This is a genomic window from Polaromonas sp. P4_F6 (assembly GCF_056401275.1).
Genome location: NZ_JBFUJQ010000010.1, coordinates 57,672 through 167,810, shown reverse-complemented (window position 1 = coordinate 167,810; position 110,139 = coordinate 57,672). Strand labels below are relative to the sequence as shown.

Annotated in this window: 110 protein-coding genes and 1 tRNA gene (2 of these 111 running past the window's edge); 48 read left to right on the top strand and 63 right to left on the bottom strand. The window is 65.1% G+C overall.

All coding sequences use genetic code 11. The features are described 5' to 3' along the window. The 5 genes from AC1DUN_RS20705 to denD form a co-directional block, all read right to left on the bottom strand. Window positions 1–149, bottom strand: the 5' portion of a protein-coding gene (locus tag AC1DUN_RS20705; RefSeq protein WP_477715619.1) for a hypothetical protein. The gene continues 415 nt to the left of window position 1, outside the view; only the first 149 of its 564 coding nucleotides appear in the window; its start codon is at window positions 147–149; the stop codon falls past the left edge of the window. 76 nt (window positions 150–225) lie between these two features. Beyond that, window positions 226–1,503, bottom strand: a complete 1,278-nt coding sequence (locus tag AC1DUN_RS20700; RefSeq protein ID WP_477715618.1) for a TRAP transporter large permease — start codon at window positions 1,501–1,503, stop codon at window positions 226–228. A 124-nt stretch (window positions 1,504–1,627) separates the two neighbouring features. Continuing rightward, complete coding sequence (locus AC1DUN_RS20695; protein WP_477715617.1) at window positions 1,628–2,122, bottom strand: TRAP transporter small permease; 495 nt, start codon at window positions 2,120–2,122, stop codon at window positions 1,628–1,630. Window positions 2,123–2,238: 116 nt separating this feature from the next. Continuing rightward, window positions 2,239–3,210 (bottom strand): TRAP transporter substrate-binding protein, encoded by a 972-nt coding sequence (locus tag AC1DUN_RS20690; RefSeq protein ID WP_477715616.1) that lies wholly within the window; start codon window positions 3,208–3,210, stop codon window positions 2,239–2,241. Window positions 3,211–3,283: 73 nt separating this feature from the next. Beyond that, entirely contained in the window at window positions 3,284–4,306 is a 1,023-nt protein-coding gene (denD, locus tag AC1DUN_RS20685; protein WP_477715615.1) for a D-erythronate dehydrogenase, read from the bottom strand. 339 nt (window positions 4,307–4,645) lie between these two features. On the opposite strand from denD, the gene AC1DUN_RS20680 reads away from it, so the two are divergent. Together AC1DUN_RS20680 and AC1DUN_RS20675 are read left to right on the top strand one after the other, a co-directional pair. Then, window positions 4,646–5,212, top strand: coding sequence for a hypothetical protein (locus AC1DUN_RS20680; protein ID WP_477715614.1), 567 nt, complete (start codon window positions 4,646–4,648; stop codon window positions 5,210–5,212). Between the two features lie 73 nt (window positions 5,213–5,285). Then, entirely contained in the window at window positions 5,286–5,960 is a 675-nt protein-coding gene (locus tag AC1DUN_RS20675) for a hypothetical protein (protein WP_477715613.1), read from the top strand. Between the two features lie 37 nt (window positions 5,961–5,997). Here AC1DUN_RS20675 and AC1DUN_RS20670 read toward each other — a convergent pair whose 3' ends face one another. The 3 genes from AC1DUN_RS20670 to AC1DUN_RS20660 form a co-directional block, all read right to left on the bottom strand. Beyond that, a complete protein-coding gene (locus AC1DUN_RS20670) occupies window positions 5,998–7,296 on the bottom strand; it encodes a TAXI family TRAP transporter solute-binding subunit (RefSeq protein WP_477715612.1) in 1,299 nt (432 codons plus the stop codon). Window positions 7,297–7,301: 5 nt separating this feature from the next. Next, a complete protein-coding gene (locus AC1DUN_RS20665) occupies window positions 7,302–8,609 on the bottom strand; it encodes a TAXI family TRAP transporter solute-binding subunit (protein ID WP_477715611.1) in 1,308 nt (435 codons plus the stop codon). Window positions 8,610–8,710: 101 nt separating this feature from the next. Beyond that, on the bottom strand, window positions 8,711–9,706 hold the full coding sequence (locus tag AC1DUN_RS20660) for an acyltransferase family protein (RefSeq protein ID WP_477715610.1): 996 nt from the start codon (window positions 9,704–9,706) through the stop codon (window positions 8,711–8,713). 441 nt (window positions 9,707–10,147) lie between these two features. Between AC1DUN_RS20660 and epsA the strand changes: the two genes are divergently transcribed. From epsA to epsG, 6 genes are all read left to right on the top strand, one after another. Next, window positions 10,148–10,930, top strand: a complete 783-nt coding sequence (gene epsA, locus AC1DUN_RS20655; RefSeq protein WP_477715609.1) for an XrtB/PEP-CTERM-associated transcriptional regulator EpsA — start codon at window positions 10,148–10,150, stop codon at window positions 10,928–10,930. Further along, on the top strand, window positions 10,923–12,350 hold the full coding sequence (locus tag AC1DUN_RS20650; protein WP_477715608.1) for an undecaprenyl-phosphate glucose phosphotransferase: 1,428 nt from the start codon (window positions 10,923–10,925) through the stop codon (window positions 12,348–12,350). The genes epsA and AC1DUN_RS20650 overlap by 8 nt, the downstream gene beginning before the upstream one ends. A 129-nt stretch (window positions 12,351–12,479) precedes the next feature. Next, window positions 12,480–13,682: an XrtB/PEP-CTERM-associated polysaccharide biosynthesis outer membrane protein EpsL gene (gene epsL / locus AC1DUN_RS20645; protein WP_477715607.1), complete on the top strand. Its 1,203-nt coding sequence runs from the start codon at window positions 12,480–12,482 to the stop codon at window positions 13,680–13,682. Between the two features lie 66 nt (window positions 13,683–13,748). Next, window positions 13,749–14,651, top strand: coding sequence for a polysaccharide export protein EpsE (gene epsE, locus AC1DUN_RS20640; protein WP_477715606.1), 903 nt, complete (start codon window positions 13,749–13,751; stop codon window positions 14,649–14,651). Window positions 14,652–14,679: 28 nt separating this feature from the next. Then, on the top strand, window positions 14,680–16,077 hold the full coding sequence (gene epsF / locus AC1DUN_RS20635) for a chain length determinant protein EpsF (protein WP_477715605.1): 1,398 nt from the start codon (window positions 14,680–14,682) through the stop codon (window positions 16,075–16,077). Window positions 16,078–16,079: 2 nt separating this feature from the next. After that, window positions 16,080–16,994, top strand: coding sequence for a chain length determinant protein tyrosine kinase EpsG (gene epsG / locus AC1DUN_RS20630; RefSeq protein WP_477660883.1), 915 nt, complete (start codon window positions 16,080–16,082; stop codon window positions 16,992–16,994). On the opposite strand, the gene AC1DUN_RS20625 is transcribed toward epsG, so the two are convergent. Next, on the bottom strand, window positions 16,981–17,382 hold the full coding sequence (locus tag AC1DUN_RS20625) for a VanZ family protein (protein WP_477715604.1): 402 nt from the start codon (window positions 17,380–17,382) through the stop codon (window positions 16,981–16,983). The two genes, epsG and AC1DUN_RS20625, sit on opposite strands and share 14 nt — an antisense overlap. Before the next feature lie 44 nt (window positions 17,383–17,426). On the opposite strand from AC1DUN_RS20625, the gene AC1DUN_RS20620 reads away from it, so the two are divergent. Further along, window positions 17,427–18,194, top strand: a complete 768-nt coding sequence (locus AC1DUN_RS20620; protein WP_477715603.1) for a WecB/TagA/CpsF family glycosyltransferase — start codon at window positions 17,427–17,429, stop codon at window positions 18,192–18,194. Here the strand turns inward: AC1DUN_RS20620 and AC1DUN_RS20615 are convergent. The 12 genes from AC1DUN_RS20615 to AC1DUN_RS20560 all read right to left on the bottom strand — a co-directional run bounded on the left by AC1DUN_RS20615 (window position 18,181) and on the right by AC1DUN_RS20560 (window position 32,625). Beyond that, window positions 18,181–18,825 carry a serine O-acetyltransferase gene (locus tag AC1DUN_RS20615; protein WP_477715602.1) on the bottom strand — a complete coding sequence of 215 codons (645 nt, stop codon included), beginning with the start codon at window positions 18,823–18,825 and terminating at the stop codon, window positions 18,181–18,183. The genes AC1DUN_RS20620 and AC1DUN_RS20615 overlap by 14 nt on opposite strands. Then, window positions 18,813–19,820 (bottom strand): NAD-dependent epimerase/dehydratase family protein, encoded by a 1,008-nt coding sequence (locus AC1DUN_RS20610; protein ID WP_477715601.1) that lies wholly within the window; start codon window positions 19,818–19,820, stop codon window positions 18,813–18,815. The genes AC1DUN_RS20615 and AC1DUN_RS20610 overlap by 13 nt, the downstream gene beginning before the upstream one ends. Further along, the gene (locus AC1DUN_RS20605) at window positions 19,817–21,508 is read right to left on the bottom strand and encodes an FAD-dependent oxidoreductase (RefSeq protein WP_477715600.1); all 1,692 of its coding nucleotides are present in this window, start codon (window positions 21,506–21,508) and stop codon (window positions 19,817–19,819) included. The genes AC1DUN_RS20610 and AC1DUN_RS20605 overlap by 4 nt, the downstream gene beginning before the upstream one ends. Then, window positions 21,505–22,689 carry a glycosyltransferase family 4 protein gene (locus AC1DUN_RS20600; RefSeq protein ID WP_477715599.1) on the bottom strand — a complete coding sequence of 395 codons (1,185 nt, stop codon included), beginning with the start codon at window positions 22,687–22,689 and terminating at the stop codon, window positions 21,505–21,507. The genes AC1DUN_RS20605 and AC1DUN_RS20600 overlap by 4 nt, the downstream gene beginning before the upstream one ends. Before the next feature lie 8 nt (window positions 22,690–22,697). Then, on the bottom strand, window positions 22,698–23,783 hold the full coding sequence (locus tag AC1DUN_RS20595) for an acyltransferase family protein (protein WP_477715598.1): 1,086 nt from the start codon (window positions 23,781–23,783) through the stop codon (window positions 22,698–22,700). Then, on the bottom strand, window positions 23,780–24,868 hold the full coding sequence (locus AC1DUN_RS20590; protein ID WP_477715597.1) for a glycosyltransferase family 2 protein: 1,089 nt from the start codon (window positions 24,866–24,868) through the stop codon (window positions 23,780–23,782). The genes AC1DUN_RS20595 and AC1DUN_RS20590 overlap by 4 nt, the downstream gene beginning before the upstream one ends. A gap of 3 nt (window positions 24,869–24,871) precedes the next feature. Beyond that, window positions 24,872–25,843, bottom strand: a complete 972-nt coding sequence (locus AC1DUN_RS20585) for a glycosyltransferase family 2 protein (protein ID WP_477715596.1) — start codon at window positions 25,841–25,843, stop codon at window positions 24,872–24,874. A 4-nt stretch (window positions 25,844–25,847) separates the two neighbouring features. After that, window positions 25,848–27,341, bottom strand: a complete 1,494-nt coding sequence (locus tag AC1DUN_RS20580) for an O-antigen ligase family protein (protein ID WP_477715595.1) — start codon at window positions 27,339–27,341, stop codon at window positions 25,848–25,850. Between the two features lie 18 nt (window positions 27,342–27,359). After that, entirely contained in the window at window positions 27,360–28,886 is a 1,527-nt protein-coding gene (locus AC1DUN_RS20575; protein ID WP_477715594.1) for a lipopolysaccharide biosynthesis protein, read from the bottom strand. Window positions 28,887–28,888: 2 nt separating this feature from the next. After that, window positions 28,889–29,221 carry a hypothetical protein gene (locus tag AC1DUN_RS20570; protein ID WP_477715593.1) on the bottom strand — a complete coding sequence of 111 codons (333 nt, stop codon included), beginning with the start codon at window positions 29,219–29,221 and terminating at the stop codon, window positions 28,889–28,891. A 158-nt stretch (window positions 29,222–29,379) separates the two neighbouring features. After that, window positions 29,380–30,492, bottom strand: a complete 1,113-nt coding sequence (gene galE / locus AC1DUN_RS20565) for a UDP-glucose 4-epimerase GalE (protein WP_477715592.1) — start codon at window positions 30,490–30,492, stop codon at window positions 29,380–29,382. A 447-nt stretch (window positions 30,493–30,939) separates the two neighbouring features. After that, entirely contained in the window at window positions 30,940–32,625 is a 1,686-nt protein-coding gene (locus AC1DUN_RS20560) for an electron transfer flavoprotein-ubiquinone oxidoreductase (protein ID WP_477715591.1), read from the bottom strand. A 126-nt stretch (window positions 32,626–32,751) separates the two neighbouring features. On the opposite strand from AC1DUN_RS20560, the gene AC1DUN_RS20555 reads away from it, so the two are divergent. The 4 genes from AC1DUN_RS20555 (at window position 32,752) to AC1DUN_RS20540 (ending at window position 35,702) form a co-directional block, all read left to right on the top strand. Further along, window positions 32,752–33,534, top strand: a complete 783-nt coding sequence (locus tag AC1DUN_RS20555; RefSeq protein ID WP_413329555.1) for an SDR family oxidoreductase — start codon at window positions 32,752–32,754, stop codon at window positions 33,532–33,534. Between the two features lie 177 nt (window positions 33,535–33,711). Further along, window positions 33,712–34,362 carry a LysE family translocator gene (locus AC1DUN_RS20550; RefSeq protein ID WP_477715590.1) on the top strand — a complete coding sequence of 217 codons (651 nt, stop codon included), beginning with the start codon at window positions 33,712–33,714 and terminating at the stop codon, window positions 34,360–34,362. A 3-nt stretch (window positions 34,363–34,365) separates the two neighbouring features. Then, a complete protein-coding gene (locus AC1DUN_RS20545; RefSeq protein WP_477715589.1) occupies window positions 34,366–35,268 on the top strand; it encodes a DMT family transporter in 903 nt (300 codons plus the stop codon). 14 nt (window positions 35,269–35,282) lie between these two features. Then, window positions 35,283–35,702 (top strand): acyl-CoA thioesterase, encoded by a 420-nt coding sequence (locus AC1DUN_RS20540; protein ID WP_477715588.1) that lies wholly within the window; start codon window positions 35,283–35,285, stop codon window positions 35,700–35,702. Window positions 35,703–35,751: 49 nt separating this feature from the next. Here AC1DUN_RS20540 and AC1DUN_RS20535 read toward each other — a convergent pair whose 3' ends face one another. Then, a complete protein-coding gene (locus tag AC1DUN_RS20535) occupies window positions 35,752–36,663 on the bottom strand; it encodes a metal-dependent hydrolase (protein ID WP_477715587.1) in 912 nt (303 codons plus the stop codon). Between the two features lie 85 nt (window positions 36,664–36,748). After that, the gene (locus AC1DUN_RS20530; RefSeq protein ID WP_477715586.1) at window positions 36,749–37,372 is read right to left on the bottom strand and encodes a peroxidase-related enzyme; all 624 of its coding nucleotides are present in this window, start codon (window positions 37,370–37,372) and stop codon (window positions 36,749–36,751) included. A gap of 194 nt (window positions 37,373–37,566) precedes the next feature. Between AC1DUN_RS20530 and katG the strand changes: the two genes are divergently transcribed. The 3 genes from katG to AC1DUN_RS20515 all read left to right on the top strand — a co-directional run bounded on the left by katG (window position 37,567) and on the right by AC1DUN_RS20515 (window position 40,754). Next, window positions 37,567–39,777: a catalase/peroxidase HPI gene (gene katG / locus AC1DUN_RS20525; RefSeq protein ID WP_477715585.1), complete on the top strand. Its 2,211-nt coding sequence runs from the start codon at window positions 37,567–37,569 to the stop codon at window positions 39,775–39,777. Between the two features lie 153 nt (window positions 39,778–39,930). After that, window positions 39,931–40,260, top strand: coding sequence for a carboxymuconolactone decarboxylase family protein (locus tag AC1DUN_RS20520; protein ID WP_477715651.1), 330 nt, complete (start codon window positions 39,931–39,933; stop codon window positions 40,258–40,260). Continuing rightward, entirely contained in the window at window positions 40,257–40,754 is a 498-nt protein-coding gene (locus AC1DUN_RS20515; protein WP_477715584.1) for an N-acetyltransferase family protein, read from the top strand. Before AC1DUN_RS20520 ends, AC1DUN_RS20515 begins: the two co-directional genes overlap by 4 nt. Window positions 40,755–41,473: 719 nt before the next feature. Here the strand turns inward: AC1DUN_RS20515 and AC1DUN_RS20510 are convergent. Beyond that, on the bottom strand, window positions 41,474–42,499 hold the full coding sequence (locus tag AC1DUN_RS20510; protein WP_477715583.1) for a zinc-binding alcohol dehydrogenase family protein: 1,026 nt from the start codon (window positions 42,497–42,499) through the stop codon (window positions 41,474–41,476). A gap of 121 nt (window positions 42,500–42,620) precedes the next feature. On the opposite strand from AC1DUN_RS20510, the gene AC1DUN_RS20505 reads away from it, so the two are divergent. Both AC1DUN_RS20505 and AC1DUN_RS20500 read left to right on the top strand, forming a co-directional pair. Beyond that, a complete protein-coding gene (locus tag AC1DUN_RS20505; protein ID WP_477715582.1) occupies window positions 42,621–43,523 on the top strand; it encodes a LysR family transcriptional regulator in 903 nt (300 codons plus the stop codon). 190 nt (window positions 43,524–43,713) lie between these two features. Further along, window positions 43,714–44,082: an HPF/RaiA family ribosome-associated protein gene (locus AC1DUN_RS20500; protein WP_477663586.1), complete on the top strand. Its 369-nt coding sequence runs from the start codon at window positions 43,714–43,716 to the stop codon at window positions 44,080–44,082. Window positions 44,083–44,109: 27 nt separating this feature from the next. On the opposite strand, the gene AC1DUN_RS20495 is transcribed toward AC1DUN_RS20500, so the two are convergent. Next, entirely contained in the window at window positions 44,110–44,616 is a 507-nt protein-coding gene (locus tag AC1DUN_RS20495) for a DUF1993 domain-containing protein (RefSeq protein ID WP_477663587.1), read from the bottom strand. A 145-nt stretch (window positions 44,617–44,761) separates the two neighbouring features. Here AC1DUN_RS20495 and AC1DUN_RS20490 point away from each other — a divergent pair, with 145 nt between their 5' ends. Continuing rightward, the gene (locus AC1DUN_RS20490; RefSeq protein WP_477715581.1) at window positions 44,762–45,514 is read left to right on the top strand and encodes a metallophosphoesterase family protein; all 753 of its coding nucleotides are present in this window, start codon (window positions 44,762–44,764) and stop codon (window positions 45,512–45,514) included. Beyond that, complete coding sequence (locus AC1DUN_RS20485) at window positions 45,511–46,953, top strand: serine/threonine protein kinase (RefSeq protein ID WP_477715580.1); 1,443 nt, start codon at window positions 45,511–45,513, stop codon at window positions 46,951–46,953. The genes AC1DUN_RS20490 and AC1DUN_RS20485 overlap by 4 nt, the downstream gene beginning before the upstream one ends. On the opposite strand, the gene AC1DUN_RS20480 is transcribed toward AC1DUN_RS20485, so the two are convergent. Continuing rightward, window positions 46,950–47,507 carry a PAS and helix-turn-helix domain-containing protein gene (locus AC1DUN_RS20480; protein WP_074575460.1) on the bottom strand — a complete coding sequence of 186 codons (558 nt, stop codon included), beginning with the start codon at window positions 47,505–47,507 and terminating at the stop codon, window positions 46,950–46,952. The genes AC1DUN_RS20485 and AC1DUN_RS20480 overlap by 4 nt on opposite strands. A 79-nt stretch (window positions 47,508–47,586) precedes the next feature. Here AC1DUN_RS20480 and AC1DUN_RS20475 point away from each other — a divergent pair, with 79 nt between their 5' ends. Beyond that, on the top strand, window positions 47,587–48,294 hold the full coding sequence (locus AC1DUN_RS20475; protein ID WP_074575459.1) for a CoA transferase subunit A: 708 nt from the start codon (window positions 47,587–47,589) through the stop codon (window positions 48,292–48,294). A gap of 2 nt (window positions 48,295–48,296) precedes the next feature. Continuing rightward, the gene (locus AC1DUN_RS20470; RefSeq protein ID WP_477715579.1) at window positions 48,297–48,932 is read left to right on the top strand and encodes a 3-oxoacid CoA-transferase subunit B; all 636 of its coding nucleotides are present in this window, start codon (window positions 48,297–48,299) and stop codon (window positions 48,930–48,932) included. 87 nt (window positions 48,933–49,019) lie between these two features. Here AC1DUN_RS20470 and AC1DUN_RS20465 read toward each other — a convergent pair whose 3' ends face one another. From AC1DUN_RS20465 to AC1DUN_RS20455, 3 genes are read right to left on the bottom strand one after another with little or no spacing between them, the layout of a single operon-like run. After that, entirely contained in the window at window positions 49,020–49,601 is a 582-nt protein-coding gene (locus AC1DUN_RS20465; RefSeq protein WP_477715578.1) for a MarR family winged helix-turn-helix transcriptional regulator, read from the bottom strand. Further along, window positions 49,598–50,797 carry a Gfo/Idh/MocA family protein gene (locus AC1DUN_RS20460; RefSeq protein WP_477715577.1) on the bottom strand — a complete coding sequence of 400 codons (1,200 nt, stop codon included), beginning with the start codon at window positions 50,795–50,797 and terminating at the stop codon, window positions 49,598–49,600. Before AC1DUN_RS20460 ends, AC1DUN_RS20465 begins: the two co-directional genes overlap by 4 nt. Continuing rightward, complete coding sequence (locus AC1DUN_RS20455; RefSeq protein ID WP_477715576.1) at window positions 50,794–51,780, bottom strand: PDR/VanB family oxidoreductase; 987 nt, start codon at window positions 51,778–51,780, stop codon at window positions 50,794–50,796. The genes AC1DUN_RS20460 and AC1DUN_RS20455 overlap by 4 nt, the downstream gene beginning before the upstream one ends. Before the next feature lie 165 nt (window positions 51,781–51,945). On the opposite strand from AC1DUN_RS20455, the gene AC1DUN_RS20450 reads away from it, so the two are divergent. The 4 genes from AC1DUN_RS20450 (at window position 51,946) to AC1DUN_RS20435 (ending at window position 56,368) form a co-directional block, all read left to right on the top strand. After that, complete coding sequence (locus AC1DUN_RS20450; protein ID WP_477715575.1) at window positions 51,946–53,253, top strand: Rieske 2Fe-2S domain-containing protein; 1,308 nt, start codon at window positions 51,946–51,948, stop codon at window positions 53,251–53,253. Window positions 53,254–53,316: 63 nt separating this feature from the next. Continuing rightward, complete coding sequence (locus AC1DUN_RS20445; RefSeq protein WP_477715574.1) at window positions 53,317–54,297, top strand: Bug family tripartite tricarboxylate transporter substrate binding protein; 981 nt, start codon at window positions 53,317–53,319, stop codon at window positions 54,295–54,297. Between the two features lie 39 nt (window positions 54,298–54,336). Then, window positions 54,337–55,329, top strand: a complete 993-nt coding sequence (locus tag AC1DUN_RS20440) for a substrate-binding domain-containing protein (protein WP_477715573.1) — start codon at window positions 54,337–54,339, stop codon at window positions 55,327–55,329. Between the two features lie 52 nt (window positions 55,330–55,381). Continuing rightward, window positions 55,382–56,368 (top strand): DMT family transporter, encoded by a 987-nt coding sequence (locus AC1DUN_RS20435; RefSeq protein WP_477715572.1) that lies wholly within the window; start codon window positions 55,382–55,384, stop codon window positions 56,366–56,368. Window positions 56,369–56,465: 97 nt separating this feature from the next. Here AC1DUN_RS20435 and AC1DUN_RS20430 read toward each other — a convergent pair whose 3' ends face one another. Then, window positions 56,466–57,473 carry a zinc-dependent alcohol dehydrogenase family protein gene (locus AC1DUN_RS20430; RefSeq protein WP_477715571.1) on the bottom strand — a complete coding sequence of 336 codons (1,008 nt, stop codon included), beginning with the start codon at window positions 57,471–57,473 and terminating at the stop codon, window positions 56,466–56,468. Between the two features lie 96 nt (window positions 57,474–57,569). On the opposite strand from AC1DUN_RS20430, the gene AC1DUN_RS20425 reads away from it, so the two are divergent. Next, window positions 57,570–58,472 carry a LysR family transcriptional regulator gene (locus tag AC1DUN_RS20425; RefSeq protein ID WP_477715570.1) on the top strand — a complete coding sequence of 301 codons (903 nt, stop codon included), beginning with the start codon at window positions 57,570–57,572 and terminating at the stop codon, window positions 58,470–58,472. Window positions 58,473–58,638: 166 nt separating this feature from the next. Here AC1DUN_RS20425 and AC1DUN_RS20420 read toward each other — a convergent pair whose 3' ends face one another. Beyond that, entirely contained in the window at window positions 58,639–59,256 is a 618-nt protein-coding gene (locus AC1DUN_RS20420) for a TetR/AcrR family transcriptional regulator (RefSeq protein WP_477715569.1), read from the bottom strand. Between the two features lie 122 nt (window positions 59,257–59,378). Here AC1DUN_RS20420 and AC1DUN_RS20415 point away from each other — a divergent pair, with 122 nt between their 5' ends. From AC1DUN_RS20415 to AC1DUN_RS20380, 8 genes are read left to right on the top strand one after another with little or no spacing between them, the layout of a single operon-like run. Continuing rightward, the gene (locus AC1DUN_RS20415) at window positions 59,379–60,677 is read left to right on the top strand and encodes an NAD(P)/FAD-dependent oxidoreductase (RefSeq protein ID WP_477715650.1); all 1,299 of its coding nucleotides are present in this window, start codon (window positions 59,379–59,381) and stop codon (window positions 60,675–60,677) included. Next, complete coding sequence (locus AC1DUN_RS20410; RefSeq protein ID WP_477715568.1) at window positions 60,674–61,474, top strand: DUF1365 domain-containing protein; 801 nt, start codon at window positions 60,674–60,676, stop codon at window positions 61,472–61,474. The genes AC1DUN_RS20415 and AC1DUN_RS20410 overlap by 4 nt, the downstream gene beginning before the upstream one ends. Before the next feature lie 40 nt (window positions 61,475–61,514). Continuing rightward, entirely contained in the window at window positions 61,515–62,798 is a 1,284-nt protein-coding gene (locus tag AC1DUN_RS20405; RefSeq protein ID WP_477715567.1) for a class I SAM-dependent methyltransferase, read from the top strand. A gap of 5 nt (window positions 62,799–62,803) precedes the next feature. Next, on the top strand, window positions 62,804–63,379 hold the full coding sequence (locus AC1DUN_RS20400) for a chalcone isomerase family protein (RefSeq protein WP_477715566.1): 576 nt from the start codon (window positions 62,804–62,806) through the stop codon (window positions 63,377–63,379). After that, window positions 63,376–64,683: an MFS transporter gene (locus tag AC1DUN_RS20395; protein ID WP_477715565.1), complete on the top strand. Its 1,308-nt coding sequence runs from the start codon at window positions 63,376–63,378 to the stop codon at window positions 64,681–64,683. The genes AC1DUN_RS20400 and AC1DUN_RS20395 overlap by 4 nt, the downstream gene beginning before the upstream one ends. Continuing rightward, a complete protein-coding gene (locus AC1DUN_RS20390; protein ID WP_477715564.1) occupies window positions 64,680–65,228 on the top strand; it encodes a DUF3833 domain-containing protein in 549 nt (182 codons plus the stop codon). The genes AC1DUN_RS20395 and AC1DUN_RS20390 overlap by 4 nt, the downstream gene beginning before the upstream one ends. Before the next feature lie 6 nt (window positions 65,229–65,234). Beyond that, a complete protein-coding gene (locus tag AC1DUN_RS20385) occupies window positions 65,235–66,026 on the top strand; it encodes an SDR family NAD(P)-dependent oxidoreductase (protein ID WP_477715563.1) in 792 nt (263 codons plus the stop codon). A 6-nt stretch (window positions 66,027–66,032) separates the two neighbouring features. After that, complete coding sequence (locus AC1DUN_RS20380) at window positions 66,033–66,473, top strand: nuclear transport factor 2 family protein (protein ID WP_477715562.1); 441 nt, start codon at window positions 66,033–66,035, stop codon at window positions 66,471–66,473. A gap of 9 nt (window positions 66,474–66,482) precedes the next feature. On the opposite strand, the gene AC1DUN_RS20375 is transcribed toward AC1DUN_RS20380, so the two are convergent. Together AC1DUN_RS20375 and AC1DUN_RS20370 are read right to left on the bottom strand one after the other, a co-directional pair. Continuing rightward, window positions 66,483–66,737: a tyrosine-type recombinase/integrase gene (locus AC1DUN_RS20375; protein ID WP_477715561.1), complete on the bottom strand. Its 255-nt coding sequence runs from the start codon at window positions 66,735–66,737 to the stop codon at window positions 66,483–66,485. 29 nt (window positions 66,738–66,766) lie between these two features. Continuing rightward, window positions 66,767–66,985, bottom strand: coding sequence for a phage integrase N-terminal SAM-like domain-containing protein (locus tag AC1DUN_RS20370; protein WP_477715560.1), 219 nt, complete (start codon window positions 66,983–66,985; stop codon window positions 66,767–66,769). Window positions 66,986–67,247: 262 nt separating this feature from the next. Between AC1DUN_RS20370 and AC1DUN_RS20365 the strand changes: the two genes are divergently transcribed. From AC1DUN_RS20365 to AC1DUN_RS20340, 6 genes are all read left to right on the top strand, one after another. Next, window positions 67,248–67,721 (top strand): lysozyme inhibitor LprI family protein, encoded by a 474-nt coding sequence (locus tag AC1DUN_RS20365; RefSeq protein WP_477663353.1) that lies wholly within the window; start codon window positions 67,248–67,250, stop codon window positions 67,719–67,721. A 671-nt stretch (window positions 67,722–68,392) separates the two neighbouring features. Continuing rightward, window positions 68,393–68,818, top strand: a complete 426-nt coding sequence (locus tag AC1DUN_RS20360; RefSeq protein WP_477715559.1) for a hypothetical protein — start codon at window positions 68,393–68,395, stop codon at window positions 68,816–68,818. 81 nt (window positions 68,819–68,899) lie between these two features. Then, window positions 68,900–69,370: a hypothetical protein gene (locus AC1DUN_RS20355; RefSeq protein WP_477715558.1), complete on the top strand. Its 471-nt coding sequence runs from the start codon at window positions 68,900–68,902 to the stop codon at window positions 69,368–69,370. A gap of 99 nt (window positions 69,371–69,469) precedes the next feature. After that, complete coding sequence (locus AC1DUN_RS20350) at window positions 69,470–69,922, top strand: SMI1/KNR4 family protein (protein WP_477715557.1); 453 nt, start codon at window positions 69,470–69,472, stop codon at window positions 69,920–69,922. Between the two features lie 417 nt (window positions 69,923–70,339). Continuing rightward, window positions 70,340–70,717 carry a DUF7674 family protein gene (locus AC1DUN_RS20345; protein ID WP_477715556.1) on the top strand — a complete coding sequence of 126 codons (378 nt, stop codon included), beginning with the start codon at window positions 70,340–70,342 and terminating at the stop codon, window positions 70,715–70,717. A 102-nt stretch (window positions 70,718–70,819) separates the two neighbouring features. Beyond that, entirely contained in the window at window positions 70,820–71,134 is a 315-nt protein-coding gene (locus AC1DUN_RS20340; RefSeq protein WP_477715555.1) for a hypothetical protein, read from the top strand. A gap of 446 nt (window positions 71,135–71,580) precedes the next feature. Here the strand turns inward: AC1DUN_RS20340 and AC1DUN_RS20335 are convergent. Together AC1DUN_RS20335 and AC1DUN_RS20330 are read right to left on the bottom strand one after the other, a co-directional pair. Continuing rightward, a tRNA-Gly gene (locus tag AC1DUN_RS20335) sits at window positions 71,581–71,654 on the bottom strand. 85 nt (window positions 71,655–71,739) lie between these two features. Then, window positions 71,740–73,227 (bottom strand): CYTH and CHAD domain-containing protein, encoded by a 1,488-nt coding sequence (locus AC1DUN_RS20330; RefSeq protein WP_477715554.1) that lies wholly within the window; start codon window positions 73,225–73,227, stop codon window positions 71,740–71,742. 190 nt (window positions 73,228–73,417) lie between these two features. Here AC1DUN_RS20330 and AC1DUN_RS20325 point away from each other — a divergent pair, with 190 nt between their 5' ends. The 3 genes from AC1DUN_RS20325 to AC1DUN_RS20315 are packed head-to-tail and all read left to right on the top strand — an operon-like array spanning window position 73,418 to window position 76,442. After that, window positions 73,418–74,098 carry a methyltransferase gene (locus AC1DUN_RS20325; RefSeq protein ID WP_477715553.1) on the top strand — a complete coding sequence of 227 codons (681 nt, stop codon included), beginning with the start codon at window positions 73,418–73,420 and terminating at the stop codon, window positions 74,096–74,098. A 9-nt stretch (window positions 74,099–74,107) separates the two neighbouring features. After that, on the top strand, window positions 74,108–75,796 hold the full coding sequence (locus AC1DUN_RS20320; RefSeq protein ID WP_477715552.1) for a transporter substrate-binding domain-containing protein: 1,689 nt from the start codon (window positions 74,108–74,110) through the stop codon (window positions 75,794–75,796). Beyond that, window positions 75,789–76,442, top strand: a complete 654-nt coding sequence (locus tag AC1DUN_RS20315) for an ABC transporter permease subunit (RefSeq protein WP_477715551.1) — start codon at window positions 75,789–75,791, stop codon at window positions 76,440–76,442. The genes AC1DUN_RS20320 and AC1DUN_RS20315 overlap by 8 nt, the downstream gene beginning before the upstream one ends. A 40-nt stretch (window positions 76,443–76,482) precedes the next feature. Here the strand turns inward: AC1DUN_RS20315 and AC1DUN_RS20310 are convergent, their stop codons facing one another. The 15 genes from AC1DUN_RS20310 to gabT all read right to left on the bottom strand — a co-directional run bounded on the left by AC1DUN_RS20310 (window position 76,483) and on the right by gabT (window position 92,519). Then, entirely contained in the window at window positions 76,483–78,018 is a 1,536-nt protein-coding gene (locus AC1DUN_RS20310) for an FAD-dependent monooxygenase (protein ID WP_477715550.1), read from the bottom strand. Window positions 78,019–78,270: 252 nt separating this feature from the next. Next, window positions 78,271–78,702 carry a DsrE family protein gene (locus tag AC1DUN_RS20305; protein ID WP_477715549.1) on the bottom strand — a complete coding sequence of 144 codons (432 nt, stop codon included), beginning with the start codon at window positions 78,700–78,702 and terminating at the stop codon, window positions 78,271–78,273. A 109-nt stretch (window positions 78,703–78,811) separates the two neighbouring features. Further along, window positions 78,812–80,386, bottom strand: coding sequence for a tripartite tricarboxylate transporter permease (locus AC1DUN_RS20300; RefSeq protein WP_477715548.1), 1,575 nt, complete (start codon window positions 80,384–80,386; stop codon window positions 78,812–78,814). Between the two features lies 1 nt (window position 80,387). Then, the gene (locus AC1DUN_RS20295) at window positions 80,388–80,816 is read right to left on the bottom strand and encodes a tripartite tricarboxylate transporter TctB family protein (RefSeq protein WP_477715547.1); all 429 of its coding nucleotides are present in this window, start codon (window positions 80,814–80,816) and stop codon (window positions 80,388–80,390) included. Window positions 80,817–81,062: 246 nt separating this feature from the next. Continuing rightward, entirely contained in the window at window positions 81,063–82,613 is a 1,551-nt protein-coding gene (locus AC1DUN_RS20290) for a sensor histidine kinase (protein WP_477715546.1), read from the bottom strand. Further along, on the bottom strand, window positions 82,594–83,295 hold the full coding sequence (locus tag AC1DUN_RS20285; protein WP_477715545.1) for a response regulator: 702 nt from the start codon (window positions 83,293–83,295) through the stop codon (window positions 82,594–82,596). The genes AC1DUN_RS20290 and AC1DUN_RS20285 overlap by 20 nt, the downstream gene beginning before the upstream one ends. Window positions 83,296–83,333: 38 nt before the next feature. After that, on the bottom strand, window positions 83,334–84,812 hold the full coding sequence (locus tag AC1DUN_RS20280; RefSeq protein WP_477715544.1) for an NAD-dependent succinate-semialdehyde dehydrogenase: 1,479 nt from the start codon (window positions 84,810–84,812) through the stop codon (window positions 83,334–83,336). 215 nt (window positions 84,813–85,027) lie between these two features. After that, window positions 85,028–86,110 carry an ABC transporter substrate-binding protein gene (locus AC1DUN_RS20275; protein WP_477715543.1) on the bottom strand — a complete coding sequence of 361 codons (1,083 nt, stop codon included), beginning with the start codon at window positions 86,108–86,110 and terminating at the stop codon, window positions 85,028–85,030. A gap of 17 nt (window positions 86,111–86,127) precedes the next feature. Beyond that, window positions 86,128–86,409 carry a cupin domain-containing protein gene (locus tag AC1DUN_RS20270; protein WP_477664717.1) on the bottom strand — a complete coding sequence of 94 codons (282 nt, stop codon included), beginning with the start codon at window positions 86,407–86,409 and terminating at the stop codon, window positions 86,128–86,130. Then, complete coding sequence (locus AC1DUN_RS20265) at window positions 86,406–86,801, bottom strand: nuclear transport factor 2 family protein (RefSeq protein WP_477715542.1); 396 nt, start codon at window positions 86,799–86,801, stop codon at window positions 86,406–86,408. The genes AC1DUN_RS20270 and AC1DUN_RS20265 overlap by 4 nt, the downstream gene beginning before the upstream one ends. A 35-nt stretch (window positions 86,802–86,836) precedes the next feature. Then, window positions 86,837–87,664, bottom strand: coding sequence for an ABC transporter permease (locus AC1DUN_RS20260; RefSeq protein WP_477664715.1), 828 nt, complete (start codon window positions 87,662–87,664; stop codon window positions 86,837–86,839). 69 nt (window positions 87,665–87,733) lie between these two features. Next, window positions 87,734–88,987 carry an ABC transporter permease gene (locus AC1DUN_RS20255; RefSeq protein ID WP_477664714.1) on the bottom strand — a complete coding sequence of 418 codons (1,254 nt, stop codon included), beginning with the start codon at window positions 88,985–88,987 and terminating at the stop codon, window positions 87,734–87,736. An 18-nt stretch (window positions 88,988–89,005) separates the two neighbouring features. After that, entirely contained in the window at window positions 89,006–90,043 is a 1,038-nt protein-coding gene (locus AC1DUN_RS20250) for an ABC transporter substrate-binding protein (protein ID WP_477715541.1), read from the bottom strand. Window positions 90,044–90,114: 71 nt separating this feature from the next. Further along, window positions 90,115–91,200: an ABC transporter ATP-binding protein gene (locus tag AC1DUN_RS20245; RefSeq protein ID WP_477664712.1), complete on the bottom strand. Its 1,086-nt coding sequence runs from the start codon at window positions 91,198–91,200 to the stop codon at window positions 90,115–90,117. A 26-nt stretch (window positions 91,201–91,226) separates the two neighbouring features. Further along, on the bottom strand, window positions 91,227–92,519 hold the full coding sequence (gene gabT / locus AC1DUN_RS20240) for a 4-aminobutyrate--2-oxoglutarate transaminase (RefSeq protein WP_477715540.1): 1,293 nt from the start codon (window positions 92,517–92,519) through the stop codon (window positions 91,227–91,229). Window positions 92,520–92,702: 183 nt separating this feature from the next. Here gabT and AC1DUN_RS20235 point away from each other — a divergent pair, with 183 nt between their 5' ends. Continuing rightward, window positions 92,703–94,118 carry an aminotransferase-like domain-containing protein gene (locus AC1DUN_RS20235; protein WP_477715539.1) on the top strand — a complete coding sequence of 472 codons (1,416 nt, stop codon included), beginning with the start codon at window positions 92,703–92,705 and terminating at the stop codon, window positions 94,116–94,118. 32 nt (window positions 94,119–94,150) lie between these two features. Here AC1DUN_RS20235 and AC1DUN_RS20230 read toward each other — a convergent pair whose 3' ends face one another. The 10 genes from AC1DUN_RS20230 to AC1DUN_RS20185 all read right to left on the bottom strand — a co-directional run bounded on the left by AC1DUN_RS20230 (window position 94,151) and on the right by AC1DUN_RS20185 (window position 103,268). Next, window positions 94,151–94,819 (bottom strand): GntR family transcriptional regulator, encoded by a 669-nt coding sequence (locus tag AC1DUN_RS20230; protein ID WP_139200906.1) that lies wholly within the window; start codon window positions 94,817–94,819, stop codon window positions 94,151–94,153. Beyond that, complete coding sequence (locus tag AC1DUN_RS20225) at window positions 94,782–95,789, bottom strand: branched-chain amino acid ABC transporter permease (protein ID WP_217631803.1); 1,008 nt, start codon at window positions 95,787–95,789, stop codon at window positions 94,782–94,784. Before AC1DUN_RS20225 ends, AC1DUN_RS20230 begins: the two co-directional genes overlap by 38 nt. A gap of 4 nt (window positions 95,790–95,793) precedes the next feature. Then, a complete protein-coding gene (locus AC1DUN_RS20220; protein WP_477715538.1) occupies window positions 95,794–96,696 on the bottom strand; it encodes a branched-chain amino acid ABC transporter permease in 903 nt (300 codons plus the stop codon). A gap of 63 nt (window positions 96,697–96,759) precedes the next feature. Then, on the bottom strand, window positions 96,760–97,962 hold the full coding sequence (locus tag AC1DUN_RS20215; protein ID WP_477715537.1) for an ABC transporter substrate-binding protein: 1,203 nt from the start codon (window positions 97,960–97,962) through the stop codon (window positions 96,760–96,762). A 59-nt stretch (window positions 97,963–98,021) separates the two neighbouring features. Continuing rightward, complete coding sequence (locus AC1DUN_RS20210) at window positions 98,022–98,747, bottom strand: ABC transporter ATP-binding protein (protein ID WP_477715536.1); 726 nt, start codon at window positions 98,745–98,747, stop codon at window positions 98,022–98,024. Further along, window positions 98,740–99,498 (bottom strand): ABC transporter ATP-binding protein, encoded by a 759-nt coding sequence (locus tag AC1DUN_RS20205; RefSeq protein ID WP_477715535.1) that lies wholly within the window; start codon window positions 99,496–99,498, stop codon window positions 98,740–98,742. The genes AC1DUN_RS20210 and AC1DUN_RS20205 overlap by 8 nt, the downstream gene beginning before the upstream one ends. Window positions 99,499–99,516: 18 nt before the next feature. Then, entirely contained in the window at window positions 99,517–100,809 is a 1,293-nt protein-coding gene (locus AC1DUN_RS20200) for an FAD-dependent oxidoreductase (RefSeq protein ID WP_477715534.1), read from the bottom strand. After that, a complete protein-coding gene (locus AC1DUN_RS20195; protein ID WP_477715533.1) occupies window positions 100,806–101,087 on the bottom strand; it encodes a 2Fe-2S iron-sulfur cluster-binding protein in 282 nt (93 codons plus the stop codon). The genes AC1DUN_RS20200 and AC1DUN_RS20195 overlap by 4 nt, the downstream gene beginning before the upstream one ends. Before the next feature lie 93 nt (window positions 101,088–101,180). Then, window positions 101,181–102,314: a branched-chain amino acid ABC transporter substrate-binding protein gene (locus AC1DUN_RS20190; RefSeq protein WP_477715532.1), complete on the bottom strand. Its 1,134-nt coding sequence runs from the start codon at window positions 102,312–102,314 to the stop codon at window positions 101,181–101,183. A gap of 39 nt (window positions 102,315–102,353) precedes the next feature. Next, window positions 102,354–103,268 (bottom strand): dihydrodipicolinate synthase family protein, encoded by a 915-nt coding sequence (locus AC1DUN_RS20185; protein WP_477715531.1) that lies wholly within the window; start codon window positions 103,266–103,268, stop codon window positions 102,354–102,356. A 369-nt stretch (window positions 103,269–103,637) separates the two neighbouring features. On the opposite strand from AC1DUN_RS20185, the gene alaS reads away from it, so the two are divergent. Then, window positions 103,638–106,262 (top strand): alanine--tRNA ligase, encoded by a 2,625-nt coding sequence (gene alaS / locus AC1DUN_RS20180; protein ID WP_477715530.1) that lies wholly within the window; start codon window positions 103,638–103,640, stop codon window positions 106,260–106,262. A 72-nt stretch (window positions 106,263–106,334) separates the two neighbouring features. Here the strand turns inward: alaS and egtD are convergent, their stop codons facing one another. Beyond that, window positions 106,335–107,363 (bottom strand): L-histidine N(alpha)-methyltransferase, encoded by a 1,029-nt coding sequence (gene egtD, locus AC1DUN_RS20175; RefSeq protein ID WP_477715529.1) that lies wholly within the window; start codon window positions 107,361–107,363, stop codon window positions 106,335–106,337. Between the two features lie 286 nt (window positions 107,364–107,649). Then, the gene (locus tag AC1DUN_RS20170; protein ID WP_477715528.1) at window positions 107,650–108,162 is read right to left on the bottom strand and encodes an N-acetyltransferase family protein; all 513 of its coding nucleotides are present in this window, start codon (window positions 108,160–108,162) and stop codon (window positions 107,650–107,652) included. A gap of 90 nt (window positions 108,163–108,252) precedes the next feature. Here AC1DUN_RS20170 and AC1DUN_RS20165 point away from each other — a divergent pair, with 90 nt between their 5' ends. Then, on the top strand, window positions 108,253–108,798 hold the full coding sequence (locus AC1DUN_RS20165; RefSeq protein ID WP_477715527.1) for a TlpA family protein disulfide reductase: 546 nt from the start codon (window positions 108,253–108,255) through the stop codon (window positions 108,796–108,798). A gap of 102 nt (window positions 108,799–108,900) precedes the next feature. Continuing rightward, a complete protein-coding gene (locus AC1DUN_RS20160; protein ID WP_477715526.1) occupies window positions 108,901–110,019 on the top strand; it encodes a transglutaminase-like domain-containing protein in 1,119 nt (372 codons plus the stop codon). Window positions 110,020–110,086: 67 nt separating this feature from the next. Here AC1DUN_RS20160 and AC1DUN_RS20155 read toward each other — a convergent pair whose 3' ends face one another. Further along, window positions 110,087–110,139 carry the end of a DUF2827 domain-containing protein gene (locus AC1DUN_RS20155; protein ID WP_477715525.1) on the bottom strand. It continues 1,087 nt past the right edge of the window, so 53 of the gene's 1,140 nt are visible here — the last part of the coding sequence; its start codon lies beyond the right edge, outside the window — the gene reads right to left on this strand; the stop codon is at window positions 110,087–110,089.

The following is a 110,139-nucleotide window of genomic DNA, read 5'->3' as shown; positions in this document are numbered from 1 at the left end:
GCCTCGCCGTCACCGTCGAACAGCGGTCGGAAATCCTGGGCGGATTTGCTGCCGTCGGCCATCAGCAGCAGGGTGCGCTCGCGCTGGCCAAGCGTTCTCACGCCGGGCCTGAGCTCGGCGCGGGCACGTTCGGTTTTGTGGAGCTGCATGGATTTCATCCTGAAATGAAAGCCCGAGCATGGCTTGCGCAGATGACAGCGGCGTGAAACCCCCGCTTGAAAAAAGCTATTTGGCGTAGACCAGGTCGCGCAGGCCCAGCGACAGCTGCGGTACGTAAGTGATCACCATCAGGCAGGCCAGGATGACCACTACAAAGGGAAGCAGGTGGGTGACGATGCGGTCCAGCGATATCCTGGCGACGGTGCAGGCCGCGAACAGGTTCACGCCAAAAGGCGGTGTGATCATGCCCAGCGCGAGGTTGACCACCATCACCAGCCCGAAGTGCACCGGGTCTATGCCGAAATGCACCGCTACCGGGGCCAGGATGGGCGCCAGCACGATGATGGCGGCGCTGGTCTCGATGAACATGCCGATGACGAACAGCGCCGCGTTGACGCCCAGCAGGAAGAGGGCGGGCGACTGCAGCACGGCCTCCAGCCAATGGCCGATGGCATCCGGCACGCCGGCCCGGGTGATCAAAAAGGCGAACAGCCCGGCGTTGGCAATGATGAACATGATCACGGCGCTGGAGAGCACCGACTTGCGCAGGATGGCGTAGAGGTCGGCCGGCTTGATTTCACGGTAGATCACGACGCCGACGACCAGTGCGTAGAACACCGCCACCGCGGACGCCTCGGTCGGCGTGAAAATCCCGCCGTAAATACCGCCCAGGATGATCACCGGCATCAGCAGCGCCCAGCCCGCCTGCCAGGTCGCCTTGCCGAAGCTCAGGCGTCCGTCGCCATCGTGCTTGCCCCAGCCCTTCCAGCGGCAGTACAGGTGCACGAACAGCATGAGCGCGAAGCCGATCAGCAAGCCCGGGCCGAAGCCGGCGATAAAGAGTTCGCCAATGGAGACCTCGGCGCTGACGCCATAAAGAATCATGGGGATGGACGGCGGGATGATCACGCCCAGTTCCGCGCTGGTGGCCTGCAGGGCCGCGGCGTAGGCGGTGGGGTAGCCGTGCTTGATGAGCGCCGGTATCAGGATGGCGCCTATGGCAAAGGTTGTGGCCACCGACGAGCCGGACACGGCCGCAAAAATCATGCAGGTCAGCACGCAGGTCATGGGCAGGCCGCCCTGGATGCCGCCCACGATGCTCTTGGCAAATTCGACCAGCCGGCGCGAGATGCCGCCGGTTTCCATCAGGTTGCCGGCCAGGATGAAGAAGGGAATGGCTGCCAGCGGAAACTTGTTGATCGAAGAGAACATCTCCTTGACGGAGATCAGCATGTTGGCGTTGGAGGCCTGGATGCCGAAGATGGACGCCAGGCCTATGGAGACGGCCACCGAAACGGTGAGTGCGAAACACAGCACCATGGTGGAAATCATGACCGCGGTCATACTTGGCCCCCACGCTTTTCACTTCGTGTAATGCGCTTCCCCCCGAGGGGGCCGCTGCGCCTGCGGCCCGGCAAAGCCGGTTCCGCGGCCCCTGCTTGAATGGGGTGAAATCCAGCTTGTGTTTTCATTGTGCGGTTTCCAGTTCGTTACGCTGCGGATCGATCAGGTTGCCGATGAGGCCGATCACGCAGAACATGCCGCCCACGGGCATGGCCACATAGCCCCAGAACATCGAGACGGATTCCAGGCCCGCCATGGACTGCACGCGGCCGCGCAGCGAGTAGTCCCAGCCCCACCAGACGATCACCGCGATCAGCGCCAGGGCCGCCAGGCAGACCAGCCAGTCCAGCACGCGCCGCACGCGCGGCGGGCTCCAGCGGTAGAGCACATCCACGCTGACCATGGCACCTTGCCGGAAGGCCATGGGAATGCCCATGAACACCATCCAGATCAGGCTCAGGCGGATCAGGATTTCGCTCCACTCGGCGGGCTGCTCAAGGACGAAGCGCGTGACGATCTGGAACATCCCGAGCGCCGAGGCGATGACGAGCATCAGGCAGGCCACCAGCATGGAAAAGCCGGTGGTCCATCGTTCAAGTTTGAGGAAAGCTTGTTTCATGAGAGGGCCGGGGGTGGGGAAGTTAGATGGAAAACGCCCGCCAGTACGATCCCTGCGGGCGTGTTCAGCGACGCCGGATGCGGCAAACCGTGGCAAAAACCGCAGCCTGCGCGCCCTTACTTGTAGTTGCGGATCGCGTCGATATTGGCCTTGCCGAACTGCTTCTCGAATTCGGCATTGACGGGCGCCAGCGTGGCCACGAACTTCGCTTTGTCGACGTTCTCGATCACGGTCATGCCCTTGGCGCGCAGGTCGGCCACGCCGTTGGCGTCGTCCTGGTCGACGCGGGCGCGGTTGGCTTTGGTCGCCTCCTTGGCCGCGTCGATGAAGGCCGTCTTGTCGGCGGCGCTGAGCTTGTCGAAGGAGGCCTTGTTCATCAGGAAAATGCAGGGCGAATACACATGGCCGGTCAGCGTCAGGTGCTTTTGCACCTGGTCGAACTTGGCGGACATGATCACGGACAGCGGGTTTTCCTGGCCGTCGACGGTGCCCTGCTGCAGCGCGGTGAACACCTCAGGGAAGGCCATGGGCGTGGTGATGATGCCCAGGCCCTTGTAGGCCGCGATGTGCACCGGGTTCTCCATGGTGCGCATCTTCAGGCCCTTCAGGTCTTCCGGCAGCTTCACATCGCGCTTGCTGTTGGTCATATGGCGAAAGCCGTTCTCGGCCCAGGCCAGCGCCTTGAAGCCCTTGGCGTCGAATTTGGTCAGGAGGTCCTGGCCTATGGGGCCGTCCAGCACGGCGCGCGCATGCGCCTTGTCGCGAAACAGAAAGGGCACGTCGAGGATTTTGGTCTCGGGCACAAAATTGGGCACCGGTCCGGTGGACGAGAAGGCCAGCTCCTGGGTGCCCAGTTGCACAGCCTCGATGGATTCACGTTCGCCGCCCAGCGCGCCGTTGTAGAAGGCTTGTATCTTGTAGCGGCCGGCCGTGCGTTTTTCGACTTCCCTGGCGAAGGTGTCGATGGCAACACCCTGGTGCGAGTTCTGGGCGGTGGAAATGCTGATGCGCATGGTGCTTTGCGCGCTCACCGATGCGATGAATCCCAGGCCCAAAGCCATGCCGACCAGCAGTTTTGAAATTTTCATGGTGTCTCCAAATAGTCGTTGTTCAGAAAAATTCGCGACGACGGCGTACAGCAAGCCGTATGCACACCTATTATTACGTCGGCTTCCGGGACGTCGTGCGCGGGTTTTCGCCTAAGTAGGCCGCAATAATGCTGTCGAAATCGGGGTCAGGCAAGAGTCCAAGGCCCCGGGCGCGGGCGGCGTCGATGACAGCCGGCCAGTTGGCCACGATGTTGGCGATGGCCGGGTCCGGCGTCCAGTCAATCAGGGCAGCGGTTTGTTTGCCGGCCGCGCGTTCCAGCGCGGTGGCCATCTCGCCCACGGTGGTCTTGAGCGCCGGCAGGTTGACCGCTGTGCGCGCACCCCATTCGGCGTCGCCGGCTTCGGCCGCGCGTACCAGCCCTTCAATGGTTCGCGCGGGGGACGACAGGGCCACAGCGGTGTCGGGCGGCACCGGGCAAGCCGCGCGCAGGCCCGCCAGCGGCTCGCGGATCATGCCGCTCAAAAAGCTGGAGGCCGCGCCGTTGGGCTTGCCGGGCCGCACGCTGACCGTCATCAGCCGCACGTTGCGCCCGCGTATGAAACCCTTGCGCGCATAGTCGGCCACCAGCTGCTCGCCGATGAATTTCTGGATGCCGTAGCTGTTCTGCGGTGTGGGCAGGGTGCGGTCGTCTATGACCGGCGGCAAGGGCTGCACGGCTGAGTTGCCGAACACCGCGAGAGAACTCGCGAACACGACGGTAGGCGAGGTGCCCAGCTTGCGGCAGGCCTCAAGCAGCGCACGCGTGGCATCGACATTGCTGCGCATGCCAAGGTCGAAATCGGCCTCGCATTCTCCGCTGACGGCCGCGGCCATGTGAAAGACCAGCGCGTCGTCGGTGCGTACGACCTGTGATGCCGTATCGCTGCTTTCAAGAAGTTCATTGAGGTCGCCGACCACGGCGCGAATCCGCGAGTCCGCCGCCGTCGACGGGGGCGGTGCCACTCGATCGACCAGTGTGATGGTCTGTATGGTTTGCGGTGCGTCACCCGCAAGGGAAAGCTGTCCCTTCTCAAGTAGCTGGCGCGCCAGTCGCGCGCCCAGGAATCCGGCGCCGCCGGTGATGACGATGTTCATGTGTGTTTTGTCTCCGTAATGACTGTTCTTGGGCTTCCGCAGCTTGGTGACTGGCGTGCCGCACAGTTTAGGCCTGCCTTTGTCTGCTTCTGCTTGGTGTTGGGCCGGGTTAAGGGTGACGATGGCCAAACTCAACGGGATTGGCTGCTCTCATCCATGTAGAGGAGGCGATTGGCTGGCCATCTACCTAGAATCGGCTTGTGGGCGGGTGTGGCCCTCATTGACATCCGGGTGAGCGAAGCAAAAAGCCCTTAATAGCAAGCACCTGGTTGATTTTCTGGGGTACAGATTGTTCGCGAAGGCATCAAGTCATATCCCAGGCCTCGAGGTATAAATTACGTGAACTCTCACCCTACGAAATTCATCCGTCTTTCGCGATTGGCCGTCCTGCCGCTTGTATTGCTTGCCGGCTGTGTGATGAATTTTGTGCACCCGCTTTCGTCAGATTCTGTCGCAAAGTCCCGGCAGGCCGTGTTGATTTACGGCGTCCAGGTCGAAGGCAAGTGGGACTCTCCGCAATTCGCGGTTCAGTTGGTTGAGTACAGCCTCAAGGATCAGGACGGTGCCGGTAATTGCTATACCTTCAACAGCGCCACTGCAAGGGTACCGTCCACGCCAGGGGCGGTAAGGTATTTTGCTTTTGAAGTTCCTGTGGGTCATTACACCTATGGCGCATTTAACGGAGCGCCGCTTGTCGGCGAGACGCGCGCGTTTTCTGCCGTGGAAGGTCGGCTGTCCTACATCGGGGATTTCATCTATACCTCGGCGCGGCAGGTGGAGCTGCGAAGTAACAGCGAGGGCTATAGAAGCAGCTTGTCCGAAGCTTTTCCCGGCACGAGTGGCAAGTTCATTCTTGCCGAAGCTGTTTCTGTGCGACCGCCCAAAGCGTTCCTGTGCGCACCATGAGGGCTAACCGGTCGTTCAAGGCGACGTCCTTCGGCAGGCCTCAGCCCCCCGCTGGAGTTCAATGTTGGGCCTCTTGACCATGCGCCTGTATATCTCCATCGCTATTGCCCTATTTCTGGTCACATCCGGTCATGCCGCATGCTCTGGCCGGGAAAATTGGATGGTGGCCAACTCCTTGCGCCTGAGCGCATCCAGTGGGAAAAATCCGGACGAATCTTTTGAGGTGGAGGTACGCCACTTCGGTGATGCACAGATGTTTTCGCGGGTCGTCCAGGGTCCCTCGGTCGTCATGTCTTACCGGCTTTCTGGCGGTCGATATTTGTTTTACGGTATCGATGAAGAAAGGTTCCTTCACCCCGATGGCTTTGACCCCAGGCAGTCATTCATTCTTCCAACAATGATTCTGGACCAATTTGGATTTTCCGGATTGTGTGAGGTTTCGGGCGAGCAACATTTTCACGGCTCTGTCGACCTTGGCGATTACTCGCCTCCCGGTATGCGCAAGCTGATGGTTGAGGGGACAGTGGCCCGAGCCTCCGTTTCCGTCGTGAAATTTTCCCTTCGCCTGCTTGGTGGTACTGTGACGACCATCGACGGATCGTTCGATTTTGTTGCTCCGCCATTTCCAGCCGAAGCCCCGGTTCTCAATTGGCATTACCTTCTTCCTGGCGACCGCACGCTTTCCGCCAAGGGTACGAATACCACCATGCCCACATTGGGTGCTTTCATTCAAGGTACGGAACGATAGCCGTGCGCACCGAAAAGACGCCCACTTGCGGCAGGCCCTAACGCGACCTCAACTTGAGCAACCGGTCGCTCGCCGCCGCCAGGTGCTCGCGCAAGGTATACCAGCGTTCGGAAAATTCATCGGGCAGGTCCAGCGACACCACCTGGCGTTCGATGTTGTCCAGCCGCTCCAGCAGCCGGCGCAGCGCCACGGGGTCGTCGGCGGAGACCTCATCGATCTCGCTTTCGAGGAATTTGAGGTCGCCGTAAAAATGGTTCAGGGCCGAGTTGATGCGCCAGTCGAATAGCCTGGGGATCCAGGCCAGCATCAGCAGCGCGATGCCCAGCAGCGGCAGGATGGCGTAGAAGACCAGTTCCGCGTACTGGGCCGTGCGATAGGGCAGCAGGGTCTCCATCCATGGGCGCGCGCCCAGGCTGTAGCCGCGGGCCGTGGCCGAGAGCGGGAAGTCGCTGCCGCGAAAACTCGGGAACTGGCCGTGGCGCTGCAAAAAGTTTGGTATCTCGTGGATTTCAATGGCGGCGTCCAGCAGGGCGCGCTGCAGGGCCGGGTGCAGGTCCTGCTTCACCAGCAAATGGGTTTGCAGGCTCATCAGCGTGAGGTCTTTGGGCGGAATGTCGCCGCGCAGCTCGATCGCGCCCTGCGGCAGCAGCAGCGGCTGCAGGCGCGGGTTCTGGGCGGCCAGCGCGCCGGCGTGTTCAACGCCCAGCAACTGGATGCCGCTGCTGCGCGTCAGCAGCTGCACGGCCTGCGAGTCGTCACCGGCGACATGAAACACCAGGTCGACCTTGCCGTCGATCAGTGCATTGGCGGCCGCCACGCCGGCGCTGCTGTCGAACTGCACGTCCGCGGGCCGCACGCCGGCGTGCGCCAGCATCAGCATGGCCGCCATGAAGGAGGAGGACGAGGCCGGCCCCGCCGCGATGCGCAAGCCCCGGGCCTGCGCCAGCGTCAAAGGCCCGCCCGTGGTGGAGAAAATCCACACCGGTTCCTGGCCCACCACGGCCAGCGCCTGCACCCCGGTGTCGGTACTGGCATAAATGCCCTGGGCAAAACCTATGCTGGTGGCGTCGCCCGGCCGGCCCAGCCTGTCCAGCGAGCCTTTTTGCGTGTCCGAATACACCAGCTCGGTGCGCACGCCCATGCGCTCGAGCTGCTCGGCATAGCGCTGCGCCAGCATGGAGTAGCCGTCTTGCGGCGAGCCCGCGCCTATGAGCACTTCGCCGGGCGGCAGCACCTTCCATTGCGTGGCCGACCACCACAAAGCCAGGGCCGTGCACAGCAGCACCGGCAGGTAGAACAGCCACCAGCGCCGGCGGTAAAGCAGCAGCAGTTTCATCGCCCTTATCGCCCCCTCATCCGGTACAGCCGCTGGCGCACAAACTCGATGTGCTGGTGCAGCGTGTAGCAGCGCGCCATCAGGTCGCGGGGCGTGGCAAAAGCCATCATGGCCTTGTCGATGCCGTTCAGGCGTATCAGGAAGCGTGTCAGGTCCAGCCCCGAGAGCGATTCCTGGCCCAGGTCGTTTTCAATGAATTTGAGCTCGCCGTACCAGCGGTTCACGCGGCTTTCCAGCACCCAGCGCAGGTAGGCCGGCACCAGGCGCATCAGCCACACGGCCAGCAGCACAACCGGCAGCACGAGCAGCAGGATGCGCTCGACGACCTGGGCCCACCAGAAGGGCAGCACCCGCTCCAGCCAGGGCAGGCCGTGCGTCAGGGTCTCGCGCGCCTCGCGCGCGGTGGGAAAGTCGATGCGCCGCAGCGAGGGGAAATCGCCGGCGCGGTGGAACAACCCGCCGCCGGCGTGGACGTCCATGGCCACCGCGATGGCCAGGCGCTTGAGGGCGGGGTGCAGGCCCTCGCGCGCCACCAGGCTGGCGGAGGTGGTCAGCAGCGTGATGTCGCGCGGGGGCAGCCGCGCATCCAGCGTGCCCTGCGCCAGCAGGCGTGACTCCAGGTAGGGGTTGCGCTCGGTGATGGCGGCGGACTTGCGGATGTTGGCCATGTGGATGCCCGGCAGGCTCAGCATGTTCTGCACCACAAAGGACTCGGGCGCCGCGACGATGAAGACCACGTCGACCGCCCCCTGCCGCAGGGCCTGGACGGCCGGGCTGCTGGTCAGCGGGGAGAGTGTCAGGTCCCTGGCCTCCATCCGCGCCTGCTCCAGCAGCTTGAGCGCCACCTTGCGGGTGCCGCTGCCTTCGGGGCCTACGGCCACGCGCAGGCCCTGCAGCTGGTTGAGCGAATCGATTTCGCGGCCGCGTGTGAAAACCCACACCGGCTCCACGTCCACATTGGCCAGGGTTTCAACGCGGCTGCGGTCGCGCCGTTCCAGCGAGCTGCCCAGGTAGCCGAAGCCGCCCTGCATCAGCGCGAGGTCCGAGGGATTCACGGCCTGGCGAAGGCGCTCCAGGTTTTGCTGCGAACCGGCCGAGGTCTGGATCTCTAGCGTGATGCCATGGTCCGCGAGTTTTTCGGCGTAGCGCCTGGCGTGCAGGTAGTAGGCGCCGTCCGCGCCGGCCGTGGTGATGCTCAGGTGCGCGGGCGGCATGGGATAGACGAACAGCCACAGGCCCGTGGCCGTGGCTGCGGCGGCAAGCGCCATGGGCAACCGGATCCACAGCCACTTGCGTTGGTACAACTTCGCCATGCGCACAGGGGATAGTCCTGTAAAAGGTTGTTACCCTTATAGCGCAAAGGTGTTACCGCTGTCAGGCGGACTAACGCCAAGGCGTCAAGCAGGCGTCTGCGTCAGGCCGGCGCTGCTTTTGTTTTGGTTTTTGGCCCGCCGCCGGTCGTGCCCAGCAGCCAGAGATTGAGGCTGGGGGAGCGGCTGATGAGCAGCGCCGACACAATCGGCCCGGCCAGGCCGGCGGCCAGGCCCGCCACCATCAGCACGTAGATATCCGTGACGCCCATCTTCTTCAAGGCAATGCGGCTTGCCGCGGTGAAGAACACATGCAGCAGGTAGATCGCGAACGAATAGGAGCCGACGTAGGCGAGGCGCGGTGAGCTCCAGCCGCTGCGCAGCAGCAAAAAGGCGCTGCACACACCGAGGCCCAGCGCGGCCAGGGAGTTGCCTTGTTCTGAATACTGCGGCAGCAGCATGGCCGCGGTCGCGGCGCAGATGAAGACGGCCGCCGCGATGCCGCGCGCGGCCGGGCCGCTGATCTCGAAGCGTTTGCAGGCCAGCCCCGCGAGGAAGAAGGGCAGCAGGTAGACGGCGCCCTGGGCGGCAAAATAATTCGGCGGGCTGAAGTAGTCGAACAGCACCGCGCTCAAAGCCCATACCAGCGCGAAGCCGGCCGGCGTCGACAGCGCCTTCAGGTGCTCCAGCAGGACCACCACCAGGAAGACGATGAACAGCGCTTCCAGGAACCAGAAATGCCCCACCGGCACGATGTGCAGCAGCCACCAGCGGTCCACGGCGTTGTTGGCACCCGGCGTGAGTGCCTGCACGACGGCAAAAATGGTTCCCACCGTGATCAGCGGCAGCAGCAGCCTGCGCACCTTGCCCTTGATGAAAGCCGGGGCGTTGCCCTGGTAGGGCCGAAAGCCGTAGACATAGCCCGAGATGAAGGAGAACAGCGGCATGCGGATATAGGCCAGCGCTTCATTGAAGACCTGCAGCCAGTGGCCCTCCGGAATCCTCAACCCGACGCTGGGGGTGTCCCCCACCACATGAAACAGGACCAGCAGGACACAGGCAATGCCCCTCAAGGTGTCCACCTCAAGACTGCGTTTCATTTTTTGGCCGGTCATCGGATGCGGGTTCCTTTCTTCATGCTGCATGAAATCCCGCCACCCGGGTCACGGGCCGCGCGTGCGCGCTGAAGCGTCGAATGACGAATGGATCAATGAGATCCAGATCCATGCGGGGAGATGCATAGAGCGTAATCAAGCAAGGCTGCACCTTCGGGTCCGGAAAAAAGCAAACTGTTGCAAGCAGTATCGTTTTGCGCGGCATCCAACATCCAGCGCACAGCTGTTACGTTGTTGCAACGAATGCGCAGCTCTTCCGTCAAATGAATCAACCGGGAAAACCCTAAACTGGGTTCATCTCCTACATCAACTGTCTCGCTTGGCGCATGGCGTCTCCCGCAGATGTGTTCGATCCTCAATCAGCTGTTTCCGCAGCGCCGTCACTTGGCGATTTCGCGGGACAAACACAGGAAGTGACATCCGGAAATGAATTTTCACACTCCGCTTTCAAGCGAAGATTCCGCGCGCTATGCGGCACTGCTCGTGCAAGGCACGGCCATCACGCGGCATGCTGAACTGCTGGCCTGGCTTCAGGGCGACATGCAGCAATGCCTCCCCCACGACATCCTGCTCGCGGGCTGGGGCGATTTCCAGCAGGGCGTCCTGCAGCACGACGTCGTCTCCAGCCTGCCCGGTGCGCGCTCCTATGCCGCGGGCACGGACGGGCTGCCCTTTCTATTAGGCAAGTTCCATGAGCGCTGGCTGGCCGCCGAGCGCCAGCCCTGCCGGCTGGACTTCAGCGAATTTGAATACCTGCTGGGCCAGGCGAGCTTGCCGGGCTCTTTCCCGGGCAGCCTGCGCGGCATGCGCTCGGTGCTGATCCACGGCCTGCAGGACGAAAGGGTGCAGCAGGAGTGCCTCTATGTGTTCATGAGCGCGGATGACATCCCGGCCGAGCCTTGCAGCACGGCCCTGCGCATGCTGATGCCCAGCGTCGACGCCGCCTTGCGCCAGATGGCACCGCTGCCGCAGCAGCGCCGCCCCGCCGCCATGCGCGGCCCTGCCGAGGACGCCAGCGGCCTGAGCGAGCGCGAGACCCAGATCATGGCCTGGGTGGCCATGGGAAAAACCAATTCCGAGATAGGCGCCATTCTCAACATCAGCGGCTTCACCGTGAAGAACCACATGCAGCGCATCTTCCAGAAGCTCAACGTCTTTAACCGCGCGCAGGCGGTTTCCAAAGTGACAAGGGTAGGCATGTATGGCTGAAGCAAACCAGCTTAGTTCCGCGTCCGCCTGGCTCAACCAGCGCGAACCCCGCTCCATGGGGCTGGGCCGCAGCCACCTGTTCACCGCCGTCGAGGCCGGGCTGGATCCGCTGGTACTGGTGTTTTCGCTGTGGGCACTCGCGTTTTATTTTGAGGGCTCGGTGCGGCCCGCCTACCTGATCCTGTCCGTCATCGTGTTCTCGCTGACCTTTCCGGGCAGCTCGCAGCTGCGCCTGCCGGTGTGGAAGGTGTTCTCGAAAATCGCCTTCCACTGGATTTGGATAGCCGGCCTGCTGCTGCTGACGGGCTATGTGACGGAGTACTTCCACAAATTTTCCATGACCGTGCTGAGCCACTGGCTGTGGGTTGCGCCCGCGGCCCAGGCCGGCGCGCACCTGGCCCTCAGGGCGGCGGCGCCGCAGCTGCTGAAGCTGCAGGGGCCGCCGCGCGGCGCGGTGATCGTCGGCATGAACGAGCAGGGCGTCTCATTGGCCCGCAACATCGCCGGCTCGGCCTACTCGGGCATAGAGCTCAAGGGCTTTTTCGACGACCGCGGTGAAGACCGCAGGGAAGCGCAGGACGAACACCGGCTGGTCGGGAAGATCGACGACCTGCCGGCCTACGTCAAGCAGCACCGCATCCAGTTCATCTACCTGTCGCTGCCCATGGCCTCGCGCCCGCGCATCCTGCAGGTGCTGGACGGGCTCAAGGACACCACCGCCTCGATCTATTTTGTGCCCGACATGTTCATCACCGACCTGATACAGGGCCGCAGCGACACGGTGTGCGGCGTCACGGTGATCTCGGTCTGCGACACGCCCTTCCGCGGTGTCAACGGCTTCCTCAAGCGCGCCAGCGACATCGTGCTGTCGCTGCTGATCCTGCTGCTGATCTTCCCCATCATGCTGGTCATCGCCCTGCTGGTGAAGCTGGACTCGCCGGGGCCGGTCATTTTCAAGCAGCGCCGCTACGGCCTGGACGGCGAGCAGATCCTGGTCTACAAATTCCGCTCCATGGCCGTCACCGAAGACGGCGCAGCGATACGCCAGGCCAGCAAGAACGACATGCGGGTCACCCGCCTGGGCGCCATCCTGCGCAAGACCTCGCTCGACGAGCTGCCGCAGTTCATCAACGTGCTGCAAGGCCGCATGAGCATCGTCGGCCCGCGCCCGCACGCCGTGGCGCACAACGAGATGTACCGCTCGCTCATCAAGGGTTATATGGTGCGCCACAAGGTCAGGCCCGGCATCACGGGCTGGGCCCAGGTCAACGGCCAGCGCGGCGAAACCGACACGCTGGACAAGATGCAGTCGCGCATCGACTGCGACCTGGACTACCTGCGCAACTGGTCGCTGCAGCTGGACTTTTTCATCATCCTGAAAACCATTCGCCTGGTCTTCAAGGATGGCGCGGCTTACTAAGAATGAAAGGAGATGGCATCCGCCCGTTCATCAGGCTGCCTATGCAGTGCTGCCATTAGGGCAAACGGACTATCGCCACCCAAGCATGTACTCAGTATCTTTTTTTCATCCTTCCGCGGAGGCCCGCCCTTGAAGCACCCTCAAAAACTCCTCCCGATTCCCTTGTTGCTGCTGGGCCTGTTTCCCCTGGCCGCGCAGGCTGATGACCTGGACACGCTGCAGTTCCGGCTGGGGCAAAGCGCGACGCATGACAGCAATGTGTTCCGGCTGCCCGATTCCGCCAACACGCAGGCCGTGCTCGGCAGGCCCGAGCGCGACGACAACGTGGCGGTGACCACGGCGGGCTTCAAGATCAACAAGCCCTACGGGCTGCAGCGTTTCGAGTTCGACGCGAATATCGAGGACCACCGCTACAGCCGTTTTTCCTACCTGGACTTCACGGCGGTCAACTACGCGGCCGCCTGGCGCTGGAGCTTCACGCCGGCCCTGCACGGCAACCTGACCAGCGACAGGCGCGAGTATGTCGACACCTATGCCGACGTGCAGGGCGCGGGGCAGATCAACCGCCGCACCAACCGCTCCACCATTTTTGATGCCGAGTACGAACTCGACGGCGCCTGGCGCGTGGTGGGCGGCCTGTTCGAGCGCACCAGCTCCAACAGCCAGCCCAACACCTTCGAGGCCGATTCCAAAATCCACGGTGCCGAGGCCGGCGTGCGTTATGTCTACCCGTCGGGCACCTCCATGGCCTACCGCTTCCGGGAAGGCAAGGGCGAGTACCCGGGCCGCTTCCTGGCGCCGGGGATTGCGGGCAACTTCACCGACCGCGAGCATGAGTTCCGCCTTGACTGGGCACCCAGCGCCAAGACCACGCTGCGCGCCAAGGTCGCGTACCTGGATCGCGAGCACGACGGCGTGGGGGCGCGCGACTTTTCCGGCGTGACCGGCCAGCTTGACGCGGCCTGGGCCATCACGCCCAAGAGCACGCTGGCCGGCGGCCTGGTGCGTGAACTGGCCAGTTACCAGACCAACACGTCGAGTTATTACGAAGGCTGGCGCTTCTTTGTCGCACCGACCTGGAAGCCCACCGAAAAAACCGCGGTGCGCCTGCGTTACGACCACGGCGCGCGCGACTTCAAGGGGCCGCTGCCGGGCTTTGCCGCCAGCGGCCGCCGCGACACCACCGACCTGGTGTCCCTGGCCCTCGAATGGCAGGCCATGCGCGCGCTCAAGCTGACCGCTTCGGTGCAAAGCGACAGGCGCAAGTCCAACGAGCCGGGCTTTGACTACAAGAGCAATTCCTTCGGCCTGTCGGCCGACGCGAGCTTTTGAGCAGGCCTTACCTGAATCCCTGCTTTCCCTAAAGGCGACAAGATGAACCTGCTGAATTTGAAACCCATGACCCGATATTTCCTGGCCACGCTGTTGTGCCTGGCCACCGCGCCGCTGTGGGCGCAAACCCCGCCGGCCCAGACGACCGCACAGCCGTCCGCTCCTCCTTCGGTGCAGGCCGCGGCAACGACGGCGCCGGTCGCGCCCGCTTCGGTGGCGGCCACGGCCGCCTTGCCGAGCAGCCAGGACTACCGGCTGGGCGCCGGCGACGCCATCGGCGTGCAGGTCTACCAGAGTCCCGATTTGTCCATCGACGCGCGGGTCTCTGAAAGCGGCGTGATCAGTTATCCGCTGATAGGCAGTGTGCAGCTCGGCGGGCTGACGATTGCCGAGGCCGAAAAGAAAATTGGTGATGCGCTGAAAAGCGGAGGTTTCGTCAAGGTGCCGCAGGTCAACATCGTGCTGCGCCAGGTGCGCGGCAACCAGGTGGCGGTGCTGGGGCAGGTGAGCCGGCCCGGCCGTTTCCCGCTGGAAACCTTCAACACCCGTGTCAGCGACATGCTGGCCGCCGCCGGCGGCACCACCCCGACCGGCGACGACGAACTGATCGTCACCGGCCAGCGCGACGGCAAGCCGTTTCGCAAGGTGATAGACATCCCGGCGCTGTTCCTCAACGCGAAATCCGACGATGACATCGTGCTGGCCGGCGGGGACACCCTGTACGTCAACAAGGCGCCCATGTTCTACATCTACGGCGAGGCGCAGCGCCCCGGCCCCTACCGCATCGAGCGCGGCATGACGGTCATGCAAGCGCTGGCCCAGGGCGGCGGCCCGACCGTGCGCGGCAGCCAGAACCGCCTGAAGCTGCACCGCCGCGACGCCTCGGGCAAGGTCGTGGAAACCACGCCCAACCTGAACGACCTGGTTCGCCCCGAGGACGTGATCTACGTCCGCGAAAGCCTCTTCTAACTTTTCTAACAGCCATGACTGGAAAGCCATGACACTCCATCAATTTTTACTGATACTGCGCGCCCGCTACAAGGTGGCGCTGCTGATCATCCTGCTGGCGATCTCGGCGGCGCTGGCGGTCAGCCTGGTGCTGCCGAAAAAATACACGGCGCAGACCGCCGTGCTGGTCGACGTGCGCTCGCCCGACCCGGTGGCCGGGGCTGGCAGCGCGCCCATACAGGGGCTGGTGGCGCCCAGCTACATGGCCACGCAGGTCGACATCATTGGCGGCGACCGCGTGGCCCAGCGCGTGGTGAAGATGCTCAAGCTCGACGAAAACCCGCGCACCAAGGAGCGCTGGCTGGAAGCGACCGAAGGCCGCGGCACGCTGGAAGGCTGGATCGCGGACTCGCTGCAAAAGCGCCTGGACGTGCGGCCCGCGCGCGAAAGCAATGTGATCAACATCACCTACAAGGGCAGCGATGCCGAAGAAGCCGCGAGCGTGGCCAATGCCTTTGCCCAGGCCTACCTGGACATCAACCTGGCGCTGAAGACCGAACCGGCCCGCATTTACGCAGAATGGTTTGACGAGCAGACCAAGGCCTCGCGCGCCAAGCTGGAAGAAGCCCAGGCCCGGCTCTCGGAGTACCAGCAAAAGGCCGGCATCGTCAGCAGCGACGAGCGCGTGGACTATGAAACCACCAAGCTGGCGGAGCTGTCCTCGCAGCTCACCACGGTGCAGGGCGACACCACCGACAGCCAGAGCAAGCGCGGCTCGCGCGGCGACACCATCGCCGAGGTGATGCAAAGCCCGCTGATCAACGGCCTGAAGGCCGACGTGGCGCGGCAGGAGGCCAAGGTGCAGGAAGTCAGCGTGCGCCTGGGCGAGAACCACCCCGAGCGCCAGCGCGCCGAATCCGAGCTGGCCGCCCTCAAGAGCCGCCTGGCCAGCGAAACCGCGCGCATCAATGCCTCCATCGAGACCACCTACCGCGTCGGCAAGGACCGCGAACGCGAGCTGCAGGGCGCGGTCGGCGCGCAGAAGGCCCGCGTGCTGGCCCTGAACAAGCAGCGCGACGAGCTCAACGTCTACCGCCGCGACGTCGAGTCGGCCCAGCGCGCTTATGAGACCGTGAGCCAGAGCGCCTCGCAGACGCGCCTGCAGAGCTTGACCAACCAGACCAATGTGGTGCGCCTCAACGTCGCGACGGCGCCCGTCAACCCGTCCAGCCCGCGGCTGCTGATCAACCTGCTGATTGCTGCTTTCGGCGGCACCCTGCTGGGTATCGCCTGCGCCTTGCTGCTGGAGCTCGCCAACCGCCGCGTGCGCTCCGCCGAGGACCTGGTGCAGATGCTGGAGCTGCCGGTGCTGGCCAGCATTTCTTCGAGCACGGGCAACACCCGGCTCAGCGGTCCGCGCCGGCTGGCGCTCGGTTTGGGAGGATGAGCATGAGTATCAATATGAACAGAAACGGCAACCAGGCGGTGGTGCGCCCCGTGCCCCTGACCGTGCCCAGCAAGCCGGCCACCGGCTCGGGCCGGTCCATAGGCGCAATCCTGGTCGATGCCGGGCGGCTCTCGCCGCTGGACGCCGAGCGCATCGTGCATTTCCAGAAGGACCGCGGCGCGCGCTTCGGCGATTCCGGCAAGGCGCTGGGGCTGCTCACCGATGACGATGTGCGCTACGCGCTGTCGGTGCAGTTCGACTATCCCTACCTGGCCCGCGAAAGCAATTTAAGCCGCGAGCTGGTGGCGGCCCACCACCCCAACAGCCAGCCGGTGGAGCAGCTGCGGGCGTTGCGCAGCCAGCTGATGCTGCGCTGGTTCGATACCGGCCCGGACCGCCGCGGCCTGGCCATCGTGAGCGCCGGCTCCCGGGAAGGGCGCAGCTATATCTCGGCCAACCTGGCGATCGTGTTTTCGCAGCTGGGCCTGCGCACCCTGCTGGTCGATGCCGACATGCGGGCGCCGCGCCAGCACCTGTTGTTCAACCTCGGCAAGGGCGCGGGCCTGTCGGACATGCTGGCCGGCCGCGCCGGGCTGGAGGCCGTGGTCAGCGTCGCGGCGCTGCAGGATTTGTCGGTTCTGCCGGCTGGTGTGATTCCGCCGAATCCGCAGGAGCTGCTGGGCCGGCAGGAGTTTTCCAGGTTGCTGCAGGCGTTGGGCCAGGACTTCGACATCATCATCATCGACACGCCGCCCGCCAGCGAATGCGCCGACGCCCATACGGTGGCGGTGCGCGCGGGGGCGGCATTGGTGGTGGCGCGGCAGAACACCAGCTCGCTGCCGCAGATGACGCGCTTCACGCACAGCCTGCGTGAATTCGGCGTCGCGCTGGTGGGTTCGGTGCTTAACGATGCTTGAGGTGGCCGCCCGAGAGGCGGTGCAGCACGGCCAGCACCGCCGCACCCAGCAATCCGCCCGCCGCGTCGGCCGCCAGGTCGGCCCAGCTCGCGGAGCGGCCCGGCAGGAATATCTGGTGAATCTCATCCATGCCGCCGACCAGCAGCGCACCCGCAAGGCAACACATCACCATGCGCCAGCCGCGCATGCCGCCGGCCAGGCCCGCGGCCATGCCGACCACGGCAAAAGTCAGCAAATGCGCCAGCTTGTCCCAGGGCGCGGGAAACAAGCCCACGGCCACCGGCTGGGCGCCGCCCACATACAGCACTGCCGCGCTCATGGCGAGCGCCAGCGTTGCGGCGATGCGGATGCTGCGCTGGAAATTCTCAAGGGGCATTGTTTTGGCCATGGGCCCGATTTTCTCATGCCGCAGTCCCGAAAGCGGGGAAACCCATGCTGAATCCCTCCACCGGCAATCCCGCCGACTGGCGCCTGCGCTGGGCGCTGCTGCTGGCGAAAATCGAGCGCGTGCAAAGCCCCGACCAAGGCCAGGCCTTGCTGTCCGAGCTGAGCCAGCCCCGCGTGCCGACGGTGCTGGCTTTCGCGAATGCGCATGCGATGAATTCCATGGCGGTGTCGACGCCGTTTTTTGAGGCCATGCGCTCGGCCGACAGGGTGCTCAGGGACGGCTCGGGCATGGCGACGCTGTTCAAGTTGCTGCGCATGGAGCCCGGCCTCAACCTCAACGGCACCGACCTGATCCCCCGGCTGGTGCGCGCTTTTGACGGCCGCGGCATCGCGCTGTTAGGCACGCGCGAGCCCTGGCTCGAAAAAGCCGCGCAGCGCGTGCGCGAGGAACTCGCGCCGCACAGCACGCTCACACGCGCCAACGGCTTTCTCGACGCGGGCACCTATTGCCTGCTGGCGGCCACGCACCGGCCGGCGCTGATCGTGCTGGGCATGGGCATGCCGCGGCAGGAAGAGGTCGCGGCCCAGCTGCGCCAGGTGCTGGACTTTCCCTGCCTCATCGTCTGCGGCGGCGCCATCATCGACTTCCTGGGCGGCAAGACACCGCGCGCGCCGCTGTGGATGCGCAAGGCTGGGGTGGAATGGCTGTATCGCCTGGCGCTGGAGCCGCGCCGGCTGTTCCAGCGCTACGTGATCGGCAACCCGCTGTTCCTCACGCGGGCGCTGCGGCTGGCTTCGCTTAACCGGCGTTGATGCCGGTGTCGGCGGCGGTTGCTGCCGAATGGCCGCCCTGCGCCACGGGAATGTCTTCCTCGCTGTAGCGGTTCTGCACATCGGGCGTGCAGTCGCGCCTGACGATCTGCCCCGGGTTGCCCAGCACCACGCAGTAGGGCGGCACGTCCTCGAAGACATAGGCGCCGCCGGCAATGCGGCTGCCCTTGCCCACGGTGACGCCGCCCACGATGATGGCGTGCGGCCCTATCCAGACTTCGTCCTCTATCACCGGGTACAGCGTGTGCCGGCGGCCCTGTGCGTCGATGTGGTCGCGCTGGCCCAGCGTGACGCCGTGGAACAGCGTGACGTTGCGGCCTATGCGCGCGCCGGCGTTGACGACGATGCCGCGACCATGCGTGAGCGCCAGCCCCGGCGCGATCTGCGTGCGCCAGGGGATTTCGATGCCGGCCAGCTGGCTCACCAGGCGGTAAAGCAGCCGCGCAGGCGGGACGGCGAGCCAGCGCCAGTTGGGCGCGAGCTGGTCCGCGGCCTGGCACAGGCGCAGGCACACGAGCACACGAAACGCCGGGTCCAGCAGCGCGCCCTTGAGCGCGAGGCGGGGGGCGGTGTACCCGAACTTTCGGTGCGTGTCGGCTTTCAGGGTGTGCATATCATTTTGTCCAGGGTGGCTTGGCCAGCGCCGGCGGGCGCCGTAAACCATGCGGCCGAATCGCGCAGCCCGTCGGCATAGGGTGTCCACTGCACACCGAGCCGGTGGCTGGCCGCCTGGGTGTCCAGGTGTATGTGCTGCGACCACAGGCCCAGCAGCCCAGGCGGCAGGGCGTCGGGCAGCTTCACGCCGGGGTTGCCCAGCAGTTTCAGCGCCCGCTCGGCCGCCTTGAGCGGCGGGCCGCAAAGCCAGGCGTCGAGCTTGAGCCGGCGGCTGCCCAGGCGGCGCACGGGTGTGGCCTGGATGGCCAGGGCCAGGTCCACAAAATAATCGTTCCAGCGCGGGCTGTCGGGCGCCGCCAGGTTGAACACCGGTATCTTGCCCTGGGCCGCGGGCAGCCGCAGCGCCAGCAGCAGGGCCTGGCAGACGTCGTCGACATGGACCAGGTTGGCCCAGCCGTCGCCCGCGATGCCCAGGTCGCCCAGGCGTCCGGCCTGCAGCCAGCGGCCTATGCGGCCGACCCACAGCTGGCTGCCGGGGCCGTAAACGCAGCCGGGCCGCAGCATCACCGCCTCGCCGCCGTGCCGCACAAAGTCGTGCATGGCGGCCTCGGCCTCGCATTTGGCCTGGCCGTACCAGCCCAGAGTCGGATCCAGCGGCGCGTCTTCGCGCACAAGGCCTTCGGCGGGGCCATAGACCGACATGGTGCTCAGGTGCACGATGCGCGGGCAGTCGGCCTGCAGCGCGGCCTGCACCAGGGCGCGCGCGCCGTCGGCAATCGAGGCCGCATCGCCTGCCACGCAGTTGACCACGGCGTCAAAGCCTTTCAAGGCCTGGACCAGCTGGCGCGGGTCGCGGCTGTCGAGTTCCAGCCAGCTCGCGGTGTTTTTCATGTGCCTGGACGCGCCCGTGGCCGCGGCCCAGTGGGTGGCTTGCAGCATCTCGAGCAGGCGCGCGCCTATGTGGCCGGAAGCGCCCAGTACCAGCACTTTCATGCGGCCTCCTTCATTTGCAGGGGCGCGCGCTCGGCGCGCAGCTGCCGCGACAGGAAGTCGCCCAGCCGCAGCGACAGCGCGATCAGCGTGAGCGTGGGGTTGGCCTGGCTGGAGGTCGGGAACACCGCGCTGCCGGCGACAAACAGGTTGCGCACCGAATGCACGCGGCAGTCGGCGTCGACCACGCTGCTGCGCGGGTCCGTGCCCATGCGCGCCGTGCCGATGTGGTGGCCGCCGTAGGCGCCAAAGCGCATCAGGTCTTCTTCCAGGGTGTGGGGCTTGTAGTCGAAGCGGGCCTTGCCGCTGCGCTCGAACTCCTCTGCCATCAGGTCCAGGCTGGCGCCCAGCGAATCGATGTCGGCGCGGCTGTAGCGCCAGTCGACCTTCAGGCGCGGCATGCCCAGCGCGTCGACACCGGCCCCCAGCGTGACCCGGCTGTGGGCCTGGGGGATCTGCTCGCCGTGCACTTCCAGGCTGAAGCGGTTGCTGCGGTTGCGCAGGATCACCGAGGGGAATTTGCGCTCGGCCAGCGTGCGCTTCATCAGCCAGTGCGACAGGAAGGCCGTGGTGTCGAGTGGGTCGGCCATGACGTTGAGCAGGTGGCGCGCGTAGACGCCGGCCGTCGGCGGCGCGCCGTCTTTCAGGCGCTTGCTGTATTCGTAGCTGATCAGCTTGCGCGCCAGGAACAGGCCCGACAGCACGCCGCTGCGGTGCGCCGGGTCGGTGATGCGCGGAAAGTGCAGGCGCGCCACCGCGTTGGCCAGGCCCAGGCGCCGCTGCTCGCCGGCGGCGACCGAGAGGCGGCGCCGGCAGTAAATACCCTCGGGCGAGATCTCATAGCCGTGGCGCACGTCGCTGGTGGGGCCGTGCACCGTCAGCGTGCCCACATTGCCGGCAATGTGGCACATGTAATAGCGGCCCACCACGTCGTGCGCATTGCCCACGCCCCGCGCCGCCACGTCGCGCGAGGCCAGCAGCAGGCGCGCGGTCTCCAGCCCGCCCGCGGCCAGCACCGTGCTTTTCGCGGCGACGGTGAACTGTGTGCCGGCCAGCGTGCGCACCTCGAGCTCGCGCAGCGCCTGGCCGTCCGCCTGCAGCCGCAGCGCGGTGCAATTGGCGCCCAGCAGCACTTCCAGCGTGGGCGCCAGCGCCAGCCGCCTGGCATAACGGCTGCCGAAGTGGGTGGGGCAGGAAAAGCGCTCCAGCCCGTTGCTGAGCACGCGCTCGCTGTCGAAGCCGGCGATCAGCGGGCCGGTCCCCGGCGCCAAGGCCTGGGCCCCGTCATAGAGAAAGCGCCCGGCCTCGGCCAGGGCGTTGGCGCGCGGGTACCAGGGCAGCAGGTCTTCATACGAGATCGGCCAGCCGCTGTGCGGGATGTGGGCGCGGGTTTCAAAGTCAATCGGGTCGAAAGGCATGCAGCGCCCGCCCCAGATCGCCGAGGAGCCGCCCAGCCGCCGCTGCCGGTATTTGCCGGGCGGGCTGTGCAGCTGTTCGTCGGCCACCTCGCCTTCATAGAGGTCTTGCGTGGGCGCATGCGCCTGCAGCCGGCCCGACTCGAGCAGCAGCACGGCATGACCCTGGTCGCTGAGCGAGAGCGCCAGCGCAATGCCCGCCGGGCCGCCGCCGACCACGCAGACATCGGCCTCCAGCCGGCTGCCGTTGGGAATGCTGTCGGCGTCCCGGATCATGCTTTGCCGTCCTGTGAAACCGCGGCGGCGCGCAGCGGCCGGCCGGCCACGCCGAAGTCGCGCTGGTGGATGTGCGCCACGCTGCTGAAAAAATGCGCGATGGAAAATTGCTGTTCATAAAGCGCCCGGCCGTTTCGCTCCAGCGCCGCGCGCAGTTCGCCATCCCGCAGCACGCGCTGCAGGCCGGCCGCGATACCGGCCACATCGCCGGGCTGCACAAATGAGGCATTGACGCCGTCGCTGAGCACAGACGGTATTTCGCCGACGGGGCTGCAGACCACCGCGACACCGTTGGCCAGCGCCTCCAGGATGACCAGCGGCAGGCCTTCGTCGTAAGAGGGCAGGACCAGCACGTCGGTGCGCGCCATCAGCCGTGCCGCCTGCTGCTGGTCCGACCATCCGGCAAAACGCACAAAGCCGTTGATGCCCAGCTCCCTGGATCTGGTTTCGTAGCCGTGCACGTCGCCGCCGCCGGCCAGGGTCACCTCGAGGTGGGCCGTGTCAAAGCCGGGCAGGGCCAGCGCCTGCAGCAGGTCGGACACGCCCTTGCGTTCCGACAGGTTGCCCAGGAAGAGCACGCGCTGCGTGGCGCTATCGCCGGCGGTGCGGCGCGCATGGGTGGGCTCGGGCACACCGTTGATCACGATGTCCACGCGGTCCGGCGCCACGCCCAGCTCTTCGATGACAAAGCGCCGCGCGGCCGAGCCCAGCACCACGACACTGGCCGGCAGCGAGAACACCCAGCGCGTCAGCGCCCGCAGCGGCCGCGGCAGTGACTGGTAGAAATGGTGCAGCTGCGCCGCGTGCAGGTGCAGCACCACCGGCACGCCCAGGGCGCGGCAGGCGGCGATGACGGCACCCTTGCGAAACAGGCTTAAGCGTTCGGCCATGTTGACGTGCACGCCGGCCAGCCGGCCGCTGAAGCGGCCGCGCGCGATGCGGGCCAGCGCGGTGGCCAGCACCCAGAAGGAATACAAGGCATTGGCGCCGCCGCGCGTGTCCAGCGGCCGCAGCTCGGCCGCGTCGGCCGAGGCGATGGCGGCCGAGGAGGCCTGCGCCTGTATCAGGTAGTCGGCCACCTTGAACATGCCGCCGCCCAGCGGTGTCCAGGGACAGGCAATGTAGATGTGGCGGCCTTCGCGTTCGCGTATGGCGCTGCGCGGCAGCGATTCACTTCGCATGGGGAGGGTTACTTTCCGGGAGTTGGGTAAGAGAGCTTGGGCGCGCCGAACAGGGCGCGCTTGAAGAAGGCGGTCATGGGCCGCTCCAGCCAGACGTAAGAGAGGCAGCCCGCCACCACCACGGCCAGGCCCACGGCCAGCGCGATGGCCAGGCTGTCCTGCACGCCCAGGCGCTTGAGCGCCTGCACGCCGGCCGGCACCACAAAGGTGTGCGACAGGTAAATCGAATACGAGGCATCACCCAGGAAGGACAGGCGCGAAGCCAGCGGCACGCGCAGGGTCCAGGGTTCCAGCCAGACGGCGCCCAGCACGATGAGTGCGGCGCCGCAGCCCCAGGTGGCGAAGCGGTCGGCCGAGTGGCCCCAGTCGGGCGCGAACATGTACAGCGCGCCCGCCGCCATCACCACCAGGCCGGCTATCGGCCCCGGGCGCCGGAAATGCAGATAGGCATGGGCGATGCAGACGCCGAGGATGAACTCGAACACAATCGTCTGCGCATAAAAGTTCAGCGCCACCGAGTCGGGCAGCAGGTAACCCGCCGCGAACACCAGCGCAAAGGCCGCCAGGCAAAAGCGTATGCGCGGCGCGCCCAGGGCAATGGCCGCGGCAAACACCGCATAAAACAGCATCTCAAAGTTCAGGGTCCAGCCGACCGGCAGCGTGGGCTGCACCAGGCCCCAGGGGCTCATGGTGGGGATGAACAGCAGCGAGGCCGCGAGGTGGCCGGGCTCCACCGAGGAGCGCGCGGCCAGCGCCGGCATGGCCAGCAGCAGGGCCACCTTGAGCAGGGTGTAAAACCAGTAAAGCGGCGCGATCCGGATGAGGCGGCGCCGCATGAAGACCCAGGCGGCGCTCAACTGCGAAGGGTGCGCGGGCCCGTGCGACGGCAGCGAGGCGGTCGACATGGCCATGACAAAGCCGCTGATCACAAAAAAGATGTCCACCCCGGCGGAGCCGGCCTCCCAGTAGTGGCGCGGCCCGGTGCCGCTGATGTGCATGGAAATCGCCTGGGTGATGTGCATCACCACCACCAGCATGGCCGCGGCAAAGCGCAGCACCTGCACGCCGGTGAATTGCCGTGTCGTGCCCTTCAAGGGATGGCCTCCTGCGCCGGTTCCTTGAGCACGCGGCTGGCGATGGCCTCGCGCGCGGGGCGCTGGGGCCGCAGCAGGCCGCGCAGCAGGCCGGCGGCGTTAAAGCACCAGGACACCACCGCATATATCGCCTTGGTGGCCGAACGTTTGCGCCAGGTCATCAGCAGCACGGGCGCGCTGGCGATGGCGCAGAACACTGCCAGGCGCACGCTGGCCGGCAGCGGCCACAGCGCAGTGCTGGCCAGCACCGCCCACCAGCCCAGCACCGCGAGGTAGAGGCGCAGCTCGCGCAGGCCGCGCAGCGCCAGCGGCAGGCGCGGCTGGCCGGCCGCGGCGCGCACCAGCTCGCCCAGGCCGCAGATGTAGCGTGTGCGCCAGCGCCGCACCAGCAGGCGGTAGGGCGGCGCGTCGTGGCCCCAATGGTTGGCCGCGTCGACCGGCAAGCGCCACAGCCGCCAGCCCAGCGCGCGCAGCCGTATCGCCAGGTCGAATTCTTCGTAGCTGTGCAGGTTGCGGTCGGAAAAATAGCCGGCCGCCTCGATGGCGCCGCGCCGGTACAGCCCGCCGCCGTCCAGCCTGTCCACCGGGCCGGGCTGCAGGTGCGGCGACGCGCGCTCGCCGCGCGCCATGTACTCGAGGCTTTCGGTGTTTTGCTCCACCACGCGGCCGCCCACGCCGGCCACGTCGGCATGCGCATCCAGGAAGGCCAGGGCCTGCTCGAGAAAGCCTTCGCGCATCTGCATGTCGCCGTCCAGGATGTAGACAAACTCGCCGCGCGAATGCTGGTAGCCCAGCTGCGGCCCCGCGCCGCAGCAGCGCTCTTCGGGGTTGGCCAGCTGCACGATGCGTATCGGGTAGGCGCTGGCCAGCTCCACGGTGCGGTCGCTGGAGTAGGAGTCCGCGAGGATCACCTCGCCGCCCACACCCGCAACCGCGCGCAGCGCGCTTTCCACGGTCGCTTCTATGCGTCGCTCCTCATTGAGCGCCTTGATGATCACGGAGACGCGGCAGGGGCGCGCAGCGGGTGGGGGCGATGGTGCCGGCCGCGGCGCTTCGGGTGTTTTGCCAAACGGTATCGGGTTCATGGTTTATCCCGCCTCCACCGGGCTGGCCGCGTGCACAGTGCGGCGCACACGCCAGCGCTGCCAGTTCCTGACCAGCGTGCCCGGCATGAACAGCGCCATGGCGGCCGTCAGCCACCAGCGTTTGCCGCCGGCCGCGCGGCGCGCCTTCAGCAGCCAGGCCCAGCCCTCGCGGCGGCTGCCGGCGGCCAGGGCCTGGCGCGCCAGCGTGAGCTGGTACTGGGCCACCAGCCACAGCGCGGAGCCGCGCCGCGCGGGCGGCATGGCGCCGGCCAGCGCGCGCTGCTCCATGCGCAGCAAAAAGGGCGGCATGGCCAGCGGCGCATGGCCGCTGCTGAGGCTGCCTTGGACGGCCAGCCGGTAGGCCATCAGCGGCGCGTGGACCAGCGCGACCGGCGCTTGCTCGGCCAGGCGGAACCACAGGTCCAGGTCCTCGCCATGCGACTCGCCGGGCGGAAAGCAGGGCTGCATGCGCAGCAGCCGCGCGCGCCGCACCGAGACGGCGCTGGTGCACAGCGTGGGCGAGGCCATCCAGCGCCGCGGCAGGTCGGTGATCCGCTCGATGGCCGGCGCGCGCGGCATCTCGGGCCAGCGCGGCGGCCACATGTCCAGGGTGTCGGGCACCGGCAGGTAGTCGGTGGCCACGGTGTCGGCGCCGGGGCAACGGGCCTGCGCCCATGCCAGTGTCTCGAGGTAGTCCGGGTGGTGCCAGTCGTCGGCATCGAGAAAGGCCACCCATTCGCCGCGCGCCAGCGCGATGCCGTGGTTGCGCGCCGCCGAGACGCCGGCATTGGCCTGGCGCACCAGGCGCACGCGCGGGTCGGTGATAAAGCTCACGAGCTCGGCGCCGCCATCGGTGGAGCCGTCGTCGACCACGATGACTTCAAAGTCGGTGAAGGTCTGCGCCAGCACCGACGCGAGGGTGTCGCTGATATAGGGCGCCTTGTTGTAAAGCGGAATGACGATGGAAAATTTCATGGTGTCAGGGATGGAGCCGCGCGGCGGCCAGGGGATTTTTGGGGTCTCGGGTAAAGGCCGGCGCGGCGCGGGGCAGCGGCGGCGGCGCCTTGGCCAGGCTGCGTTTGCGTTCACGGGCTTCGCGCCCGGCGGCGGCCAGGGCCATCAGCAAGAGCACGTGGGCGATGAGTTCGGGGCCGTAGCCGAAAAGCAGCAGCGGCACTTCGCTGATGGCGCGCAGCGCCAGCGCCACGAACAAGGCCAGCGTGAGGCCGCCGCTGGCGCGGGCATAACGCAGCGACAGCACCAGCAGCACCAGCGCATAGAGCAGCAGCGCCGCCGCGCCCACGCTTCCCGAGCGCGACAGCGTGTCCATGAACTGGTTGTGCGCGTGGGTTGCGTTGGGCATGCCTATGGCTTCGCGAAAGCTCGCGTCCCACAGGGTCGGCCCATAACCGAACACCGGGTTGCGCTGCCATTCGTCATAGGCGATGGCCCAGATCTGGTCGCGCCCCGTCATGGAGGCCAGCTGCGCGCCCTGGGCACTGTCGAAGAAGCTGCTCAGGCGTGCGTCGACCTCACCGAACATCAGCAGGGCGGCCAGGCCCACGACGGCGGCCATAAAGGCCAGCAGCGCGACGATGCCGAACTCGGGCCGCACCGGGTCCCCCACGCGGCGCATGAAGCGCGGCCCCTGGCGCACGGCCAGGATGCAGGCCGTGCACAGCACAAACGAAATCCACGCCGTCTTGGACTGCGCGAGGAAGAGCACACCCAGGCCCATGGTCCAGGCCGCGCGGTTGAGCCAGGCGCGCTGAAGGGGGCGCGCGAGCAGGCACAAGAGGCCCAGTTGCGCCAGCATGCCCAGCGACACGGCGTGCGGCGCCAGGCCCGCCAGGCGCGGCACGCCGGGCAGCAGGCCCTGGGTGTAGGAAGCGTCCAGCACCAGGCTGGGCTTGAAGGGGATCAGCAGCAGGCCGGCGGTGATAAAGAGCAGCAGGGCATTGCGCGCCGCGCCGAAGGCCAGGTCGCGCTCGGTGGCGGTGGCCAGCACCGCGGCGAAGCCTATGACCAGCGGGTACACGTAGTCGTGCGACAGCTGTGGGTGCGCGCCCAGCAGGGCCGGCGCGGCCACGGTGCAGAGCCAGAAGATGAGGAAGGCCACCGGCAGCGCGGCAGGTGCCTGCGCGGATTTGTCGCGGCGTATCCAGTGCGTGATCAGGCGTTCGCCGGCCAGCGTGAGCAGCAGCAGCGAGGCCAGGGGCTGCATCAGCGAGACCAGCGGGTGGCGCACCACCACGACGACTTCGTCGAACTTCATGTTGCTGCTGGAAAGGTCGCGGCCCGAGAGCAGGTTGGCCAGGGCCACCATCAGCAGGATGGCGTAGAAGATGAGGTGCATATACCCCTGCGCGCGGCGCGAGGTCACATGGACCGCGCCCGCCATGCCCAGCGCCGCCGTGAGCGCCGCCAGGATGGCGCCGGCGACGAGGACTGCAATGACGACGGGTTGGTCCATGTGGGGGGTGTTCCTTCGTCAGGGGCGCTGTTCGCCCAGCGCCACGGGCAGGGCGGAGGCCGGCGCGGCCGCGGGGCGGCGCAGGAAATTCGCGAGACCGGGCACGAAGCGGATCACCATGTCGGAGGCATCCGGTCCCAGCAGTTGCGGCCGCAGCAGCAGCAAGAGCCCAGGCAGCAGGCCGGCTGCCAGCGCGCCGGCCGCCAGTGACAGCAGCGCGATGTCAAACCGCGCCACCGCATGTTGCGCGCCCAGCGCGCCCGCGGCGCAGAGCGCGCTCAGCAGCAGGCCGCGCAAGGCGTCCGGCAGCAGGGCCGTGGCGCGCAGGTCCAGCGCGCGAAAGGCTGCCGTGGCGACAAGGGCCGCGCGCAGCACCAGCAGCCCGCCGGCCACGGCCGCGGCGACATGGATGCCCTGGCCGGCCAGCAGGTAAAAGCCCAGCGCGCCGATGGCCAGCAGCGGCAGCTGCAGCAGGCACTCATAGTGCTTGCGCCCGGTGTTCCAGAGCACCGGCGTCGACAAACCCCAGATGACATAGGCCGGCATGCACAGGAACAGCGTGCCCAGCACCCAGGCCGCGTCGCTCCAGGCCGGCCCGTAAAGCACGCGCACGATGTCGCGCGAGACAAAAGCCAGTGCCACAAAGGCCGGCAGGCCCAGCACCACGATGGTGGCCAGCATCTGCAGGTAGGCGCGGCCCAGGCGGGGTTTGTCGTTTTGCAGGCGCGCGCCCGCCGCCAGGAAAGCCGGCTGCAGCGCGCCCAGCAGCAAGGTGTTGGGCATGGTGGCCAGGTTGTAGGCCACGTTGTACAGGCCCAGGGCCTGCGCGTTGAGCAGGCGCCCTATCAGCACGCGGTCCAGGTTGTTGAGTACCCAGTTGACGATGTTGGTGAAGAAGACCGTGTGCCCGGTGCCGACGGCCGCGCGCGCATCGGCATACCAGAGCAGCGGGCGCACCGGGTGGGGTTTGAGCGCGTAGCTGGCCGCCAGCTGCACGGCCACCTGGACCAGCCAGGCCGCCACCAGCGAGGCTTCGCCGCGCCCCATCAGCGCCATCGGCAGGCCGACCGCGATATAACCGGCTGCATAGCTGCCCACCTGCACCAGGCCCACCGCGCGGAAGTTGAGGTCGCGCTGCAGCAAATAGGTGGCCGGCTGCGCGGCTGCGCCCAGCAGGCAGGCCAGCGACAGCCATTCAATGACGGCCTGCGCGCGCGGCTCGCGGAAATAGACGGCCAGCAGGGGCGCCAGCAGGTAGACGGCCAGCGTGGCGGCCAGGCCCACAATGAGCTGCCAGGTCCAGGCAAAGCGCACGTCCTCGTCGCTGAGGGTTTCGCGCTGCAGCAGGCTCCAGCTGAAACCAAAGCCGGACACAAAGGTGGCGAAGGTCAGCACCACCATGCCGATGGCGAAGATACCGAAGATCTCCGGGCCCAGCGTGCGCGCCAGGACGACCTGGGCCATCAGTTGCAGCGCGAAGCGGGCAACCGTTGAAGCCGCGCTCCATTTGACCGCCGCGACGCCGGGCCGGCCGAGTCCACTCATGCTCAGGGCCTTCCCGCCTTGTAGCGCCGCACGGCGATCACGGCCATCAACACCAGCGTCGCCAGCAGCATGCCGTAGGAGCGCCAGCCGGATTCGCCCACGCCGGCCTCATCGTCGGCCGCGAAAGCCTGCGGCGGATTCGGGCGTATGTCGGGACTGTAGACCGCGCGCACCTTGACCGTGTCGGCGTCGGCCTGTAGTTTCATGGGCGTGTTTTTCGCGGCGCCGGCCTTGCCGGCCAGAGTTTGTTGCGGTGGCTGGTCGGAAGAATCGGAGTAGGCCGATGCAGAGGCCATCCAGGCGGCCAGAACGGCGGTCATCAGAGCTTTGAACATTGAATTTCCTCTCTGTCAAAAGCAGAAAATTGGCAGAGGATGAGTGTGTTGTGCAGTGCAGCAATCGGCAATAGTCCGAACGGCCCATGGCCTGGTTTGTGCTGGTGAAAGCAGATGTGTCTTGTCCTCATTCGGTGCGGGTTTTGTGTCAAGACGAATCAGGCGCTGACCACCGGTCGAAGGGAGCCGTTCGGACTATTGCGCACGGGTGCCGGCATGTGCATGGCGGTGTCGGACGTCTGGGTCCGGTAGCCGTCGGGGTTGCGCTGTTGCCAGTGCCAGGAGTCGCGGCACATCTCTTCGATGCCGCGCGTGGCGGACCAGCCCAGCACGCCGCGGGCCAGCGACACGTCGGCGAAATACTGCGCCACGTCGCCCGCGCGCCGCGGCGCGAATTCAAACGGGATGGGCCTGCCGCTGGCGCGCTCGAAAGCGCGCACCACACCCAGCACGCTGGTGCCCTGGCCGGTGCCCAGGTTGACGGTGAAGCTTTCGCTTTTGGCCAGCAGGGCATGCACGGCGGCCACATGGCCGTCGGCCAGGTCGGACACATGCAGGTAGTCGCGCACGCCGGTGCCGTCGGGGGTCGGGTAGTCGCTGCCGAAGACCTGCAGCCGCGCGCGTTTGCCCACGGCCACCTGGGTCACAAAAGGCATCAGGTTGTTGGGAATGCCGCTGGGGTCTTCGCCTATCAGGCCGCTGGGGTGCGCGCCCACCGGGTTGAAGTAGCGCAGCACGCCGGTGCGCCATGAGGGATCCGACGCGCGCAGCGAGGCCAGAATGTTTTCACACATCAGCTTGCTCTGGGCATACGGGCTTTCGGGCGCGCAGGGAAAACCTTCGTCAATCGGCACGCTGGCCGGGTTGCCGTAGACCGTGGCGCTGGAAGAAAACACCACGGACCGGCAGGCGGCGGTGCCGGCCATGGCCTCGAGCAGGCTCACGAGGCCGCTCACGTTGTTGCGGTAGTACATGAGGGGCTGCTGCACGCTTTCACCGACGGCCTTGACGCCGGCGAAGTGCACGGCGGCAACGCAGTGGTGGCGCCGCAGCACCTCCGCCACAAAAGAGGTGTCCAGCACATTGCCTTTTTCACAAGGCACACGCCGGCCCGTCAGCTGCGCCAGCCGGTGCAGCACCGCGGGGTGGCTGTTCGAGAAATCGTCAAGGATGACCGGTTGGTAGCCGGCCTCCACCAGGGCCACAAAAGTGTGGCTTCCGATATAACCGGCGCCGCCGGTCAGCAGCACGCTGGGGGTGTTTTCTGTCATGGATCAATGGGCTAAGAAGCTGCCGGGCAGCGGGCGGATGCGGCAAAAAAAACTGGAACACGGCGGCGTGGCGGCCGGTGGATTGGCGCGGCCACGTCCCGAACTCAAGAACAGTTCCAGTGTCTTTGCGGCAAGGGGAGAAAGCGTGTCAGCGTAAGCCGCGTGCCCGCGTCGGAGGGTGTGAGACAGGCCTCAAAGCGTGTCGAATCGTTCGGTAAGCACTTGTGAGTGAAACGCGAAAAACGCCTGCCAGCGGGGTGTGCACCAGGCATGCACGGTAGCTGCCGGCGTAGCGGGCCGGACAGAAAGTCACAAAGCTTGCCAAGGCTTGCGCCGTGTATATGTGGCGCGCTTGCGACTGAATGACAAAGGCCGCGTGCGCGATGCGGCGCGGCCATAAAAAAAGCCCGGAAGCATCCGGGCTTTTTGTGAGAGGGTGTGCGGCGCTTACATGCCCGCGTAGTTGGGCCCGCCGCCGCCTTCGGGTGTGACCCAGACGATGTTCTGTGTCGGGTCCTTGATGTCGCAGGTCTTGCAGTGCACGCAGTTCTGCGCGTTGATCTGCAGGCGGTCGCTGTTGTCGGGGTTCTTCACGAACTCATAGACGCCGGCCGGGCAGTAGCGGCTTTCGGGGCCGGCATACTTGGCCAGGTTGATGTTGACCGGCACACTGGCGTCTTTGAGCGTCAGGTGCGCGGGCTGGTGCTCTTCGTGGTTGGTGTTGGAGACAAACACCGAGCTCAGGCGGTCGAAGGTGATCTTGTTGTCGGGCTTGGGGTACACGATGGGCGTGCACTCGGCCGCCGGCTTGAGCTTGGCGTAGTCGGGGATGCTGTTGTGCACGGTCCAGGGCGGCGACTTGAAGCCCAGCTTGGGCAGCAGCCAGTGCTCTATGCCGGTCATGAAGGCGCCGACGTAAAGGCCCTTCTTGAACCAGGACTTGAAGTTGCGCGACTGGTTCAGTTCCTGCGCGAGCCAGCTCTTGGCATAGGCCTCGGGGTAGGCGGCCAGCTCGTCGTGCTGGCGGCCGGCGGTGACGGCTTCATAGGCGGCTTCGGCGGCGAGCATGCCGCTCTTGATGGCCGCGTGGCTGCCCTTGATGCGTGCCGCATTGAGGTAGCCGGCGTCGCAGCCTATCAGCGCGCCGCCCGGGAACACGGTCTTGGGCAGGCTCAAAGCGCCGCCCGCGGTGATGGCGCGCGCGCCGTAGCTGATGCGCTTGCCGCCTTCGAGGTATTGCTTGATGCTGGGGTGCGTCTTCCAGCGCTGCATCTCTTCAAAGGGGCTCAGGTAAGGGTTGCTGTAGTCCAGGCCGGTGACCATGCCCAGCGTGACCTTGTTGTCTTCCAGGTGGTACATAAAGCCGCCGCCGTAGGTCTGGCTGTCCATGGGCCAGCCGGCGGTGTGGATCACGAGGCCCGGCTTGTGTTTGGCCGGGTCGATTTCCCAGAGTTCTTTCACGCCGAGTGCGTAGCCCTGCGGATCGCGGCCTTCGTCGAGTTTGAAGCGGCTGATCAGCTGGCGGCCCAGGTGGCCGCGCGCGCCTTCGGCGAACACGGTGTACTTGCCATGCAGCTCCATGCCGAGCTGGAAGTTGTCGGTGGGCTGGCCGTCCTTGCCGATGCCCAGGTTGCCGGTGGCCACGCCCTTGACCGAGCCGTCGTCGTTGTAGAGAACTTCAGCGGCCGCGAAGCCCGGGAAGATTTCAACGCCCAGGCCCTCGGCCTGCTGCGCCAGCCAGCGCACCACATTGCCCAGGCTGATGACGTAGTTGCCTTCGTTGTGAAAGCAGTCCGGCACAAAGAAGGCCGGTGTCTTGACCGCGCTTTTTTCGCTGAGGAACAGCACCTCGTCGGCGGTGACGGGCTGGTTCAGCGGCGCGCCCTGGGCTTTCCAGTCGGGCAGCAGCTCGGTCAGCGCTTTCGGGTCCATCACCGCGCCCGAGAGGATGTGGGCGCCGGGCTCCGAGCCTTTTTCGAGCACCACGACGGAAATGTCCTTGCCTTTTTCGGCCGCGAGTTGCTTCAGGCGAATGGCGGTGGCGAGGCCGCCGGGGCCGCCGCCCACCACGACCACGTCGTATTCCATCGCCTCACGGGGGCCGAACTGGGCCAGAATTTCTTGGGTATTCATCGGGGACTCGCTGATAATGATTTTTCAGGAAGGATTGTCGGTCTCGCGTTGGATTTTATGTCGCGAATGCAGCGATGCGAACGGTCGTTCTCTTTTGTGTGCTTTAAATTGAGAGAGGAGCCTCTAATGGCTTACAGCATTGACCTGACAGGGCGTGTCGCCCTCGTGACCGGCGCCTCGGGTGGGTTGGGCGCCCAGTTCGCCACGACCTTGAGCCGCGCCGGCGCGGCCGTGGTGCTGGCCAGTCGCAGGCTGGACAAGCTCAAGGACCTGCGCGCGCAGATCGAGGCGGCCGGCGGCGATGCGCATGTGGTCGAACTCGACGTGACCGACCATGCCAGCATCAAGGCCGGCGTGGCCCATGCCGAGACCGAGGTCGGCCCCATAGACATCCTGGTCAACAACTCGGGCGTGAGCAATACGCAGCGCATCCAGGATGTGGATGAGGAAGACTACGACTTCATCTTCAACACCAATGTGAAGGGCGCCTTCTTCGTGGCGCAGGAAGTCGGCAAGCGCATGCTGGCGCGCTCGCGCGGCGCCGGGCCCGGCAACTATGCCGGCGGTCGCATCATCAACATCGCCTCCATGGCCGGGCTGCGTGTGCTGCCGCAGATCGGCGTGTACTGCATGAGCAAGGCCGCCGTGGTGCAGATGACCAAAGCCATGGCGCTGGAGTGGGGCAAGTTCGGCATCAACGTCAACGCGATCTGCCCCGGCTATATTGACACCGAGATCAACCACCACCACTGGGAGACCGAACAGGGCAAGAAGCTGGTGCAGATGCTGCCGCGCAAGCGCATCGGCAAGCCGCAGGACCTGGACGCGCTGCTGGTGATGCTGGCCAGCGGGGAAAGCCATTTCGTCAACGGCGCGGTGATCGCGGCGGATGACGGCTTCGGCGTCTGAGAGTCGCCCACAAAACCCTCCTGGCGTTGTTGCAGTCGCCTTGCCGTGCTGGTGCACTGTCTGCGGCGACGCGCCTAGCCAGGACCGCTTCGCTGGGTTTTGTGAGCGACTCTCAGCCGGTTTACGACACACACGCAACCTGATATTCACAACATCAATCAAATCCTGGAGAACAACATGATGGATTCCGTAGTGCCTTACCTCGGCCCCATAGGCCTGATCTTCCTGGCCTTGCTCGCGGGCGTGGTCAGCCCCGGCCCGAGTTTTGTGCAGGTCGCGCGCATCGCGGTGTCGCGCTCGCGCGCCGACGGCCTGGCCGCGGCGCTGGGCATGGGCCTGGGCGCGCTGGTGTTTGCCGCGCTGGCGCTGGCCGGGCTGCAGGCCTTGCTGGCCGCCTTGCCCGGCGTCTACACGGCGCTCAAGGTCGTGGGCGGCTTGTACCTGATGTGGATTGCCATCCAGATCTGGCGCAGCGCGCGCCAGCCGCTGGAGATGGCCGGCCAGGACAAGGGCGCGGCGCGGCGCACGGTGCTGCAGTCGTTTCGCCAGGGGCTGGTGACACAGCTGAGCAACCCCAAGATCGTGGTGGTCTACAGCAGCGTGTTCGCGGCCCTGCTGCCCGCGCACTTCCCCTTGCCCGCCGCCATGCTGGTGCTGGCCGGTGTGCTGGTGATGGAGACCGGCTGGTATGCCGTGGTGGCGCTGGTGCTGTCTTCGTCGGTGCCGCGCGCCGCCTACCTGCGCAGCAAGGCCGTGGTGGACCGCACCGCCGCCGGCGCCATGGGCTTGCTCGGCCTGCGCCTGGTCGCGACCGCGCACACCGCCTGATTGATGCTGGCCGGCATTCTGGCCGGGCTCGCGGCGGGCGCGCTGTGGGGCCTGGTGTTTGTGGCGCCGCGCATGCTCGAAATGGGCGCGGGCGGCTATTCTTCGATAGACCTCACGGCCGGGCGCTTTGCCGTGTACGGTGTGGTCGCCGTGCTGGTGATGCTGGCAGGGCTGCGCAGCCGCCGCCTGCCCACGCTGCGCCAGGCCGGGGCCGCGCTGCTCATGAGCATCCTGGGTTTTAGCGGTTACTACCTGTTGCTGGTGCTGGCCATACGCGATGCGGGCACCGAAGTGCCTTCGCTGGTCATAGGCACCATCCCGATCTGGGTCATGCTGCTGGGCAAACCGCAAGGCCTGCGCTGGGCCGCGCTGCTGCCGGGGCTGGTGCTCACGCTGGCCGGGCTGGTGCTCATGATGGGTTCCACGCACGAGGCAGGCCAAGGCGCGGCCACCCATTTCTGGCGCGGCATGCTGTTTGTGGCGGGCTCGCTGGTGTGCTGGACGGTTTTTGCGATCCTCAACTCCGCCTGGCTCAAGCGGCATCCGGAAGTCAACGCCACCGACTGGGCCAACTGGCTGGGTGTGGCCACCGGCCTGGGCGCGCTGCTGATGTGGGGGGGCGCCGGATCCGACGCTAGCCTGCTGGCTGCGCGCGCGGACCGCGGAACCTTTGTGCTGCTGTGCGTGGTGGCCGGCGTGGGTTCGACCTGGCTGGCCACGATTTTGTGGAACATGGCCAGCCAGCGGCTCAGCGCCAGCCTGTGCGGGCAGCTCATCGTCAGTGAAACGATTTTTGCGCTGCTGTATTCCTTTGCCTGGGACGGCCGCTGGCCCACCCTGGTGCAGCTCACCGCCTGCGTGCTGTTCACGCTGGGCATTCTTGCCTCCATCAGGGCGCACCGTTAGGTGCGGTGTTCATCATGAAGATCGAAATCCCCGAGAAGAAAAAACTGGTCCATGAGATGCTTATCCCGATACGCTGGGGCGACATGGACGCCATGGGCCACCTCAACAACGGCAGCTACTTCCGCTACCTGGAAACCATACGCATAGACTGGATGTATGCGATTGGCTGCAGGCCCGACCCCAAGGGTGAGGGGCCTGTGATCGTCAATGCTTTTTGCAACTTCTACAAGCAGCTCGAATACCCGGGCGACGTGCTGATGAAGATGTATGTCAGCGACCCGGGCCGCAGCACTTTTGAAAGCTGGGCCACCATGGAGCGCAGCGATGCGCCGGGTGTGGTTTGCGCGGCCGGCGGGGCCACCACCATCTGGGTGGATTTCCCCGCGCAGAAGTCCCGGCCGCTGCCGGACTGGATGCGCAAGATCGTTGAATAAGAGCAGCCAAGAAAATTCTTACGCCCTCTCCCTCTGGGAGAGGGGGAACTCAGCGGACCACGCGAAAACTTTCAGCGTTCTCTTTGAACCAGCGCCTGGCCAGGCCGCGCGTTTGCTGCTCGGGCGCGGCAAACGCTTCCTGGTCCGGGTGGAAATCGCGCCTGAAGTAGGCCAGCAGCGGGCCCATGGCGTACCACATTGCGCCCTTGCGGCCCCAGAAGAATTTGGCCGCGCTCCACCAGGTGCCGGGCTTGAACAGCGTGCCGTCGTGCCACAGGTTAAGTATCGTCTGCCGCCCCGAGTCGAAGGTGAACACCAGCAGCGCATAGATGTACCAGCGTATGCGCCAGGCGTAGTTGCCCTGCACCGCCTGGTAGAGGTCATAGGCGACGGCACGGTGTTCGGTTTCCTCGGCCGCATGCCAGCGCCAGAGGGTCTGCATTCGCGGGTCGGCGCTGTCCAGCGTGTTGTTGTGGCGCAGCAGGTAGTCGGCCAGCACCGCCGTGAGGTGCTCGTACGCGGCGGTCACGGCGAGGAAGTGCAGGGGCTGCGCGCCTCTTTTTTTCGCATAGTCAATACGCGCCGTGGCCCAGTGCTGCCAACGGTTGACCAGGCCCTGGGTTTCCAGGTGAGTGTTGTAGAGCCCGTGGATGTGGCGGTGCGTGGCCTCCTGGCCTATGAACTGCGCCACCGCTTCGTGCAGCAGGGCGTGCTCCGGCGTCTGGGGCAGCAGCTTGGCGCAGTCGCGCACCGCGTCGATAAAGGATTGCTCGCCGACCGGAAAACTCATGGACAAAGCGTTGTGGTACTGGCTCAGGAAGGCGTCGCCGCCATACCAATGGCGGTCGAAGCCCTGGCTCAGGTCGATCTCGAGCTTGCGCACGGTCAGGCCGGACGGGCTGGCCGATGCCGGGTTGGGCACAGCCGCGGCGAGAGGGGAGGGGGTAGCGGTGGAGGTCATGAAATCCTGGTTCGAGTCGAGCCATGCGCGAACGCCGGGCCATGCGCATTATTGAGCTTTGCCGGACGCCTTTCAATCCGCCCTGTCAAGCCGGCTTGGGCGGCTTGGGCACGCGTCCCATCAGGTAGAACTCGGTATTGGGCTGCATGTTGCTGAAGCTGGCCATGCGATTGGAGAGCCCGAAAAAAGCCGTGATGGCCGCGATGTCCCAGGCGTCTTCGTCGTCAAAGCCGTGGCCGTACAGCGCCTCGAAGTCGGCGTCTTCAATCCGGTCGGCCTGCAGGCAGACCTTCATCGCGAAGTCCAGCATGGCGCGCTGGCGCGACGTGATGTCGGCCTTGCGGTAGTTGACCGCCACCTGGTCGGCGACCAGCGGCTTTTTTTCATAAATCCGCAGGATGGCGCCATGCGCGACCACGCAATACAGACAATTGTTGGCCGCGCTGGTGGCGGTGACGATCATCTCGCGCTCGCCCTTGGTCAAAGTCCCGTTGGGGTTGGATCCTTCTTCCTTGAGCATCAAGGCATCGTGATAGGCAAAGAAGGCGCGCCACTCGGCGGGGCGGCGCGCCAGCGCCAGGAACACATTGGGCACAAAGCCGGCTTTTTCCTGCACTTCCAGGACCTTGGCCTTGATGTCCTCGGGCAGGTCCTTGAGTTCGGGGGCGGGGTAGCGGGGGGCTGCGCCTGGCGTTGCGGGCTTGGTCATGAGGGTTTCCTTCAAAGGCTTTATAAGTGACTCGGCTCAAGCGTAACGGCAAGACGGCCCATACGGCCGCGTGGGCCGGGTGTAAAACGCATGCAATTAATAAAAACTATTAAATGAATACTTTTAATTGTCTTTTCATATTTTTCTGCGAAACCTAGACTGCGTTCATCCCATACACATTGAAGGAGTTCATCATGGCTGATCACACGACGCAAGGCGAAAGCGCCTGCCCGTTCTCGGGCGGCGCCCGCAAACACGCACTGGCCGGCGCTGCAGGCAACGCCAGCTGGTGGCCCAACCAGCTCAACCTCAAGATTCTTCACCAGAACTCCCCCAAGGCCGACCCCATGGGCGAGGCCTTCAACTACGCCGAGGAGTTCAAGACCCTGGACCTGCATGCCGTGGTCAAAGACCTCCATGCGCTGATGACCGATTCGCAGGACTGGTGGCCCGCGGACTACGGCCATTACGGCCCCTTCTTCATCCGCATGGCCTGGCATAGCGCGGGCACCTACCGTATCGCCGACGGCCGCGGCGGCGCGGGTTCGGGCATGCAGCGCTTCGCGCCGCTCAACAGCTGGCCCGACAACGGCAACCTCGACAAGGCGCGCCGCCTGCTGTGGCCCATCAAGCAGAAGTACGGCCGCAAGATCTCCTGGGCCGACCTGATGGTGCTGGCCGGCACCGTGGCCATGGACTCCATGGGGCTGAAGACCTTTGGCTTTGCCGGCGGACGCCCCGACGCCTGGGAACCGGAAGAGGTGTATTGGGGACCCGAAACCGAGTGGATGGGCGACAAGCGCTACAGCGGCGACCGCGAACTCGAAAACCCGTTGGGCGCCGTCCAGATGGGCCTGATCTATGTGAACCCCGAAGGCCCGAACGGCAACCCGGACCCCTTGGGCTCGGCGCGCGACATCCGCGAAACCTTCGCCCGCATGGCCATGAACGACGAGGAAACCGTCGCATTGACCGCCGGCGGCCATACCTTCGGCAAAGCCCACGGCGCCGCCGAACCGGGCAAATACGTGGGCCCCGAGCCCGAGGGCGGCAGCCTTGAGGACCAGGGCTTCGGCTGGACCAACAAGTTCGGCGGCGGCCACGGTGTGCACACCATCACCAGCGGCATCGAAGGCGCCTGGACCAACAACCCCATCAAGTGGGACAACGGCTACTTCGAGAACCTGTTCGGCTACGAGTGGGAGCTGAGCAAGAGCCCCGCGGGCGCCCACCAGTGGAAGCCCAAGGACCCCGCCGCGGCAAGCGCCGTGCCGGACGCCCATGATCCCGCGCAGCGCCACGCGCCCATGATGACCACGGCCGATATGGCCATGCGCATGGACCCGGCCTACGAAAAAATCTCGCGGCGCTTCATGGCCAACCCGCAGGAGTTTGCGGACACTTTCGCCAAGGCCTGGTACAAGCTCACGCACCGCGACATGGGGCCGGCCGCGCGCTACCTGGGCCCGCTGGTTCCCAAGGGCCAGTTGCTGTGGCAGGACCCGATTCCCTCGGTCGACCATGAACTGGTCGGGGAAAACGACATTGCCGCGCTGAAGGCCACGCTGCTCGCGTCCGGGCTTTCCATCTCGCAGCTGGTGACAACGGCCTGGGCATCCGCCGCCACATTCCGCGGCAGCGACAAGCGCGGCGGCGCCAACGGTGCGCGCATTCGCCTCGCGCCGCAAAAGGACTGGGAGGTCAACCAGCCGGCTGAACTGGCGAAAGTGCTCAAGGTGCTGGAGAAGGTCCAGGCCGAATTTAACGGCGCACAGTCCGGCGGCAAGAAGATTTCGCTGGCCGATTTGATTGTCCTGGGCGGCTGCGCTGCCGTCGAGGCGGCCGCCAAGCGGGCTGGGCATGACGTGAAAGTGCCTTTTTCGCCGGGGCGAACGGACGCTTCGCAGGAGCAGACCGATGTGCAGGCTTTTGCCGTGCTCGAGCCGGTCGCGGACGGTTTTCGCAACTATGGCCGCAAGGGGCAGGAGGCGCGGGCCGCCGAACTGCTGGTGGACAAGGCCAGCCTCATGACGCTGAGCGCTCCCGAGATGACGGTGCTGGTCGGCGGCATGCGCGCCCTCAATGCCAACGTCGGCCAGGCCTCGCACGGTGTTTTCACCAAGCGGCCCGGCACCTTGAGCAACGACTTCTTCGTGAACCTGCTCGACATGCGCACCAAGTGGCAGAAGTCGGCTGCGGACGCGGGCGTGCTGGAAGGCCGCGACCGCGCAAGCGGCGAGCTCAAGTGGACGGCGACCGTGAACGACCTGGTTTTTGGCTCCAACTCCCAGCTGCGCGCCATCGCCGAGGTCTATGCCTCCAGCGACTCGCGCGAAGTATTCGTGCGGGATTTTGTAGCCGCCTGGAACAAGGTCATGAACCTGGACCGTTACGACCTTGCGTGATCTGTATTGATCTTGCCCGCTCAGGTGAAAGCCTGGGCGGGCTTTTTTGTTTTCCACTACGCTTGGGCTTTCAAGAACCTGTTTCAAGGAGCTCACGTGACCGCTACATCTTCCAGCGACTTCGACAAAGGCCTGGCCACCCGCAAGCAGGTGATGGGCGAAGACTTTGTGGCCAATGCCTTCGGCAAGGCGACCGACTTTTCGATGCCCATCCAGCACTACATCACGCGCAATGCCTGGGGCGACGTGTGGCAGCGGCCGGGGCTGGACCTGAAGACCCGCAGCCTGATCACCGTGGCCATGCTGACCGCCCTGGGCAAGCAGCATGAACTCAAAGGCCATGTGCGCGGCGCGCTGAACAACGGCGTGACACCCGAGCAGCTCCAGGAAGTGCTGTTGCACGCCAGCATTTACTGCGGCCTGCCCGCCGCGGTCGAAGCCTTCCGCACGGCGGCCGAAGTGGTGGATGCGCCCAAACCATGACGCAGGCCAAGATACGCCGCTGCGAGGAAGCCGACTGGCCGGCCGTCTGGCCGCTGCTGCGCGCCACCTTCGAGGCCGGCGACACCTACGCCTTTTCGCCGCAAAGCACCGAAGCCGAAATCCACGCGGCGTGGATAGAGGCGCCGCGCGCCACCTATGTGGTGCGCGAAGGTGACGGCCCGGTGCTGGGCACCTATTTCATCAAACCCAACCAGCCCGGCCTGGGCGCGCATGTCTGCAACTGCGGTTATGTGGTCGCCCCCGAAGCCCAGGGCCAGGGCCTGGCATCGGCCATGTGCGAACACTCGCAGCGCGAGGCGCTGGCGATGGGATTCCTTGCGATGCAGTTCAACCTGGTGGTGTCGACCAATGAACGGGCTGTCCGGTTGTGGAAGCGATTGGGGTTTGAGGTGGCGGGGACGTTGCCGAAGGCTTTTCGGCATGTGCGGTTGGGGATGGTTGATGCTTTTGTGATGTTTAAGACTTTGGGGTGAGGCGGGTCTTGCTCCGGCTCGGCGCGCTCATCCTCCTCTTTCCTCTTCTTAGTTCAGCAGGCCGGGTCTCGCCCCGGCGGGCGAGGCACTTTTATCGAAACCCGCAAAGCGGGTTTTCTTTGTTCGCCAAAGGCGCGCTACGCGCGCGGGGTTTGCTCACTTCGCGCAGCGAAGTTACGCAAACACCAAAAGTACCCAAAAGAAAGGCGACCCGCAGTCTGGGTCCCCTGCGCTTCGCTACGGGGCAACCTGCGGTGCTCGAGCCAAGCGGGGTCCGGCTAAACTCGCCTTCGGCTCAGACAACGCCAGCCCTGATCCGCTTGTCTCTGCGCTCCTCGGCCCAGCCAGGACGGGGCAATCGGGAGCGGGAGCCAATACAAACAAGGACACGCCATGGCGTGTCCTTGTGGATTTCTGTATTGGTATTTTTGCCCCCACCCCTTCTGGATGCGCCGAGGAGCGCAGGGCCAGACGGATCAGGGATCGCGTTGTCTGAGCGAAGCGAGTTTAGCGAGACCCCGGCTGGACCGAGCACCGCAGGTTGCCCGCAGCGAAGCGGAGGGACGCAGCAAGTAGGGTCGCCTTTTCTTTTGCTTACTTTTCTTTTGGCGAAGCAAAAGAAAAGTGAGTAGCTGCCGGGCTACCCCCGGCCAGCAGAACTCAACAAAAAGCGCAAAGGCCGGAGCAAGAACCGGCCAAACCAAGCCCGACCGGCCAGGTCAAATAAACCCTTCCAACACTACCTTGCCGCGCGACTTGCCCGATTCAATCAGCGCATGCGCGCGCCGCAAATTCGCGGCATTGATGCTGCCAAAGCGCTCGGTCAGTGTGGTGCGGATCAAGCCCGCATCGACCAGCTGTGCGATCTCGGTCAGCAGCCTGTGCTGCGCCACCATGTCGGCTGTGCCGAACATGGAGCGGGTGAACATGGACTCCCAGTGGATGGAGATGCTTTTGCGTTTGAACTTTGTCATGTCCACGTTCTTCGGGTCGTCGATCAGGCCGAAATGGCCTTGAGGCGCCAGGGCCTCGACGATCTGGTCCAGGTGCGAATCGGTCTGCGTGAGGCTCACCACATAGTCGACTTCAGGGATGCCTATGCGTTTGAGTTCCGCGGCGATCGGCTGGCTGTGGTCTATGACCTGGTGGGCGCCCAGCTCCTTCACCCAGGCCTGGGTTTCGGGACGTGAGGCCGTGCCTATCACCGTGAGGGAAGTCAGGCGCGCGGCCAGCTGCGTCATGATGGAACCGACGCCGCCCGAGGCGCCGATGATCAGCAGCTTTTTGTGCGTGGGCTTTTTGCCCGGCGGCAGGCCGAGGCGGTCGAACAGCATTTCCCAGGCGGTGATGCTGGTCAGCGGCAGGGCGGCGGCCTGTGCGAAGTCGAGCGAGGCGGGCATGCGGCCCACGATGCGTTCGTCCACCAGGTGCAGCTCGCTGTTGGTGCCTGCGCGCGTGATGGAGCCCGCATACCAGACCTTGTCGCCGGCCTTGAACAGCGTCACGTCCGGGCCCACGGCGCGCACGGTGCCGCTGGCGTCATAGCCCAGCACCTTGTAGTCCTGGCCCGCGGCGGGCGCAACACCCGCGCGCACCTTGGCGTCCACCGGGTTGACGGAAATCGCCTTCACTTCGACCAGCAGGTCCTGGCCCGTGGGTGTGGGGTCGGGCAGGGTGATGTCGACGAGGCCGGCCTGGCCTGCCTGGTCCAGTGCGTGGGCTTGCTGGTAGCCAATGGCTTTCATGGTGGAGTCCTTTGAGTTGAGAAGAGTTGCAAAAGAGGATGGGATGGCTTGAACTGTATGGATTTTGAAAATGAAGATAAACAAGCCACCAGTTGAAGCTATTTACAAATAAAATTTGTAAATGAAAGCCCTGCAAGACCTGGAGATCTTTGTCCGCACCGTGGATTCGGGCAGCCTCTCGGCCACCGCCCGCGGCCTGGACTTAACGCCCGCCGCCGCCAGCGCCGCGCTCAAGCGGCTGGAGCAAGAGCTGCAAGCGCCGCTGTTTGTGCGTTCCACGCGCAGCCTGCGCCTCACGCGCGAGGGTGAGGTCTTCCTCGCGCATTGCCGGCCCGCGCTGGCCGCCTTGCGGGATGCGCAGCTAGAGCTGGCCAGCGGCCGGCAGCAGGTCAGTGGCATGCTGCAGCTGGCCGCGCCTTCCGATTTCGGCCGCAACCTGCTGCTGCCCTGGCTGGAAGCATTCCAGCAACAGCACCCGGGCATCCAGTACCGTCTGCACTTGTCGGACCGCGTCACCAATGTCTACAGCGACCTGGTCGATGCCGCCTTCCGCCAGGGCGAGCCGCCCGACTCCAGCATGCTGGCGCTGCCGGTGCAACTGACGAATCGCCGCGTGCTGTGCGCGTCGCCGGCCTACCTGCAGGCACGGGGCAGGCCCGAAACGCCGCAGGCGCTCGCCGCGCACAACTGCCTGTGTTTCATGCTCGGTGAAGAGGTGTATGACCGCTGGAAGTTCTGGCGCGATGGCGAGGAAGTGGTGGTGCGCGCCGGCGGCGGCAACATCGCCAATGACGGCGACGTGGTGCGCCTGTGGGCGCTGGCCGGCCGCGGCATCATGTACAAGTCGCGGCTGGACGTGGCGGCCGACCTGGCCGCGGGCCGGCTGGTGGCCTTGTGCACCGACTGGCAAACCGAGGCTTCGCCGATGTACATGGTGCTGCCGGGGCGGCGGCAATTGACGCCGGGCCTGCGCCTGCTGCGGGAATTTATCGGTGAGCGCTGCGCGGCATTGGCCACCGCTTAGTTTGCAACCGTGTGTGTGCATACGCAAGCGAATGGTTCAAACCCGCCCTCACTCCAGGGTTGCGTCCAGGACTACAGACCCGCACGCGCATCGCGCGCACAATGAATTTTCCAGCCGCCACCTTGGCGGATCACAAGGCAGCCCGGCCCGCAGGCCCGCGCGCTGCAATTCCTGAAAGGAAAACAATCCCATGCAAATCCAGGTCAATTCCAAGCACACCATGCACACCGGCGAGTCTTTCGAGCGCTGGGCCAGCGGCGAGTTGCATGAGTCGCTGAGCCGCTTCAAGGGCGACATCACGCGCATCGAGGTGCATATGAGCGACGAAAACGGCGACAAGGCCAGCCCCGACCAGAAGCGCTGCGTGATGGAGGCGCGCCTGGCGCACCACGACCCGCTGGCCGTCAACCACCAGGCGCCCAACCAGGACCTGGCTTTTCGCGGCGCCAGCGACAAGCTCAAGCGCGTGCTGGACCACACCCTGGGCAAACTGCGCGACCACCACCGCGACCGCGAAACCATACGGCGCGAACCCGCGCCTGAGCCCGGCACGCCTTAGCGCATTCCAGGCCGGGTGCGCATGCGCTCAGAATTTCCCCAGGTAGTCCATCTTGCCCAGCGGCACGCCCTGGTGGCGCAGGATGTCGTAAGCCGTGGTCAGGTGGAAGAATAAATTGGGCAGCACAAAATCCAGCAGGTAGGGCTCGCAGACAAAATTCATTTCCTTGCCGCGGACCTTGAGCGTCACGGTGCCGCCGGCGCGTGCATTGATTTGCGCCTCGTCCACGGTCCTGAGGAAGTCCAGCGTCTTGGCGATGCGGGCCTGCAGTTCTTCAAACGTGGTTTCGGTGTCGGCGAAGCTGGGCGGCGTGATGGCGGCCAGGCGCGCGGCGCCGAACTTGGCGGCATCGCTGGCGCCCTGCACCTGGCCGGATAGCGGGTACATGTCGGGCGCCAGGCGGGCGTTGACGTAGGTCGAGAGGTCGACCTTGTTGGCCTCGGCGTGGGCCCGGGCTTTTTCAAGCACGGCCGACAGGTTGTGAAAGCCGCGGATGAAGACGGGAATGGAAGCCTGGTAGAGGGTCAGCGACATGGGAATTTTCCTGGGATGGGGTGATTTCGGGGCGGCGCCAAAACGCCGGCCCTGATTTTGTTCCTGTTGCGGAAATTTTGCTGCCGCCTGGTGCAAACTTGGGGCAAAGCCGTGTTTCACGGTGAATGAAACCAGCGCCAAGCCCATGAAGATTGCCCTGCTGTCGGACATACACGCCAACCTGCGCGCGCTGGAGGCCTGCCTGGCCCATGCCGCCGCGCAGGGCGCCGGCAGGCTGGCCGTGCTGGGAGACCTGGTGGGCTACGGCGCGCAGCCGGCAGAGGTGGTGAGGCGCATTCGCGGCCTGGCGGGCGAGGGCGCCATTGTGCTCAAGGGCAACCATGACGGGTACGCCGTGGCGCCACCCAGCCAGGCCCATTCTCTCGACCAGAGCGGCGCTGCATGGACCCACGAAAGGCTGGACCCGGACGCGCTGGATTTCCTGGCGGCGCTGCCGCTGACGGCCACCGTTGATGCGGCGCTGCTGGTGCATGCCAGTGCCGACGCGCCCGAGCGCTGGTCTTATGTCGACAACGAACACCGCGCCCAAGCTTGCCTGGACGCCGCCTGCGCGAACCCGGCCGTGCGTTATGTGTTCTGCGGCCACGTGCACGAACAGGCGCTTTATTTTCGTGGCACTGGGCAAGGACTGATGCGCTTTGCGCCCACGCCGGGTGTGCCCATCCCGGTGCCGCCGCACCGCCGCTGGCTTGCCACCGTGGGCTCGGTGGGCCAGCCGCGCGACGGCGACACCCGGGCCATGTATGCGCTGTTCGACGCAGACCGGGCCGAGCTGACATTCCACCGTGTGGCCTACGACCACCTGGCCGCGGCGGCCGATGTACGCGCGGCGGGTTTGCCCGGCCATTTCGCCGCGCGGCTGGAGGCGGGTTTGTGAGGTTGATGGCGCCCGGTACCGCGGTCGACGGCTTTGTCGTTGGTGAATGCCTGCACGCCGGCGGCATGGCGCATATCTACCAGGTGGGCTATGCCGATCCGTCGCGGTCTGCGCCTTTTCCCATGGTGATGAAGGTGCCGCGCATGACGGCCGGCGACGGCGCTGAAAACATCGTGGGCTTCGAAGTGGAGCTGCAGCTGCTGTCGGCGCTGACGGGGCCGCATGTGCCGCGTCTGGTGGCGGCCGGCGACCTCGAAAAACTGCCCTACCTGGTGATGGAATACGTCCCCGGCCGTACCCTGCAGCAAGTGTTGGACGACAGCCCGGGGCCGCTGCCCGCGCAGGAGATCGCCAGTCTGGGCGTGGCCGTGGCCCAGGCGGTGCACAGCCTGCACCTGCAGGAGGCCTGCCACCTGGACCTGAAGCCGGCCAATGTGCTGCTGCGACCCGACGGCAGCGCGGTGCTGCTGGACTTCGGGCTGTCCTGCCACGCGCACTACCCGGACCTGCTGGCCGAGGAACTGCGCCCGGCTGTCGGTTCTCCCGCCTGGATGGCGCCCGAGCAGGTGGTCGGTGTGCGGGGCGACCCGCGAAGCGACATCTTTGCCGTCGGCGTGATGCTCTACGAGCTGGCCGTGCGCGAACTGCCCTTTGGCAACCCGCAGACCCGGGGCGGCCTGCGCCAGCGCCTGTGGATGGACCCGGTGCCGCCGCGCGCCTTGCGGCCGGAGCTGCCCGAGTGGCTGCAGGAGGTGATCCTGCATTGCCTGCAGGGTGAAGCCGGCCGGCGTTATGCATCGGCCGCGCACCTGGCGCTGGACCTGTCGGACCCGTCGCAGATCGCCGTGACGGAGCTGGGGCGGCGCCTGCAAGCCACCGGTTTCTGGGCGCACTTCAAGCGCTGGCTGCGCGCGGCGGGCAAGGCTTATCGCCCCAGCGCGCTGCCTTCGCGGCAGCTTGACGCGGCGCCCATCGTCATGGTGGCCCTGCCTTACCGGGACGTGAGCGACGCCACGCTGTATTCGCTGAGGCGCGCCGTGATGCGGGTGCTGGGCACGGCGCCCGGCGCGCGGCTGGCCTGCGTGACGGTGATTGACGCGGCAAAGGCGGCCGGCAACGACAGCGAAGCCAATGAGACCACCTTGCACCGGCGCTACCTGGGCATGCTCAGGCAGTGGGCCCAGCCGCTGAACCTGGACGGCCGGGCGCTGTCTTTCCACGTCATCGAGTCGGGCGACGTCGCGCAGGCGCTGCTGCACTATGCCAGGGGCAACCAGGTCGGCATCATCGTCATGGGGGCGGCGACGCACGGCTTGCAGATGCAGCGCCTGCTGGCGACGGTGCCGATCAAGGTCGCCATGGCGGCGCCGTGCACGGTGATCCTGGTCAAGCAGGCGCTGCCGTTCGAGCGGCTGGCGGGGGAGGGCGAAGAGGGCTAGGAACCTGCCATCAGCTTATGCACCAGGTCGGCCGTGGTCGATGCCTTGTACTTGCGCATCAGGCGCGCGCGGTAAATTTCGACGGTGCGGTGGCTGATGACCAGCGCGCGGCCGATTTCCTTGGAGGTCAAACCGTCCATCAGGTGGGCGGCCACTTCGCGTTCGCGCGCGGTGAGTTCGGCCGTGACGGGGCGGCGCGAACTGAGGTCTTCAAAGGTCCAGATGCCGGCCTCATGCGGCGCGCTGCGGTTGAGGGCGCGGCCGGTGACGTGGCACCAGAAGGTTTCGCCCTTGTTGCGGCCGTCCACGCGCTTCATGATGCGGTCGTCGGAGTACAGTCCCTTGGCATTCAGGATGGGAATCATGCGCGCGCCTATGCGCTCGTACTCGTCCGCGCTGGGGTAGAGGATCAGGAAGGACTGGCCCGCGAGCTGTTCGCGCGTGGCGCCGAACATCTCGCATAAATGCTGGTTGCAGTCCACAATCGAGCGGTTGCGGGACAGCACCAGTCCCACCGGCGCCAGGTCGAATGCGAGCTGGTAATCCACTTCCACAGTACAAACCTTTAGGGAAAACTACGTAACTTGATAAGTAGTATCGTAATGGATTGCCTGGAACACAAGGAGATGATTTGTGAAGAAACTTTTTCCCTCCGCCGCGGAGGCCCTCAAAGGCGTGGTCAAGGACGGCCAGTTGCTGGCTGTGGGCGGCTTCGGCCTGTGCGGCATTCCCGAGGCGCTGATTGACGCGCTGCGCGACAGCCAGGTCAAAAACCTGACGGTGATCTCCAATAACGCGGGCGTCGACGGCTTCGGCCTGGGCAAGCTGCTGGAAACCCGGCAGATCAAAAAAATGATTTCCAGCTACGTGGGCGAGAACAAGGAGTTCGAGCGCCAGTACCTGGCCGGCGAGCTGGAGCTGGAGTTCACGCCCCAGGGCACGCTGGCCGAAAAGCTGCGCGCCGGCGGCGCCGGCATCCCGGCTTTTTTCACCAAGACCGGTGTGGGCACACAGGTCGCGGAGGGCAAGGAATTGCGCGAATTCGACGGCGAAACCTATGTGATGGAGCGTTCGCTGGTGCCCGACGTGGCCCTGGTCAAGGCGCATGTGGCCGACAAGTCCGGCAACCTGCGCTTTAACCTCACGGCACGCAACTTCAACCCGGCCGCCGCGATGGCCGGCAAGATCTGCATCGTCGAGGTGGAGAAGGTCGTCGAAGTCGGCGAACTGGCGCCCGACGACATCCACCTGCCGGGCATTTATGTGCACCGCATCGTGCTCAATGCGAATCCTGAAAAACGCATTGAGAAACGCACCATCACCGAGAAAGCAGGAGTTTGACCATGCCCTGGACCCAAGACCAGATGGCGGCACGCGCCGCCCAGGAACTCGAAGACGGTTTTTACGTGAACCTCGGCATAGGCATCCCGACCCTGGTGGCCAACTTCACCGGCGACAAGGAAGTCTGGCTGCAGTCGGAAAACGGCATGCTGGGCATAGGCCCCTTCCCGACCGAAGACCAGGTCGACGCCGACCTGATCAACGCGGGCAAGCAGACCGTCACCACCATCAAGGGCTCGTCCATCTTCGGCAGCCATGACAGCTTCGCGATGATTCGCGGCGGCAAGATCAACCTGTCCATCCTGGGCGCCATGCAGGTCAGCGAAAAAGGCGACCTGGCCAACTGGATGATCCCGGGCAAGATGGTCAAGGGCATGGGCGGCGCGATGGACCTGGTGGCGGGCGTCAAGCGCGTCATCGTCCTGATGGAGCACGTCGCCAAAAAGAAGGACGGCACCGAGGACCTGAAGATACTGCCCAGGTGCACCCTGCCGCTCACCGGTGTGGGCGTGGTGGACCGCATCATCACCGACCTGGCCGTGATGGACGTGACGCCGCAAGGCCTCAAGGTGGTGGAGTTGGCGCCCGGCGTGACGCGCGAAGCGCTGCAGGCCAAGACCGGCGTCACGCTGGTCTGAGGCCCTAAAAAAACAAAAGCCGCCGGCCTTTTCAGGCGGCGGCTTGGCATTACCGAATCTCGCGGATGTCGCAGATTTCCCTCGGGCTTATCTGTTTCCGGATATCTTTTTTTCGGTAATTTTCACCTTTTCGGTTTTCTCCTGCGGATCGCCCCCGGCGGCGGCTTTGCGCCTGGCGGGCGCGGCCTTTTCCTGCAGCAATTCGTCCCGGGCCAGGTTCTCGATCATGGCCAGCAGCACGGTGCGCGTCATCTTGATGTGCTCAGGCGCTATGCCCTCGATGCTCACGTTGTTGGTCTCTTCGGCCAGGGGCACCAGCAGCTGCTTGAGCGCGCGGCCCTTGTCGCTCAGGTACACATACATATTCTTTTTATTGGTGGGCAGCTGCTTGCGCTCTATGTAGCCCAGCGCCTCCATCGCCTTCATGGCGGTGAAGGTGGTGGGCTCCATCACGCCGGCGCGCTCGCTGAGCTCTTTTTGCGTCAGGCCGTCGGACTCCCAGAGGATGCGCAGAAAGGTCCAGTGGCCGAAGGGCACCCCGTGCCGCGCCAGCCGCACCTGCAGCGCCCGGTGGAAGGCGCGTGAGGCATCGCGGATCAGGTGCGCGAGGCGGTCATTGGGCACGGCTTCACGCCAGTGGCGGATGATGTTTTGGGTGTCGTTGCTCATGACCCCGCATTGTGACCGACTTGGTGCGGGGGAGCGCAATCCCGGCCGCTGCGCGCGGATTCCAGCAGCGCCAGGCAGACCGCCGTGGTGGCGCGAGCCCATTCGCCGCTGTGCACCGGGGGCTTGTCATGGACCACGGCGGCATACAGCTCGTCAATCACCTCTTGGCGCGGGATCGCCGGTACGGGCAGGGCTTCCACGGTTTTTTCGCTGTCGGTATAAATGCTTATTTCCGACGGCCCGGGCCGCAGGTCGGCTTTTTCGCAGCTTACGACGATGTGGCCGAAGTGCTGGTGCCGCAGGCCCGCGGGCAGGGCGCTGCCGGCCGTGTACAGGCGGCCGCCGTAGTTGCGCGCCGCCTTGAGCGCGCTTTCTTCGGCGGAGGTGGCCGCGCCCAGCAGGCGCCTGCGGGCTGCGCCGTAGTCCGCCGGATTCTTGGCCTGGCCCATCTCGCCGATGTTGCCCATCAGTTCGTCCGAGTCGTAGTGGCCGTAGCCGCTGTAGCTGGCCGAGGCAAAGGCGCCGCCTTCAAAACCCAGCAGCGCGCTGTAGGCGCCCTCGGTGGGGCGGCTCGCGTCCCAGGCGCCGGTGTGGGCGCGCACGCTGCGCACCAGGCCGCCGCCCAGCAGGCGCACGATATCCATCTGGTGGGTGGCCTGGCTGTGGACCACGCCGCCGCCGGCGGCCGTGTCCAGTTCCTCGGGGCGGCGCGGGCGGTAGAGAAAATCGGTGAAGTTCAGCGCGTGGATCATCTTCACCGCGCCGTAGCGGCCGCTGTCTATGAGCTCGCGCGTGCGGCGTATAGGGGTGTTGAAGCTGTGGCTGTGGCCCACGATCAAATGAACGCCCGCATCGCGGGCCGCTTCAATCATGGCGCTGCATTCGTCCACCGTGAGCGCCATGGGTTTTTCGACCAGCACGTGCTTGCCGAAGGATGCGGCCAGGCGCACGTGCTCGGCGTGGAACTGGTGCGGCGAGGCAATGTAGAGCGCCTCCACCGCCGGGTTGGCGCACAGGGCCTCCATGGACGCGTAGCTGGGCGCGCCGAAGTCTTTTTCAAACTGCGCGCGCGCGGCGGCGATAGGGTCGGTCGCGCCCACCAGCTTCACGCGGCCGTCGTGCACAAAGGTGGGCAGCATCAGCGTGAAGGCCCGGCCCAGGCCGACGATGCCGAGTTTCAGTGTGCGCTCCGTCATAAGTCCAGTACCAGTTCAGGCGATTTTGCACGCGAGACGCAGACCATGATGTGACCGGATTTTTCCTCCTCGCTCAGCACCATGTCGCGGTGCTCGGCAACGCCTGCCAGCAGGCCGGTCTTGCAGCTGCCGCAGGTGCCGCTTTCGCAGGAACTGGCCACGCGCAGGCCGCTGCCGCGCAGGGCCTCGAGGAGAGTCTGCTCCGCGCTGACTTCCACGGTCTTGCCGCTTTGGGCCAGGCGCACGCTGAAGGGTGTGTTTTCCGCAAACACCGCGGCATCGACACCGAAGCTCTCGAAATGCACCTTGCCCGAAGGCCAGTGGCCCGACATGTCAGCCACGCTGTCCATCAGGCCTTTGGGGCCGCAGCAGTAGACGTGGGCCGCGCCCGGCTTTTCAAACACCGGCCAGAGGTCCAGTGCTTCTTCGATGTTGCCGTTGTCGTGGTGGATCTGCACCTGGCCCGGAAATTCGGATTGCAGTTCTTTGCTGAAGGCCGTGCCGGCGGCGTCGCGTGTGCAGTAATACAGCTTGAAGCCGGCGGCGCCTGTGCGCTTGAGCTGCCGCATCATGGAAAGAATCGGCGTGATGCCTATGCCGCCCGCGATAAAAATGAAGCCGCTCGCATGCGCGGCCAGTTCGAAATTGTTGCGCGGCGCGCTGACGGTCAGCAACTGCCCGGCCTGCACCTCGTCGGCCATGCTGATGGAGCCGCCGCGCCCGCGCCCGTCGCGCTTGACGGCGATCTGCCAGGCGCCGGTGTCGGCCGGGTCGCTGCACAGCGAATAATTGCGGCGCACGCCGCTGGGCACTTGCACCGTGAGGTGTGAACCGGCCGTGAAGGCGGGCAGGGGCGCGCCTTCGGGGTGGCGCAGCTCGAACAAATAAATGCCTTGCGCGACCTCCTGCTTGCGCGCCACTGTCAGCGGGAAAAAATCCGGCTCCGCAACCGGGACTGCACCGGCCCTGGGGTTAACGCTCATTTTTGTCTCCACAAATTTTCTTGACAAACCGCCAAACCGCGATAATCTTAGTCATCTAAGAATAATCGCCTTAACCCGGATTGGCAAGTTGTTTCTAAACCTGTTTTGATTGAAGGCTACCGACCACGGGGCCATGACCGATAAACCGATAAAAGGACATTCGCGATGTTGACCGCCGAAGAAAATGAACTGCTCTGCCGTGTAGAGGGCCAGGCCCCCATGGGCCAGCTGATGCGCCGCCACTGGACGCCGGTCTGCCTGATCGAGGAGGTCAGCGAGCCCGACGGCACGCCCATCAAGGCGCGCGTGTTCGGTGAAGACCTGGTGGTGTTCCGCGACACCCAGGGCCGTGTCGGCGTGATGGATGAATACTGCCCGCACCGCCGCGTGTCGCTGGTGTTCGGCCGCAACGAGGACTGCGGCCTGCGCTGCCTGTACCACGGCTGGAAGATGGACGTGGAGGGCAATGTGCTGGAGATGGTCTCCGAGCCCGCCGCCAGCGGCATGGCGCAAAAGGTCAAGCACCTGGCCTACCCGGTGAAAGAGTGGGGCGGTTTTGTCTGGGCCTATATGGGCCCCAAGGAAACCCAGCCCGAGTTCGAACCGCCGGCCTGGGCACCCACGGCCGATGCCCGGGTCACCATCGCCAAGGCGCTGATCCCCTGCAACTGGGCGCAAATCCTTGAAGGCGCGATCGATTCGGCCCACAGCTCCAGCCTGCACTCCTCGGACATGGTGCCGGCGCGCGTGGACGGCGCCGAGGCCACCGACACCAACTGGCTGCGCCCCTCCACCGACAAGGCGCCGCGCATGCAGGTGGAGCGCGGCGGCTACGGCTTCCGGTATGCCGCGATCCGCCGCCCCATCAAGAACGCGGCCGCCAACGACTACATACGCTCCACCGTGTTCGTCGCGCCGGCCACCGCGCTGATACCGCCCAACAACCTCTACAACGTGGCCAACATCAACGTGCCCATGGACGACACCAACACGGCCTTCTACTTCATCGCCTGGGGCCACCCTGAGCAGACGCCCGATACCGACACCTGGCGCAAGTTCCTGGGCCAGCAGATCGGCCCCGACCTGGACGCCAGCTATACGCCGCTGCGCAACCGCGCCAACAACTTCTGGCAGGACCGCGAGGCCATGAAGGCCGGCAACTTCACCGGCATCACCGGCTTTCCCAACCAGGACATCGCGATGTGGGTCACCATGGGCCCGATCGCCGACCGCACGCACGAGCGCCTGGGCGCCAGCGACATGGCGGTGGTCGAATTCCGCAAGCAGATGCTGGAAGCGGTGCGCGCCTTCCAGGCCGGCGGGGCCGCCATAGGCACGGGCGCTTTGCGTATCCCGTCCAGTGTGGTTGCCTTCCAGGCCATCGTGCCCAAGACCACCGACTGGCGCGCCTACCAGGCCTCCTATGTCTGGGATACACGCGAGCCGGCGCTGGAGCCGTCTTACTCCACCTAGGCCGGCTTTCCTCATTGGCTTTCCGCCCGCAACGTCAGCAAAAATTATCAGGAGACAAGTCCCATGAAATTCCCACGCCGTTCCCTTTTGCTGGCCAGCGCGATGCTGCTGGCCGGCCTGCTGCCCCAGCTCGCCGGGGCCCAGGGCGCCTACCCCAACCACGCCGTCAAGTTCGTCGTGCCCTATGCGGCCGGCGGCCTGCCCGACACGGTGGCACGCATCTACGCGCAGCGCCTGGGCGACAAACTGGGCCAGGCGGTGGTGGTCGACAACCGGCCCGGCGCCAACGGCGTGGTCGCCGCGCAGGCGCTGGCCACGGCCCCCAAGGACGGCTACACCTTTCTCGTGACCGATGGCTCGATGTTCTCCATCAACCCCGCCATCTACAAAAACCTGGGCTATGACTACAAGCGCGACTTCGTGCCGGTCTCGCTCGCGGCGCGCGCGCCGCTGTACCTGGCGGTGCATCCCAAGGTGCCGGCCAACACCTTCCAGGAGTTCATCGCGCTGGCCAAGGCCAAGCCCGGCACGCTGAACTACGGCTCATCCGGCATAGGCAGCACCCACCACCTGACCATGGAAGCCCTGAAGGCCGCGCTGGGCCTGCAGATCACGCATGTGCCCTTCAAGGGCACCGGCCAGTCGGTGCCGGCCCTGATAGGCGGCCAGGTCGAGGTGCTGTTCTCGGCGCTGCCTTCGCTGTCCGGCTTCGTGAAGAGCGGGCAGGTCAAGCTGCTGGCCACCAACGCGGCACAGCGCTCCAGCCAGGAGCCCAATGTGCCGGCCATCGCCGAAACCATTCCGGGCTTTGACTTCGCGCCCATCGTCGGCGTGCTGGCAGCCACCGGCACACCGGCCAGCGCCATCGAGCGCATCAGCCACGAGATGGCGCAGATCGCCAGGATGCCGGACGTCATCGCCACGCTGAACAACGCCGGCATAGAGCCCATAGGCAGCAACCCGGCCGACTACGGCAAAGCCATCCTCGGCGAGAACGAGCGCCTGGCCAAGGCTATCGCCGCCTCTGGAATCAAGCCAGAGTAAGTCCCACCGAAATCTCTCTCTCAAGGAACACCCCGCCACATGTCAAAACTGAAACTGAGCTTCGGCTGCTGGAACTACGACCGCACCCGCGCCCTGATGGACGGGAGCGTGCAGCCCGACGGCATAGACCTGAACTACCTCAACATGCCGGTGGAAGAAACTTTCTTTCGCATGCTGCGGCACCGGGAGTTCGACGTCGCGGAAATGTCGCTCTCCTCGTACACGGTGTCCCTGTTCAACGAGCCGCGGCCTTTTGTGGCGATCCCGGTGTTCCCTTCGCGCTTTTTCCGCCATTCCTGCATTTATGTGAACGCCAATGCCGGCATCCGCGAAGCCAAAGACCTGATAGGCAAGCGCGTCGGCAACCCCGAGTACCAGATGACGGCGCCGGTATGGATACGCGGCATCCTGTCCGACCATTACGGCGTGCCCGTCGACAGCGTGACCTACTTCACCGGCGGCGAGGAAGAACCCGGCCGCTCCGAAAAAATCCAGCTCGACCTGCCGCCCAACATCAAGGTCCAGCGCATAGGCCCGGACCAGACCCTGGCGCAGATGCTGCTCGACGGCGAGATCGACGCGCTCTACACCGCGCGCATGCCTTCGAGCTTCCTCAAGGGCGGCGGCAAGGTGCTGCGCCTGTTCGAGGACTACGAACAGGTCGAGCGCAACTACTTCAAAGAGACGGGCATCTTCCCCATCATGCACACGGTGGCGATACGCCGCGAGGTCTACGAGGCCAACCGCTGGGTGGCGCGCTCCATGATGAAGGCGCTCGAAGAGTCGCAGCGCCGCACCTATGAAGACCTCTACGAAACCGCGGCCCTCAAGGCCATGCTGCCCTGGCTGACCTCGCACGTCGAGCAGGTCAGGCGCGAGATGGGCGAAGACTTCTGGCCCTACGGCTTCGAGAAAAACCAGGCCACGCTGCAGACCTTTCTGCGCTACTCTTTCGAGCAGGGCCTGTCCAAGCGGCTACTCAAGCCCGAGGAGCTGTTCGCACCCGAGTCGCTGGAGGCCTTCAAGATCTAGGCGTGTTTGCAAGGTGCGTGATTTTCCGCAAAAGAGCACAAGATGAGGCTGGATGTCTGATACCTACCTGAGCTACTTGGGCTACATCCTGGCCGGCGCCGCCTTGCTGCTCTTCACCGCGTCCATCCTGCTCACCAAGCTGGCCTCCCACAGGCTGGATCTCGGCCTGGGCTTTCTGGTCGCCACCACCGCCAACGTCGTTTTCTCCGCCCTGGCCTTTGCGGTGCAGATGGGCCTGCGCGGCGACACGCTGTTGTGGAACGCCCAGGCCTTCTGGCTGTTCGCCGCGGCGGGCGCCTTCGCCACCTACCTGGGGCGTTTCTTTTTTTATGAGTCCGTCGTGCGCTTCGGCCCGGCCAAGGCCAGCATTTTCCAGATCAGCAGCCCGCTGTTCACCGCTCTGATGGCCTGGTTGCTGCTGGGCGAGCGACTGAGCGTGCTGGCGGCGCTGGGCATGCTGATGACCATCGCCGGCCTGATGCTGGTGAGCTACAAGCCCGGTTTTTTCTCGCGCCGCAATGCGGTGGTCGTGATGCCGCCCGACGGCGGCCCCGCGCCTGCGGCCCTCAAGTCCAGCGTGATGCAGCGGGCGATGGGGCGCGTGATGCAGTCGGTGTTTCTGCTGGGCGTGGGCAGCTCCATGGCCTATGCCATCGGCAATGTGCTCAGGGGCTCGGCCGTGCGCGGCTGGAACGAACCCGTGCTGGGCGCGCTGGTCGGGGCGCTCAGCGGCCTGGCGCTGCACCTGCTGTTCAGCACCGGCAAGCGCGAGATCATGCAACGCCTGCGCACGGCCGATCGCGGCGGCCTGGCGCTGTTCGCACTGATAGGCGTCTCAACGATTTCCGCGCAGATCTGCGTGATAGGTGCCATGCGCTACATACCGCTGTCCGTGGCCACGCTGGTGACGCTGTGCACGCCCATCCTGGTGTTTCCGCTCAGCCACCTGCTGTTCAAAAACCAGGACAAGATCACGGCGGTCACGCTGGCCGGCAGCGGGCTGACACTGCTCGGCATCGCCATCATCGTGATGCGGTAACAGGCCCCAAGTCGCCGACCCACTGCCTCCGATTTTTAGAACAAGCGGGATAAATTCTGGTGGCAAGGTCGCAAGTGGCTTGCCTGAACGCAATGGCTCAGAAAGACAAAATGACTTTGCCAAAGTGTTTTCCCGAATGAAGGCGCTGAAGCGCCTCCGCGGCATTTGTCCAGTGGGTGACGGAATCAATCATCGGTTTTGTCTTCGTCGATGCCATCGCTTGGACCAGTTCTTGCAGCATTCGGCGTGAACCGACCGGAATTCCCCGAACGGTCGCCTGCTTGCGGAAAATATCCAGGGGATTGATCCCCCCATCAACGCCGCCCAGATAGCCGATCACGTTAACTTGGCCTCCGGGGCGAATCGATTTCAGTGAATGTTCGAAGCTTTGGGGGCCGCCGACCTCGAGAACGTGATCGACACCCCGGCCGTTCGTCAGTTTGAGAACCTCAACTGACCAGTTGGGAGATCTCTTGTAATTTACTTTCCCCAATATGCCCGGCGTGGTCAGTTTCTCCAACTTCTCATCGCTGCCGGAAGTAATCACAACCTGAGCACCCGCCATCGCGGCGAATTGCATGGCAAACAAGGACACCCCGCCGGTTCCCTGCACCAGTACCACCTCGCCCGGCTTTACGCCTCCAGAAGTGACAAGGGCATTCCACGCCGTGGATGCAGCGCAAGGAAGGCTCGCCGCCTCGATGTCGCTAATTTCCGGTGGCACGACCACAAGCCTGTCTTCGCTTGTCAGAAACTGCTCGCTCAAAACACCGTCTGAGGGGCCGCCCAGCGGCGCTCCCGCGACACTCGCATCAAAGGAACCGTCGTGCCACCTTTCCCAAAATGCCACAACGGCCCGGTCGCCCTTTTTTACGCGCGTGACGTCCTTCCCGACCTCGATCACCTCCCCCAAGCAGTCCGACATCGGCACGAGCGGAAACTTGAAGGGTGTGTGATAGGAGCCGAGCACTATTTCAACGTCGCGGTAATTCAGCCCGACCGCCCTGACACGCAAAAGAACTTGCCGAGGCCCTGGCAGGGGGGCTTCCTGGCTGATCAACTTCAGTCCGTCAAAGCCATTCTTTTCGATCACTATGGATTTCATGCTTTCTCCTGTTGGTTTTGTCCAGGCGATGCACTATCCTTCAGTGACTAACATTAATCAAATTCATTATTTTGATAATTTGTATTCCAAGGATGCATGATGCTTGCCGAGTTAAAAGCCTTTGTTCTTCTTGCTGAGACCGGCTCAATTCAAGCGGTCGCAAATCGCATTCCGTTGACGCAGCCAGCTGTCACGCGGCAATTGCAGCGCCTGGAAGAAGTACTCGGCACCACGCTGCTGGATCGTCGCGCAAAACCGGCGCGTCTAACCTCCGCTGGTCTGGCAGTGTTGGAGCACGCCAGAAAGGTTCTTGCCGCGTTTGAGGAGCTGAAGAACGCTGCCGCTGTTGATGCAACCCCCGCCGGGGATTTCAGAGTTGGAATAGCGCATGCCCTGGCGGAATCCGGCGTGGTAAACAGCCTTCAATATCTGAAGCAAAATTTTCCGGACCTGAACCTGCGATTGACTGCGGGATGGACAACTGAACTCATTCCAAAAGTGGACAAGGGCGAGCTGGACGCCGCCCTTGTCATGGTGGCGGGAGCGAGAGACAGCTTGGCCATGTTGCCCGGCCCAGTATTGGCGCGCGATGACCTTATCTTTCTTGCCTCGCGCAACCTGGCTCTGCCAAGAACGCCCTCCCTTGGCGAGCTAAATAGATTCGGCTGGATTCTCACACCGGATAGCCTGTGCGGGTCGCGCGCCTCTTTGCGTGGCGCAGTAGAGAAGAATGGCTCGCAATTTCGTATCTCGGCGGAGGTCCACGACATGGCCCTGCAGGCATCGCTTATCGAAAGAGGCCTGGGTATCGGAATGCTTCCTAAACGCAAGGCAACAAGTTTGAAGCGGTCCGGCTTACGCGCCATCAGCGTGCGCGGCCTGGATTTACAGATGCAGATCGCGCTCATCAGGGCGCCATACCTGGGAAGACTTCAAGCTGTGGTGGACGGCCTGCAAGAAAGCCTGGCGGTTGAATTTCGTCGAAATCGGAGCCGTTAGAGCGCTCATTCCGCTGACCCCGTAAGTGCGCCCCTCCTGGGCGCCAGATATGCGACAAGACGCCTGCAGATCTCTTCAACGGCATCGAGAGATGGCCAGCGCTGGCCATAACACTTTTCAGTGACCCGCTTCCTGATCTCGCGATCCGGCACGCGTGACGGTGCCCTTACCTGGTTTCAAGACCCTCAAAGCAGGTGCTAAGTACGAATGCGATGATCTGATCGTTGGTGTAGAGCTCGCCCATCTTCAGGAACTCCAGCACCGGGTCGCAGGCGCGGGCATACAGGGTGTACAGCACCGCAATGGCCGGCAGTTTGGGGTTGAGTGCGCCTTGCGCCTGCGCCGCTTCAATCCAGGCGCCCAGGCGGTCGCTCACGTCCATGAGTCCGTCCATATAGTCTTTGTTGGCCATCAGCGCGGTGCGCAGGCTGGAGTTCTGGCTGGGCAGCGAAGGCATTTCACCGGCCAGCTTCAGGCCCATGGTCCACGCCACGACTCTGCGCAGCTTGTCCACGGCGGACAGCTCAGTGGGCAATGTGTCCAGAAAGGCCTGCGCCCGGCGCATGACCGACACCATGGCCGCCGCCGCCAGGTCTTCCTTGCTGGGGAAGTGCTTGTAGAGGCTGGCCTTGGCAATGCCCACGTCGGCGGCCACTTCGTCCACCGTCATGGATTCAAAGCCTTTTTCAGCCAGCAAACGGTTTACCGACTGGATGATGGCGTCTTCACGCGCCAGCAGCATTTGTGCCTTGAAGGAAGCCTTAGGGGGGAGGGTGCTCGTCATGGCTTGATTTTAGCCAGTTTGGTTTGAAAAAAGAATTGTGAGGAAATATTAATACTGAATAGTATTAATAAATACCATGTAGTATATAATTGACCTGAGCAATTCAAGGAGTGCCGGTGTCGATCAAAGTAGCCATCGTGGGTTCGGGTATTTCTGGCCTGGCGGCCGCCCATGCCTTGCATGGCAAGGCGGAGGTCACCTTGCTGGAAGCGGGCGCCTGGTTTGGCGGGCACACCCACACCGTTGACGTGACGCTTCCCACGCCGCGCGGTGAGGTCACCCACGGGGTGGACACGGGGTTTCTTGTCCTTAACGAGCGGACCTACCCGCAACTGATCGGTCTGCTGGCGGAACTGAACGTGGCGACCGTCAAGTCAGAGATGTCGTTTTCGGTGCGGGCCCAGGATGTCGCCAGCGGCCGTGTACTGGAGTGGAGCGGCTCCAGCCTGAACACCGTGTTTGCGCAACGCGCCAACCTGCTGAACCCGCGCTTTTGGGGCATGCTGCGCGACCTGCTGCGCTTCAACACCCTGACCACCCGCATGGCTCAAGACGCAAGCGACGTGCAACTGCGCCAGCCGTTGGGCGCGTTTTTGGACGAGCACGGCTTCGGCACCGCGTTTCGCGACTGGTATTTCCTGCCCATGATGGCTTGCATCTGGAGCTGTCCCACCGCGCAGATGCTGCAGTTCCCGGTCGCTACCATGGTGCGCTTTTGCCACAACCACGGCCTGCTGCAAATCACCAACCGCCCGCAGTGGTGGACCGTGCAGGGCGGCGCCCGGCACTATGTCGAAAAAATCACCGCTGGCATTGCGGACAAGCGGCTGAACACCCCGGTGCGCCGTATCGAGCACCTGGACGGCACGCCGGACGGCAAAGGCGGCGTGCGCATCCACACCGATGCCGGTGTCGAGCTGTTTGACAAGGTCATCATCGCCACCCATTCCGACCAGGCCCTGCACATGCTGGCCGCGCCAACGGTGCGGGAGCGTGAAACCCTGGGCGCCATCCACTACCAGTCCAACAAGGCTGTGCTGCACACGGATGCCTCCGTCTTGCCGGCATGCAGGGCGGCGTGGGCGGCCTGGAACTATGAGCGCTCGGCGCTGCCCCGGCAGGAGGGCGCGCGCGTGTGCCTGCACTACCTGCTCAACCGTTTGCAGCCCCTGCCTTGGGAGCAGCCGGTGATCGTGTCCCTGAACCCGGTGCGCCCCATCGCACAAGACCGCATCATCGGCGAGTACGACTATGCCCATCCGGTGTTTGATCCGGTCGCCGTGGCTGCACAGCACTGCATGCCGGCGTTGCAGGGCAAACACCATCGCTACTTTGCGGGCGCCTGGATGGGCTACGGTTTTCATGAAGACGGCCTCAAGGCCGGGCTGGCTGCCGCGGCGCAGCTGTTGGCGGACGCATGAGCCAGCCCGTGCCGCTCATCGGTTTCGGTCAGGTGCGCCACAGCCGCCTGCGCCCGCGGCGCCACGCATTTGTTTACCCCACCTACTTCCTGATGCTGCCACTGCGCAGCCTGCACAGGCAGGCGCCCCAGCCCGGCCAGTGGGACATCAACCGCGGGGGCCCGCTGAGCTTTTTCGAGACCGACCACGGCGACGGGCGCGCGCCGGAGCAGGGCGGCGCCATCGCGTGGCTGGACGAAGTGCTCAAGCGCGAGGGCATTCATGACGCGACCGGCGAGGCCTGGCTGCACACGTATCCGCGCGTGCTGGGCTACACCTTCAAGCCGGTGAGCTTCTGGTATTGCCACCGCGCGGCGGGCGACCAGGACGGCAGCCTGCGCGCCATCGTGGTGGAAGTCAACAATACGTTTGGCGAGCGGCACTGCTATGTGCTGGACGCCCCCCGCTACGGCGTGGAGCAGCGTGCGGACAAGGTATTTCATGTCTCGCCCTTCAACCCCGTGCAGGGTCACTACCGTTTTCGCTTTATGCGCAGCGAACAAGGCGAACAGGCTCGCACTGTCGCCCGCGTTGATTTTTACGACGACATCGTTGCCGACGCCGCCGTGCTGCAAACCAGTGTGAGCGGCACGCTGCGGCCCATCACGCCAGCCGTCCTGCGCAGCGCCGTGTGGCGCTATCCCGCGATGACCCTGGGTGTGGTGCTGCACATCCATGTCCAGGCGCTGCGCCTGTGGCTGAAAAAAGTGCCTTTCTTTCGAAAACCCGCGCCGCCGCAAACCTTTGTCTCGCGCTAGATGCCCAGCGCGGGAGATATGCCCCATTGAGGAGTCCGACATGAACGCCGTTACCCGCACCGCCCAAGGCCTCGCGTTTCCAGAGAATGCGCCAGCCGCCGCCCGAAGCGCGATGAGCCTGCTGCAAAACCTGCGCCACGGCGCGCTGACCCTGCACCTGCCCGACGGCTCGCAGCGCCGCTTTGGTGAGCACCCGCAGCAGCATGACATGCACGTGCCTGGGCACCCCAGTGCCAGCATCACGCTGCACAACTGGAAGGTGTTCGGTGCCGCGCTCAAGTCCGGCGACATCGGCTTTGCCGAGAGCTACATCGCCGGCGACTGGAGCACGCCTGACCTGACCGAGTTGCTCAAGCTGTTCTCCGCCAATCGCCGGGAGATCGATGCCATGGTCTTCGGCACATGGTTCGGGCGGCTGCTGTACCGCGCCCGGCACCTGCTGCACCACAACAGCCGCGCCAACAGCCGCAAGAACATCCATGCCCACTACGACCTGGGTAACGCGTTTTACCGGCTGTGGCTGGATGAGACCATGAACTACTCCGGCGCCTGGTTCGACGGCGACCTGTCTCGCCCCTTGCCCGAGGCGCAAAACGCCAAGGTGCGCCGCGCGCTGGACATGGCCGGCGTGAAGCCCGGCGACCGTGTGCTGGAAATCGGCTGCGGTTGGGGCGCGCTGGCCGAGCAAGCCGCCATTGAACGCGGTGCGACCGTGGTGGGCGTGACATTGAGCACCGAGCAGCTGGCCTATGCCGACGAGCGCATGCGGCGCCTGGGCGCGAGCACCGGCGCGGGCGGGCGCGCCGACCTGCGCCTGCAGGACTACCGCGACATCCGGGACGCGCCGTTTGACGCGATCTGCTCCATCGAGATGGTGGAGGCTGTGGGGCAAGCCTATTGGCCCACGTACTTTGCCGCCGTGAGCCGCCTGCTCAAACCCGGCGCGCGGGCCTGCGTGCAAAGCATCGTCATCAACGACGCGCTGTTTGACCGCTATGTGAAGTCGACCGACTTCATCCAGCAGTACATCTTTCCCGGCGGTTGCCTGCCCTGCCCGCAGGAGTTTCGCCGCCAGGCCCAGGCCGCGGGGCTGGAAGTGGTGGACGAATTTGCCTTCGGCGCGGACTACGCCGAGACGCTGCGCCGCTGGCGCGATGCCTTCACGGCGCGCGGGGCCGAGGTGGCGGCGCTCGGCTTTGACGAGCGCTTCATGCGGATCTGGGCGTTTTACCTGGCCTACTGCGAGGCCGCCTTTGACACCGGTGACATCAACCTGATGCAGTTCACCTTGCGCAAGCCCGCCGCGCTTTCGCCTCCGGCATGACTGGCATGAAAAACGCTGTTGCCTGCGCGGTATTGGCGGTGGTCGGCTGCCTGCATGGCGTATCTGCCCAGGCCTTGCCGCAGGAACTGCGACCCAGCCTGCCCTCGGCCAGCCTGTCCGGCCAGGCCAGGTTCAGGTTCTGGGGCTTTGAGGTCTACCAGGCCACCCTCTGGGTCGCCCCCGGGTTTGCCGGGTCGGGTTATGAGCAAAGTCCGTTTGCGTTGGAGCTGGCCTACCTGCGTGACTTCAAGGGTGCGGACATCGCCAAACGGTCCATTGCCGAGATGCGCCGCCAGGCGAGCATCACCCCCATGACCCCGGCGCAGGAAACCGCCTGGGAAAACCAGATGCGTGCGCTGTTCCCCGATGTCAGCGCAGGCGATCGCATCACCGGCGTGCACCAGCCCGCCACGGGCGCGGTGTTCTGGATCAATGGCCGCCTGCTCGGCGAGGTGCGCGACCCGCTGTTTGCCAAACTCTTCTTCGGCATCTGGCTGTCACCGCAAACCTCCGAGCCGCAATTGCGCCGCGCGCTGCTGGCGCAGGAAAAATCACCGGCCCCGGCGGGCGCCGCACCATGAATCTCCGCACGGCAGTCCAAACCGAAACGACACCCCAGGCCTGGAGTGTGGGTGACGGTGTGCGCTACGGCCTGCTGGGTTTGCCCCTGGCGTTTTGCGCTCTGCCCCTTTATGTCTTGATGCCCAATCTGTATGCGCGCCATTGGGGTGTGTCGCTGGCGGCTTTGGGCGCCGTGCTGCTGGGCGCACGCCTGCTCGATGCGGTCATTGATCCGCTGCTGGGCCGTTTATGCGATCGCTTGTATGCCGCCTCGCTGCGCGCGGTGCTGGCGATGGGCGCGGTGGCGGCCGCTGTGCTGGCCGTGGGATTTTCTTTTTTGTTTGTGCCGCTGGTGAGTGAACCCGGGGTCTTGCTTTGGTGGGCAGGGTTCTGGCTGGTGGTGACCTATGCGGCCTACAGTGCCTTGTCGGTCGCGCACCAGTCCTGGGGTGCCATGCTCGGCGGTGACGCGCTCTACCGCAGCCGCGTGGTGGCCTGGCGCGAAGGGCTGGGCCTGGCCGGGGTGCTGCTCGCGTCGGTCACTCCCGCGCTTCTGGGCCTGCCCGCCATGCTGGCTCTGCTGTTCTTCAGTCTGGCGGGGGGCTGGTGGGCCTGGCGTGCAGCGCCTCAGCCAGCGCGGCATCGCCATGCGACCATGACCGCGGCACCCCACACGCTCTGGCACCCCTGGCGCAACCCCGGCTTTCGCCGGCTCCTGGGCGTCTACCTGCTCAACGGCATTGCCAGCGCCATCCCGGCGACGCTGGTGCTGTTCTTCCTGCAGGACCGCCTGCAGGCCAGCAGGGCCATGCAGTCCGCCGCGCTGGCGGTGTACTTTGTGTGCGGCGCGCTGTCCATGCCGCTGTGGCTGCGCGGGGTCAAGCGCTGGGGGCTGGTGCACAGCTGGCGCTTCGGCATGCTGCTGTCCATTGCCGTTTTCCTGGGCGCGAGCCGGCTGGGCGCGGGCGATGCGCCCTGGTTTTTGCTGGTGTGCGCCTTGTCGGGCGCGGCTTTGGGCAGCGACCTGGTCCTTCCCGGCGCACTGCTGGCAGGTGTCATCGTCAGGGCCGGTGACCGCGGCCGCGCCGAAGGGGCTTACTTCGGCTGGTGGAACTTCGCCACCAAACTGAACCTGGCGCTGGCCGCCGGCCTGGCCCTGCCTTTGCTGGGCTGGCTGGGTTATGTGCCCGGCGTGCGGGATGCCAATGCGTCCGCCTTGCTCACCGCCGCCTACTGCCTCTTGCCTTGCGCGCTCAAGGCTCTTGCGGCCGGCGCGCTCCATTTTTTCATCCTCCCACCGACGGCCCAGCCGCAAACCCTATGACACAACGCAGCTTCTTCCACCGCCCACTTCTTCTTGCCGCCGTGGTGTGCGCCGCCTTGCTGGGCGCATGCAGCACGCCGCAAGTCCAGGACTACGCCAAAGAAACCCCAGTGCTGGAACTGCGCGACTACTTCAACGGGACGCTCGACGCCTACGGCATCTTCACCGACCGCTCGGGCAAGGTCGTCAAGCGCTTTACCGTGGTGATGACCTGCACCTGGCAGGGCGACGCCGGCGTGCTCGACGAAGCCTTCAGCTATTCGGACGGAACCACCCAGCGGCGCATCTGGCGCCTGACGCGCCACGCCGACGGCCGCTACAGCGGCCAGGCCGACGACGTCGTGGGCACGGCCGAGGGCCGGCAAAGCGGCAACGCCTTCAACTGGGCCTACACCCTGGCCTTGCCGGTGGAGGGCAGGGTCATCAACGTGCAGTTTGATGACTGGATGTACCTCATGAACGACAAGGTCATGCTCAACAAAGCCGCCATGCGCAAATGGGGCGTGGGGCTGGGCGAAGTGACCCTCTCCTTCATCAAGCGGTAAAACGTCATGGCCCTCAACTCTCGCATGGAAGACTGGCACGGCCGCTCGGTCTGGCTGGTGGGCGCCTCCACCGGCATAGGCCGGGCCACCGCATCGGCGTTGCACGGCCAGGGCGCCAAGGTGGTGGTTTCGGCCCGCGGCGCGGATGCCCTCAATGCCTTTGTCGAAGCCCACCCAGGCGCGCTGGCCCTGCCGCTGGACGTCACCGACGCGAGCGCCGTCAAGGCTGCGGCAGCAGACCTGGCCGCGCAGGGCGCACTGGATTGCGTGGTGTACTGCGCGGGCCACTACCATGCCATGGACGCCGCCCACATGGACCTGGGCGACCTGCTGCGCCACAACGAAGTGAATTACCTGGGCGCGCTCTACCTGCTGGATGCCGTGGTGCCGCAACTGCTGGCGCGGCCGCCCCACACGCGCACCGGCCAGCGCGGCCACATCAGCCTGATGGGCAGCGTGGCCGGCTATCGGGGCCTGCCCAACAGCCTGGCCTACGGCCCCACCAAGGCCGCTCTCATCAACCTTGCCGAGACCCTGTACCTGGACCTGCATGCACAGGGTGTGGGCGTGTCCATCATCAACCCCGGCTTTGTGAACACGCCGCTAACGCAACAGAACCAGTTCAAAATGCCCGCCTTGATCACGCCCGAAGAGGCGGCACGCGAAATCCTGAAAGGCTGGGCATGCGGAGAATTTGAAATCCACTTCCCCAAACGCTTTACCCGCTGGATGAAAGCCCTGCGGCTTTTGCCTTACCCTGTGTTTTTCGCGGCGACACGCCGACTCAGACAGGCCTAGAAACCCATGAACTCCGCCAACTCCGCTGTCGACCGAATCGTCGACGCCTTCCAGACCCTCACGCCCGCCGGCGTGGAAACCCTGGTCGCCCTCTACGCGCCCGATGCGCGCTTCAAGGACCCCTTCAACGACGTGCAGGGCCTGGCCGAAATCCAGCGCATTTTTCGCCATATGTACGTGAGCCTGGAGAACCCGCGTTTCGTCATCACCGGGCGTATCGTGCAAGGCGAGCAATGCTTCCTGACCTGGGAGTTCCACTTTGCCTTCAAGCGTTTCCAGCGGGGAAAGGCCCAGTGCATTCTGGGGGGCTCGCACCTGGTGCTGGATGGCGAAGGCCGCATCACGCTGCACCGGGACTATTGGGATGCGGCTGAAGAACTGTATGAGAAGTTGCCTGTGGTCGGCGGCTTGATGAGATGGTTGAAGCGGCGCGGCGGTTCGTCATAGATGACTGCCTCACCGCAAAGCAGACATTCCTTGCTCACCAGTGATCGAATCCAGCGGACTCATTGTCTGCCTGGCCTCAACCTTCAGCACATGCGTGTAAATCATGGTGGTGCTCACATCAGAGTGGCCCAGCAGTTCCTGTACCGTGCGGATGTCGGTTCCCGCCTGCAGGAGATGGGTGGCGAAGCTGTGGCGCAGCGTGTGCACCGATACCGGCCTGACGATGCCGGCAAGCTTGAACGCCTGCTTCAGGCTGCGCTGCAATCGCTCTTCATACAGATGATGACGGCGCTCTATGCCACTGCGCGGGTCGGTCGGTTGATGTTGTCGAGCCAGGGCAGATCGATGCCAAGCACCTCCCGGTATAAGAACAGCAAGGCGCTCAGGGCCTGGTTGTGTGTGGATGCTGAAACCTTGCGTTCCGTGGCCAACATAGTCAGAAAGTCCTCAACCTCCTTCGCCTCCATGTCGCGCGGATGCTTCAAACCACGCCAGCGGATGAAAAAACGCACCCACTACACATAGAGCTTCTCGGTGCTGAAGCTATAGTGAAGACAGCGAATCCGCTCCCTGACCTGGTCGAGCAAGCGGGTCGATTGCAGCGCTGGGTTGCCGGGTTTCATGGAAGTATTTATAACTGTATGAAAACACAGTATATTTACCAAAAACCCAATAAAAAAGAGGCTTTCGGACGATTTTTATGACCAAGTTAAACCTCAGCCGCCAAGTTAAGCCGCAGGTTTTGCGGTCTAAATTACGTTAGGCGCCTAGAGCATGACTACGCATTACCGGCATTTGTTGCCACTTCTCTTTCTGATCATTTCGTGCGGTTCAAAAGCTGGAGACGAGACTACCGATCACGAACTGATCTCGAAGATCGCTAAACGGGAAGGTACGACCGTTGAAGAGGTCAAGAAATCGCTCGAGGAGGGCTGCAGTAGCGGAGTAACTCCGTACATGCGGCAATGCGCATACCTCAATGCGGTTGGCGAAGACATCAAACTCAACGAGACGTATCAGAAGCTGCTGCGCAGTCTGGAAACTCCCGCTGCAAAGCAAAAGTTGATAAAGGCTCAGAGAGCTTGGCTCAGCTTCCGCGACGCCACGTGCGAGTACGAAGCCATCGCTTGGACGGGCGGCACCGGCTATGGCGTAGTCCATTCAGGATGTTTGGCAATAATGACCAGCCGCAGAAACCAAGACTTGCAGTCCTATGCATCCTGCGACGGCTCGGGTTGCCCTCGATGATTCCACTTGCTTCAAGCGAAGAGGCGCCTAACCCTTCCATCGAGAGGACGCTTTCCAGCCTTCGGCCTCCAGGCGCCTCTCATGTCAAACGTTAGGCCGATGCTATGAGTCCGCTCTTTCTCTACATGGTTGCATCGGTCATCGCGTTGTTTCTCGCTTCATTGGGTGGTGATTCTTCTGCGCATCTTCTTGGCCGAATTGCCTCACCTCTGCTTGGGTACCCATGGAGCATGGCTGCGGACAATTTCGGCATCCGCGAGGGGAGGTCCGCGGGATACTGGGTCGACGCTGGCGGCATGGTAGTTAACCCCCTGATTTTTTTGCAATCGGTCGAATCCGATATCGCATGAGAGCATCGGTTCCCCAATCGCATGATCACGAGGGGCAACTCGCCAGCCAGGCCAGTCGCGCGGTCATCGAGGCAATATCGAAATACAGAGCAGGAACCCCGGTTACTGCAATTTGTCCTAGGTGCCAATCTCGGCTTAGCGTTGCCGGTGGCAAATCTGCGCATTCCCTGGAGGTAAAGTGCGGTTGTGGGCTCTGCTGTGGAGAATTTGAGGGTGCGCAGTGAATAGGCTTAACTGGTCGGTCAACGCGGACGCCCAAGGACGTCCGGCCGCTACGCGGCCACCTTGTGTGGGCGTTGGTTACCTTCAATGTTATCTTGCATGAGTGCATCGAGCCACACGCTCTATGCGTACGTCGAAGGCGGCGACCTTGCCGAGGTCGCACCTGTCGTTGAAGCGCAGTGGCGCGAGCTTGTGGACAGAGAATCTTGGCGAACGGGACGGCCTGTGCTGGTAAATCAACCGCATGCGCGAACGCCCGATATGCGCGCCGACGACCTGCCTAGCTGGGACCTGGGGATCAACTTCGCGCTGCCGGAGCCTGGGGAAGAACCTCCTGGGTGGTTCGCTGACGTCGAGCGCATCGCCGCTCACGCTGGCAGCATCTTTGCGCTGATCCAGCGTCCAATAATCATTGGCGTTTGGGATTCCAAGCGCAAGATCTCCGAAGATCTTTTCGATGTGAACTCACCGAGCCCAAACATTCAAGAGCTGCGGAACATACTGGGAGTTGGCGATGCAAGATAACTTGTCATTCGACCGGACCGCCTACGGCGGCCGGCCACTTTCACGTTAGCCTTTACGCGGGAAAGCTCTATGCGCCGTTACATGAAATCTATCTCTGCAACGCTGCTAGCCCTAGTGCTCTCGGCGTGCGCATCCTTGACGACGGTGAAGGTCTATGACGGACCGGAACGAGACCAAAGTCAACTGGCGATCCTGCAGCTTGATCCCCATGTGCTGGTTTCGCGCGTCGACAATATTTCGAAGCATCCCGGCGGTGGGGCCAGGGTGCTAGCCCACTCGGCGGGGAAACGACGTGAATCAATCGCCGTTCTTCCGGGGCGGCACGAGTTGTCTGCTCGTTTCTTTGTTCTATGCCTTCAGTCCGACGAAATTACCATTCCCTTTACGGCCGAAGCCGGAGTTCGGTATAGGCTCAAGTCTGAGGTCGATACCGAACTAAAAAAGTGGAGGCCGTCGATCGTTCCCTATTCCGGCGAGCCGGTTGAGGACAACTTTCCATGGCTCCAAGCGCTATGCCCAGTCAACGTCACAATCATTCGCCTGGGTCGGTAAGACTACAGGCTAACTGGTCGGCCAACACGGACCCGCAACTGCAGAAGGCGGCTTCGCCGCAAGTGTTGCGGTCCGGTTGCCTTCAACGTTAGGCATCTCATGCTAGGCGATGCAAAAAGACTTCACGCTGAGCTGATTGCTCCCGTCCTTGGAGAGCCCGTCGGCGCAACTGCGGCCGAGGTGGCCGCGCTAGAAAACAGCATCGGCTTCCCTCTCCCAAATGCCTATCGCGAGTACCTTCTCTGGATGGGCAAAGATTTCAACGGAATCTTCCGTGGTTCGAACTGGTTTGTCTCTGATCTTGAATCGAACAAAGAAGTGCTGAAGGATCTGCTGGAAGAAGTCGACTCGAAGTACAAAGTCATTCCTTCGCATGTCGTCTTCTTTACTCACCAGGGCTACATGGCAGCGTGGTTCGATGCCTCGATGAGCGAAGCCAATCCGAAGTGTTGGTTCATCAACGATGGAATGCAGGAGCCCAAAGACTCTGGTAGTTTCACGGAAGTTCTGATCGCCGACCTTAGAGGCTTGTCGTCATGCCTTCGGCCTTAGCTCACACTGGCCAGCTGCCTAACCCCTCCGTCAAGGGGACTGGCCTGCGGCCAGCCCCTTACGTCGAACGTTAGGCCTCACATGCAAGACAACCCGAACGCCGCCGCCGTGAATGCACTGTTAGCCGAGTTGAGCTCTGTTTTGGGCTTCAGTAAGGCTGCGAGAGACAGCGAGAGCTTCATCACCTTAGCGAAGGACGTCGGTGGGTTTACGGACAGAGTGTTCGTTACGGAGGGAATGGACCCTCGCAGCGATTCAGCGCTTAGAGAAAAGGTAAGGGCGCGTGTTTCAAGGCGTCTTGGCTCGGAGGACTGAGGTGTGAGGCTTAACATTTCAATCGACACGGACCCACAACAGCAGGAGCCGGCTTCGCCGCTTGTGTTGATGGTCCGGTCATTTTTACGTTATGGTGCATGAATGGATGCCGTCGTAGACCTCTACCAACGCGTACGGGAGAGATTCCCACCGATCTCTCTCTCCGCGGATCGTCACCTCCAGAAGCGCTGGGGTGATAGTCTTGACGTTGGAATTGAGTACGCGTGGTTCGAGGCGCTAGCGGATGCCCTCAATGCCGAAATGCAGCGCGAGGTGCCCTACGCGATTCATGGACCGCTCTTTCAGTTCATAGAAGGCGCCTTCCTCCAGGGTGCAGATCCCGTCCGAAAATGCATTGACGTCTCTTTTGTCGAGAACTTGTTCTGGCAAGTTCCCAGCAGGAAGTGCGAGCCATACTGGAAGCAACTTCCGCCCAACCTTAGGCAGCTCTACACAGAGTTCCACCGTCGTGATCCGTAAGTCTCAATTGGACCTGCGTCGCGCCATCGAACTGCGCCCTAACCCCTCCGTCAAGGGGACGTCCCGCAAGCGGGCCGCCCCTTACGTCGAACGTTAGACGGCATGGGACGCAAACTGGTTATTTCTGGCGTGGTTGTCGCACTGCTATTCCCATTCATCTTCATTGTCGGAATGGTTGCACATTCCGCCATGGGTTGTACTGGCGGGGGTTCCAGCGGCCCAGTAGCGGGGTGCCACGTCCTCGGAGTAGAGTTCAACTTCATCGCGGCTATGGCAACACCAGCATTCGTGGCTTCGTTCTTCGCTATTCCACTTGGCATCGTATTGGTCATCATTGGCACGATTACATCCGCCTTCTCTGGCCCGAAGGATGAGTTACCGGTTCAGTCACGGCGGGACGATGACGATGCCGTTTAACCCGCCCGTCAACACGGACGCCTTGCGGCATCCCGCCGCTGCGCGGCTTTCAGCCGCAAGTCGCCGGTTACGTCTACGTTAAACATGATCTATTGAGCCGTTCTCGTATGCGATGGTGTTCCGAAGGATGCTGGCTCGGAGGCTGCCATCGACATCGCGAAGGAGTTTGCGGAGCATCGCAAATGGCACGCGAACCTTACATGCGCCTGGGACGGTTCGCGACTCACACTTGCCGCCGAGAACGACCACGACCCGAAAGGGTTGGCGCTCCTCGACGAGGTCTCAGATTGTTTGTCTGCGTACATGGCTGGCAGATTTGACGGTGATCTGAAAGTCAAATCGATCGATGAAGTGAGCGATCATGTCTAACAGGCTCGTCGAATGGACCCGCAACGGCGGCCAGCGCGGTCGCCATTCTTGAAAGAAATCAATCAGTTACAGAGATATGGAGCGGGTGAAGGGAATCGAACCCTCGTATGAAGCTTGGGAAGCTGCCGTTCTACCATTGAACTACACCCGCGTTTGGGTGGCTGCTGATGAGCCACTTTCCGCTTGAGCCGCGCCGGATGGGGCTCGCGGCTAATTTTACACCCCGGTTTCGACTTTCAAGAATGCCAGTAGGGCTCAGGCAAGTCCGGCAACTCAAGCTCAGGCTGCTCCCGCTCCCGCAGCGCCGCCTGCAGGCTGTGCTGCAGCTTGCCGGGCTGCTCCATGCCGGCGCACAGGGTTTCGATATGCGCCCGCGCCGTCACGCGGTCGTTGTGCAGGCCAAAAACAGTTTGCGCTTTTTTGAGCCAGTCCAGCCAGGCTTCGGTGGCTTGCGGCTCGTAGCGGCTGGCGATGAACTCGGTGAGGTAGCGCAGCTTTTTGGCGGTGATGCGCAGGCRATGCAGGCGCGCGGGGCTTAGCTGTTCCAGCCTGGGCAGGGCCTGCCGCAGCCTGTGGGCGAGTTTTGCCAGCCGTGCCGTGAGCGCGTCAAAGGGCACGGGCTCGCCGTCGCCGTCCGGCTGCGCGAGGCAGCGGCCCAGCTGCAGCAACAGGCGCTGGGTATCGCGTTCTTCCAGGGCGGCCTGGGCCTGCAGGTGCGCCGTGGCCTGCTGCAGGGCGGCGGCCTCCTGCAGCTTCTGGCGCAGGGCGGCGTCGTGCAGGCCGTCCGCCAGCGCCGGCCAGGTTTCTTCCATAAAGACATCCCAGTCGCGCGCCGCGCCCAGGCGCTGGCCCAGGGCGCGCAGGCTGTCCTGCAAGGGCGCCAGCGTTTCCTGCCGCCATTGGGCTGCATCGGCCAGCGGGCCGCAGGCCACCCGCAGCCGCCGCACCGCGACGCGCAGCTGGTGCAGGTATTCGCTGTCGTAGTGCCCGCCTTGGGGCTGGGCGATAAAGCCGGCTTCATTGGCCTGCCAGTGGGCCAGGGCGGCTTCCAGCGCCGCGCGCGCGGCGGCGCGTGTGTCCCTGCCCGGCGGCTCAGCCATTGCGGCCGCCTTGGCGGGCGGCGCCGGCGGCCGGCCCTGGGCCAGGCGGTCGCCGCGCTCGGCCTTGCTGCGGCTGTCCAGCACCAGCGGGTGGCGTTCCACCAGCAGCAGGGCCAGCGCGAAGAGTTCGTCCACAGGCCCGTCCAGCAGTTCAAGCTCGAGCTCGCACAGCGGCTCGCGGCGCTCCCGGGCCAGGATCTCGCCCTGGTCGATGGCGACTTCAATCACGCCGCCAGCGGGGCCGGTGACTCGGCGAATCTCGCGCTTGAAGCGGGTCTGGAACTGCGGCTGCAACCGGTCCTTGAGGGGCTCCAGCACGGGCGCAAAAGCCGTGCCCGCCAGCGGCCCCCATTCGAGCGCCGGGCCGGCGACCGCGAACTCGATTTCCTCGCGCTGGTGCAGGCCGGCGCGGCTGCTGCCGCCGCCCTTGGCGGTCTGCAACCAGTGCCTGCCGTCGCTGCGCAGGCGCAGGCCTATGCCGGCGCTGGCGAGCGCGCGCTGCGGCGTGTCGAAGTAGATATTGTCCAGCTGCTTGTGCGTGGTGTGGGTGCCTGCCCAGAGCGGGTCGGCGCGCAGCGCGGCCAGCGCGTCAGGGGGCAGCCTGAGTTTGAGTTCGATTTCCATGGTGGTGTGTGCGCCGACGCATCGCGGCGCGGCAAACCATGGTACTGCGCGCCCGCCTGCCTGGCGAGGCGGCGGCCGGCCCCGGATGTAGTCACAAAGGTGTATCCATAGGTTACTATCGCTCGAGCCGTGCCTCCAGCCGGCCGCATCACTTGCGATGCCCGCGGTTTTGGGATTCAAGAAGGCTGCTTTGAACGACCATAACTTATTCAGTCCTAGCGAGTACACCGCCGCCTTGCTGCTTTACCTGCGCAAGCACCCGGCGCGCGTGCTGTCGTCCCGGGCGCTGGAGATGGGGCCGGGCAGCGGCGTGGTGATGGCGACGCTGCTGGCGCTGGGGGCGCAAAGCGCGGTCGGCATTGAACTCGAGGCCCTGGCGGTCCAGGCGGCGCAGGGGCTGCTGGACCAGGAAGGCCTGCGGGCCAGAGCCAGCCTGGTCCAGGGCGATATGTGGTCGGCCTGCGGGGACGACTGTTATGACCTGGTGGTCACCAACCTGCCGCAGTTCGCGGCCGAGCATATAGAGGGCGACGGCCGCCTGCCGAGCTGGAGCGCGGGCGGCATAGACGGCCGCCGCAGTGTGGACCCGTTTTTGCAGGGCCTGGGCCGCCACCTGGCGCCCGGCGGCCTGGCCGTGATGACGCACAACGTGTTTCTCGATTTCAGCAAGACCGAGGCCATGGCCGATGCGCTGGGCTTGCGGGCCCGCATCGCTTACTGCGCTTCGGCGCCTTTGCCGGCGCACAAGCTGGCCTGCCTGAGCCCTCAAGTGCGGGCGCGTTTTGAAGGGCGGGGCATTCACAGGGTCGGCGACTACTGGTTTGTCGACTTCGACCTGGTTGAACTAAGCTGGAAGCATGATGAGGCATAAGGAAGCTTGATGGCGATCTGCAGCGTGGATCAAGGCAGCCCCGCCCTGCATGCCGGGGTGCTGCTGCGCCGCTCGATGGTCCTGGCCCTGGCGCTGCTGCTGAGTTTTGGCGCCGCCGGCCAGGACAGCCGGCCGCCGCAATCACCGCCGGCACAGGCCGCCGCATCAAAAGCCAAAAAATGCGACGACGCGGTGGACGTGCTCGCGCGCGTGCTGTGCAGCAAAACCCTGAGGGTGGGCGTGCGCACCGGCTACCCGCCGTTTGCGTTTGAGGATGCGACCGGCGCGCTGCAGGGTTTTGAGATTGACCTGGCGCACCAGCTGGCGGGCTCCCTCGGTGTGGAGCCCGTGCTGGTGGTGGTCACGCCGGCGAATCGCCTGGCCTTGCTCGGCGAGGGCCGGGTCGACCTGGTCATCGCCACCATGGGCCACACCCTGCAGCGGGACCGCGAAGCGCTGTTTGTGCGGCCGCACTACTACCAGTCGCAAACCATTGTGCTGGGCCGCAAGGAGCTGCAAATCGGCGGCCTGGTCAAGCTGCGCGGCAACACCGTCTGCGTGACGGTGGGCAACAGCACCAATGCCGAGCTGTCGGTCAACGGCGCGCGCCTCAAGCTGTTTGACAAAGCTTCCAGCCTGGTCGACGAGCTGCGCCTGGGCGGCTGCTCGCTGGTCGCGCAGGACGACAGTTTTTTTGCGTCCTACCTGCAGCAGCCCGCATTTGCCGCGGCCTATGACAGCAAGTTCGGTTTCGCGCCGCTGCCTTGGGGCGTGGCCGTGGCCCGTGACGGCGGCGAACGCCTGGCCGACGTGCTGGCGCTGTCGATGCAGCAGCTGCACATCTCGGGCGCCTTGCAGGCCCTGGCCCAGAAACACGGTGTGGACTCGGCCTTCCTGGCGCAGCAGCGCAAGCTCTGGTCCAGCAGCACCTGCGCGCAGATCAGCGCCCTGAACGACCCGGCCTGCGTGAAAGCGCCGCTGGACAACCAGCTGCCGCCCACTTCCTTCGCCGCCAAGGTCGACCAGCTTGAACACTTGATCTACCAGGCCACCGGTACGCGGGTCACCCTGGCCATGTTCAAGACCTGGGTGGCGCTGGACCTTCTGCTGGAAGGTGTGTGGTTTTCCCTGCTGCTGGTGGTGGGCTCCGTCTTCGCGACCTGGGCTTTCGCGCTGGCCTTCGGCGCAGGCCTGACCTCGCACACGCCGTGGCTACGCTGGTCCATGCGCTGCGTGCTGTGGCCCATGCAATCGACGCCGCTGATCCTGCTCATGATCCTGGCCGGTGCGGTGGTCGGCGCCATGGGCGCGACCTCGCCGCTGGTGGCGCTGGCCGCGGCCGTGCTGGTGCTGGGCCTGTTCAACGGCAGCAATGCCGGGCAGGCCGTCGCCGAAGCCATGCTTACCTTGCGCGAGGAGCGCGCGCCGGCCCAGCCCGCGTTGAGCGCCGCAGTTTACCGGGCCAGGGCGCAAATGGTGGCCTTTGTCGTGAACGCCACCCGGGGCAGCCCGGCCGCGTCGGTGATGGGTGTGCCCGAGCTGCTGGCCGCGCTGACCGACGTCGCCTCGTTCTCGAGCGAGCGCATCACCACCTACACCTTCTTGCTGGTCTTCTACATGCTGCTGGTCGCCGTGGTGCACCGCCTGGCCGACATCTGGCAGTCGCGCCTGGCCCTGAGCGGGGGCGCCTATGCTTGAGCTGCTCCCGCACTTCTTGCCGGAGTTCCTGCGCGGCCTGCTGGTGAACTTCCAGATCGCGATCTGCGCCTTGCTGGGCGGCATGCTGCTGGGCGCGCCACTGGCGGCCGCGCGTTTTCACAACGGCCTGGCCGCCACGCCGGCCGCCTGGCTGGTCGCGCTGCTGCGGACCGTGCCCACTTTTGTCGTGATGTTCTTCCTGGTCAATGTGGTGCCGGACTTTCACGTCGGCCAGCGGCAGCTTGCCATGACGCCCTGGCTGGCGGTGGTGCTTTCACTGACGCTGTATGCGGCGGCCTATGTGTCCGACCACGCGGTCGAGGCCATGCGCCAGCTGCGCAGCGGCTCACCAGTCGCGGCCATGCTGTTTGTGATGGGCCTGGTGCGCGCCTTTTTTGTCATGGTGCTGTCCTCGGGCTTTGGCGCCGCGGTGGGCGTGGTCGAGGCCACCACCGTCACGCTGCGCGCCATCGAAACCCTGCCCAAGGCCGGCGACAGGCTGCTGCTGATCGCCCTGGTCATCGTCATCTTCACCGTGTGCTTCCAGCTGATCTACCACCTGATCAACCACTGGCGCGGCAAGCTCAACCAGCGCTTTCACCGGCCTGTGCAGGCGGCGCGGCTGGAAGGGGCTGAGCAGCCCTGAGGGGCGGCGTGGCCGGCCGCAGGCGAGCGAAACCGCCGGACTAGCTTGCGCCAAACCACCGCCTTGTTTGTATGAGCAACTCTTTGGCGTCGGATGTCGACTCGCTTGCCCAGGCGACAACGCCATCCGGGCGCACGAGCAGCGCGCTCAGGCCGAAGCGGGTGTCGGTGCTTCCACGCGCGTAGGCGATGCGGTCTTTCCAGGCGCCGGCGATGGGTTTCAAAGTATTGGCGCCGAACTCGAGCAACACGCCTTTTCCGGCACGCAAACAGTCAGCAAGTTTTCGGCCATCGGAAACTTCGAAGTCCGGCGCACTTCGACCGACCAGGGGGTGCGCATTGCCAAGGTCATACCGCAAGGTCACGCCCCATACCCGCTCGGCAAAATAGGTCGCGCCGTCCGGCGTCTCAATGAGGTCGCGAATGATGCTTCCAAGAGCGCGGGAACTTTCGCCCGGCCGCATGAGCGCGACTTGCGCACGCGACCAGTCCAGGATTTGTGCACCCACGGGGTGGCGCTCGGCGGCGTAGGTATCCAGCAGGTCGCCCGCCGCCTCGCCCCGAATGGTGGAGGCTAGCTTCCAGCCGAGGTTCATGGCGTCTCCCAATCCCAGGTTCAAGCCTTGCCCGCCGAGCGGGGAGTGGATGTGTGCGGCGTCACCGGCGAGAAGCACCCGCCCTTTGCGGTACTGCCTGGCCTGAAAAGCCCGGTCGGTCCATGTGGTCGCGAGCCTGAGCGCGGTTACGGTAACGTCGCAGGCGCAGACACGGCGCAAGACCGACTGCACATGCTCCAGGGTCACGGGCTGGCTGCGATGAAACGCGCCGCCGTCAAAGTCAACCATGGCAAGGGTTCCCGGGGGCTGGAACGTGTACACCCCGGTGGGTGTGTACTGGCGCCCCGGCGTCAACTTCTCCGGGTCGGCCAGTTCGACCTCAACCGAGTAGCCGGTGAACTCCGGCGGCGTGCCCAGGAAATCAAAACCGCCGGCTTTGCGCACGATGCTGCGGCCTCCATCACATCCGACAAGCCAGCGGGCGCGAAAGGTCCGGTTGCCTGCCAGAACATCAACATGTTCGTCCGAAGCGTCGAACCCGTCCACGGCAAGACCTCTGCGAATCTCGGCCCCCAGGGCCGTCGCATGCGCGTCCAGGACGGCTTCGATGTCCGCCATGGTCGACGCCACAGGTGCGCTTGCCGGGCTGGCAAGGCAATAGGGCCACCGCGTGCTGTCGATCTTGTCCTGGAAGAACTGGATACCTGCGAAGTGTCCGCCAGGGCGCCGCGCCTGCCCCATCCAATGCGCTACAGGCGCCGGCTTGCCGTCGGGGGCCATGGCTCTTTGCACCTGCAAGGCTTGAACTTCTCCCAGCAATCCTCTGCGATAAAGCGCTTCGGCGGTGGGAATTGAAAGCCCGCGCATGCCAAAGGGAAGGCCCTTGAGCGGAGAGTCCGGGTTCCCGGCCCGCTCGAGCACCAGGACGGATGCGCCGCCCAGCCGCAGTTCACTGGCCAACAGCAAGCCCACCGGGCCTGCCCCGACGACTACGACGTCATAAATGGAATAATCGTTCATTACCGCTCCTGAGTGATGTTCGGCCGGAGCGGTTCGTCGACCTTGAGAACCACACGGACGAACATGGGACGCCTGTATGGCATCCGTGTTCGTCGTGGGGCCTCCTGCGATGTGCGGAGGCAGAGCTCTCGTTGCTGAAAGGACCTGGACTGACCAAACCAGGTCTGCCTTTTTCGACAGCCCCAGTGTAGCAAGGCCTCCGGCTCACCCGCAACAGTCCATGGCCGTGTCGTGGTAACGGCCGTATAAAAATCAAGGCCGCAGGTAAGCCCAACCTTCGTGCTGCTTCTTCATGATCTCCGTGACGCCCGCGGGCACGTAGCTGATGCCGGCCAGCATGTCGTCCTTGCCGAGCTTCTGGGCACGCATGGTGTTCTCGCAGGCGCTGATCTTGACGCCGGCCTTGGCGGCGTCGGCGATGCGCGAGCCGGTGGGCGACTCGAGCTTGAGCATGCCTATGCCGGGGCCGTAGGCGACGATCTCGATCTCGACATTGGCCGCGCCCACGTCGTCCTGCAGGTTTTTGGCGTTGTTGAGCGCCAGGTTCCATTTGGCCGGGTCGTTGTCGCTGACCTGGATCACGATGCCCTGGCGTTTGGCGCCCGCGGACTGGGCGATGGCGAGCGGCAGGAAGAGGGCCAGGGCCGCGGTGGCACCGGCCTGGACGAAGAGTCTGCGGTTCATGTTCTAAGGTCTCCTCAAAGAGAGGCTTATTTCAACACAACGGCCGCATGAAACAAGCCCCCGGAACCGCCGCAAGGGCAGTTTCGGGGGCTTGTGGTGGGGGAGGGCTTTATTCGCCGGAAGCCAGCGACCCGGAGGTGGCAGCCGCCGCGACAGGCGTGGGGGCCTGTTCGCCCTGCTTTGCCGAGTGGATGTGGTGGTCGGGCGACTTGATCAGCTTGCGGATAAACACCACCGTCTGCCACACGACCAGGATGCCGATGACGCCGAGCAGGGTGCCGCTGATGGGGCGGTTGACGAAGACGTTGAAGCTGCCGCGGCTCAGCAGCATGGCGCGGCGGAAGTTCTCCTCCAGCATGGGGCCCAGGATAAAGCCCAGCAGCAGCGGTGCCGCTTCCATGTCCAGGCGCAGGAACAGGTAGCCGATGAAACCGAACACGGCGGTGGTGTAGATGTCGTCCAGGCTGTTGTTGATGCTGTAAGTGCCTATGCAGCAGAAGAACAGGATGGCCGGGAACAGCACGGTGTAGGGGATCTTGAAGACCGACAGCCAGTAGCGCACCAGAGGCACGTTGAGGACCAGCAGGAAGCAGTTGCCTATCCACATGCTGGCCACCAGGCCCCAGAACAGGTCGGGGTGGGTGCCAATCATGTTGGGGCCGGGCTGTATGCCCTTGACCACAAAGGCGGCCATCATCAGCGCCATGACGGCGTTCTCGGGAATGCCGATGGCCATCAGCGGGATGAAGCTGGTGCGCGCGGCGGCCTCGTCGGCGGCGGCCTGGCCGGCCACGCCTTCGATGCAGCCGGTGCCGATCTCGTGCTTGTACTTGCTGAGCTTCTTGTCGGCCGCATAAGCGGCGAACTGGGCGATGGTGGGGCCGCCGCCGGGCAGTATGCCCAGGATGGAGCCGATCACGCTGCCGCGCAGCGCGCTGGGGATGATGCGCTTGAACTCGGGCCAGGTGGGCATGAGCTTGATCTTGCCGTTAAAGGGCGTGAGCACGTTTTTGTTGTCGAGGTTTTTCACGACCTCGGCAATGCCGAAGCAGCCCAGCGCGATGCTGATCAGGCCTATGCCGTCCATCAGGAAGGGCAGGTTCATGGTGTAGCGCGCCACGCCGCTGTTGACGTCGGTGCCGACCATGCCCAGCAGCACGCCGACCATGGCCATGGCCAGGCCGTTGAGCAGGCTGCCGCTGCTGACAAAACTCACGCAGAAGAAACCCAGCAGCATCAGCGCGCAGTAATCGGCCGGCCCGAACAGGAAGCCGACCTCGCCCAGCGCGGGCGCCATGGTCGACAGCACCACGATGGCCACCGTGCCGCCAATGAAGCTGGAGACACCGGCGGTGAACAGCGCCAGGCCGGTCTTGCCCTTGAGCGTCATCTGGTAGCCGTCTATGCAGGCCACGATGCTGCTGGCGTGCGGGATCTTCATGGTGATGGCGCTGACGCTGTCGCCGTACTGGGCGCCGTAGTAGATGCCGGCCAGCATGATGAGCGCGCCGCCGGTGGGGATGGAGTAGGTCAGCGGCAGCAGCAGGCTGATGGTGGACAGGGGGCCCAGGCCGGGCAGCAGCCCGATGAGCGTGCCCACGGTGCAGCCCAGGGCGCAGTACATCAGGTTTTGCAGGGTCAGCGCGTGTTCGAAACCGAACGCGAGGTTGTGTAGGACGTCCATATCAGTACAGGGGCAGGCTCAGGCCCAGCAGGTGTTTGAAGGCAAAGGCCACGGCAATCAGGCCGAGGGAGATCTTGACGTTGCGCACCAGCGAATACGAGGTGCCGGCCAGGGTGGAGCAGAACACCAGGAAGACGATGCCCAGGATCATGTTGACGAACTGGGAGATCAGCGAGAAGCCGACCAGGCTCAGCAGGATGATGGCGATGTTCTTGATGCTGTAGTCCAGCGGCACGGGGTCGACAAAATGCGAGCGCACCACGGTGAGCACGCCGATGATGAACAGGAAGGAGCTCACCATCAGCGGGAACAGGCCGGGCCCGGAGCGGCTCAGCTCGCCCAGCGTGTAGTTGAAGGACACCCCGCCAAAGACCAGGGCAATGGCCATGAGGCACAGGCCCCGTATGAAATTGCGGTTGTTGAAGTTCATCGTGGGGCGCTCCATGGCTGGGCCGCGAAGGGCCTTGTCGCAAACGGGGGGTGTGTCATCCGTGTCTCCTAGGGGTGGTGTCCCGGCCCCGGGCCGCTCGGGAAATGCGGCCTGGGGGGCGTTCGGGCTGGAGGGGATGTTAGGAAGCGAGGCTTCCAATCGGCTTTCGTTTTGCGCGGCCGGGGCCAAAATACGTGTTATCACTAACGGGTAGGAACCCGCTGGTGCGGCCGCCGGCGCGGGCTGTCAGCGCTGCGGCGAGGGCGCCAGCGGCAGGCGCAGGATGGCGCGCAGCCCGGTGCCGGAGGCCGGGTCGGCCAGCTCGATGTCGCCGCCGTTGCGCCTGGCGTAGGCGCGCGCGATGGACAGGCCCAGCCCGGCGCCGCGCGAGCCTTTGCCGGCGCCCGGGCCGGCCGAATGGAAGCGCTCAAACACCTGGTCGCGGCGCGCCTGGGCAATGCCGGGGCCGTTGTCGCGAACCTCGGCCAGCGCCATGCCGCCCTGGCTGCCCGCCATCACGGTGATCTGGCCGCCGGGCGGCGTGTAGGCGATGGCGTTGTGCACCAGATTGGAAAGCGCCTCGTGCAGCTCGGGCTCCCGGGCCAGCACCGGGACCGCGGCTGCCGGCGCGTCTTGCGCAGCGGCCGCATCCGTATCCGTATCCGCCGAATCCCCGCGGGCGTCCATCCAGCCCAGGTCCAGGTTTTTTTCGTGGGCCAGCGCCAGGTGCTGCAGCACCACCTCGCGGGCGATGGCGTTCAGGTCGACCAGGGTGGGCGTGCCGGCGGGCGGCGCGCTCTCGCTTGCGTGGGCCAGCGAGAGCAGTTGCTCGCACAGGCGCCGGCTGCGCGCGATCTGGGCGACCATGGCGCGCAGGGTGGTGTGAATCTGCTCGGTGTCCTTTTCGCGCAGCGCCACGCCGGCCTGGGTCAGCATGATGGCCAGCGGCGTGCGCAGCTGGTGCGAGGCATCGGCCAGGAACTGCGACTGTTGCTCGAGCAGCTCGCGGTAGCTGGCCAGGTGCTGGTTCAGGGCCTCGACCAGCGGTGCCACTTCATGCGGCACGCCGCTGGTGTCCAGCGGCCTGAGCTCGTCGCCCTTGCCCTGCAGCACCGACTTGCGCAGGCGCTCCAGCGGCTGCAGCGACCAGGTCACGCCCAGCCAGACCAGCAGCACCATCACCAGCACCATGCGCGCGTCGCGTATCAGTTCCTGCCGCAAGGTGGCGTCCTGCGCGCGGTCGCGCGGCACCGTGCTTTCGGCAACCTGGACCAGCAGGCTGAAGGGCCGGCCCTGCCCGTCAAGCACCTGGCTGCGCAGGGCCACCACACGCACCGGATGGCCCGCGTGGAAGCTGTCGTACCAGACGGGCAAGCCCGCGGCGGGAGCGTCGGCCCCGGGTGTTGACAGTTCGGGAGGCGGCGCCGGCAGCTCTGTTCCGCCCAGCAGGGTGAGTTCAGGCGGGTTGGTTTTCCCGGCCTGCGCCGGCGCCTGGGGCGGGGGCGCCAGGCTCACCTGCAGGTATTTTTGCAGGGGATAGTCGGTGCCGAATATGGCTTGCACCCCGGCCGGCGTGTTCAGCCGCAGCGAGCCGTCCCGCGCCGGTGTCACGCTGCTTTGCAGCGCGTGCGCGGCCTCCAGCATGCTCTGGTCGTAGGCGTCTTGCACCTGATTTCTGAGGGCGCTGTAGTCGTTCCAGCTGTCCAGGGCCAGCAGGCCCAGGATGGCCGGGAGCAGCAGCGTGAGCAGGCGCGCGCGTATGCCGAAGCGGTCGGGGTCAGTGCGCAGTATCTTCATGCGCGGCGCTCTCCGGCGCGATGGCCTCCAGCATGTAGCCCAGGCCGCGCACGGTGACGATGCGCACGTCGCCGCCTTCAAGCTTGCGGCGCAGCCGGTGCAGCACCAGTTCGATGGCATCGGGGCCGGCGTTGCTGTCGGCCGGGAAGACCTTGCCGGAGAGCTGCGATTTTTCCACCGGCGTGCCGCTGCGCGCCAGCAGCACGGCCAGGGCCGCGCTTTCGCGCGGCGTGAGCTGCAGCAGCGTGCCGCCCAGCGTGAAGGCGCGGCTGTCATGCGGGCACGAGAGGGACCCGCACTGCAGCGGCGCGTGGGAACGGCCGCGGCTGCGCCGCACCAGCGCGGCCAGGCGGGCCTCGAGTTCCTCGAGGGCAAAGGGCTTGCTCAGGAAGTCGTCGGCCCCGACGTTCAGGCCCTTGACCCGGTCCTGCAGCGAGCCCTGCGCGGTCAGCACCAGCACGGGCGTGCGGTTGCCGTCCTTGCGCAGCTCGGCCAGCAGCGCCAGCCCGTGTTTGTCGGGCAGGCGCAGGTCCAGCACCACGGCGTCATAGTCGTTGCCGGCCAGCAGCGACTCGGCGGTGGCGGCATCGGGCGCGTGGTCGGACACATAGCCGCTTTGCTTGAAGGCGCGCAACAGCCACGCCGCCATCTCGGCTTCGTCTTCAACAAGCAGCAATCGCATAGGGGCGTGGTGGGCGGGCGAGTGTAGGGGGAACCAGTTTAGCGCTGGATGTCGCCCAGGCACAGGTACTTCATCTCGAGGTACTCGTCCATGCCGTGGCGCGAACCCTCGCGGCCCAGGCCCGACTGCTTGACGCCGCCGAAAGGTACGTGCTCGGTCGCGATCACACCCGCGTTGATGCCCACCATGCCGTATTCCAGCGCCTCGGCGACGCGGTAGATGCGGCCTATGTCGCGGCTGTAGAAATAGCTGGCCAGGCCGAACTCGGTGTTGTTGGCCGCGTCAATCGCTTCCTGGTCGTTCTTGAAGCGGAACACCGGCGCGAAGGGGCCGAAAGTTTCTTCCCTGGCGCAGAGCATGTCGGCGGTGGCTTCGGAGATAACGGTCGGCTCGAAGAACTGGCCCTTGATCTTGTGGCCGCCGGCCAGCAGCTTGCCGCCCTTGGCGAGGGCGTCGGCCACATGGCGCTGCACCTTCTCGACGGCGGCGTCCTCGATCAGCGGGCCTTGCACCACGCCGTCCTCAAAGCCGTTGCCGACCTTGAGGCCCTTGACCTTGGCAGCGAATTTCTCGACGAACTGGTCGTACACGCCGTCCTGCACATAGATGCGGTTGGCGCAGACGCAGGTCTGGCCGGCGTTGCGGTATTTGCTGGCCATGGCGCCTTCGACGGCGGAGTCCACATCGGCGTCGTCGAACACGATGAAGGGCGCGTTGCCGCCCAGTTCCAGCGCGAGCTTCTTGACGCTGGGCGCGCTTTGCGCCATCAGGATGCGGCCGACTTCGGTGGAGCCGGTGAAGCTGATGTGGCGCACCACGTCACTGGCGCAGAACACCTTGCCCACGGCGATGCTGTTGGCGCTGTCGGCCGTGAGCACATTGAGCACACCGGCCGGGATGCCGGCGCGCACGGCCAGCTCGGCGGCGGCCAGGGCGGTCAGCGGCGTGAGCTCGGCCGGCTTGATGACCACCGGGCAGCCGGCGGCCAGGGCCGGGGCCACCTTGCGGGTGATCATGGCCAGCGGGAAGTTCCAGGGCGTGATGGCGGCGCACACGCCTATCGGCTGCTTGATGACCATCAGGCGGCGGTTGTTGTCGAACTGCGGCAGGGTCTCGCCGTTGACGCGTTTGGCTTCCTCGGCAAACCACTCGACAAAACTCGCGCCGTAGGCGATTTCGCCCTTGGCCTCGGCAAAGGGCTTGCCCTGCTCGGCCGTCATGATGCGGCCCAGGTCTTCCTGGTTGGCCATCAGCAGCTGGAACCACTTGAGCAGGATGGCGTGGCGCTCCTTGCCGGTCTTGCTGCGCCAGGCGGGCCAGGCGGCGTTGGCGGCGGCGATGGCGGCTTCGGCGTCCTGCGAGCCCAGGTTGGCCACGTCGGCCAGCTTGCGGCCGGTGGCCGGGTCGTTCACGTCGAACCGGCCCTTGCCCGCAACCCATTGGCCGTTGATCAGCGCATCGGTCTTGAGGAGGCTGGGGTCTTTGAGCAGGGAAATGGGGGAAGTTTTCATGTCCATGAGCGGGAATCCTTAAAGCGGGGGAGGAAAGAAGGAGGAATGCAGAAGGAGAGCGGAAAGCCGAAGCGAAAAGAGAGGGAGCTATTGGATGATTTTGACAGCATTCGAGTGGAAGCTGCGGGCGGCAGGCGTGTATGCGACCCGGGGAAAGGGTTTCAGCGCGTAGGGCGCTGCGAAGAGCGCCAGGAGTGTCAAAGGCCTCCTGGCGTGCGGCGCTATTTCATGTTCTGGGCAAACTGCTTTTCCAGCGCCGCCCCGCCGGAGCGTGTCCAGAAGGCGGGGTCAAAGGCCAGGGAGCGGCGCATGTTGCCGGGCGCCGAGGGCAGGTCGCTGCCTGCCATGGACAGGTCCGTGACCGGTGCGCTGGCAGCCGGGCGGCTGCGGCCGGTGTCATAACGCAGGATGGCGTTGAAGTGTGTGGGGCCGTAGGGAATCTCGCGCGAAAAGGCCAGTTGCGCTTCTTCCGAGGTGGCGAAGCTGATGAAGGCGCGTGCCAGATCCAGCCTGGGCGTGCCCTTGATGATGACCCAGTAATCCAGCTCGTACACGGCGTCGGCCCATGAGATGGCCAGCGGGCTGAGGCGTTCGCGGTTGGCCGCGGCGATTCGGCCGTTGAAGGCGGTGGACATTGTGGTCTCGCCGGAGGCCAGGCGCTGCGGCGGCTGGGAGCCCGACTCCCACCAGATGATATGGGGCTTGAGCTGCTCGAGCTTGGCCAGGGCGCGCCTGGCGCCCGCTTCGGTGGCCAGCAGGGTGTACACGTCGCGGCGATGCACCCCGTCGGCCATCAGTGCGATTTCCATGTTGTAGCGCGCGCCCTTGCGCAGGCCCCGCTTGCCGGGAAAGCGCTTCACATCCCAGAAGTCTTGCCAGTTTCGTGGCGCTTCCTTGAAGCGGCCCGGTTCGTAGGCCATGACGGTGGCCCACACAAAAGCGCCGACGCCGCACTCCTGCACCGTGCCCGGCAGCAGCATGCCGGCGTGCGGAATGGTGCCGCGGTCCATGCGTTCGAACAGGCCGGCATCGCATCCTGCTTTCAGGTCGGCGGATTCCACTTCGGCCACGTCCCACTCGTTCTTGCGTTCCTTGACCATGTTGCGAATGGCCGGGAGGTCGCCGGGATATTCAACCCCTCTGGCTTCGGTTTTGTAGGCCGCCTTGAAAGGCTGGATGAAGGCCGCGTCCTGCGCCTTGCCGTTGGCCCCGCCGAAGTTGGCGACGGTCAGTCCTTGCGCCGGCGTTTGAGCGGGGGTCTGGGCTTGTGCCGGCAGCACCAGGCTGAAGGCTGCAACAAGCATGGATAGATGATGCGCTTTCATGGGAGCATGCCTTTCAATTCGATTTCCACAAACCGGAATTCGTTCGTGCCTGTGTTGATGACGTTGTGCGCCACGCCCGCGGGCCGCGCATACGCTTGTCCCGCGCACAGGGTGACATCTGACCCGCCTATGCCCAGGGTGCCGTTCGTCAGTGGTACCACCACGTAGGGACGGGTGTGGACGTGATGGCCCGTCTCGGCGCCCGGCGCAAAGCGCCATTCGGTCACGACGACCCGCTCATCGTCGACATGCATGAGTGCGGTGGCTTGGAGCGTCATGGTGCGCTGCCCTCCAGGTAGAAGGCCTTGGAGGTGATGCGCCAGCCCTCATCGGTGCGAAGGTAGCCCAGGTGGTCGACAAACACTTTCTGGTTGATGCGCACTCGCACCTTGACCATGGCCTGCCGGCTCGACACCACGTCGATCAGCAGGATTTCCTGCTCCCGCGGCGCGCCTGAATTCATCGGAGAGATGCGGGTCGCCAGAATCTCCCGGTAGGCCGAGGTGGGCCATACCACCAGCGCATCATCCGTGAAGCCATGGAGTTGCGCCGTGGGATGAAAGACGTTGTCGAACTGCGCGAGGTCGCAGTCGTACATGAGTTGGAAATATCGCTCGACTGCGGCGGGCAGGTTGCCGATGACCTCGGCCCGGGTGTTGTGTTGCTGCATGCTTGTCCTTTAATGAAGAAGAGGCCGCAGTGCGGTCAGCGGCGCCGCCCGCGCAGCCACTCCAGCAGCAACAGGAGGGTGGTCGTGAAAATGATCAGCAAGGTGGCCACCGCCGCGATCGTTGGGGAGATGTTTTCCCGGATGCCGTTGAACATCTGGCGGGGCAGGGTAGCCTGGTCCGTGCCGGCCAGGAACAGCGTGACCACCACTTCGTCAAAAGAGGTGGCAAATGCGAACAGCGCGCCGGAGATCACGCCCGGAGCGATGACCGGCAGTGTGATCCTGAAGAAGGTTCGCAAGGGCGTTTCGCCAAGGCTCAGTGATGCCCTGACCAGGTTGTGGTTGAAACCCGCAAGCGTTGCCAGCACGGTGGTGAGCACGAATGGCGTGCCCAGCGCCGCGTGCACGGCGATCAGGCCCAGGTAGCTGTCGGCCAGGCCGAGCGGCGCGAAGTAGAGATAGGTTGCCACCCCCACCACCACAATGGGCACCACCATGGGCGCGATGAGGATGCCCATGAGCAGGCTCTTGAAGCGAAAGTGCGTGCGCGACAGGCCCACTGCGGCCATCGTGCCGAGCGTGGTGGCGATCAGCGTGGCGGCGGGCGCCACGATGAAGCTGTTTTTCGCGGCGCGGGCCCATTCGGGTGAATCCATCAGGTTGCGGTACCACTTCAGGGACCAGCCCGGGATGGGATAGGCCAGGAAGGAACTGTCGGAAAACGACAGCGGCACCACGACCAGGATAGGCGCCAGCAAAAAAGCCAGTATGGCCACGCAAGCCGCGCGCACCAGCCACCAGCCGGCTTTGTCGGCCGTGGTGGCATAGCGCGGGAAGGCGGGGCCGGTGATGATTTTGGGCATGGTGGATAAAGGTGCGAAGAGGTACGAAAAGATGCGGGACGGAGTTGAAGGTTGCGTCGTGAAAAGGCATCAACCCATGCTGAGCTCGGCCTTGCCGATGCGCCGGTAGACGCCGTAAAGAACCATGGTGGCGGTCAGCAGCAGCGCGCCCAGCGCGCAGGCCATGCCCCAGTTGACCTGCACATTGGTGTACCGCGCGATGTAGTAGCTCAGCATCTGGTCGTCCGCACCGCCCAGCAGGGCAGGGGTCACGTAGTAGCCGATGGACAGGATGAACACCAGCAATGCCCCGGCGCTGATGCCCGGGTAGGTTTGCGGCACGTAGACGCGAAAGAATGCGGCCAGGGGCGCGCTGCCCAGTGAAACGGCGGCGCGCACGTAGGTCGGCGGCACGTTTTTCATCACGCTGTACAGCGGCAGGATCATGAAGGGCAGCAGGATGTGCACCATGGCGATCACCACGCCGGCGCGGTTGAACAGCAGCGGCAGCGGGCTGTCTATGAGGCCCATGCCCATCAGCCCGCGATTGACCAGGCCCTCGGACTGCAGCAGCACGATCCAGGCGGCCACCCGGACCAGGATGGAAGTCCAGAAGGGCACCAGCACCAGGATCATCAGCAGGTTGGCCTTGCGCGCCGGAAGCGAAGCCAGCCACCAGGCCAGGGGGTAGCCCAGCGCCAGGCAGAAGAGCGTGACGATAAAACTGATCTGGAAGGTGCGAAGCAGGATGGGGCCGAAGGCGCGCAGCTCGGGCGGCATGCGCTCGATATCGCCCTGGCTGCCCCGCCGCAGGTCCACCGATGCCAGCAGGTAGTCGGGCGTCCAGCGGGAACCGTTTTTGGCGATCGCTTGCCAGAAGGGCGGGTCTGCCCAGCGCGGATCGAGCTGGAGCAGCCTGTCCCGGATTTCCTCGGCTGAACCTGTGATGGGCAAGGCGCGAAACGCGCCCATGACCAAGGAGCGAGCGCCGGGCACTTCAGAGTTGAGCCTTCGCGCCAGCGCACCGGCATCGGAGCTGTCTGAAAGGTGGCCCAGGTCTTGCACCAGCGCTGCATAGCTTGCGGCGGCCGGTGGCGCCTCGGGGTTCCAGCCCTCAAGGCTTTTCACCGTCCGGGGCAGCGCTGTCGCCACCTCCGGGTTTTCAACGGCGCGCTGAAGCAGCGCCGCGATAGGAATGAGCAAGGTCAGCAGAAGAAACACCAGCAGGGGCACTGTCAGGGCGAAGGCGCGCCATTTGCGCCGCGCCTCGGCCCGCGACAGCGCCTGGCGCAGCGCGCGGGCGTCTTCGCCCGTCAGGGCTGCTTTGCTGGTGGAACTGGTCATGCTGGCTTGCTCCGGGTTTTACTGCGTGGCCCAGGCGGCGAAACGTTTTTCCAGCGCTTCGCCCTGGTCGGCCCAGAAGCCGACGTTCATCTGGATGGCTTCCTTGGCGTTGGCCTGCGAGGTCGGCAGGTCGTCCAGCACCTTTTTGTCCAGCTTGGCCAGGGCCTTGGTATTGACCGGGCCGTAGGCGATGTTCTGCGCGTACACGGCTTGCGTGGCGGGCTGGCTGGCGAATGCGATGAATTTCATCGAGGCGTCCTTGTTCGGTGCGCCTTTGGGGATGACCCAGTAGTCCAGGTCGTAAATGCCACCGGGCCAGTAGATCTTCAGGTTGCGGCCTTCGCGGTTGGCGGCGTCGATGCGGCCGTTGTAGACCGTGCTCAGGGCGACGTCACCGGCCACCAGGAATTGCGCGGGCTGGGCGCCGGCTTCCCACCACTGGATGCTGGGCTTGAGTTCGGTCAGCTTGCGGAATGCGCGATCCGCGCCATCCTTGGTGGCCAGGACCTTGTAGACATCGGCCGGCTTGACGCCGTCGGCCATCAGCGCGAACTCCAGGTTGTAGCGCGCGCCCTTGCGCATGCCGCGCTTGCCGGGGATCTTTTTGACGTCCCAGAAATCAGCCCAGCTGGTGGGGGCGGACTTGACCTTGTCGGCGTTCCAGGCCATCACGGTGGACCAGACAAAAACGCCGACGCCGCAGTCGTGCACGGCGGCGGGAAGGAAGTCCGCCTTGGCGCCGATCTTGCTGAAGTCGATCTTTTCGAACAGGCCTTCGTCGCAGCCACGCTGCACGTCGGGCGACTCGACCTCGACCACGTCCCAGGTGACCTTCTTGGTCTCGACCATGGCCTTGATCTTGGCCTGCTCGCCGTTGTATTCGCCGGCGATGACTTTGGTGCCCGTCTTTTCGTAAGGCTCGTAATACGCCTTCTTTTGCGCGTTGGCGTTGGCGCCGCCGAAGTTGATGACGGTGATCTGCTGCTGCGCCAGGGCTGGCAGGGCCAGGCAAGAAGCCGCCGTGATGGCGATGATGTTTTTCTTCAGGGTAGTCATGGGGTGAGTCCTCGGTGGTTGATGAAAGAAACGCGTGAAAAAGAAAGGCAAAAAGTGTGGTGCGGGCGCGGTCAGGTGCCGTAAATCCGCGTGAATGCCGCGGGGAATTCCAGGTGAACGGCCTCCCCGGGCTGCGGCGACGCCAGGCCGTCCAGCGCGATCAGGGGCAGCTTCACCGTGGCTTCGGCCTGGCCTTCGCCAAGGTCGCAGAGCAGGCGCAGGTGGTCACCGAAATAGATGACCCGCGCGACGCGCGCGGCGAGCACGTTCGCCAGCGCGGGCAGGGGCTGGCGGTGCAGCACGATGCGCTCGGGCCGGATGTAGGCCTCAACCTGCGCACCGGCAGGCGCCTGGTTGACGTTGATGCCGCCCAGGACGCGGCCGTCCGGCAATTCGATGCCGGCGGTGCCGGCTTTGCCCTTGAGTACCGTGCTGTCACCGACGAAGCCGGCGACAAAACGGTTGGAGGGCGTCTCGTACAGCGCCTCCACAGGGGCCAGTTGCTGGATCACACCATCGTTGAACACCGCCACGCGGTCGCTCATGGTCAGCGCTTCGCCCTGGTCGTGGGTGACGTAGACAAAGGTCACGCCCAGCTGCTTGTGCAGCTCTTTCAGCTCGATCTGCATGTGCTCGCGCAGCTGCTTGTCGAGTGCGCCCAGGGGCTCGTCCATCAGCACGAGCTGGGGCTCGAACACCAGTGCGCGCGCCAGGGCCACGCGTTGCTGCTGGCCGCCGGAAAGCTGGCCGGGCAGGCGGTCGGACATGCCCGATAGGCGGACCATGTCGAGCGCGCGTTGCACGCGGCTTGCCTGGTCGGCCTTGGAGACCTTGCGCACCGTGAGCGGATACGCCACGTTCTGGCCCACGGTGAGGTGCGGGAACAGCGCGTAGTTCTGGAACACCATGCCGAAGTTGCGCTTGTGCGGCGGGGTACCCGTGATCTGCGCGCCGCCCAGGAAAATCTCGCCGGCCGTGGGGGACTCGAAGCCGGCAAGCATCATCAAGGTCGTGGTTTTCCCGGAGCCCGAAGGGCCCAGCAGGCTCAGGAACTCCCCGCGATGGATGTCGAGGTCAAGCTGCTGCACGACAAGCTGCTCGCCGTCATAGGTTTTCTGCACGCCTGCAAAGCGTACGAGGACATCGTGATCAGTCATCGTTTTTCCTGAGCTGGTCACGGAGATCAACGCGTTGCGGCGAAGCTGTCGGCCAGGATTTTCAGGCCTTCGTCGAGCAGCGCGTCGGGCGCCGTGAGGGGAACGAGAATGCGGATCACATTACCGTAGGTGCCGCAAGAGAGCAATATCAGCCCGCGCCGGGCGGCCTCGGCCACCACGCGCTTGGTCAGTACCGCGTCAGGGCGGGCGAGGTCCCCGTTTTCGAAGAGCTCTATGGCGATCATGGCGCCCAGCCCGCGCACGTCGCCGATGGACTTTTCCGTTTCGGCGATGGCGCGCAGGCCTTTGACCAGGTGGGCGCCCAGAGTTTTGCTGCGATCCAGCAGCTTTTCTTCCTGAAAGGCCTTGAGCACGGCAAGCGCCGCGGCGCAACCTACGGGGCTGCCGGCATAGGTGCCACCCAGGCCGCCGGGGCCGGGGGCATCCATCACCTCGGCGCGGCCAACCAGGCCCGAGATGGGGAAACCGCCGGCCATCGATTTGGCGATGGCGATCAGGTCGGGGGCCACCGGCCACTGTTCGCTGGCGAACCAGGTGCCTGTGCGTCCCGCGCCGGTCTGGACCTCATCGGCGATCAGCAGGATGCCGTGGCGGTCGGCCAGCGCCTTCAGGCGGCTGATGAATTCGGGCGGGGCGACGTAAAAACCGCCTTCGCCCTGCACCGGTTCAATGATGAAGGCCGCCACGCGCTCGGGTTCGACGTCGTTCTTGAGGATCTGCTCCACCGAATGCAGCGCCTGGTCGATGCTCACGCCGTGCAGGGCGTTGGGGAATTCGGCGTGGAAGACTTCGCCGGGGAAGGGGCCAAAGCCCAGCTTGTAAGGCGCCACCTTGCCGGTCATGCCCAATGTCATGTTGGTGCGGCCGTGGTAGCCGCCGGTGAAGGCAACGACGCCGGGGCGCTTGGTGTAGGCCCGCGCCACCTTGACCGCGTTCTCGACCGCCTCGGCGCCGGTGCTCAGCAGCAAGGTTTTTTTGGCGAAGTTGCCGGGCGCCAGGGCATTGAGCTTTTCCGCCAGTTCGACGTAGGGTTCATAGGCGACGACCTGGAAGCAGGTGTGGGTGTAGAGGTCGAGCTGGGCCTTGACCGCGGCAATGACTTCGGGATGCAGGTGGCCGGTGTTGAGCACGGCGATGCCGCCGGCGAAGTCGATATAGCGGCGGCCTTCCACGTCCCACAGTTCGGCGTTTTTCGCCCGGCTGGCAAAAATCTCGTGTGCCTGGCCGACGCCGCGCGTCACGGCGGCTTGGCGGCGCGCCATCAGGGCGGCGTTGGTGGTAGTCTGGTTTGGCTGCATGATGAAGGTGGTTTCAAGGTTTAAGTAGGGAACGGGGTGGACTTTAAAATTCGGCGCCAGCCCAGTCCATGTACAGCTTTGCGTGCTTTCCAGCACACTGTGCGGGTCTAGAATCCTGTACATGGATTCCCCAACCCGGTGCATGAGGATTGCGATGCACAATCTGCCTTTTTTGGTTTTTTGATGCTCACACTGCGCCCGGAACTACAGACGCCCCTGGTGAGCCAGATCGTTGACGGCCTGCGCGGCATGATTGCCGGGCAGGCGCTGAAGCCGGGGGTCAAGCTGCCCTCCATCCGGGGTTTTGCCGCCATGCATGGCGTCAGCGTCTTCACGGTGGTGGAGGCCTACGACCGCCTGGTAGCCCAGGGATGGCTTGTTTCCCGGGCCAATGCCGGGTTTTTCGTCAAGCGCCGGGGTGACGAGGGGGCATCGGGCACGCCCTATGCGCAGCCCCCGCAGCCGAAATTCGACGCGCGCTGGTACCTCAAGCAGATATTCGAAAACCGCAACCTGCCGATGAAACCCGGCTGCGGCTGGCTGCCCCACGATTTCCTGTTCGGGGACGCGCTGCGCCGCAGCATGCGGCAGCTATCGGTGGACGGCTCTTCCCTGGAGGGTTACGGCCTGCCCCATGGGCATATGGCGCTGCGCATGGTCATCGCGGAGGCCCTGGCCGAAAACCAGATACCGGTTGAGGTGAGCCAGGTGCTGCTGACGCAGGGCTCCAGCCAGGCGCTGGACCTGGTGGCCCGGCAACTCCTCAAACCGGGCGACACCGTGCTGGTGGACAACCCGGGTTATCCCAACCTGATGTTCATGCTGCGTTTCCTGGGGGTCCATCTGGTGGGCGTGCCGCGCACTCCCACGGGTTACGACCTCGCCGCGCTGGAGGCGCTGCTGGCCGAGCACAAGCCCAAGGCCTTTTTCACGCAGCCCCGCCTGCAGAGCCCGACCTGCTCGATCGCCTCGGCGGCCCATCTGCACCGCCTGCTGCAGCTGGCCGAGGCGCATGATTTCATGCTGGTGGAAAACGATATCTACGCCGACATGGACCCAACCTCGCGCTCCACGCTGGCCAGCCTGGATCAACTGCGGCGCGTGGTGTACATCGGCAGCTTTTCCAAAACCATTTCCCCGAATCTGCGCGTGGGCTACCTGCTGGCGAGAGGTGAGCTGATAGAGGACCTGGCCCAGCTCAAGATGATTTCCGGGCTGACATCCTCGGACATCGCCGAGCGGCTGACCTTCGGCGTGGTCACCGACGGCCGCTGGCGCAAGCACCTCAAGTCGCTTCGGGAAAAGCTGGCCCTGGCGCATCGCAAGACCGAAAAGAATCTGACCAGCCTGGGATTCGAGCTTTTCCATGAGCCGGGGGCCGGCATGTACCTGTGGGCCCGGCACCCGGACCTTCCGGACGGTGCCGTGCTGTCCAAGGAGGCGACGCCCGAGGGCATCATGCTCGGGCCGGGGCAGCTGTTCCTGCTGGAGCCCCATCCCACGGGCTGGCTGCGCTTTAACGTGGCTTTCAGCGACGACGAGCGCATATGGCGCTTTTTGGCCCAGCGCATCGAGCTGGGCCGGCAAGCCGCGCAGTAGCCGGCCGATAGCCGCCCGGCGGCCGGGGGCCGTCAGATCTCGATGACGCGGCGGGCAAAGCCCTCAAGATAGTCCATGAGCTTGTTGGCGCCCAGCACCGCGGCGGCCTCGTCGCCCGTGGCGATGCCCTGGGCCAGCTCCATGTGAAAGCGCGCGCCTTCGGCGATCTCGCCCTCGTGCTGGTAGGCGTACCAGAAGCGGCGGCATTGCACGATCAGCGGCACCACGCTCTTGACGGCCGAGCTGTTGCGGCAGGCCTCGTGGTTGACCAGGTCCAGCTCGTGGTCGGCCGCCATATAGGCCTCGAGGTTGGCGCGTTCGGCGGCCTTGACCATCTTGGCCGCGCAGCCGACGATGGCCTTGCGCTGGGCCGCCGTGGCGCGGCGCGCCGAACACGCGGCGATCACGCCCTCGAGCACGCGCCGCGTGAGGATCACGTCCAGGTGGTCGGCCAGGTCGATGTTGGAGACCAGCAGGCCGCGCCGGGGCTGCTGCACGATCAGGCCTATGGAGACCATGCGCAGCAGCGCCTCGCGCACCGGGGTGCGGCCCAGCTGGGTGCGCTGGGCCAGGTCGGCCTCGACCACGGGCGCCCCGGGCTGCAGTTGCAAGGTGGCGATCATGGCTTCGATCGCGTCGTAGGCGACGTCGGCGGCCCGGCGCTTAAGGGGTGTGGGCTGTGCGGTCGTGGACAGGGACATGGTGTTGTTGGGCATCTCGGCGTTGCAGCAGGGCCTGCCATTCGCCGACCAGGCCACGCCGGAAGAACGATACACAGACGATGAAGGTCAGGCCTATGAGCACGGTTACCACGCCGCCCAGGGCGGCGAGGTGGTTCTGCAGGCTGACCACCAGTGTGGAGCCTACCACGGGCCCCCAACTGGTGCCTAGCCCTCCCAGCAGCGTCATCAGCAGCACTTCGGTCGAGGTGCTCAGCATCACGTCGTTGAGCGCCGACAGCTGCAGCACCAGCGCCTTGAGCGAGCCGGCCAGCCCGGCCAGCGCGGCCGACAGCATGAAGGCGTAAAGCTTGCAGCGGTCGGTGTCGTAGCCCAGCGAGACGGCGCGCGGCGCGTTGTCGCGCAGCGCCTTGAGCGCCTGGCCGAAGGGCGAATGCACGATGCGGTGTATGGCCAGGAAGGCCGCGACGAACACCGCCAGCGTGAAGTAATACATGTTGTTGTCCACCGAGAGGTCGACCAGGCCCAGCAGCTTGCCGCGCGGGATGCCCTGCATGCCATCCTCGCCGCCGGTCCAGGGGATTTGCACCGCCAGGAAGTAGGCCACCTGCGAGAGCGCCAGGGTGATCATCGCGAAATAGATGCCGGTGCGGCGTATCGCCAGCGTGCCTATCAGCCAGCCGATGGCGGTGGCCACGGCCATGCCCGCCAGGATGGCCAGCTCGACGGGAAAGCCGGCCGCGCCGAAGCGGATCATCAGGATGCCGGTGGTGTAGCCGGCCCAGCCAAAGAAGGCCGCATGGCCGAAGGACACCAGGCCGGTGAAACCGATCAGCAGGTTGAAGGCCAGCGCGAACAGCGCGTAGCACAGCACCTTCATGATGAAGACCGGGTAGGCGATTTCGGGGAAGGCCGGCACCAGCAGCGCGGGCAGCAGCAGCGCCAGCAGGATGCGCACGGGCATGGGGATGTGGGTGAGCAGGGATTTCATGGCTTCAGTGCTCCTTGCCGAAAAGGCCGGCGGGGCGGGTCAGCAGCACCACCGCCATGATGACGAACACCACCACGGTGGACGCCTCGGGGTAGAACACCTTGGTGAGGCCCTCGAGCAGGCCCAGGGCCAGGCCGCTGACGACGGCGCCCAGGATGGAGCCCAGCCCGCCTATCACCACCACGGCGAACACGATGTTGAGCAGGTTGGCGCCCATCAGCGGGTTGACCTGCATGATGGGTGTGGCCAGCACGCCGGCGACGCCCGCCAGGCCCACGCCGAAACCGTAGGTCAGCGTGATCATCAGCGGGATGTTGACGCCGAAGGCCTGCAGCAGCTTGGGGTTCTCGGTGCCGGCGCGCAGCAGGGCGCCCAGCCGGGTTTTCTCGAACAGGAACCAGGTGCAGCCGCAGATCAGGATGGAGGCCAGCACCACGAAGCCGCGGTACAGCGGCAAATACATAAATCCCAGGTCGACGCCGCCCTGCAGCAGCGCGGGCGGGTCATAGCTGGCGCCCGAGATGCCGTAGAAATGGCGGAACACGCCTTCAAGCACCAGCGAGACGCCGAAGGTCAGCAACAGGCCGTAAAGGTGGTCCAGGTGGTAGAGCCGCTTGAGCAGGGTTTTTTCAAGCAGCACCCCCAGGCCGCCGACGATGATGGGCGCCAGCACCAGCGCCGCCCAGAAGTTGATCTTGAACTCCGGGCCCAGCAGCAGCGGCAGCTGCGAAAAACCCATCCAGGCCAGGAAGGCGGCCACCATGAACTGCGCACCGTGCGCGAAGTTGATGATGTTGAGCAGGCCGAAGATGATCGCCAGGCCCATGCTCAGCATGGCGTAGAAGCAGCCGTTGATCAGGCCCACCAGCAACTGGGCCAGCAGGGACTGCATCGGGATGTCAAACATGATGTGTGTTTCGTCGGTGGCGCGGCGGCCGCCCCCTGGCATGCCGCCGCGCGCGGGATGGAATTACTTGCCGGCCTGGCAGGCGGGGTTGATGGGCGGGAACACGTCGGCGCCCTTGAGCACGGACTTGACCTTGTAGTAGTCCCAGGGCGCCTTGGACTCGGCCGGCGTCTTGACCTGCAGCAGCAGCATGTCGTGCACCAGCGCGCCGTCCTCGCGCAGCTTGCCCTTGCGGATCACCGCGTCGTCGATGGTCATCTTGCGCAGCTGCGCCATGACGGCCTTGGCCTCGTCGGTGCCGGCGGCCTGCACGGCCTTGAGGTAGCTCAGCGTGGCCGAGTAGACACCGGCCTGGGCGGCGGTGGGCATGCGTTTTTGTATCTCGAAGAACTTCCGGGACCAGGCGCGCGAGCGATCGTCGAAGTCCCAGTAAAAGGCTTCGCTCAGGTACATGCCCTGGGCCTTGTCCAGGCCTATGCTGTGCACGTCGGAGATGTAGGTCAGCAGCGGCGCGACCACCTGCTTGCGCGTGATGCCGTATTCATTGGCCTGTTTGATGGCGTTGACCGTGTCGTTGCCGGCATTGGCCAGTGCGATGACGTCGGCCTTGGAGGCCTGGGCCTTGAGCAGGAAGGACGAAAAATCGTTGCCGGGGAAGGGGTGGCGCGAGCTGCCGACCACGCTGCCGCCGTCGGCCTTGATGACCTCGGTCGCGTCCTTTTCAAGCGAATGGCCGAAGGTGTAGTCGGCGGTGACGAAGTACCAGGTCTTCTTGCCCTCCTTGACCAGCGCGCGCGCCGTGCCGGCCGCCAGCGCGTAGGTGTTGGTGGTCCACTGCGCGGTCAGCGGCGTGCATTTTTCGCCGAGGATGGCGGTGGCCAGGCCCGAGGAGGGCATGACCACGCGGTTTTTCTGCCGGGCGATTTCCATCACGGCCAGCGCGGTGGAGGTGGTGGGGAAGTCCGTCACCATGTCGACCTTGCCCTGGTCGAACCAGCCGCGCGCCAGGTTGGCCGCCACGTCGGGCTTGTTCTGGTGGTCGGCGAAGACCAACTCGACCGGCTTGCCCAGCACCTTGCCGCCCATCTCCTCGATGGCCATGCGCGCCGCCGTGACCGAGCCCTGGCCGGACAGGTCGGAATAAATGCCCGAGAGGTCGTTGAGCACGCCTATCTTCACGACGTCATCGCTGACCTGGGCGTGGACGGAGAAAGACGAAAGGGCCGCGCAGGCCGCCAGGCAGACGGAGAGTTTGCGAAATTGCATAAAGGGCTCCATGGGTTAAGGAAAAAAGCAAAGGGAAGGGGAGGGGCGGGGTGAAAAACTCAGATGCCGAGCAGCTCGTCAAGCCGGCTTTGCCGGGATTCGACCTCGCGCTGCGCCATGACTTCGACCACCTGACCGTGCTCGATCACGTAGTGGCGGTCCGCCAGGTGTTTGGCGAAGCGGAAGTTCTGCTCCACCAGCACGATGGTGAAGCCGCGCGCCTTGAGCTCGCGTATCACCTGGCCGAGCTTTTGCACGATCACGGGCGCCAGGCCTTCGGTGATCTCGTCGAGCAGCAGCAGCTGGGCGCCGGTGCGCAGGATGCGCGCCATCGCGAGCATCTGCTGCTCGCCGCCCGACAGCCGTGTGCCGGGGCTGTTGGCGCGTTCCTGGAGGTTGGGGAACATGGCGTAGATCTGCTCCAGCGACATGCCGCCTTCGCCGACCTTGGGCAAGAGCAACAGGTTTTCCTCGGCGGTCAGCGAGGCATAGATGCCGCGCTCTTCGGGGCAATAACCCAGCCCCAGGCGGGCGATGCGGTGCGGCGGCAGGCCGATGGTTTCCTTGCCCGCCACGCGGATCGAGCCGGTGCGCTTGCCGACCAGCCCGAGGATGGCGCGCAGCGTGGAGGTGCGGCCCGCGCCGTTGCGGCCCAGCAGGGTGATGCATTCGCCGGCCTTGACGTCCAGGTTGATGCCTTGCAGCACATGCGATTCGCCGTACCAGGCGTGCAGGTCGCGGATGGTGAGCATGGCCTCGCCGGCGGGGTGGAGGGGTTCAGGCATCTTCTTCGACTCCCATATAGGCTTCACGCACGGCCGGGTTGGCGGAAACCTCGGCATAAGGCCCCTCGGCCAGCACCTCGCCGCGCTGCAGCACGGTGATGGTGTCGCTGATGTCGGCCACCACCTTCATGTTGTGCTCCACCATCAGCACGGTGCGCTGCGCCGAGACCTGCTTGATCAGTTGTTTGATGCGGTCCACGTCCTCATGGCCCATGCCCTGCGTGGGCTCGTCGAGCAGCAGCAGTTCCGGCTCCAGGGCCAGCGTGGTGGCGATTTCCAGCGTGCGCTTGCGGCCGTAGGGCAGGTCGCCGGCGAGCAGCGCGGCAAAACGCGCCAGGCCCACCTGCTCGAGCAGGGCCATGGCCGGCGCGTCAAGCTTGCGCATGGCCGCGATCGACTGCCAGAAGTGGTATTCCACGCCCAGCTTGCGCTGCAGCGCGATCTTGACGTTCTCCAGCACCGTGAGCTGCGGGAACACGGCCGAGATCTGGAAGGAGCGCACGATGCCGCGGCGCGCGGTCTGCGCGGGTTTCTCTTGTGTGATGTCGGCGCCGTTGAAGAGGATTTTTCCTTCGGTCGGCGTGTGGAACTTGGTCAGCAGGTTGAAGACCGTGGTCTTGCCGGCGCCGTTGGGGCCTATCAGCGCGTGTATGCTGCCGCGCCGCACGCGCAGGGCGACGTCGCGCACGGCGACAAAACCGCGGAACTCCTTGGTCAGCCCCTGCGTTTCGAGAATGATGTCCTGTGGCATGGTGGTGGGTGGGTGCTTTCAGTCAGGGGTGTGGGGACTTGCCAGCGTGGCGATGCGCGCGGGCGACAGCGGCGGCCTGGGCGTGGGCGGCGTCCAGCCGAACAAAAAATTCGCCGCCGCGCCGCAGACGCGGCCCTGGCAGGCGCCCATGCCGCAGCGCGTGTGCAGCTTGGCTTCGGTCCAGCTGCCGCAGCCGGCGAGCGCGGCCTGCGTCACGTCTTCGCAGCGGCAGACCAGGGTCTCGGGCCGCGCCAGGTTCTTGAGCGAGGGCGCGAGGGCAAAGTGCCGCTGCAGCTGCTCGGCGAAGGCTTGCCAGTGCGCGCGTTCCGCGTGGTGGCGCTGCGCGGCGGCGCTGTCCCCGATGGCCGCCAGCCCGGCGATGCGGCCCTGCGCGAGCGCGCGCTCACTGCCGCCCACGCCTGTGCATTCACCGGCCGCGTAGACACCGGCCACGCTGGTCGATTGCAGGCCGTCAACGGCCAGGGCCTGTGCGCCGCCACCGGCCGGCGCCAGCGCGCAGCCCAGCAACTGGCCCAGTTCGGTGTTGGGCACCAGGCCGAAACCGCAGGCCACACGGTCGCAGGCGATCTCGGTCTCGTGGCCGGCATGCAGCAGGCGCGCGGACTGCACGCGGCCCTCGCCTTGCGCCGAGACCACGCGGGTGCCGGTGCGGTAGCGCGCGCTGGTCAGGCCCAGGGCCTGGGTGGCCTTGCCGGGCCAGCGCAGCAATTGCGCCGCAAAACCCGCGACGGCCGGCAGGCCGGCCTGCTCGGCGATGCGGACAACTTTTGCGCCGGCGCGTCGCGCCGTGTCGGCCGCCACCAGCAGCAGCGGGCCGCTGCCGGCGATCACGATGCGTTCACCCGCCACCGGCAGGCCGGCCTTGACCAGGGCCTGCAAACCGCCGGCGCCTGTGACGCCGGGCAGCGTCCAGCCGGGGAAGGGCAGCAGCAGCTCGCGCGCGCCCGTGCACAGGATCAATTTGCCATAGGGCTGCACCCAGCCTTGTTTGGCATCTTCCAGCAGCAGCGCGCCGGCGCCGGCCAGGCTGACCACGCGCGTGCCGCACAGCAGGCGCACATTGGCGCAGCCTGCCAGCGCCTCGCGCATGCGCAGCGCCTGCGGCGTCAAATGGGCGCCCGGGCCGTCGCGCCAGATCTGGCCGCCCAGGACCGGGTTGTCGTCCAGCAGTGTGATGCGCGCCCCGCTGGGCGCGGCGGCCAGCGCGGCCGCCATGCCGGCCGGGCCTGCGCCGACGATCAGCAGCTCGCACGGAGCGGCGGCGGGTGGGGGCTTGTCGGGAGCGTTCATGGATGCTGTCCTCCATCTTGAAGTCCGGTGTCCACGCGCAGGCCGTCGCTGCACAGGGTCTGGCAGGCCAGGCGGCGCCGGCCGTCGATGTCGACGCGGCATTCCTGGCAGATGCCCATGCCGCAAAAAGGTGCGCGGGCTTCACCGTGCACGGAGCGGCGTGCCACGCCCATGTGCGCGGCGTCGGCGATGCGCAGCGCCGCGGCCACAGACGTTCCCGTCTTGACCGACACTGGCCGGCCGTTGACGTGGATCGTCACGGTGTCTGGTGTTTTCATGGCTGTTCGGTTTCCGCAAGCCGCTGGGCATGCGGCGTGGGGGCGAAGGCGGGCATGGCACCGGTCATCTGTGCGGCCGGCAGTTGTGCGTGTTCAGTAACTCGCCAGCGCCGTGGGCTGGGCATTCTTGAACGTGAACACCGTAATGGGCGCCTGGGTCATGTTGCCCTTGTCGTCATAGGTGTAGGTGCCCGCGACGCCCTTGTAGCTGCCCTTGTAGATTTCGGCGCCGACCTTGGCCACGTCGATGGAGTCGGCTTTGCGCATGGCCTCGCCGATCAGCATCGTCTGGTCATAGAAGGAAGCGCCGTAGGCGTCCGTATCGAGGTTGAAGCGCTTTTTGTATTTGGCCTTGAAGGCCGGTCCACCTGCGGCCTTTTCCAGCATGGAGCCGCCTTGCGCGCAAAAAACCGTGTCGTTAACCGCTTCGCCGCCGAGCTTGCCCATTTCGGGGCTGCAGAGCGTGTCGCCGCCCAGCAGCTTGGCGGACAGGCCCAGCTGTTTCATCTGGCGCACCATGGGCGCGGCCTGCGGTGCGTAGCCGCCGAAGAAGATGGCTTCCGGTTTCTGCGCCTTGAGGTTGGTCAGGATGGCGAGGAAATCCACGGCCTTGTCGGTCGTGAACTCCTGCCCGACCACGGTGAGGCCCTGCTTTTTGGCTTCCTTGACGAATTCTTCCGCAACGCCCTGGCCGAACGCCGTGCGGTCGTCAATCACGCCGACCTTGCTGACCTTCAGGACCTTGGCGGCATACACCGCCATGCTGGAGCCGATCTGTGTGTCGCTGGCAATGATCCGGAACAGGTTTTTGTAGCCGCCCTGGGTGACCTTGGGGTTGGTGCCCACGGTCGACATCATGGCGCCACCTTCGCTGTATACCCGTGAAGCGGGAATCGCAACGCCCGAGCAATAGGGGCCCATGATGTACTTCACTTTGCCGTCAACGAGTTTTTGGGCTGCGGCCACGCCGGCCTTGGCGTCGCACTGGTCGTCCTCCGACTGCAGTTCGAACTTGAGTGTCTTGCCACCCACCACCATTTTTTTGGCATTGAGTTCTTCGATCGCCAGACGCACGCCGTTTTCGTTGTCCTTGCCGGCGAACGCGTTCGGCCCCGAAAGCGGGCCGGTGTGGCCGATGGCCACGACCTGTTCCTGGGCCTGTGCCGCTGAGGCCAGCGCGATGGCTGCGATGCCGATCAATGAAACGATGCTGTTGCGATGTGTCATGGGTGTCTCCTCGGTGCGGGTTGCGGGGGTTGGAAAAATTTACGGGGCGGACTGGTACTGCGCCGGCCGCGTGGCCAGGGCTTTTTTGACGATGGCTTCGACGAATTCGCGCTCGGCGCCTACCAGCGGCAGGCGCGGGCGGCGCATGTGCTCGGTGCCCACGCCGACCAGGGCGTCGATGAGCTTGAGGTTTTGCACCAGCTTGGTGGAGACGTCCAGGTGCAGCATGGGCGTCATCCACTGGTAGAGCTTGAGTGCTTCGGCGAATTGGCCGGCCTTCATCAGGTCATAGAGCGCCACGGTCTCGCGCGGGAAGGCGCAGCCCACGCCGGCCAGCAGGCCGTCGCAGCCCAGCGCGAGGCCTTCGTAGGCCAGGTCGTCCACGCCGAGGAAGAGCTGGTAGCGCTCGCCCACCGTGTTGCGCAGGTCGGTGATGCGGCGGATGTTGTCGGTGCTCTCCTTGATGGCGACCAGCCATTCGCAGTCGGCCAGCTCGGCCATGTGCTCGGGCTTCAAGTCCACCCGGTAGGCGACCGGGTTGTTGTAAATCATGACCGGCTTGCGCGCGGCCTCGGCCATGGTGCGCACATTGAGCATGGCTTCGCGCGCATCGGCCACGTAGATCACCGAGGGCATGACCATAAAGCCGTCTACGCCGAGCTGGTTGGCGCCGGCGATATAACGCAGCGCCTCGCGGGTGCTGGTTTCCGACACATTGGCCAGCACCGGGATGCGGCCCTTGCTGGCGTCCAGGGCGATCTTGGCGACCTGGAGCTTTTCCTCCAGCGACAGCGTGCTGGCCTCACCCAGCGAGCCGCAGGTCACCAGGCCGTGGATGCCGTTGCGGATCTGGAAGTCGATGTGCCGGGCCGTGCCTTCGGCGTCAATGCTTTCGTCGGCGTGGAATTTGGTGGTGACGGCGGGAAAAATGCCTTGCCAGCGGGGGTTGTTCAAGGGAGTGCTCCTGAGGATGGGGGATGAAAAAGGGCTTGGATGTAAATATATTAAGAAGATATTTAAATTATCTTTATAGGGTATTAAGCAGCTTGCGTGCCAGCGGATTTGGCGGTAAAGGAGGGCTGGATGCCTGGTTTTGGGGCCGCCGTGCGGCGCGGCTGGCGCCTTGGCGCCGGGGCGGTGCGCCGGGCACCGCCTTGATGCGCCGGCCCTGCGCGGGGCCTGGCTTGGCGCCGGGGCTGCCGAAGGGGTCCACGCCTATAATCGAATGTTCAAGTAAATCAAGCGCTTAGGTGGGTTCGACGCAGTGGGTACGACCTGAGGTCGCCGGCGGCCGGCCACCTTCGCCAGACCACAAAATCCAAGATGAGCCAGCCCACTTTCACTGTCGCCGACATCCGCAAGACCTTCCTCGATTTCTTCGCGTCCAAGGGGCACACCGTGGTGCCCTCCAGCTCGCTGGTGCCGGGCAACGACCCGACGCTGATGTTCACCAACTCCGGCATGGTGCAGTTCAAGGATGTGTTCCTGGGCACCGACAAGCGTCCTTATGTGCGCGCCGTGTCCGTCCAGGCCTGCCTGCGCGCCGGCGGCAAGCACAACGACCTGGAAAACGTGGGCTACACCGCGCGCCACCACACCTTCTTCGAGATGCTGGGCAACTGGAGCTTCGGCGACTACTTCAAGCGCGAGTCGCTCAAGTGGGCCTGGGAGCTGCTGACCGAGGTTTACAAGCTGCCGCCTGAGCGCCTGATGGCCACGGTGTATCTGGAAGACGACGAGGCCTACGACATCTGGACCAAGGAAATCGGCCTGCCGCCCGAGCGCGTGATCCGCATCGGCGACAACAAGGGCGGCCGCTACAAGTCCGACAACTTCTGGATGATGGCCGACACCGGGCCCTGCGGCCCGTGCAGCGAAATCTTTTACGACCACGGCGACCACATTCCCGGCGGCCCGCCCGGCAGCCCCGATGAAGACGGCGACCGCTTCATCGAAATCTGGAACAACGTGTTCATGCAGTTCGACATGGCGGCCGACGGCAGCGTCACCAAGCTGCCCGCGCCCTGCGTGGACACCGGCATGGGCCTGGAGCGCCTGGCCGCCATCCTGCAGCATGTGCATAGCAATTACGAGATCGACATCTTCGAGGCGCTGATCAAGGCCGCCAGCCGTGAAACCGGCGAGAAGGACCTGGGCAACAAGTCGCTGCGCGTGATCGCCGACCACATTCGCGCCACCGCCTTCCTGGTCAGCGACGGCGTCAACCCGTCCAACGAGGGCCGCGGTTATGTGCAGCGCCGCATCATCCGCCGCGCGATCCGCCATGGCTACAAGCTGGGCAAGAAGACGCCTTTCTTCCACAAGCTGGTGGCTGACCTCGCCAAACTGATGGGCGACGCCTATCCCAAGCTCAGGACCGACGAAGCCCGCATCACCGCCGTGCTCAAGGCCGAGGAAGAGCGCTTCTTTGAAACGCTGGAAATCGGCATGACCATCCTGGACACGGCGCTGGCCGGCGGCGCCAAGGTGCTGCCGGGCGAGGTGGCCTTCAAGCTGCACGACACCTACGGCTTCCCGCTGGACTTGTCGGCCGACGTCTGCCGCGAGCGCGGCGTCGAGGTTGACGAGGCCGGCTTCAAGGCCGCGATGGACAAGCAAAAGAACCAGGCGCGCGCCGCCGGCAAGTTCAAGATGGACCGCGCGCTCGAATACACCGGCAGCGGCAATACCTTTACCGGCTACGAGCTGCTCGAAGAGCCCGCAAAAGTGGTGGCGCTTTATGCCGACGGCGTGGCCGTGCAGGCCCTCAATGCCGGGCAAAGCGGTGTGGTAGTGCTGGACACCACGCCTTTTTACGCCGAAAGCGGCGGCCAGGTCGGCGACCAGGGCCGCATCACCGCGGCCGGTGCCAGCTTCGCGGTGGACGACACGCAGAAAATCCGCGCCGATGTGTTCGGCCACCACGGCACGCAGGAAGAGGGCACACTCAAGGTCGGCGATACGGTGAAGGCGCAAGTCAACACCGCCGTGCGCGCCGCCACCGTGCGCAACCACAGCGCTACCCACTTGATGCACAAGGCCCTGCGCGAAGTCCTGGGCGAGCATGTGCAGCAAAAGGGCAGCCTGGTGAACGCCGAGCGCACCCGCTTTGACTTCGCGCACGGCGCGCCGGTGACCGACGCGCAGATCCGCGAGATCGAAGCCCGCGTCAATGCCGAAATCCTCTCCAACGTGGCGACCGATGCCAGCGTGATGGACATGGAAGCCGCGCAAAAAAGCGGCGCCATGATGCTGTTCGGCGAGAAATACGGCGAGCGCGTGCGCGTGCTGACCATAGGCTCAAGCAAGGAACTCTGCGGCGGCACCCATGTGGCGCGCACCGGCGACATAGGCCTGTTCAAGATCGTCGGCGAGAGCGGCGTGGCCGCCGGCGTGCGGCGCGTGGAAGCCGTCACCGGCGAAAACGCGCTGGCCTATCTGCAGTCGCTGGAGTCCACGGTGCAGGCCGCGGCCGGCTCGCTCAAGGCCAGCCCGACCGAGCTGCAGGGCCGCATCGGCCAGGTGCTGGACCAGGTCAAGACGCTGGAAAAAGAAATCGCCGGGCTCAAGGGCAAGCTGGCGTCTTCGCAAGGCGATGAGCTGCTCACGCAGGCGGTGGACGTCAAGGGCCTGAAAGTGCTGGCCGCGAAACTCGAAGGCGCCGACGCCAAGACGCTGCGCGACACCATGGACAAGCTCAAGGACAAGCTCAAGACCGCCGTCATCGTGCTGGCCGCGGTCGACGGCGACAAGGTGCAGATCGCCGCGGGTGTGACGGCCGACAGCGTGGGCAAGGTCAAGGCCGGCGAACTCGTGAACTTTGTGGCCCAGCAAGTCGGCGGCAAGGGCGGCGGCAAGGCCGACATGGCCATGGCCGGCGGCACCGATGCCTCCAAGCTGGGCGATGCGCTGAAGTCGGTGCAGGGCTGGGTGGGCGAGCGCGCCTGACAGCGGTTTAAAAAACAAAAGGCCGGTTTCCCCGAGGGGAACCGGCCTTTTTCTTTTGGTGAATTGCTTTGTTTACACCGCAGCCCAGAACACCGCGAACCAGCTGTTGGGATCGGTCCAGTATTCGATGTGCTTGAAGCCGGCCTGCCGCAGCAAGGCCGTCATGCCCGGGACCGTGTACTTGTAGGAGCACTCGGTGTGTATGCGTTCGCCGGCCTGGAAGCTGCGCTCGTGGCCGGGCCAGCGCACCGTCAGTTCATCCGTCGCTTCCAGGTGCATCTCGATGCGCGACTCCCTGGCATTGAACAGCGCCACATGGCGCCATTGCCGCAGGTCAAAGTCCGAGCCCAGCAAGTCGTTGATATTGAGCAGCAGGTTTTTGTTGAAGGCGCCGGTCACGCCCAGCGCGTCGTCGTAGGCGGCCTCCAGGCGCGCCGTGTCCTTGACCAGGTCTATGCCCAGCAGCAGGCCGCGCGCCTTGCCCTGCGCCGGGTCGGCGATGTGCTCCAGGAACTGCAAGGCCTGGCCGGGGTGAAAGTTGCCCAGGCTGGAGCCCGGGTAGAAAAACACCCGCTCATGCGCCTGGACTTCGCCCGGCAGGGCCAGCCCGGCCGAAAAATCCATGCCCAGGCCGACGATGTCGAGCGCCGGAAAGTTGTTTTGCACCTGCTCGGCCGCATCGCGCAAAAAATCGACCGAGATGTCGACCGGCACGTACTGGCGCGGCTGCAGGTGCGGTATCAAGGCCATGGCCTTGGCGCAGTTGCCCGCGCCCAGGTCGATCAGGCAGGGCTGCTGGATGCCCGCCTCGGCCAGCGTGGCGGCGATGTGCGTTCGCGCCGCCTCGAAGATGCCGGCTTCGGTGCGCGTGGGGTAGTACTCGTCCAGGCCGGTGATGGCCTCGAAGAGTTTGGAGCCCAGCGCGTTGTAAAAGAATTTGGGCGACACGGCCGCCGCCGGGGCCAGCAGTGCTTCCGTCAGCTCCTGCACCGTTGCATGCATGGCCTGCGCGTCGCTGTCCGGACGGTAGAGGTCAATGAATTGCGGGGACGCAGGAGGCAGCTGGAGCGAGAGGGCCGAGATGTTGAGTGGTAGGTTCAAGATTCGCCTTGGCTACGGTTATTTGGTTATAGATTTAAAAGCCGTTCGAAAAGAGTGTTTGTAGGACTGAATCGCTTTGGGCGCAAGCGGCGCCGGCCAAATGCTGTCCTATATAGGGTTCGCGCCGCCGGGCGGGCCAACGCTGCTGCTGTGCCGGTGCTGTCTTTTGCAGCGGCGTGCGGACCTCCTGTGGCATTTGGTCGCCCCAGGTTGTCATTTCTTACAAAAAAGCGCTTACAAAGAGCCGGCGCCGCTGGCGAGCGCCGGCATGGCCGCGCGGGCGGGCTTATGGCGTCGGCAGGGCCTGGCTTGTGGGCTCGGTCCCCTGCGCAAACTGCCTCAGGGTGTCACCGGCCATGCGGTAGCGCACCCATTCGGCCTGCGGTTTGGCCCCCAGCGACTGGTAAAACTGGATGGCCGGCTCGTTCCAGTCCAGCACACTCCATTCGAAGCGCCCGCAGCCGCTGTCAAAAGCCAGCCGGGCCAGGTGGCGGAGCAGCCGCTTGCCGGCGCCGCTGCCCCGGTGTTGGGGCGACACGTACAAATCCTCCAGGTACATGCCTTTGCGGCCCAGCCAGGTGGAATAGCTCAGGAAGTACACCGCATAACCCACGGGCTGGCCGTCTATCTCGCAAATCAGGGCGCGGGCGGGTGTGCCTGGCTCAAACAGGCTGCGTTCAATGTCCGCGGTGCTCGCAACGACCTCATGTTCCGCTTTTTCATAAATGGCCAGTTCGACGATGAAGTTGTGGATCAGCGCAGCGTCGCCAGCTTGCGCTTCCCGGATATCGATGTTCATGAAACTTCCTGTGATTGGTGTGTAGGCGCCCGCATGGATACATGCATGGTGGCTCGGTTACGCTAGCACCATCCTACCAATGCCAGGCCCATGACGATTCCGCCCTTTTCTCGTCGCCATCTTCTGCAACAGGCGCTCGCCATCAGCGCCGGTGCCGCCGTGTTTCCGGCGAGGCCGCAGGGCTTGACCGGCCCTGCGTATGAAGTCAGCCCCTGGGCCGGCCCGGTGGCCGCTTTCGCGCTGGTGGACACCACCGGCAAGACCTGGCAAGCCGCCGACCTGCGCGGCCGGGCCGTGCTGCTGAATTTCTGGGCCAGCTGGTGCGAACCCTGCCGTGCCGAGATGCCCACGCTGCAACAGGTGGCGGATTTTTACGGGCCCGAGAAACTGCTGGTGCTGGCCATCAACTTCAAGGAGCCGCCCGCGCGTGCCCTGCAGTTCGCCAGGACCACGGGCGTGACGCTGCCGGTATTGCTGGACCTCGACGGCAAGGCGGCGCGGGGCTGGGGTGTGAAGGTATTCCCGACAACCCTGATGATGGACACGGCCGGCCGGCCGCGCCTGCGCGTCAAGGGCGAAGTCGACTGGACCGGCCCCGCGGCTGCGAAGCTGATTGACGGGCTGCTCAAGCCTTGAGCATGTCCGCCGCAAGGCAGCGGCGATAATCGCAGCCTGACATCCCGCAGCATCTTTACCTGCTGCGGTGCACGTCACCCTCACCCCACCCGGAGATCCTTTATGACCACCGTACGCCGAGCCTTTCTGAAAAGCGGCGCAGCCGCCGCCATGGCCGCCGCCTTGCCATCCCTCAACTTCGCCCAGACGACCCCCGCGCCTAGCCGCCGCCACTTCGCGCCCCAAAGCGGCGCCTGGCGCACTTTTGACGTGACCACACGCGTGGACATCCTCAAGCCGCAAGGCGTGACCAAGGTCTGGCTGCCGATTCCCTCGGTCAACAGCGACTACCAGCATTCGCTGGGCAACAGTTTCGCTAGCAACGGCAGCACGCTGCTGGCGCAGGACGGCCGCGACGGCGCGAAGATGCTGTACGCCGAATTCCCGGTCACGGAAGCCAAACCCTTTGTGGAACTGACCAGCCGCGTGCAGACCCAGGGCCGGGCCATCGACTGGTCGCAGAAAACCGCTCCAGCCGAAAGCGCCGACACGCTGCGCTATTTCACGCGCCCGACCACGCTGATCCCGACCGACGGCATCGTGCGCAAGACCGCGCTGGCCGCCACCCAAGGCGCGAAGACCGATGTCGAGAAAGCGCAAAAGATGTATGACTGGATCGTTGCCAACACCTACCGCGAACCCAAGGTGCGCGGCTGCGGCGAAGGCGACATCAAAACCATGCTGGAAACCGGCAACCTGGGCGGAAAATGCGCCGACCTGAACGCGCTGTTTGTGGGCCTGTGCCGCTCGGTGGGCCTGCCGGCGCGCGACGTCTACGGCATACGCCTGGTGCCCTCGGCCTTCGGCTACAAGGAGCTCTCGGGCAACCCGGCCAGCCTCAAGGGCGCCCAGCATTGCCGCTCCGAGGTCTACCTCAAGGGCCACGGCTGGGTGGCCATGGACCCGGCCGACGTGGCCAAGGTGATGCGCCTGGAAACGGCGGACTGGATCAAGACCACCACCGACCCGGTGGTGGCGCCCGTGAACAAGGCGCTGTTCGGCGGCTGGGAAGGCAACTGGATGGCTTACAACACGGCGCACGACCTGGCCCTGCCGAAGTCGGCCGGCGAGAAGCTCGGTTTCTTTATGTACCCCATTGGCGAAAATGCGGCGGGGCGTTTTGACTCCTACGCGCCGGATGATTTCAAGTACCAGATCACGGCCAGGGAAGTCGCCGCCTGAGCCTGGTGGCCGCGAAAGCAAAATGCCCTCCTTGGAGGGCATTTTTGTTTCCACCGTGCACGGCACCCTAAGCCGGTGGCGTGGCCATCAGGCGCTGCAGCAGCGCCTCGTAACGCGACA

Coding starts and splice junctions, on each gene's coding strand:
- AC1DUN_RS20700 (WP_477715618.1), bottom strand. CDS start 1,503: ATGACCGCGGTCATGATTTCCACCATGGTGCTGTGTTTCGCACTCACC.
- AC1DUN_RS20695 (WP_477715617.1), bottom strand. CDS start 2,122: ATGAAACAAGCTTTCCTCAAACTTGAACGATGGACCACCGGCTTTTCC.
- AC1DUN_RS20690 (WP_477715616.1), bottom strand. CDS start 3,210: ATGAAAATTTCAAAACTGCTGGTCGGCATGGCTTTGGGCCTGGGATTC.
- denD (WP_477715615.1), bottom strand. CDS start 4,306: ATGAACATCGTCATCACCGGCGGCGCCGGATTCCTGGGCGCGCGACTG.
- AC1DUN_RS20670 (WP_477715612.1), bottom strand. CDS start 7,296: ATGAAACTGCTGCTGCTTTACCGCCGGCGCTGGTGGCTGTTCTACCTG.
- AC1DUN_RS20665 (WP_477715611.1), bottom strand. CDS start 8,609: ATGGCGAAGTTGTACCAACGCAAGTGGCTGTGGATCCGGTTGCCCATG.
- AC1DUN_RS20660 (WP_477715610.1), bottom strand. CDS start 9,706: ATGAAACGCAGTCTTGAGGTGGACACCTTGAGGGGCATTGCCTGTGTC.
- epsA (WP_477715609.1), top strand. CDS start 10,148: ATGAATTTTCACACTCCGCTTTCAAGCGAAGATTCCGCGCGCTATGCG.
- AC1DUN_RS20650 (WP_477715608.1), top strand. CDS start 10,923: ATGGCTGAAGCAAACCAGCTTAGTTCCGCGTCCGCCTGGCTCAACCAG.
- epsE (WP_477715606.1), top strand. CDS start 13,749: ATGACCCGATATTTCCTGGCCACGCTGTTGTGCCTGGCCACCGCGCCG.
- epsF (WP_477715605.1), top strand. CDS start 14,680: ATGACACTCCATCAATTTTTACTGATACTGCGCGCCCGCTACAAGGTG.
- epsG (WP_477660883.1), top strand. CDS start 16,080: ATGAGTATCAATATGAACAGAAACGGCAACCAGGCGGTGGTGCGCCCC.
- AC1DUN_RS20625 (WP_477715604.1), bottom strand. CDS start 17,382: ATGGCCAAAACAATGCCCCTTGAGAATTTCCAGCGCAGCATCCGCATC.
- AC1DUN_RS20620 (WP_477715603.1), top strand. CDS start 17,427: ATGCTGAATCCCTCCACCGGCAATCCCGCCGACTGGCGCCTGCGCTGG.
- AC1DUN_RS20615 (WP_477715602.1), bottom strand. CDS start 18,825: ATGCACACCCTGAAAGCCGACACGCACCGAAAGTTCGGGTACACCGCC.
- AC1DUN_RS20610 (WP_477715601.1), bottom strand. CDS start 19,820: ATGAAAGTGCTGGTACTGGGCGCTTCCGGCCACATAGGCGCGCGCCTG.
- AC1DUN_RS20605 (WP_477715600.1), bottom strand. CDS start 21,508: ATGATCCGGGACGCCGACAGCATTCCCAACGGCAGCCGGCTGGAGGCC.
- AC1DUN_RS20600 (WP_477715599.1), bottom strand. CDS start 22,689: ATGCGAAGTGAATCGCTGCCGCGCAGCGCCATACGCGAACGCGAAGGC.
- AC1DUN_RS20590 (WP_477715597.1), bottom strand. CDS start 24,868: ATGAACCCGATACCGTTTGGCAAAACACCCGAAGCGCCGCGGCCGGCA.
- AC1DUN_RS20585 (WP_477715596.1), bottom strand. CDS start 25,843: ATGAAATTTTCCATCGTCATTCCGCTTTACAACAAGGCGCCCTATATC.
- AC1DUN_RS20580 (WP_477715595.1), bottom strand. CDS start 27,341: ATGGACCAACCCGTCGTCATTGCAGTCCTCGTCGCCGGCGCCATCCTG.
- AC1DUN_RS20575 (WP_477715594.1), bottom strand. CDS start 28,886: ATGAGTGGACTCGGCCGGCCCGGCGTCGCGGCGGTCAAATGGAGCGCG.
- AC1DUN_RS20570 (WP_477715593.1), bottom strand. CDS start 29,221: ATGTTCAAAGCTCTGATGACCGCCGTTCTGGCCGCCTGGATGGCCTCT.
- galE (WP_477715592.1), bottom strand. CDS start 30,492: ATGACAGAAAACACCCCCAGCGTGCTGCTGACCGGCGGCGCCGGTTAT.
- AC1DUN_RS20560 (WP_477715591.1), bottom strand. CDS start 32,625: ATGAATACCCAAGAAATTCTGGCCCAGTTCGGCCCCCGTGAGGCGATG.
- AC1DUN_RS20555 (WP_413329555.1), top strand. CDS start 32,752: ATGGCTTACAGCATTGACCTGACAGGGCGTGTCGCCCTCGTGACCGGC.
- AC1DUN_RS20550 (WP_477715590.1), top strand. CDS start 33,712: ATGATGGATTCCGTAGTGCCTTACCTCGGCCCCATAGGCCTGATCTTC.
- AC1DUN_RS20545 (WP_477715589.1), top strand. CDS start 34,366: ATGCTGGCCGGCATTCTGGCCGGGCTCGCGGCGGGCGCGCTGTGGGGC.
- AC1DUN_RS20540 (WP_477715588.1), top strand. CDS start 35,283: ATGAAGATCGAAATCCCCGAGAAGAAAAAACTGGTCCATGAGATGCTT.
- AC1DUN_RS20535 (WP_477715587.1), bottom strand. CDS start 36,663: ATGACCTCCACCGCTACCCCCTCCCCTCTCGCCGCGGCTGTGCCCAAC.
- AC1DUN_RS20530 (WP_477715586.1), bottom strand. CDS start 37,372: ATGACCAAGCCCGCAACGCCAGGCGCAGCCCCCCGCTACCCCGCCCCC.
- katG (WP_477715585.1), top strand. CDS start 37,567: ATGGCTGATCACACGACGCAAGGCGAAAGCGCCTGCCCGTTCTCGGGC.
- AC1DUN_RS20520 (WP_477715651.1), top strand. CDS start 39,931: ATGGGCGAAGACTTTGTGGCCAATGCCTTCGGCAAGGCGACCGACTTT.
- AC1DUN_RS20515 (WP_477715584.1), top strand. CDS start 40,257: ATGACGCAGGCCAAGATACGCCGCTGCGAGGAAGCCGACTGGCCGGCC.
- AC1DUN_RS20510 (WP_477715583.1), bottom strand. CDS start 42,499: ATGAAAGCCATTGGCTACCAGCAAGCCCACGCACTGGACCAGGCAGGC.
- AC1DUN_RS20505 (WP_477715582.1), top strand. CDS start 42,621: ATGAAAGCCCTGCAAGACCTGGAGATCTTTGTCCGCACCGTGGATTCG.
- AC1DUN_RS20500 (WP_477663586.1), top strand. CDS start 43,714: ATGCAAATCCAGGTCAATTCCAAGCACACCATGCACACCGGCGAGTCT.
- AC1DUN_RS20495 (WP_477663587.1), bottom strand. CDS start 44,616: ATGTCGCTGACCCTCTACCAGGCTTCCATTCCCGTCTTCATCCGCGGC.
- AC1DUN_RS20490 (WP_477715581.1), top strand. CDS start 44,762: ATGAAGATTGCCCTGCTGTCGGACATACACGCCAACCTGCGCGCGCTG.
- AC1DUN_RS20470 (WP_477715579.1), top strand. CDS start 48,297: ATGCCCTGGACCCAAGACCAGATGGCGGCACGCGCCGCCCAGGAACTC.
- AC1DUN_RS20465 (WP_477715578.1), bottom strand. CDS start 49,601: ATGAGCAACGACACCCAAAACATCATCCGCCACTGGCGTGAAGCCGTG.
- AC1DUN_RS20460 (WP_477715577.1), bottom strand. CDS start 50,797: ATGACGGAGCGCACACTGAAACTCGGCATCGTCGGCCTGGGCCGGGCC.
- AC1DUN_RS20455 (WP_477715576.1), bottom strand. CDS start 51,780: ATGAGCGTTAACCCCAGGGCCGGTGCAGTCCCGGTTGCGGAGCCGGAT.
- AC1DUN_RS20450 (WP_477715575.1), top strand. CDS start 51,946: ATGTTGACCGCCGAAGAAAATGAACTGCTCTGCCGTGTAGAGGGCCAG.
- AC1DUN_RS20445 (WP_477715574.1), top strand. CDS start 53,317: ATGAAATTCCCACGCCGTTCCCTTTTGCTGGCCAGCGCGATGCTGCTG.
- AC1DUN_RS20440 (WP_477715573.1), top strand. CDS start 54,337: ATGTCAAAACTGAAACTGAGCTTCGGCTGCTGGAACTACGACCGCACC.
- AC1DUN_RS20435 (WP_477715572.1), top strand. CDS start 55,382: ATGTCTGATACCTACCTGAGCTACTTGGGCTACATCCTGGCCGGCGCC.
- AC1DUN_RS20430 (WP_477715571.1), bottom strand. CDS start 57,473: ATGAAATCCATAGTGATCGAAAAGAATGGCTTTGACGGACTGAAGTTG.
- AC1DUN_RS20425 (WP_477715570.1), top strand. CDS start 57,570: ATGATGCTTGCCGAGTTAAAAGCCTTTGTTCTTCTTGCTGAGACCGGC.
- AC1DUN_RS20420 (WP_477715569.1), bottom strand. CDS start 59,256: ATGACGAGCACCCTCCCCCCTAAGGCTTCCTTCAAGGCACAAATGCTG.
- AC1DUN_RS20410 (WP_477715568.1), top strand. CDS start 60,674: ATGAGCCAGCCCGTGCCGCTCATCGGTTTCGGTCAGGTGCGCCACAGC.
- AC1DUN_RS20405 (WP_477715567.1), top strand. CDS start 61,515: ATGAACGCCGTTACCCGCACCGCCCAAGGCCTCGCGTTTCCAGAGAAT.
- AC1DUN_RS20400 (WP_477715566.1), top strand. CDS start 62,804: ATGAAAAACGCTGTTGCCTGCGCGGTATTGGCGGTGGTCGGCTGCCTG.
- AC1DUN_RS20395 (WP_477715565.1), top strand. CDS start 63,376: ATGAATCTCCGCACGGCAGTCCAAACCGAAACGACACCCCAGGCCTGG.
- AC1DUN_RS20390 (WP_477715564.1), top strand. CDS start 64,680: ATGACACAACGCAGCTTCTTCCACCGCCCACTTCTTCTTGCCGCCGTG.
- AC1DUN_RS20385 (WP_477715563.1), top strand. CDS start 65,235: ATGGCCCTCAACTCTCGCATGGAAGACTGGCACGGCCGCTCGGTCTGG.
- AC1DUN_RS20380 (WP_477715562.1), top strand. CDS start 66,033: ATGAACTCCGCCAACTCCGCTGTCGACCGAATCGTCGACGCCTTCCAG.
- AC1DUN_RS20365 (WP_477663353.1), top strand. CDS start 67,248: ATGACTACGCATTACCGGCATTTGTTGCCACTTCTCTTTCTGATCATT.
- AC1DUN_RS20360 (WP_477715559.1), top strand. CDS start 68,393: ATGAGTGCATCGAGCCACACGCTCTATGCGTACGTCGAAGGCGGCGAC.
- AC1DUN_RS20355 (WP_477715558.1), top strand. CDS start 68,900: ATGAAATCTATCTCTGCAACGCTGCTAGCCCTAGTGCTCTCGGCGTGC.
- AC1DUN_RS20350 (WP_477715557.1), top strand. CDS start 69,470: ATGCTAGGCGATGCAAAAAGACTTCACGCTGAGCTGATTGCTCCCGTC.
- AC1DUN_RS20345 (WP_477715556.1), top strand. CDS start 70,340: ATGGATGCCGTCGTAGACCTCTACCAACGCGTACGGGAGAGATTCCCA.
- AC1DUN_RS20340 (WP_477715555.1), top strand. CDS start 70,820: ATGGGACGCAAACTGGTTATTTCTGGCGTGGTTGTCGCACTGCTATTC.
- AC1DUN_RS20320 (WP_477715552.1), top strand. CDS start 74,108: ATGGCGATCTGCAGCGTGGATCAAGGCAGCCCCGCCCTGCATGCCGGG.
- AC1DUN_RS20315 (WP_477715551.1), top strand. CDS start 75,789: ATGCTTGAGCTGCTCCCGCACTTCTTGCCGGAGTTCCTGCGCGGCCTG.
- AC1DUN_RS20310 (WP_477715550.1), bottom strand. CDS start 78,018: ATGAACGATTATTCCATTTATGACGTCGTAGTCGTCGGGGCAGGCCCG.
- AC1DUN_RS20305 (WP_477715549.1), bottom strand. CDS start 78,702: ATGAACCGCAGACTCTTCGTCCAGGCCGGTGCCACCGCGGCCCTGGCC.
- AC1DUN_RS20300 (WP_477715548.1), bottom strand. CDS start 80,386: ATGGACGTCCTACACAACCTCGCGTTCGGTTTCGAACACGCGCTGACC.
- AC1DUN_RS20295 (WP_477715547.1), bottom strand. CDS start 80,816: ATGAACTTCAACAACCGCAATTTCATACGGGGCCTGTGCCTCATGGCC.
- AC1DUN_RS20290 (WP_477715546.1), bottom strand. CDS start 82,613: ATGAAGATACTGCGCACTGACCCCGACCGCTTCGGCATACGCGCGCGC.
- AC1DUN_RS20285 (WP_477715545.1), bottom strand. CDS start 83,295: ATGCGATTGCTGCTTGTTGAAGACGAAGCCGAGATGGCGGCGTGGCTG.
- AC1DUN_RS20280 (WP_477715544.1), bottom strand. CDS start 84,812: ATGGACATGAAAACTTCCCCCATTTCCCTGCTCAAAGACCCCAGCCTC.
- AC1DUN_RS20275 (WP_477715543.1), bottom strand. CDS start 86,110: ATGCTTGTTGCAGCCTTCAGCCTGGTGCTGCCGGCACAAGCCCAGACC.
- AC1DUN_RS20270 (WP_477664717.1), bottom strand. CDS start 86,409: ATGACGCTCCAAGCCACCGCACTCATGCATGTCGACGATGAGCGGGTC.
- AC1DUN_RS20265 (WP_477715542.1), bottom strand. CDS start 86,801: ATGCAGCAACACAACACCCGGGCCGAGGTCATCGGCAACCTGCCCGCC.
- AC1DUN_RS20260 (WP_477664715.1), bottom strand. CDS start 87,664: ATGCCCAAAATCATCACCGGCCCCGCCTTCCCGCGCTATGCCACCACG.
- AC1DUN_RS20255 (WP_477664714.1), bottom strand. CDS start 88,987: ATGACCAGTTCCACCAGCAAAGCAGCCCTGACGGGCGAAGACGCCCGC.
- AC1DUN_RS20250 (WP_477715541.1), bottom strand. CDS start 90,043: ATGACTACCCTGAAGAAAAACATCATCGCCATCACGGCGGCTTCTTGC.
- AC1DUN_RS20245 (WP_477664712.1), bottom strand. CDS start 91,200: ATGACTGATCACGATGTCCTCGTACGCTTTGCAGGCGTGCAGAAAACC.
- gabT (WP_477715540.1), bottom strand. CDS start 92,519: ATGCAGCCAAACCAGACTACCACCAACGCCGCCCTGATGGCGCGCCGC.
- AC1DUN_RS20235 (WP_477715539.1), top strand. CDS start 92,703: ATGCTCACACTGCGCCCGGAACTACAGACGCCCCTGGTGAGCCAGATC.
- AC1DUN_RS20230 (WP_139200906.1), bottom strand. CDS start 94,819: ATGTCCCTGTCCACGACCGCACAGCCCACACCCCTTAAGCGCCGGGCC.
- AC1DUN_RS20225 (WP_217631803.1), bottom strand. CDS start 95,789: ATGAAATCCCTGCTCACCCACATCCCCATGCCCGTGCGCATCCTGCTG.
- AC1DUN_RS20220 (WP_477715538.1), bottom strand. CDS start 96,696: ATGTTTGACATCCCGATGCAGTCCCTGCTGGCCCAGTTGCTGGTGGGC.
- AC1DUN_RS20215 (WP_477715537.1), bottom strand. CDS start 97,962: ATGCAATTTCGCAAACTCTCCGTCTGCCTGGCGGCCTGCGCGGCCCTT.
- AC1DUN_RS20210 (WP_477715536.1), bottom strand. CDS start 98,747: ATGCCTGAACCCCTCCACCCCGCCGGCGAGGCCATGCTCACCATCCGC.
- AC1DUN_RS20205 (WP_477715535.1), bottom strand. CDS start 99,498: ATGCCACAGGACATCATTCTCGAAACGCAGGGGCTGACCAAGGAGTTC.
- AC1DUN_RS20200 (WP_477715534.1), bottom strand. CDS start 100,809: ATGAACGCTCCCGACAAGCCCCCACCCGCCGCCGCTCCGTGCGAGCTG.
- AC1DUN_RS20195 (WP_477715533.1), bottom strand. CDS start 101,087: ATGAAAACACCAGACACCGTGACGATCCACGTCAACGGCCGGCCAGTG.
- AC1DUN_RS20190 (WP_477715532.1), bottom strand. CDS start 102,314: ATGACACATCGCAACAGCATCGTTTCATTGATCGGCATCGCAGCCATC.
- alaS (WP_477715530.1), top strand. CDS start 103,638: ATGAGCCAGCCCACTTTCACTGTCGCCGACATCCGCAAGACCTTCCTC.
- AC1DUN_RS20170 (WP_477715528.1), bottom strand. CDS start 108,162: ATGAACATCGATATCCGGGAAGCGCAAGCTGGCGACGCTGCGCTGATC.
- AC1DUN_RS20165 (WP_477715527.1), top strand. CDS start 108,253: ATGACGATTCCGCCCTTTTCTCGTCGCCATCTTCTGCAACAGGCGCTC.
- AC1DUN_RS20160 (WP_477715526.1), top strand. CDS start 108,901: ATGACCACCGTACGCCGAGCCTTTCTGAAAAGCGGCGCAGCCGCCGCC.